At 69.3% G+C, this 83,720-nt stretch carries 70 protein-coding genes and 1 pseudogene (1 of these 71 cut by a window edge); 39 read left to right on the top strand and 32 right to left on the bottom strand.

What is annotated here, in order from left to right; translation table 11 throughout:
* The 4 genes from ACLJRL_RS21080 to ACLJRL_RS21065 form a co-directional block, all read right to left on the bottom strand.
* On the bottom strand, window positions 1–223 hold a 223-nt coding region (locus tag ACLJRL_RS21080; protein WP_410657948.1), incomplete at its 3' end, for a transposase.
* Between the two features lie 44 nt (window positions 224–267).
* Window positions 268–630 (bottom strand): hypothetical protein, encoded by a 363-nt coding sequence (locus ACLJRL_RS21075; protein ID WP_410657931.1) that lies wholly within the window; start codon window positions 628–630, stop codon window positions 268–270.
* Complete coding sequence (locus tag ACLJRL_RS21070) at window positions 630–1,922, bottom strand: glycosyl hydrolase family 28-related protein (protein WP_410657930.1); 1,293 nt, start codon at window positions 1,920–1,922, stop codon at window positions 630–632. Before ACLJRL_RS21070 ends, ACLJRL_RS21075 begins: the two co-directional genes overlap by 1 nt.
* A gap of 125 nt (window positions 1,923–2,047) precedes the next feature.
* Window positions 2,048–4,264, bottom strand: coding sequence for a glycosyl hydrolase family 18 protein (locus ACLJRL_RS21065; RefSeq protein WP_410657929.1), 2,217 nt, complete (start codon window positions 4,262–4,264; stop codon window positions 2,048–2,050).
* Window positions 4,265–4,483: 219 nt separating this feature from the next.
* On the opposite strand from ACLJRL_RS21065, the gene ACLJRL_RS21060 reads away from it, so the two are divergent.
* A complete protein-coding gene (locus ACLJRL_RS21060; protein WP_410657928.1) occupies window positions 4,484–5,086 on the top strand; it encodes an RNA polymerase sigma factor in 603 nt (200 codons plus the stop codon).
* A complete protein-coding gene (locus tag ACLJRL_RS21055) occupies window positions 5,079–5,987 on the top strand; it encodes a CU044_5270 family protein (RefSeq protein WP_410657927.1) in 909 nt (302 codons plus the stop codon). The genes ACLJRL_RS21060 and ACLJRL_RS21055 overlap by 8 nt, the downstream gene beginning before the upstream one ends.
* Window positions 5,988–5,991: 4 nt before the next feature.
* Here the strand turns inward: ACLJRL_RS21055 and ACLJRL_RS21050 are convergent, their stop codons facing one another.
* Window positions 5,992–6,771 (bottom strand): enoyl-CoA hydratase/isomerase family protein, encoded by a 780-nt coding sequence (locus ACLJRL_RS21050; protein WP_410657926.1) that lies wholly within the window; start codon window positions 6,769–6,771, stop codon window positions 5,992–5,994.
* Window positions 6,772–6,807: 36 nt separating this feature from the next.
* The gene (locus tag ACLJRL_RS21045) at window positions 6,808–7,698 is read right to left on the bottom strand and encodes a PaaX family transcriptional regulator C-terminal domain-containing protein (RefSeq protein ID WP_410657925.1); all 891 of its coding nucleotides are present in this window, start codon (window positions 7,696–7,698) and stop codon (window positions 6,808–6,810) included.
* A gap of 148 nt (window positions 7,699–7,846) precedes the next feature.
* Between ACLJRL_RS21045 and ACLJRL_RS21040 the strand changes: the two genes are divergently transcribed.
* On the top strand, window positions 7,847–9,484 hold the full coding sequence (locus tag ACLJRL_RS21040; RefSeq protein ID WP_410657924.1) for an ABC-F family ATP-binding cassette domain-containing protein: 1,638 nt from the start codon (window positions 7,847–7,849) through the stop codon (window positions 9,482–9,484).
* A gap of 28 nt (window positions 9,485–9,512) precedes the next feature.
* Here the strand turns inward: ACLJRL_RS21040 and ACLJRL_RS21035 are convergent, their stop codons facing one another.
* From ACLJRL_RS21035 to ACLJRL_RS21015, 5 genes are all read right to left on the bottom strand, one after another.
* Window positions 9,513–10,352: a carbohydrate ABC transporter permease gene (locus ACLJRL_RS21035; RefSeq protein ID WP_410657923.1), complete on the bottom strand. Its 840-nt coding sequence runs from the start codon at window positions 10,350–10,352 to the stop codon at window positions 9,513–9,515.
* Window positions 10,349–11,272: a carbohydrate ABC transporter permease gene (locus tag ACLJRL_RS21030; RefSeq protein WP_410657922.1), complete on the bottom strand. Its 924-nt coding sequence runs from the start codon at window positions 11,270–11,272 to the stop codon at window positions 10,349–10,351. The genes ACLJRL_RS21035 and ACLJRL_RS21030 overlap by 4 nt, the downstream gene beginning before the upstream one ends.
* Entirely contained in the window at window positions 11,254–12,531 is a 1,278-nt protein-coding gene (locus tag ACLJRL_RS21025; RefSeq protein WP_410657921.1) for an ABC transporter substrate-binding protein, read from the bottom strand. Before ACLJRL_RS21025 ends, ACLJRL_RS21030 begins: the two co-directional genes overlap by 19 nt.
* Window positions 12,532–12,694: 163 nt before the next feature.
* Window positions 12,695–14,803 carry an alpha-galactosidase gene (locus tag ACLJRL_RS21020; RefSeq protein ID WP_410657920.1) on the bottom strand — a complete coding sequence of 703 codons (2,109 nt, stop codon included), beginning with the start codon at window positions 14,801–14,803 and terminating at the stop codon, window positions 12,695–12,697.
* Window positions 14,804–15,339: 536 nt separating this feature from the next.
* Window positions 15,340–16,287 carry a methionyl-tRNA formyltransferase gene (locus tag ACLJRL_RS21015; protein WP_410657919.1) on the bottom strand — a complete coding sequence of 316 codons (948 nt, stop codon included), beginning with the start codon at window positions 16,285–16,287 and terminating at the stop codon, window positions 15,340–15,342.
* Window positions 16,288–16,425: 138 nt separating this feature from the next.
* Between ACLJRL_RS21015 and ACLJRL_RS21010 the strand changes: the two genes are divergently transcribed.
* The 3 genes from ACLJRL_RS21010 to ACLJRL_RS21000 are packed head-to-tail and all read left to right on the top strand — an operon-like array spanning window position 16,426 to window position 37,472.
* Entirely contained in the window at window positions 16,426–17,769 is a 1,344-nt protein-coding gene (locus ACLJRL_RS21010) for a lysine N(6)-hydroxylase/L-ornithine N(5)-oxygenase family protein (RefSeq protein WP_410657918.1), read from the top strand.
* Between the two features lie 54 nt (window positions 17,770–17,823).
* Entirely contained in the window at window positions 17,824–37,266 is a 19,443-nt protein-coding gene (locus ACLJRL_RS21005) for a non-ribosomal peptide synthase/polyketide synthase (RefSeq protein ID WP_410657917.1), read from the top strand.
* Window positions 37,263–37,472, top strand: coding sequence for an MbtH family protein (locus ACLJRL_RS21000; protein ID WP_410657916.1), 210 nt, complete (start codon window positions 37,263–37,265; stop codon window positions 37,470–37,472). Before ACLJRL_RS21005 ends, ACLJRL_RS21000 begins: the two co-directional genes overlap by 4 nt.
* Before the next feature lie 186 nt (window positions 37,473–37,658).
* Here ACLJRL_RS21000 and ACLJRL_RS20995 read toward each other — a convergent pair whose 3' ends face one another.
* From ACLJRL_RS20995 to ACLJRL_RS20985, 3 genes are all read right to left on the bottom strand, one after another.
* Complete coding sequence (locus tag ACLJRL_RS20995; RefSeq protein WP_410657915.1) at window positions 37,659–38,744, bottom strand: iron-siderophore ABC transporter substrate-binding protein; 1,086 nt, start codon at window positions 38,742–38,744, stop codon at window positions 37,659–37,661.
* Between the two features lie 122 nt (window positions 38,745–38,866).
* A complete protein-coding gene (locus ACLJRL_RS20990) occupies window positions 38,867–40,615 on the bottom strand; it encodes an ABC transporter ATP-binding protein (protein ID WP_410657914.1) in 1,749 nt (582 codons plus the stop codon).
* Window positions 40,612–42,297 (bottom strand): ABC transporter ATP-binding protein, encoded by a 1,686-nt coding sequence (locus tag ACLJRL_RS20985; protein WP_410657913.1) that lies wholly within the window; start codon window positions 42,295–42,297, stop codon window positions 40,612–40,614. The genes ACLJRL_RS20990 and ACLJRL_RS20985 overlap by 4 nt, the downstream gene beginning before the upstream one ends.
* A gap of 142 nt (window positions 42,298–42,439) precedes the next feature.
* Here ACLJRL_RS20985 and ACLJRL_RS20980 point away from each other — a divergent pair, with 142 nt between their 5' ends.
* Both ACLJRL_RS20980 and ACLJRL_RS20975 read left to right on the top strand, forming a co-directional pair.
* Window positions 42,440–43,483 carry a FecCD family ABC transporter permease gene (locus ACLJRL_RS20980; protein WP_410657912.1) on the top strand — a complete coding sequence of 348 codons (1,044 nt, stop codon included), beginning with the start codon at window positions 42,440–42,442 and terminating at the stop codon, window positions 43,481–43,483.
* A 23-nt stretch (window positions 43,484–43,506) separates the two neighbouring features.
* Window positions 43,507–44,544 (top strand): FecCD family ABC transporter permease, encoded by a 1,038-nt coding sequence (locus ACLJRL_RS20975; protein ID WP_410657911.1) that lies wholly within the window; start codon window positions 43,507–43,509, stop codon window positions 44,542–44,544.
* Here the strand turns inward: ACLJRL_RS20975 and ACLJRL_RS20970 are convergent.
* Window positions 44,525–45,376, bottom strand: coding sequence for a DMT family transporter (locus ACLJRL_RS20970; RefSeq protein WP_410657910.1), 852 nt, complete (start codon window positions 45,374–45,376; stop codon window positions 44,525–44,527). The genes ACLJRL_RS20975 and ACLJRL_RS20970 overlap by 20 nt on opposite strands.
* Before the next feature lie 42 nt (window positions 45,377–45,418).
* Here ACLJRL_RS20970 and ACLJRL_RS20965 point away from each other — a divergent pair, with 42 nt between their 5' ends.
* The 3 genes and pseudogenes from ACLJRL_RS20965 (at window position 45,419) to ACLJRL_RS20955 (ending at window position 47,940) form a co-directional block, all read left to right on the top strand.
* Complete coding sequence (locus ACLJRL_RS20965; RefSeq protein ID WP_410657909.1) at window positions 45,419–45,943, top strand: DinB family protein; 525 nt, start codon at window positions 45,419–45,421, stop codon at window positions 45,941–45,943.
* Window positions 45,944–45,973: 30 nt separating this feature from the next.
* Window positions 45,974–46,684: an MBL fold metallo-hydrolase gene (locus tag ACLJRL_RS20960; RefSeq protein ID WP_410657908.1), complete on the top strand. Its 711-nt coding sequence runs from the start codon at window positions 45,974–45,976 to the stop codon at window positions 46,682–46,684.
* A 152-nt stretch (window positions 46,685–46,836) separates the two neighbouring features.
* A pseudogene (locus ACLJRL_RS20955) lies at window positions 46,837–47,940 on the top strand (LLM class flavin-dependent oxidoreductase).
* Window positions 47,941–48,067: 127 nt separating this feature from the next.
* Here the strand turns inward: ACLJRL_RS20955 and ACLJRL_RS20950 are convergent.
* The 4 genes from ACLJRL_RS20950 to ACLJRL_RS20935 form a co-directional block, all read right to left on the bottom strand.
* Window positions 48,068–48,676: a class F sortase gene (locus ACLJRL_RS20950; protein WP_410657907.1), complete on the bottom strand. Its 609-nt coding sequence runs from the start codon at window positions 48,674–48,676 to the stop codon at window positions 48,068–48,070.
* The gene (locus tag ACLJRL_RS20945; RefSeq protein ID WP_410657906.1) at window positions 48,666–49,508 is read right to left on the bottom strand and encodes a DUF4397 domain-containing protein; all 843 of its coding nucleotides are present in this window, start codon (window positions 49,506–49,508) and stop codon (window positions 48,666–48,668) included. The genes ACLJRL_RS20950 and ACLJRL_RS20945 overlap by 11 nt, the downstream gene beginning before the upstream one ends.
* A gap of 24 nt (window positions 49,509–49,532) precedes the next feature.
* Entirely contained in the window at window positions 49,533–51,368 is a 1,836-nt protein-coding gene (locus tag ACLJRL_RS20940) for a glycosyl transferase (protein WP_410657905.1), read from the bottom strand.
* Between the two features lie 100 nt (window positions 51,369–51,468).
* Window positions 51,469–52,236 (bottom strand): IclR family transcriptional regulator, encoded by a 768-nt coding sequence (locus tag ACLJRL_RS20935; protein WP_410657904.1) that lies wholly within the window; start codon window positions 52,234–52,236, stop codon window positions 51,469–51,471.
* Between the two features lie 41 nt (window positions 52,237–52,277).
* Between ACLJRL_RS20935 and ACLJRL_RS20930 the strand changes: the two genes are divergently transcribed.
* Window positions 52,278–53,180, top strand: a complete 903-nt coding sequence (locus tag ACLJRL_RS20930; protein ID WP_410657903.1) for an acetaldehyde dehydrogenase (acetylating) — start codon at window positions 52,278–52,280, stop codon at window positions 53,178–53,180.
* Window positions 53,177–54,211, top strand: coding sequence for a 4-hydroxy-2-oxovalerate aldolase (gene dmpG, locus ACLJRL_RS20925; RefSeq protein ID WP_410657902.1), 1,035 nt, complete (start codon window positions 53,177–53,179; stop codon window positions 54,209–54,211). The genes ACLJRL_RS20930 and dmpG overlap by 4 nt, the downstream gene beginning before the upstream one ends.
* Here dmpG and ACLJRL_RS20920 read toward each other — a convergent pair.
* Window positions 54,202–54,795, bottom strand: a complete 594-nt coding sequence (locus ACLJRL_RS20920; protein WP_410657901.1) for a TetR/AcrR family transcriptional regulator — start codon at window positions 54,793–54,795, stop codon at window positions 54,202–54,204. The two genes, dmpG and ACLJRL_RS20920, sit on opposite strands and share 10 nt — an antisense overlap.
* A 90-nt stretch (window positions 54,796–54,885) precedes the next feature.
* Between ACLJRL_RS20920 and ACLJRL_RS20915 the strand changes: the two genes are divergently transcribed.
* The 13 genes from ACLJRL_RS20915 to ACLJRL_RS20855 all read left to right on the top strand — a co-directional run bounded on the left by ACLJRL_RS20915 (window position 54,886) and on the right by ACLJRL_RS20855 (window position 66,673).
* On the top strand, window positions 54,886–55,806 hold the full coding sequence (locus ACLJRL_RS20915) for an oxygenase MpaB family protein (protein ID WP_410657900.1): 921 nt from the start codon (window positions 54,886–54,888) through the stop codon (window positions 55,804–55,806).
* Window positions 55,807–55,818: 12 nt separating this feature from the next.
* The gene (locus ACLJRL_RS20910) at window positions 55,819–56,844 is read left to right on the top strand and encodes an LLM class F420-dependent oxidoreductase (protein ID WP_410657899.1); all 1,026 of its coding nucleotides are present in this window, start codon (window positions 55,819–55,821) and stop codon (window positions 56,842–56,844) included.
* Between the two features lie 188 nt (window positions 56,845–57,032).
* Complete coding sequence (locus ACLJRL_RS20905; RefSeq protein WP_410657898.1) at window positions 57,033–59,057, top strand: neutral/alkaline ceramidase; 2,025 nt, start codon at window positions 57,033–57,035, stop codon at window positions 59,055–59,057.
* 16 nt (window positions 59,058–59,073) lie between these two features.
* A complete protein-coding gene (locus ACLJRL_RS20900; RefSeq protein ID WP_410657897.1) occupies window positions 59,074–60,036 on the top strand; it encodes a sphingomyelin phosphodiesterase in 963 nt (320 codons plus the stop codon).
* Window positions 60,037–60,070: 34 nt separating this feature from the next.
* The gene (locus ACLJRL_RS20895; RefSeq protein ID WP_410657896.1) at window positions 60,071–61,375 is read left to right on the top strand and encodes an MFS transporter; all 1,305 of its coding nucleotides are present in this window, start codon (window positions 60,071–60,073) and stop codon (window positions 61,373–61,375) included.
* Window positions 61,372–62,778, top strand: coding sequence for a pyridoxal phosphate-dependent decarboxylase family protein (locus ACLJRL_RS20890; RefSeq protein ID WP_410657895.1), 1,407 nt, complete (start codon window positions 61,372–61,374; stop codon window positions 62,776–62,778). The genes ACLJRL_RS20895 and ACLJRL_RS20890 overlap by 4 nt, the downstream gene beginning before the upstream one ends.
* A gap of 75 nt (window positions 62,779–62,853) precedes the next feature.
* Window positions 62,854–63,285: an SRPBCC domain-containing protein gene (locus tag ACLJRL_RS20885; RefSeq protein WP_410657894.1), complete on the top strand. Its 432-nt coding sequence runs from the start codon at window positions 62,854–62,856 to the stop codon at window positions 63,283–63,285.
* Complete coding sequence (locus tag ACLJRL_RS20880; protein ID WP_410657893.1) at window positions 63,275–63,610, top strand: ArsR/SmtB family transcription factor; 336 nt, start codon at window positions 63,275–63,277, stop codon at window positions 63,608–63,610. Before ACLJRL_RS20885 ends, ACLJRL_RS20880 begins: the two co-directional genes overlap by 11 nt.
* Window positions 63,607–64,083 (top strand): SRPBCC family protein, encoded by a 477-nt coding sequence (locus tag ACLJRL_RS20875; RefSeq protein ID WP_410657892.1) that lies wholly within the window; start codon window positions 63,607–63,609, stop codon window positions 64,081–64,083. Before ACLJRL_RS20880 ends, ACLJRL_RS20875 begins: the two co-directional genes overlap by 4 nt.
* On the top strand, window positions 64,080–64,751 hold the full coding sequence (locus ACLJRL_RS20870; RefSeq protein WP_410657891.1) for a DUF899 domain-containing protein: 672 nt from the start codon (window positions 64,080–64,082) through the stop codon (window positions 64,749–64,751). Before ACLJRL_RS20875 ends, ACLJRL_RS20870 begins: the two co-directional genes overlap by 4 nt.
* A gap of 256 nt (window positions 64,752–65,007) precedes the next feature.
* Entirely contained in the window at window positions 65,008–65,418 is a 411-nt protein-coding gene (locus ACLJRL_RS20865; RefSeq protein ID WP_410657890.1) for a nuclear transport factor 2 family protein, read from the top strand.
* Window positions 65,419–65,471: 53 nt separating this feature from the next.
* Complete coding sequence (locus tag ACLJRL_RS20860) at window positions 65,472–66,320, top strand: LLM class flavin-dependent oxidoreductase (RefSeq protein ID WP_410657889.1); 849 nt, start codon at window positions 65,472–65,474, stop codon at window positions 66,318–66,320.
* Window positions 66,321–66,376: 56 nt separating this feature from the next.
* The gene (locus ACLJRL_RS20855) at window positions 66,377–66,673 is read left to right on the top strand and encodes a hypothetical protein (protein WP_410657888.1); all 297 of its coding nucleotides are present in this window, start codon (window positions 66,377–66,379) and stop codon (window positions 66,671–66,673) included.
* A gap of 64 nt (window positions 66,674–66,737) precedes the next feature.
* On the opposite strand, the gene ACLJRL_RS20850 is transcribed toward ACLJRL_RS20855, so the two are convergent.
* The 4 genes from ACLJRL_RS20850 to mrf are packed head-to-tail and all read right to left on the bottom strand — an operon-like array spanning window position 66,738 to window position 69,503.
* Window positions 66,738–67,841 carry a GTP-binding protein gene (locus tag ACLJRL_RS20850; RefSeq protein ID WP_410657887.1) on the bottom strand — a complete coding sequence of 368 codons (1,104 nt, stop codon included), beginning with the start codon at window positions 67,839–67,841 and terminating at the stop codon, window positions 66,738–66,740.
* Window positions 67,838–67,996, bottom strand: a complete 159-nt coding sequence (gene rpmF, locus ACLJRL_RS20845; protein ID WP_005149940.1) for a 50S ribosomal protein L32 — start codon at window positions 67,994–67,996, stop codon at window positions 67,838–67,840. The genes ACLJRL_RS20850 and rpmF overlap by 4 nt, the downstream gene beginning before the upstream one ends.
* On the bottom strand, window positions 67,996–68,253 hold the full coding sequence (locus tag ACLJRL_RS20840; RefSeq protein WP_410657886.1) for a type B 50S ribosomal protein L31: 258 nt from the start codon (window positions 68,251–68,253) through the stop codon (window positions 67,996–67,998). Before ACLJRL_RS20840 ends, rpmF begins: the two co-directional genes overlap by 1 nt.
* Window positions 68,250–69,503 carry a ribosome hibernation factor-recruiting GTPase MRF gene (gene mrf / locus ACLJRL_RS20835; protein WP_410657885.1) on the bottom strand — a complete coding sequence of 418 codons (1,254 nt, stop codon included), beginning with the start codon at window positions 69,501–69,503 and terminating at the stop codon, window positions 68,250–68,252. The genes ACLJRL_RS20840 and mrf overlap by 4 nt, the downstream gene beginning before the upstream one ends.
* Window positions 69,504–69,587: 84 nt before the next feature.
* Here mrf and rpmB point away from each other — a divergent pair, with 84 nt between their 5' ends.
* The 6 genes from rpmB (at window position 69,588) to cobA (ending at window position 72,284) form a co-directional block, all read left to right on the top strand.
* Window positions 69,588–69,824: a 50S ribosomal protein L28 gene (gene rpmB, locus ACLJRL_RS20830; RefSeq protein ID WP_410657884.1), complete on the top strand. Its 237-nt coding sequence runs from the start codon at window positions 69,588–69,590 to the stop codon at window positions 69,822–69,824.
* The gene (gene rpmG, locus ACLJRL_RS20825) at window positions 69,824–69,991 is read left to right on the top strand and encodes a 50S ribosomal protein L33 (RefSeq protein ID WP_005149953.1); all 168 of its coding nucleotides are present in this window, start codon (window positions 69,824–69,826) and stop codon (window positions 69,989–69,991) included. Before rpmB ends, rpmG begins: the two co-directional genes overlap by 1 nt.
* Window positions 69,991–70,296 carry a 30S ribosomal protein S14 gene (gene rpsN, locus ACLJRL_RS20820; RefSeq protein WP_410657883.1) on the top strand — a complete coding sequence of 102 codons (306 nt, stop codon included), beginning with the start codon at window positions 69,991–69,993 and terminating at the stop codon, window positions 70,294–70,296. Before rpmG ends, rpsN begins: the two co-directional genes overlap by 1 nt.
* Window positions 70,297–70,301: 5 nt before the next feature.
* On the top strand, window positions 70,302–70,541 hold the full coding sequence (gene rpsR, locus ACLJRL_RS20815) for a 30S ribosomal protein S18 (protein ID WP_410657947.1): 240 nt from the start codon (window positions 70,302–70,304) through the stop codon (window positions 70,539–70,541).
* A 64-nt stretch (window positions 70,542–70,605) separates the two neighbouring features.
* A complete protein-coding gene (locus ACLJRL_RS20810) occupies window positions 70,606–71,013 on the top strand; it encodes an ankyrin repeat domain-containing protein (RefSeq protein ID WP_410657882.1) in 408 nt (135 codons plus the stop codon).
* Window positions 71,014–71,066: 53 nt separating this feature from the next.
* Entirely contained in the window at window positions 71,067–72,284 is a 1,218-nt protein-coding gene (gene cobA / locus ACLJRL_RS20805; RefSeq protein ID WP_410657881.1) for a uroporphyrinogen-III C-methyltransferase, read from the top strand.
* A 74-nt stretch (window positions 72,285–72,358) separates the two neighbouring features.
* On the opposite strand, the gene ACLJRL_RS20800 is transcribed toward cobA, so the two are convergent.
* Both ACLJRL_RS20800 and ACLJRL_RS20795 read right to left on the bottom strand, forming a co-directional pair.
* Window positions 72,359–72,904 carry a GNAT family N-acetyltransferase gene (locus ACLJRL_RS20800; protein WP_410657880.1) on the bottom strand — a complete coding sequence of 182 codons (546 nt, stop codon included), beginning with the start codon at window positions 72,902–72,904 and terminating at the stop codon, window positions 72,359–72,361.
* Window positions 72,894–73,775, bottom strand: a complete 882-nt coding sequence (locus tag ACLJRL_RS20795) for an alpha/beta fold hydrolase (RefSeq protein WP_410657879.1) — start codon at window positions 73,773–73,775, stop codon at window positions 72,894–72,896. Before ACLJRL_RS20795 ends, ACLJRL_RS20800 begins: the two co-directional genes overlap by 11 nt.
* A 140-nt stretch (window positions 73,776–73,915) precedes the next feature.
* On the opposite strand from ACLJRL_RS20795, the gene ACLJRL_RS20790 reads away from it, so the two are divergent.
* The 3 genes from ACLJRL_RS20790 (at window position 73,916) to ACLJRL_RS20780 (ending at window position 77,392) form a co-directional block, all read left to right on the top strand.
* The gene (locus tag ACLJRL_RS20790; RefSeq protein WP_410657878.1) at window positions 73,916–74,758 is read left to right on the top strand and encodes a crotonase/enoyl-CoA hydratase family protein; all 843 of its coding nucleotides are present in this window, start codon (window positions 73,916–73,918) and stop codon (window positions 74,756–74,758) included.
* 39 nt (window positions 74,759–74,797) lie between these two features.
* On the top strand, window positions 74,798–76,501 hold the full coding sequence (locus tag ACLJRL_RS20785) for an AMP-binding protein (RefSeq protein WP_410657877.1): 1,704 nt from the start codon (window positions 74,798–74,800) through the stop codon (window positions 76,499–76,501).
* 132 nt (window positions 76,502–76,633) lie between these two features.
* The gene (locus ACLJRL_RS20780) at window positions 76,634–77,392 is read left to right on the top strand and encodes a D-Ala-D-Ala carboxypeptidase family metallohydrolase (protein ID WP_410657876.1); all 759 of its coding nucleotides are present in this window, start codon (window positions 76,634–76,636) and stop codon (window positions 77,390–77,392) included.
* A gap of 21 nt (window positions 77,393–77,413) precedes the next feature.
* Here ACLJRL_RS20780 and ACLJRL_RS20775 read toward each other — a convergent pair whose 3' ends face one another.
* The 6 genes from ACLJRL_RS20775 to ACLJRL_RS20750 form a co-directional block, all read right to left on the bottom strand.
* Entirely contained in the window at window positions 77,414–78,046 is a 633-nt protein-coding gene (locus ACLJRL_RS20775; protein ID WP_410657875.1) for an NUDIX hydrolase, read from the bottom strand.
* Window positions 78,043–79,251, bottom strand: a complete 1,209-nt coding sequence (locus ACLJRL_RS20770; protein ID WP_410657874.1) for an adenylosuccinate synthetase — start codon at window positions 79,249–79,251, stop codon at window positions 78,043–78,045. Before ACLJRL_RS20770 ends, ACLJRL_RS20775 begins: the two co-directional genes overlap by 4 nt.
* Entirely contained in the window at window positions 79,248–80,222 is a 975-nt protein-coding gene (locus tag ACLJRL_RS20765; protein ID WP_410657873.1) for a hypothetical protein, read from the bottom strand. Before ACLJRL_RS20765 ends, ACLJRL_RS20770 begins: the two co-directional genes overlap by 4 nt.
* A 2-nt stretch (window positions 80,223–80,224) precedes the next feature.
* Window positions 80,225–81,211, bottom strand: coding sequence for an adenylate cyclase (locus tag ACLJRL_RS20760; RefSeq protein WP_410657872.1), 987 nt, complete (start codon window positions 81,209–81,211; stop codon window positions 80,225–80,227).
* Between the two features lie 165 nt (window positions 81,212–81,376).
* Window positions 81,377–81,733, bottom strand: coding sequence for a hypothetical protein (locus ACLJRL_RS20755; protein ID WP_410657871.1), 357 nt, complete (start codon window positions 81,731–81,733; stop codon window positions 81,377–81,379).
* Between the two features lie 46 nt (window positions 81,734–81,779).
* Entirely contained in the window at window positions 81,780–82,100 is a 321-nt protein-coding gene (locus ACLJRL_RS20750) for a hypothetical protein (protein WP_410657870.1), read from the bottom strand.
* Here ACLJRL_RS20750 and ACLJRL_RS20745 point away from each other — a divergent pair.
* The 4 genes from ACLJRL_RS20745 to gcvH form a co-directional block, all read left to right on the top strand.
* Entirely contained in the window at window positions 82,093–82,353 is a 261-nt protein-coding gene (locus ACLJRL_RS20745) for a hypothetical protein (RefSeq protein WP_410657869.1), read from the top strand. The two genes, ACLJRL_RS20750 and ACLJRL_RS20745, sit on opposite strands and share 8 nt — an antisense overlap.
* A gap of 244 nt (window positions 82,354–82,597) precedes the next feature.
* Window positions 82,598–82,831 carry a hypothetical protein gene (locus ACLJRL_RS20740; RefSeq protein ID WP_410657868.1) on the top strand — a complete coding sequence of 78 codons (234 nt, stop codon included), beginning with the start codon at window positions 82,598–82,600 and terminating at the stop codon, window positions 82,829–82,831.
* A gap of 37 nt (window positions 82,832–82,868) precedes the next feature.
* Window positions 82,869–83,480 (top strand): CDP-alcohol phosphatidyltransferase family protein, encoded by a 612-nt coding sequence (locus ACLJRL_RS20735; protein ID WP_410657867.1) that lies wholly within the window; start codon window positions 82,869–82,871, stop codon window positions 83,478–83,480.
* Between the two features lie 104 nt (window positions 83,481–83,584).
* Window positions 83,585–83,720, top strand: the 5' portion of a protein-coding gene (gene gcvH / locus ACLJRL_RS20730) for a glycine cleavage system protein GcvH (RefSeq protein ID WP_410657866.1). Its footprint extends 248 nt past the window's final position; only the first 136 of its 384 coding nucleotides appear in the window; its start codon is at window positions 83,585–83,587; the stop codon falls past the right edge of the window.

Raw genomic sequence — 83,720 nt, 5'->3', positions numbered from 1 at the left:
CGTCCGCGGTCCACTTCCGCAACCGCTCATGCGCGGTCTTCCACGGCCCATACCGTTCAGGCAGATCACGCCACGGCGCACCTGTGCGCTCATGCCACAGAATCGCGTTGATCACCTGCCGGTGACTGCGCCACCGCCCACCCCGCTGCCCCGTCTCCGCAGGCAACAACGGCGCGATCACCGCCCACGCCTTATCCGTCAGCTCACCACGACCAACCACGATCCATCATCTGCACACGATCATGAGAAAGATCCGCAGGACACGCCCTAGGCGAGTCGCTTCCGCCGCAGCTTGCGCTGGGCCAGATACAGGTTCGGCGGGTTCACCGCCGGGGTCCCGTAGCTCTCGAGCCGAGAGTTCAGCGCACCGCCGAAATCCGGTTTGTCGATCTGCCCGAACTTCCGGACCTCGGAGATGCCCACGGTCGCGCTGGACGGCGCGATGTGGTCGATCTTCACGCATCCCGCCCGCTGGTTCGTCACCGTCACGTTCCAGTGCGCGAACCACGCGCCGTACAGCGGGCCCGCGTCGGCGCTGCCGCCGTGCGCGCCGTCGTTGAGGATCGTCACCTCGGTGCGCACGTTCGCGAACGGGAGACCGCGGTGGGAATCGAACGTCCCGGCTTCCATCACCCCGCGCGACCAGACGTTGCCGCACGAGAGCCCTCGACGTTGATGCCGTGGTGCCCCGAGCCCGGCGTGGGCGGTTCGGTGAACTTGCCGACGGCGAAACCGGAGAACAGGTTGTCGTGGGACTGTTCCCGGGTCGCGTACGAATGGTGCTGCCCGCGGCCGTCGACCCGGGTTCGAGTGAGCGTGACACCCTTGGCGGACACCAACAGGAAGCCGTTATCACTGTCCACAACGGACACATCGTCGGCCCAGCAGTCCCAGGCGCACTGGAACACGAGACCGTTGTAGCCCTTGTCCTTAAGATGCTGCGGGCGCGGCGTTTTGACCATCCGGATGGTCAGGCCTTCGACGCCGGAGCCTGTCACCGGCGTGGCGAACGTCGTCAGCCGCGGTTTCCACTCCGCCCGCGCGTCCAACGGCAGTGGCTGGTCGAACCGGACCTGGCCCCCGCGTACCTCCGCGATCCGCACCGGCCACTGGAACGGCCGGTACGACAGCAGTTTCGTCTTGTCCGACCACTTGTAGGACGTCGTGCCCGGGCCGTCGCCGGACATATGCCGCAGCAGACCGTAGGAGGCGTCGTCGTCGAGCCGCAGCAGCACGCGACGTCCGGCGGTGAGGCCGCGTGCGTTGTCGACGGTGACGGTGAAGTCGCCGCGGCGCGCGGGACGGCTGAGGGCCGCCAGCCGCGTCCCGATCTCGCCGTCGTTGCCGGTCCAGCCTTCTCTCGGCCAGTTCTGGGCCTTGATCGCGTCCACCAGCGGCCGGTACCGGTCACGGTGACAGACCCAGACCAGCCCGCCGGACCAGCTCCACGCGGAGTTGTCGCCCCCGCCGTAACGGCTGCGGTTGATGCCGATGATCTCTTCGAGCGAGCGGGTCGCGTACAACGTCGTCCGCCCGGACCCCTCGCCGCGCAGCACCACGTTGTCGTAGCCGATCTGCACGATGTCGTCGATGCGGTAGGTCCCCGCGGGGACCAGGACCGTGCCGCCGCCCCGGCGGCCGACGTCGGAGATGGCGCGGTTGAGCGCGGGCGCGGCGTCGGCCGAACCGTCCGGTTTCGCGCCGTAGGCCAGGACATCGGCCCGCACCGGGAGCTTGGGCGGGGTCTCGCCGGTGCGGTAGCCGGCGTAGGCGACGTTGGGGAGTTGCGGATGCCGGGACGGGTTCTGGACGAATTCGCGCCACAGCGGCGACTCCGCCGCGGCCGAAGCCGTGCCGCCGGCCAGTGCGTACGCTGCCACGGCACCGGCGCCGGTCAGGAAGTGTCTCCGCTGGATGGTCACGCGGCGACGGTAGGTCGATGACCTGTCCGAGGCCTAGGCGCCGAATGGGGCAACGAGTCCGATAGTCGGCACTGTACAAGGAGAAACCCGGGGTGCCGGTGACAGGCTCCGGCACCCCGGGTTCACTACCGCAGCGAGTTGTCCACTGTGGTCATGAGGGATCCGGTGTCACCCGACATCTCCCAGGCCATGACTCCCAGCAGTCCTCTGGTCTTGAGCCAGGCGATCTTCTGCTGGATGGACCAGGCGTCGTCGAAGGTCCACCATTGCCCGCCGTTGCCCGTGTAACACGCCGTGGCCACGGCCGCGGTGTCGTGCTGGACGGTGCAGTTCGGGACACTGGCCAGGAGATTCGCGTAGCCACGGGTACCTGCTTCCTCGGGGAACTGGCCCGGCGCGGCCCCGGTCGCGCTCTGCCATTCACCGTTCTTCGTGCCGGCCGCGACCCCCTGCCACCCTCGCCCGTAGAAGGCGAGGCCGAGGGTCAGTTTCCGTGGATTGGCCCCGGCATTCGTATAGGCGTTGATCGCCGCCTCCACGCTGAACTTGAAGTTGTACGGGTCGTCCGCGTCGGCGTACAGGTTGCCCTGGTGCCCGGTGCGGTTCGGCTCCCACGAGTTGTCGCTGCCGGAGCCGTGGAAGTCGTAGCCCTGCACGTTGGCGACGTCGAGGTAGTCGAAGATCTTCGGGATTTCCCAGCCGCCGCTCACCTTCGCCGGGTCGGCGGGAGTGAACGCCTGTAGTTCGTACCGCTTGCCGGTGGTGGCGCCATAGGCGTCCATCTGCGTGCGGAACTCGGCGAGCAGCGCGGTCAGGTTCGTCTTGTCGTTGGCGCTCCAGTGGTTTCCGGGATGCCCGTCCGGGCTGCCCGGCCATTCCCAGTCGATGTCGATGCCGTCGAAGATGCCCGCGGCCGTTCCTGGCCCGCCGGCGCCGCCGTACGCCTTGACGTTGCCCTTCAAATACGTGTCGATGCACGAGGCGACGAACTTCTGCCGCGACGCGGGAGTCGCCGCGACGTCGGAGAAGTACTTCGAGTAGGTCCAGCCGCCCAAGGAGATGAGGACCTTCAGGTTGGGGTTCTTGACCTTGAGCTTCTTCAGCTGGTTGTAGTTGCCGCGCAACGACTCCCAGCCGGTGTCGCCGACGCCGTCGACGGACTGGGCCGCCGACATCGGCCTTGAGTAGTCGGCTTCCGCGTCGCCCGCGCCGTCACCCTGGTTCGGGTCCTGGGGATTGGACGTCGTTCCCTTGGTGACACCCGAAAGGCAGGTGTGGTTGACCGGGTCGATGTTGCCGAAGGCGTAGAGCAGATGGGTCAGCTTGCTCGCCGATCCGTTGGTGACCAGGTTCTTGACGAAGAACTGGCGGCCGTAGATACCCCACTGGACGAAGTAGCCGACCCGGGCGTACCCGTTCACGATGTCGCCGGTGCGAGCGCTGACGGCGGCGCTCGCCGCGGAGACGTTGTCGTACCCGTCACGGGCTTTGACCGTGAAAGAGTACGAAGTGGACGGTGAAAGCCCGCTCACCGTCGCGGTCGTCCCGGCCACCGTGGTGACGAGGACCGCGCCGCGGTAGACGTCGTAGGAGACGACGCCGGTGTTGTCGGTGGACGCGTTCCACGCGAGGGAGACCGAGCCCGCCGTGACGGCGGTCGAGCGGAGGTTCGACGGCGCTGTCGGCGCCTGGGTGTCGTCGCCCGGGTTGTTGGTGGTCACCGCGAGCGCCGGGGTGGGCGGGGACTTGGCGTCCTTCCGGTCCTTGGCGACGACGGTGAAGCTGTAGGCCGTGTTCGGCGTCAGCCCGGTGATCCGTGCTTCGGTGCCGGTGACCGACGCCGCCAGCGTGGTGCCCTGGTAGACGTCGTAGCCGGTGACGGGCAGCGAACCCGGTGCGGCCGCGTTCCAGGCCAGCGCGGCGGTCGTGGTCGTCTTGGCCACGAGGCGCAGGTTGGCCGGGGTCGACGGCGGGGCGTCGCCCGACCCGTCACAGTTGGCGTCGTCGATCCGGCACGTGGTCGGGTTGACCGCTGTGCTGAGCCGGAAGGACGGGCTGTACGGGTAGGTCGAACGGCCCGGCGCGAGGGATTTGATGTAGTACGCCGGGACGAGGGTGACCTGGTTGCCCGATTGGGAGACCGTGGCGTTGGAACCGCTTGTGGCGGTCACGCCGGCGGGGACGGTGAAGGTGATGGACCAGTCGGCGACGGTTTCGCTGCTGGGGTTCGTGACGGTGTACTCACCGGTGGTCCCGGTCAGGGTGAAGGCGGCGCGGAGGCGGCCCGCCGCCATCGCCGGAGTACCCGCGGCCACGAGTAGCCCGGCTGCGAGGAGTGTCACGGCGAGTGCGCTGAGTAGTCGTTTTCTGGTGCGTCTCATGGCGGTTCTCTCCAAAAGAGGCGGCGAGACTGACCTGTGCTGAACTGGCGCGTGTGGTCTAGACCACACTTGAATGTAGCGCGGCTCGCATAAAAGGTCTAGACCGATTCGTCGGTCGTGAACCTGTTCGGCCCCGGATGCGGACAACAAGTGACACTGACGGACGGCGAAGGGCGGTTCATGAGCTCATCTTGGGCGGATCCGGGGGATCTGGACGACGCGGAGCTGATCGCGAGGTCGGTGACAGCGCCCGAGTGGTTCTCCGCGATCTTCGACCGGCATGCCGCGCACATCCACCGCTACCTGGTCAGACGCGTCGGCCCGGCCGCCGCGGAGGACGCGCTGGGGGAGACGTTCCTGGTGGCGTTCCGCAAACGCGAGGGGTACGACACCGAGCGCCGCGAGGCCCGGCCTTGGCTCTACGGGATCGCGACCAACCTCGTGGCGCAGCGGCGCCGTGACGAGGTCAGGGAGCTGAAGCTCCGGGAAGCTCTCGGCCCGTCACTCGACGAGGAAGGGCACGCCGAGCGTGTCGCCGATCAGGTGACGGCCGAGGCGATGGGGAAACTGCTGGACTCCGCGCTGGCGGAGCTCGCGGACGGCGACCGGGACACGCTCACGCTGTTCGCGGGGGAAGGCCTGAGCTACGAGGAAGTGGCCGCGGCGTTGGACATCCCGCTCGGCACCGTCCGCTCGCGGCTCAACCGCGCCCGCCGGAAGGTCCGGGAAGCGCTGGGGCGCCCGGGCATCACGACTTCGAAGGAGATCGCCAACCATGGATGAGCTGAAGCTGATCGCCGAGCGGACGGACTCGGTGCCACTCGCGGAATCCGCCGCGCTCGCCGCGGCCCGCGCGCGATTGATGGCCGAGGTCGCCGCCGCCAAGACGGAAAACGTGGTGCCGCTGGAAAAACGGCGGCGCTGGGTCTGGACCGGGGTAGGGGCGACAGGTCTGGCCGCGGCCATCACCGCCGTCGTAGCGCTCACCCCGGTCGGCCTGGAACCGCCCGCGGCCACGGCGGATCCCGGGGCCGTGCTGCGCAGTGCCGCCGCGGCCGCGCTGAAGGCACCGGACACACCGCCGAAACCAGACCAATTCATCTACACGAAGACCAAGCAGCCCGACGGCGAGCGGGAATCGTGGATTTCGGCGGACGGTACCCACGACGGGATGATCAAGATGGCGGACGGAAGTTCCTTCCCGCTTCCGGGCTGCCGGAACGGGCAGGCGCAGGCGTACAAGGGCGAGGAGCCGCTCAAGGGTGTCACGGAGCCGTGCACGCCACGGCCCGGCTACCGGGTGGATCTCCCCACCGACGCCGACGCGATGTTCGCCCACCTCAACGCCGACAATGCCGACCACAGCGGTGAAAAGGGCGACTACAACGCGATGGGCAAGGATGTCGTCGCGCTGGCGAACGAGACCTACCTTCCGCCCGCCGTCCGGGCGGCCCTGTTCCGCGCGGCGGCCAAGGTGCCCGGCCTGCGCGCCGTCGACCACGCCAAGGACGGGGCGGGCAGGCCCGGTGTGGGCATCACCTGGCCGCTCAGGCCGGAGGACGACCCCAAGGTGGCGAAACCGGAAATGATCGTCTTCACCGCGGACACGTTCCTGTACCTGGGCGGGAATGGGACGGCGGTGACCGCGTCCGGCGTGGTGGACGCGGTCGGTCAGCGGCCGTAGCGGATCAGCGGCCGGTGAAGGTCGCCTTGCCGGGGCCGTCGGCGAGGAACGACTTCACCGCGCCGCGCAGGTCCTCGGTCTCGAAGAGTCCGGCGGCGATCGTCGTGATGTGCTCGTTCGCCTCGGCGACGCCGCCGTGCTCGTAGTGCTCGATGACCTTCTTGGTGGCCGCGTGCGCCCGGGTCGGCCCCTGCGCGAGGTCGGTCGTGAAGGCGCGCGCGGCCTCGTCGAATCCGTCCACCGGAAGTACGCGGTTCACCACGTTCCAGCGTTCGAGTGTCGCGGCGTCGTAGGTCGCGCCGGTCATCACGAACTCCTTGGCGCGGCCGACGCCGGCGCGGGCCGCGAGGCGCTGGGTGCCGCCCATCGTCGGGGTCAGGCCGACGACCCGTTCGACGAGCCCGAACTTCGCCTTCTCACTCGCCAGGATGATGTCGCAGGCGACCGCGACCTCGAAGGCCCAGGTCAGGCACAGGCTGTGCGCGGCGAAGACGGTGGGGAACGGAAGCGCGGCGATCCGGTCGGGGATCGCCAGCATCTTGTCGAAGAGCACCTTCGCCTCGGCGGGGGAGGTTTGCGCGTCGAACAGCGAGACGTCGACCCCGCCGCTGACGATCTTTCCCTCGGCGCGAATCAGGAGCGCCCGCGGTGGCGTGGCCTCCAGTTCGCCGATCGCCTCGCCCAGCTCGTCCTGGAGTTCCGCGGTGTAGAGGTTCAGCGGCGGGGAGTCGATGGTCAGGACGGCGAGGCCGTCCGCGTGGTCCAGGCGGATCGAGGTGGCCAAGGCGGGTTCCCTCCGGAGAGATCGTTTTCCGCGACCCTAGCCGGAGGTGGCCGCGAGTTCGTCCCATTGGGCCTGTGCTTCTGGTCGCCATTCGACGTGCTGGCGGTGGAAGAGGTCCGCCGCGCGCACGCCGCTCCAACCGTCCGGGAGAAGTTTCAGCGGAAGCCGTGGATCCAGGAACGGGAAGCTGCGCCATTCGTGGACCAATTCGGTCTGCGAACGCAGGACACCGTGTTCACCCGAAGGGCGTGAACCGGTGAAACGGTCGATGAAATCCTCGTAGCGGTCCTTGAGTTCGCTGAGATCCCACGAGCGCGCGACCATCGTCTCCTGGTCGCCGATGTCGCCATACGCGGCCGCGAAGGACATTGCCTGTGCGTCCAGGCCGAGTTCCTGCACGATCTGCTGGGCTTCCCGCTGCCGGCTGAGATCCGGGCTGACCCAGACACCCGCCACCGGGGAACCGAAACCGGCCCAGGTCAGCCGCGTGCGCAGCCGGTGCCGCAGATCCCGTTTCGCTTCGGGGACCGAGACGATCAGCATCAGCCAATGGCCGTCCCAGGCTCTTTCGTCGTTGCCGAAGGCGTAGATCCGTTCCGCGCCTTCGGTCAGGAGACGCCGGCCCGGCGGGGTCAGCGACCAGCGCACCCGGCGGCCGACGCGTTCGGAAATGACCCAGCCCTCGGCCGACGAGCGGGCCAGTGCCTGCCGGGCGGACTTCTCCTCGATGTCCAGCACTCGCAGTGCCTCGACCAGCGTCGACGTCCAGACCGCTTGGTCGCGGGGGAGGACGTATTCGCCGAGGACGGTCATCAGGAGCGAGCGCGCGCTCGCGTGACTGACTTCGCGCCGCCTACTCATCGTCGGCCTGCGGGTACCGCCTTTCTGCTGGTGGACGACGGGGACCGGGGTGGCGGAGTCCGCCATTTGCTGTCACCGACCTCAATGCTCGGGGGGATTCGTTCGGGTCGAGAAGAACAACGACTTTACCCACGTTCCGTGATCGGTTGGATACTTGACACTCTTCCGAGGGACCACGGGTGTTCAACCGGGCGCCCGTAGACTCGCTCATCTCATGAGCGCCACACTCGTTGCCAAGGAACTCGCCGCCGGTCACGGCGATCGTGTCCTCTTCTCCGGTCTGGATCTGGTCGTCGCACCCGGCGAGGTCATCGGCCTCGTCGGGGTCAACGGCGCGGGCAAGTCGACGCTGCTGCGGACCTTGGGCGGACTGGTTCCGCCCGAGGAGGGCAGTGTCCGGCTGAACCCGCCGACGGCCACCGTCGGTCATCTCCCGCAGGAGCCGGAACGGCGGCCCGGCGAATCCGTCCGCGCGTTCCTGGCGCGCCGCACCGGTGTCACCGCCGCGCAGGCCGAACTCGACGCCGCCACGGAAGCGCTCACCGCGGGCGAACCGGGAGCCGACGACGCCTACGCGACCGCGCTCGACCGCTGGCTCGCACTCGGTGGGGCCGACCTGGACGACCGCGCGGGCGAGGTCGTCGCGGAACTGGGCCTCACGGTCAGCCTCGACCAGCCGATGCTGTCGCTGTCCGGCGGCCAGGCGGCGCGGGCGGGGATGGCGTCGCTGCTGCTGAGCCGCTACGACATCTTCCTGCTCGACGAGCCGACCAACGACCTCGATCTCGACGGCCTGGAACGGCTGGAGCGGTTCGTGACCGGGCTGCGCGCCGGCACGGTGCTCGTCAGCCACGACCGGGAGTTCCTCGCCCGCACGGTGGACCGCGTCGTCGAACTCGACTTCGCGCAGCAACAGGTACGGACCTACGGCGGCGGCTACGAGTCCTATTTGGAGGAACGCGCCGTCGCGCGGCGGCACGCCCGCGAGGAGTACGACGAGTACGCGAACACGAAGGCGTCGCTCGAGTCCCGTGGCGCGATGCAGCGTTCGTGGATGGAGAAGGGCGTGAAGAACGCCCGGCGCAAGGCCCCCGACAACGACAAGGTGGGCCGCAAGTTCCGCAGCGAGGCGACGGAGAAGCAGGCGTCCAAGGCCCGGCAGACCGACCGCATGATCGAGCGGCTCGACGTCGTCGAGGAACCGCGCAAGGAATGGGAACTGCGGATGGAGATCACGGCGGCGCCCAGGGCGGGCGCGGTCGTGGCGACCCTGCGCGGGGCGGTGGTGCGGCGGGAAGAGTTCACCCTCGGCCCGGTGGACCTGCAGATCGACTGGGCGGACAAGGTCGCGATCACCGGGGCCAACGGCGCCGGGAAGTCGACGCTGCTCGCGGCCCTGCTCGGCCGGCTCCCGCTCGACGAGGGCGGCGGATCGCTCGGTTCCGGCGTCGTGGTCGGCGAGGTCGATCAGGCGCGGAAGCTGTTCCTCGGCGATCTTCCCTTGGCTGACGCCTTCGCTCGCGAGGTTCCGGAACTGCCCGACGCCGAGGTGCGGACGTTGCTGGCGAAGTTCGGCTTGAAGGCTGCGCACGTCCTGCGGTCGGCGGCCACGCTGTCGCCGGGGGAGCGGACCCGGGCGGCGCTCGCGCTGCTGCAGGCGCGCGGCGTGAACCTGCTGGTGCTCGACGAGCCGACCAACCACCTGGACCTGCCGGCGATCGAGCAGCTGGAGGCGGCGCTCGCGGAGTATCCGGGAACGCTGCTGCTGGTGACGCACGATCGGCGGATGCTCGACGCGGTGGCGACGACGCGTCGGCTCGAGGTCGCCGACGGAAAGGTCACCGAGTCCTGAGCGATTAGAGGACTAACTGCGGAGTGGGTCAGCCCTTGGTCGCGCCGCCGGTGAGCCCCTTCACGAACTGCTTCTGCAACGCCAGGTAGAAGATCAGCACCGGCAGCGTCGCCAGGAACATCAGCGCGAACACGCTCCCGAGGTCCGCCTGATACTGGCCGATGGAGCGGTAGATACCCGTGGTGATCGTCGTGCCCTGACTGGGGCCGAGGATGATCAGCGGGTCGATGAAGTCGTTCCAGATCCACACCCCGAGGAAGATCAGCACACTGGCCGTGGCGGGCCGCAGCAGCGGGAACACGATCCGCCAGAACACCTGCATCCGGTTGGCCCCGTCGAGCAACGCCGCTTCCTCGAGTTCCACCGGCACCCCGCGGATGAAGCCGGTGAACACGAAGACCCCGAACGGCACGTAGTACCCGACGTTGAACAGGACCAGACCCTGCAGCGTCGCCATCATCCCGGTCAGCCGCAGCACTTCGGTGACCGGGATCAGGATCACCTGCGGCGGGATCATCAAGCCCGCCAACAGGATCAGCGCGAGCACCTGGGTCCACCGCTTTCGCGAACGGGCCAGATAGTGCCCGAGCATGGCGGAAAGCACGGTCAGCACGAGGATCGACAGCAGCGTGACGAGCATGCTGTTCGCCAGGCTCACCCAGAACAGCCCGTCCGGCCGGGTCAGCACGGCGTGGATGTTGGCCGCCGTCGGTGGCAGCGGGACCGACGACGGCTCCCTGGCGATCAGGTCGCCGGGTTTGAACACGTTGACGAGCACGTAGTACAGCGGCACGAAGAAGAGCGCGCTCACCAGGATCGCGACGGCGGGCCGCAGCCACGAACGCCGCGAACCGTCCTTTGTGGTCACAGGTCGACCTCCCGCCCGCGCAGGAATCGCAGGACGATCGTGGTCAGGGTCGCGACGATCACCAGCATCACCACGGCCATCGCGGACGCGTACCCGACATGGTTGGCATCGAGGCCCGTCGCGAGGACGTTGAACGCGAGGGTGGCGGTGGTCCCCGAACCCGGGCCGCCGTTGGTGACGACCTTGACGTAGTCGTAGGTCTTGAACGCCGAGATCAGCAGGACGACCGTGTTGATGGTCAGCGACGGCGCCAGCAGCGGCCAGGTCACCGCGCGGAACCGCCGGACCGGTCCGGCGCCGTCGATCTCCGCCGCTTCGAGCAGCTCGGCCGGGATGCCTTGCAGCCCGGCGAGGTAGACGACCACGCAGAAGCCCAGCATCTGCCAGCACACGATCGACGCGACCGAGTAGAGCGCGATGTCCGGATCGGACAGCCAGCCCGGCGGATGTTCGACGCCGAGCGCGCGCAGGACGTCGTTGAGCGGCCCCTGGTCGTCGAGCAGCTTGGTCCAGATGATGCTGACCACGACCGAGCTGAGGATCACCGGCGTGAAGAACACGCTCCGCAGAACGTTGTACAGCCAGCCTTTCCGGTCCAACAGCAGTGCGACACCGAGGCCGAGCACGTTCGGCACGACGACCACGATCACGGTGAGGATCGTGGTGACCCACAGCGCGTTCAGGAACTGTTCGTCCTGGAACAGGAGTACATAGTTGTCGAAGCCGATGTACTCCGACGGAGGGTTGAACGGATTGTGGTTCGTGAGGCTGTAGCCGACGCTGATGAGGATCGGCGCCATCACGAAGCAGAGGTAGATGAGCACGCCGGGAGCGCCGAACGAGGCGAAATGCCACACCCGCGGCAGGATCGGTTTTCTTCTGCGGACGTCGGTCGCCAAGGTCAGCGTGCCTTCGTCCACTCGGCGTCCAAGAACGCGCAGGCGTCGGCCACCGGCTTGCGGCCGGTGATCACGTCCTGGGCGGCCTGGTAGACCTTGTCCTTCATACCCGGCAGGAGCCCGTCGTCCGCGGTCTCCCAGCTGAACGCGTTGACGACAGCGTTCTTCTCGACGGCCTCCTTGTAGAGGTCGTAGCCGGCCTTGAACACCGGGCCGACGTCGGACGGAGGCGTGTAGCCCTTGATCGCAGGGAAGAGCCCGTCGGCCTTGACCGAGGCGTCGATCTGCTCCTTGTCGAGCTGGAACGCCAAGGCGAACTTCCTTGCCGCGTCGAGGTTCGGCGACTTGGCGTTCACGACGATGCCGCCGCCGGTGTAGGCCGGTACGACGAGTTTCCCGTCGTCGGAAGGGAAGTTGAAGACGCCGATGTCGAACGCGGGCTTCTTGGCGTCGGCGCTGGCGGCGAACCAGTTGCCCATCGGGTACATCGCGCCTTCGCCGTTCAGGAACGCCGCCTCGGTCGCGGAATAGTCTCGTGAGACCTGGGTCTTGTCGAGGTAACCCTTGGCGACAAGGTCGGCGAACTTGCCGAAAGCCTGCTGGAAGGCGGGATCGGCGAACTTGACCTGGTCGGCCCGGCGCCGGGACAGCCAGTCCGGGGTCTTGCCGTAGACGTCGACGCTGATCACGCCGTCCAGCAGCATCGCGGACGGGAAGCCCTCCTTGCCGCCGCCGATGGTGAACGGCGTGATGCTCTTCGCCTTCAGTTTCTCCGCCGCGGCACGGAGATCCGCCCACGTGGCCGGGGGCGCGGTGATCCCGGCGTCGGCGAAGAGCTTCTTGTTGTAGTAGATCGGCGGGATGGTCTGGGTATTGGCGGGCAGCTGGTGGTGCCCGCCCTTGATCGGGTTGGCGCCGGGGAACTGGAATTCCTTGAGTTCTTCGGGTGTCCAGGCGTAGAGGTTGCCCGATTCGGCGAATCCCGCCGAGTCGACGGCGATCGCGACGTCGGGGAACTGACCGGACTGCAGCAGTTGCTTGGCGTACCCGGTGCGGTCGGTCGACGGGGCGACGAGCTTCTTGACGGAGATGCCCGGGTTCTTGTCGGTCACCCGCTTGATGGCCGAATCCCAGTACGACGGCGGAAGGTTCGGCGTTTCGAAGGTCAGGAAGGAGATTTCCGTGCCGCCGCCCGAATTACCGGAGCTGCCGCCGACGGTGCAGGCGGTGAGGCTCGCGGCGGCGAGCAGCACCGCTCCCCACGCGAAAGACCTTCTCATGCCCCAGCCACCCTTCTCGCGGTCGCCGGACCGGCGATGCACGACGTCTCATATACGACGGCATTCGATCGGATGTCTAGGGTGATGTCAAGCGGTCGATCCGGCTCCGACTGGGACGAATCGCGCGAGACATCCGATCTCTAAGGGCGTCCAGAGGGTGCGCTCAGAGCTTGGTCAACCGGATGAGGGCGCTGGCGAAATCGCCGTCCGGCAGGCCCGGGAGCAGGCCATGCGCCAGCAGTGCGGCCCCGTGCCACACCTTCCCGGTGTCCGCGTCGCGGTACCTGGCGGCGACGTCCAGGCCGCCGAGCCGGATCGGTCGTTCGGGAGCGTGGAAATGTGCCGCTTGCCGGAACACGAACACGACCGTGCTTCCGTCGTCGGCCGCCACGTACTGCAGCGCGGTGACCCCGTCGGTCTCCGGCGGAACGAGCCGGTGCAGCCGCCCGTGCTGGACGACCGGCCGGATCTCCTTGTACAGCGCGATCTGCTCGCGGGCGTACTCGAGGTCCTCCTCGGGCCAGCCGACGATGTCGCCACCGATCCCGAGCACACCCGCCATCGCGACGTGGAACCGGAACCGCAGCGGAGTGGTGCGGTGCGTGACGAAGTTGGGATCGTCGGTGACCCACGCCGACATCGCGCGCGCCGGGTACACCTGTCCGTAGCCGTGCTGGATGACGAGCCTGTCGAGCGCGTCGGTGTTGTCGGAAGTCCAGACCTGATCCGTTCTGGCCATGATGCCGAAGTCGATCCGCCCGCCGCCGCCGCTGCACGCCTCGATCCGCAACCCGGGATGGCCGGCGCGCAGGCGGTCCAAGATCGCGTAGACCGCGTGGGTGTGCTCCACCCAGAGCCGGTCCGGGTCGCCGTCGGTGGGCCAGCCGGCTTCGCTGAAGGGGCGGTTCATGTCCCACTTCAGGAAGTCGATCCCGTGCTCGCCGACCAGTGAATCGAGCCAGCCGTGCGCCCATCCGGCGACATCGGGGCGCGCGAAGTTGAGCACCAGCTGCTGCCGGAGTTCGGACCGTGTCCGATGTGGATGGTGCAGGACCCAGTCCGGATGTGCGCGGTAGAGATCGCTGTCGGGGTTGACCATCTCGGGTTCGACCCAGAGCCCGAACTTCATCCCGAGTCGGTGCACCTGATCGACCAGCGGTTTCAGGCCGTCGGGGAAGCGATCGCGGTTGACCTGCCAGTCACCGAGCCCGGCGTGGTCGCCGGTCCGGGCGCCGAACCAGCCGTCGTCCATGACGAACAGTTCGACGCCGAGCGTCGACGCCTTCTCCGCCAGAGAGCGCTGCCCGGCTTCGGTGACGTCGAAACCCGTTGCCTCCCAGGAGTTGTAGAGCACCGGCCGGAGTTCGCCGGGATGCGGAAGGACATGGTCGAGCGTGTACGAATGCCAGGCCCGGCTCGCGGCGCCGAACCCGCCTTCGGTGTACAGCCCGGCGAACACGGGTGTGGTGACGGTGTCGCCCGGGGCGAGCCGGGGGACCACGCCGTCCTGGCCGGACCCGCCGGTGACGGTGAGGCGGCCGGTGGAGGACCTGGTGGTGGTGATCCGCCACGACCCACTCCAGGCGAGCGCGGCACTGAAGACCTCGCCGTGACGTTCGGTCGTCTCGCCGTCGTCGAGCATCACCCACGGGTTGGCGTGATGGCTGGTGATGCCGCGTCGGCTGCCGAACGTGACTTCGCCGTGGGGGACCGGTTCGCGCAGGAGCTGGCTCTCCGCGGCCCAGCGGCCGGTGACGTGACTGATCCGGTAGCCGGGCCGGACCGGCAGGACCCAGGTCGCCGAGTCGGACCGGATGACCTCGATGGCGTCTTCGGTGCCGTCGTTGGTGAGTTCGATCCAGCGTTCGATGACGTCGGTGCCAGGCGGGACGCGGTAGTTCAGCGTGATCGACAGCGGGTAGTGGCGGTCGCGGAAGCGCAGCCGCAGCCGCTCCTCCCCGTCGATCTCGTGGGAGAGATACCGCCACTCCAGCGCCCGGGTGCCGTCGGCGAACCGGACCTGCAGGGCGGGAGTCCAGTAACGGGTGCCGCCGTCGACGGCGAGTTCGTCGAGACCCTCGTTGGGATCGTTGAAAGCGTCCCAGCGCTGCCCGGTCTCGGGGATGAGGTCGCTGACCTGGTCGCGGGTGAGCGCCGGGCCCCAGTAGACGTGACTCGGCGTGTCGTCCTCGGTCAGCCGTAGCGCGTAACTCGTGGCCGCCGTGCGGATCAGCCACGAGCGCGTGTCCTCGTCGAAAACGATCTCAGCCACGGCGCCCCCGCTTCGGTCCGGTGATGACGTGGATCATCCTGGCGCGAACCGGGGGCTGGGGCCAGAGGGCGGGGTGCCGCCAGTTAGCTGCTCCGCTGAGGCAGGCCATGCCGCGAAAGCCACTTTCGGGGCATGGCCTGCCCTGAAAGTGGCTTTCGCGGCATCCGCGACCTCGGTCGGTCCAGCGGGTCATGAGTGGCGATTCGGGTTCTCGTGAGGGGTAAGGCCAAGGTGGCGTATTCGGGCAAGTTGGTGGCCCGGGTGGCGCGGCACCGCACTCACGTGATCAGAGACGGATCTCGCGTGATCAGACGCCGTACACACGAGTGCGGCATCCAGACACGTGAGTTCCGTGCCCGATCACGCGAGTCACGCCTTTTCGTGTGTGTCGGTCATGGCGCCTCCCGCGGCGAGTGTTCCCAGTCACACCGGGGCCCGCAAGCACCTCCAGCGTGTGTTGCTACTCGATGTAACGGCGCCCTTCGCGAGAACTAATCGGTCTCGCGATGACTTTTCTCCCGGCCCGAAGCGCCAGGTCAGGGGCGGCTGGTGAGGTACCCGCCCATGGTGCGGAAGTACTCGGTCGCGGCGAGTTCGGTGCCGTCTTCGGTCCGGACGCGCTCGATGACGAGGCCGTGCGAGCGGCCGCGGCGTGACTCGGGACCGGCGACGATCACCACGCCGTCACCCTCACGGATGAAGATCCGGCCCGGCGTGCCGCCGTAGTGACCCACGGACACCGAGGAACGGACGATCCGGACTCGCTTCCCGCGGTGGTGGGTGAACGCGTTCGGGTACGGGTCGGACTGCGCCCTGACCAGCCGCTCGATCTCGTCGGCCGGCCAGGTCCAGTCGATGAGGCTGTCCTCGTCGGCCCGCTTGTGGAAGAAGCTGGCCTTCGCCCTGTCCTGTTTGACCGGTGTGTAGTCCCCGCTCTGGATCAGCTCGATGGCGTCCGTCGTGATCGGCGCGATCAGGTCGACGGTCCGGTGGAAGAGGTCGGTCGTCGTGTCCTTCGGTCCCACTGGGACGGACCGCTGCAGCACGATGTCCCCGGCGTCCAGATCGGCGTCCATCAGGTGGGCGGTGACACCCACTTCCGGCTCACCGTTGATGAGTGCCCAGATGAGCGGCGAAAAACCGGCGTAGGCCGGGAGTAGCGAGTCGTGCACGTTCAGCGTTCCGTGGCGCGGCATCTCGAAGATTTCGGGCGGCAGCCAGGTACGCCAGTTGTTGGCGACGATCAGATCGAGATCGGCTTCTTTCAGCTCCGCGAGCAATTCCGCGTCGTCGGGCCGCTGGCGCAGCAGCGCGCGGATGCCGTTGGCCTCGGCGAGGTCCGCGACCGAGTCCGACCAGATCTTTTCGTAAGCGTGGTCACTCTTCGGGTGGGTGACCACGAGGGCGACGTCGTGGCCTGCGTCGATCAAAGCCCGCAGGGTGCGGTGTCCCCAGGTCTGGTATCCGAACATGGCGACCCGCATGGGACCGGCCTCCTCCTGGTCAAGGGATGAACATCACCACTGAAAGTACTAGTTGAGCCTCACCTAACTTAGGTTAGGGTTCCCTTGATTCTTATAACGAAGTACCGAGATGCGGCTGAGCCGCGCTAGGGGTTCAAGATGGCACGAGCAGTGGTCGGTGAACGGGTTCCGGTCTACGACGTGGTCGGGATCGGGTTCGGACCGTCGAACCTGGCGCTCGCGATCGCCCTCACCGAGCACAATGCCGCGCCGGACGCCGAGACCGTGACCGCTCACTTCCTCGAGCGGCAGGTCCGTTTCGGCTGGCATCGCGGGATGTTGCTCGACAACGCCACCATGCAGGTCTCGTTCCTCAAGGACCTGGCCACGATGCGGAACCCGACGAGCTCGTTCAGCTTCCTGTCCTACCTGCACAGCAAGGACAGGCTGGTCGACTTCATCAACCACAAGAACCTCTTCCCGCTGCGGATCGAGTTCCACGACTACTTCGAGTGGGCCGCGGCGAAGGTCGACGACCTGGTCTCCTATGGCACGGAAGTGCTTTCGGTCACGCCCGTCTTCGACGGCGAGGAGATCGTGTACTTCGACGTCCACGCCCGGACCGACGGCGAACTGGTGGACCTGCGTGCCCGCAACCTGGTGATGGCCACCGGACTGCGGCCGAATCTGCCCGACGGTGTGACGCCGGGCACCCGGGTCTGGCACAACAGCGAACTGCTGCACCGCGTCGAGAAGATGGACCCCGAGACCGCGCGCCGCTTCGTCGTCGTCGGTGCCGGCCAGAGCGCTGCGGAGGTCAGCGCGCTGCTGCACGACCGTTTCCCGCGGGCCGAGGTGTGCGCGGTGTTCGCGCGCTACGGCTACAGCCCGGCCGACGACAGCGCGTTCGCCAACCGCATCTTCGACCCCGAGGCCGTCGGGCGTTTCTACGAGGCGCCGGAAGCGGTCAAGGAGCGCCTGATGCGTTACCACGGCGCGACGAACTACTCGGCCGTGGACATCGAGCTCATCGACGAGCTGTACCGCCGCGTCTACCGCGAGAAGGTGCAGGGGGTCGAGCGGCTGAAGCTGCTCAACGTCTCCCGGCCGACCGAGGTCACCGACACAGGCTCCGAGGTACGGGTCACCATCGAGGCGCTGGAGACCGGCGAGCTGACCCGGCTCGACGCCGATTTCGTCGTCTACGCCACCGGATACAGCCCGGCCGACCCGACGCCGTTGCTCGGCGAGCTGGCCGCGGCCTGCCTGCGGGACGAAGAGGGCAGGCTGCGTGTCGAACGCGACTACCGGATCGTCACCGAGCCGCCGCTGGACGGCGGGATCTACCTCCAGGGCGGGACCGAGCACTCCCACGGCATCACGTCGTCGTTGCTGTCCAACACGGCCGTCCGTGTCGGCGAGATCCTGCAGTCCATTGTGGACCGTCGCGCCGCGGACGCGTCCCGGCCCGAGTACGCGGTGAGCGGCACCGGGCCCGCCTGACCGGTGATCCCCGCACGACGTTCCACACCCATTACTCCCGGTGGAGGCACCCCGATGACCCGCGGCCACCAGCGCGGCGTTCCCCTGACCTCGGCACAGACCGGGATCTGGCTCGCGCAGCAACTCGACCCGGCCGATCCCGTCTACTCGATCGGCTGGTTCGCCGACATCCGTGGTGACGTGGATCTCGCCCGGTTGGGGGACGCCGTTCGTCGGGCCGTCGCGGAGGCGGAGTGTCTCCACGTGACGGTCGAGGTCCTGGACGGCGTCCCGGTCCAGGTACCGGCCGCGCCGGGTGAGGTCGCGGTCCTCGACTTCACCGGCGAGCCGGATCCGGAGCGGGCATCGGACGAGTGGATGCGGGCCGAGCTGGCCGTGGTGGCGGATCTCGAACGGGGTCCGCTCACCGCGCATGTCCTGCTGGTCCTGGCCGAGGACCGGGTCCGCTGGTTCCAGCGGTATCACCACCTGGTGATGGACGCGCACGGGCAGGCCGTGCTGACCCGCCGCGCTTCCGCGCTGTACTCGGGCACCGCCGAGGACGTCGCCTGGCCGCTCTCGGGGCTGGTCGAGGCCGACGTCGCCGATGACGGCTCGGCCGATCGTGCCTACTGGCTGGCCGAACTCGAGGGCCGGCCGAACCCGGTGCGGCTGCTCGAACGCGCGTCGTCCGGGCCGGTCCGGTTGCGGCGGCACTCGTGGGAGCTGACCGCCGCACAGGCGGGCAGCCTGCGGAAGTTCGCCCTGGACACGGGAACCAGGCTGTCCCGGGTCGCGATCGCCGCCGTGGCGGCCTATGCCCACCGCGTGACCGGCGCCGAGGATCTTGTCCTGGGCCTGCCGGTCACGGCGCGGACCACCCGCGAACTGCGTGAGCAGCCGGGAATGGTGTCCAACGTCCTGCCGCTGCGGCTGACCGTGCGGCCGGAGGTGACGCCGGCGCAACTGGTGGCCCAGGTCGCCGACAAGGTGGCCACGCTGCTGGAGCACAGCCGGTACCGGGGCGAGGAGCTCGCGCGTGAGCTGGGCGCGAGCGGCGGGGTGCACGAACTCGTCGGGCTCAGCGTGAACTTCATGGCCGTGGACGCCGCGCTCGCGTTCGGCGACGCGAGCGCCACCGTGCACAACCTCGAACTCGGGCCGATCAGCGACGTCGCCATCGCCGTGTACGACGCCGGTGAGGGCTTGGGGCTCCGCTTCGACTTCGACGCGGACGCGGCCGTCTCCTCGGACGGGGAACTGGCCGAGCACCACCGCCGGTTCGCCGCGGTGCTCGATGCCTTGGTGCGGCGACCCGATCTGCCGCTGGCCACCGTCGACCTGCTCTCGGCCGAGGAGCGGGTCCGCGTGCTGGAGGAGTTCGGGACCGCCGTCGCCCAGGACGCGCCGGAGGTGTCCTGGCCCGAGGCGTTCGCCCGGGTCGTGGCGCGGGAACCGGATGCCGAAGCCGTCGTCTGCGAGGACGTCCGGTTGACCTACGCCGAGGTCGACGCCGCCGCCAACCGGCTCGCCCGGCTGCTGCGGCGGCGAGGTGTCGGGGACGAGGACGTCGTCGCCGTCGCGATGCCGCGTTCGGCCGACCTCGTCGTCGCGCTGCTCGCCGTGATGAAGGCCGGGGCCGCGTACCTCCCGCTCGACCTCGACCATCCCGAAGACCGCATCGCCTACATGCTTTCGCACGCGGGTTCGGGGATCGTGGTGTCCACCCGGGACGAGGTCACCCAGCTTCCGTCCACGGTGGACGTCGAACGGGTGCTTCTCGACGATCCCGCGATCGCCGCGGAACTCGCGACGCTCGACCAGTCCACTGTGGACGTGAGCGGGATCGCGCTGAGCCGGGCCGCGTATGTCATCTACACCTCGGGCTCCACCGGGAAGCCGAAGGGCGTGATCCTGTCCCACGACGGGATCGGGAGCCTGATCAGCACGGCGACCGAGCGGATCGGCATCGGCCCGGCCAGCCGGGTCGTGCAGTTCGCCTCGACCGGATTCGACGTCACGGTCTGGGATCTGGTGATGTCGTTGTGCGTGGGCGGCACGATCATCGTGGTGCCGTCGCACCGGCGGGTCGCGGGCGTCGAGCTGACCGGCTACATCGCCGACCACGCGGCGACCCACATGATCCTGCCGCCGTCCTTGGTCGCCGCTCTGCCACCGGACTGCGAACTGCCGAAGGGCGCGGTGCTGATCGTCGGCACCGAAACCGTCCCGCCGGAACTGATCGCCCGCTGGGCCGAGGACCTCAAGGTCGTGGCCGCGTACGGGCTGACCGAAGCGACGGTGAACTCGACGCTGTGGCCGGCCGAACCCGGCTGGACCGGGCCGATCCCGATCGGCAGGCCCGATCCCAACACCCGCTGCTACGTCCTGGACACCGCCCTGCGGCCGGTCCCGGTCGGTGTGGAAGGGGAGTTGTACGTCGGCGGCCGCGGGCTCGCACGGGGCTACGCCGGACGTCCGGGCCTGTCTTCGGAACGGTTCGTCGCCGACCCGTTCGCGGGCGTCGGAACCCGGATGTACCGCACCGGCGACCGGGTCCGCTGGCGCGCCGACGGCAACCTCGACTTCCTCGGCCGGACTGACCACCAGGTCAAGATCCGGGGCTTCCGGATCGAACCGGGGGAGATCGAATCCGCGCTCGCCGCCCACGCCGGGGTCGAGCGGATCGCCGTCGTGCCGCGCGAGGTCAAGCCGGGGGACCGGCGGCTCGTGGCGTACGTCGTTCCCGAGACGGGCGGATCACCGTCGCTGCTGAAGGATCTGCGCACCCACGCGGAATCGGTGCTGCCTCACTACATGGTGCCGTCCGCGTTCGTCGAGCTCGACCGGCTGCCGATCATGACGAACGGCAAACTGGACCGCACTTCACTGCCGCTGCCGGACTTCGGCGCCGCCGCGACCGGGCGCGCGCCGCGCACCGAGCGGGAGCGGATCCTGTGCGACGTCGTCGCGCGGGTCCTCGGCGTGCCGTCGGCCGGAGCCGACGACGACTTCTTCTCCCTCGGCGGGGACAGCATCCTGTCGATCCGGCTGGTGCTCGGCGCCGCGGAACACGGCCTCGCCATCACCCCGCGTCAGGTCTTCCAGCACCGCACCCCCGAGGCACTCGCCGCCTGTGCCGGCGTCGTGCCCGAGCCGTCCACTGTGGACGAGACACCGTTGCTTGAGCTGGACGCCGCTGAGCGCGCGTCGCTCGCCGAGTACGCCGACGTCCTGCCCGTGACGCCGCTGCAGGAAGGATTCTTCTTCCACGCGGAGTTCGAGGGAAGCGCGGCCGCCGACATCTACACCGTCCAGGAGGTGCTCGACCTCGAAGGACCGGTCGACGCCGCCGCGTTGCGACGGTCGGTGCAGGCCCTGCTGGACCGCTACTCGTCCCTGCGGTCCGGTTTCCGCCAGCTCGACGGTGGCCGGGTCGTGCAACTGGTCACGCGGCACGCCGAACTGCCTTGGCACGAGGTCTCCGCCGACGAGGCCACGGAAGCGTTCGAGGCCGACCGCGCACGGCGGTTCGACTTCGCGCGGCCGCCGCTGCTGCGCGCGACCTTCGTCCGCCTGGGGAACGACCGTGCCAAGCTGGCGCTGACGTTCCACCACATCATCGCCGACGGCTGGTCGGTCGTGGTGCTGCTTCGCGAACTGCTGGCGAACTACTCCACCGCATCTGATTCCTTTGTGGACACTTCGGGTCCGGAGCCGGACACTCGCACGGAGCACCTGCGGCGGCTCGCTTCGCGCGATCATGAGGTTTCGCGCGAAGCCTGGCGGACCGCGCTGTCCGGAGTGGACGAACCCACCAGGCTGATCGACGCCCCGGCCGCCGCAGAGCGACGGCCGTCCCGGGTGCACCTGAGCCTCGGCGAGCAGGCGACGGCTGAGCTGACCGCCATGGCGCGCCGGCACGGGCTCACCCTCGGCACCGTCCTGCACGGTGCCTGGGGACTCCTGCTCGGCGGGCTCACCGGCCGCGACGACATCCTGTTCGGCAGCACGGTCTCCGGCCGGGACACCGGTGCGGCCGGCCTCGAATCGGCGGTCGGCCTGTACATCAACACGGTGCCGGTGCGGCTGCGCTGGTCCGGTTCCGACACCGTCGCCGCGGTGCTGAGGCGGCTGCAGGACGAGCAATCGGCTTTGCTGGACCACCAGCACCTCGGTCTCGGCGAGCTGCAGCGGATCGCGGGCCTCGGCCAGGAGGAACTGTTCGACACGCTCGTCGTGGTCGAGAACTACCCGCGCGACGAGGACCGCGCCGATCCGTCCGGCACCGTCCGCCTCACCGGGGTCGAGGTCACCGACGCGGTGCATTTCCCGGTCGCGGTGATCGTGACCCCGGGCCGGGACCTGGAGTTCAGTCTCAAATTCGACGCGGCCCGGATCGACGCGGGCACGGCCGAGCACCTCGCCGAACGGTTCGTCCGGTTGCTGGAAACGCTGATCGCGAACCCGGCCGTGCAGGTCACGACCGTGGACCTGCTGTCACCCGCCGAACGCGGCCGCCAGGCCGAACTCAACGCCACCGCCCACCCGGTGCCCGAGCGAACCCTGGTCGAGGCGTTCGCCGCGCAGGTCGCCAAGACGCCGTCCGCGACGGCGGTGGTGTTCGAAGACGCCGAACTGTCCTATTCGGACCTGGACGCGCGCGCGGAAACGGTGGCCCGCCGGCTCCGGTCCCTGGGCGCGGGTCCCGACGAGGTCGTGGCCGTCGCCGTGCCGAGGTCGGCCGAGCTGATGATCGCACTCCTCGGCGTCCTCAAGGCCGGAGCCGCCTACCTGCCGATCGACCTCGACTACCCGGCCGAGCGGCTCGAGTACATGCTGGCCGACTCCGGCGCGAGTCTTGTCGTCTGCGAACCCGGGGTCCCGGTCCTCGCCGGGCTGACCCAGGTTTCCGTGACCGACGAGTCCGCTGTGGACGATGTCCCGGGCACGGCCGCCGGGCTGGACAACGCCGCCTACCTGATCTACACCTCCGGATCGACCGGGCGGCCGAAGGGCGTGGCGGTCACCCACCGTGCCATCGTCAACCGCCTGGCGTGGATGCAGCACGAGTACCGGCTCACCGGGTCGGACCGCGTCCTGCAGAAGACACCGTCGAGTTTCGATGTGTCCGTCTGGGAGTTCTTCTGGGCGCTCTGCGAAGGCGCGGCCGTGGTACTGGCCCAACCGGACGGTCACCGCGATCCGGCGTATCTCGCGCGCGTGATGCGGGAACGCGAGGTCACCACTCTGCACTTCGTCCCGTCGATGCTCGCCGCGTTCCTCGGCAGCGAGGACGTCACCGAAGACCTCGGCTGGAGCCGAAGCCTGCGGCGGGTGTTCTCCAGCGGTGAGGCGCTGACCGGTGAGGTCGCCGCCCGCTGGTGGTCGCTCACCGGCGTCCCGCTGCACAACCTCTACGGCCCGACCGAGGCCGCTGTCGACGTGAGTTTCTTCGCCAGCACGGGACGCGAGGGTGCGACCGTCCCCATCGGACGTCCGGTGTGGAACACCCGGCTGCACGTGCTCGACGGCTGCCTCCGCCCGGTGCCCGACGGCGTGGCGGGCGAGCTGTACCTCGCCGGTGTCCAGCTGGCCCGTGGCTATCACGGACGTCCCGGCCTGACCGCCGAACGCTTCGTCGCCGACCCGTTCGGCGAGCCGGGGCAGCGGCTGTACCGCACCGGCGACCTGGTGCGGCGCCGGGCCGACGGAGAGATCGAGTACCTCGGCCGCACCGACCGGCAGGTGAAGATCCGCGGCAACCGCATCGAACTCGGCGAGATCGAGGCCGTGCTCACCGCGCAGCCGGGCGTCACGGCCGCCGCGGTCGTCGCGAAGGACGGCACGCTCGTGGGTTACGTGGCGGGAACCGCGGAAACCGTGCGGCTGCGTACCGCGCTGAGTGAGGCACTCCCGGCGCCGATGGTCCCGCAGGCGCTCGTCGTCCTCGACGAGTTCCCCTTGACCCCCAGCGGAAAGCTCGACGTGCGCGCCTTGCCCGCGCCGGAGATCGAGCAGCCCGCGGCGTCAGCGTCCGGTGATGAGCGTGAAAGCGTCCTCGCCGTGATCTTCGCCGATGTCCTGGGCCTGGACGGTGTCAGTGCGGATGGCGACTTCTTTCTTCTCGGTGGCGACAGCATCTCGTCGATCACCGTGTCGAGCCGCGCTCGGCGCGCCGGTTTCGAACTGAGCCCCAAGGACGTCTTCGAGCACCGGAGCCCGGCCGCGCTGGCCGCGTTCTGCGCTCGTTCCGAGTCGGGCCCGGTCGGTCAGGCGGGACCGGTGGCCGATCCGGACGGTGTCGGCGACATCCCGCTCCTGCCCGAAGTGCACCGCCTCCGGGAGCTGGGCACGGCGGCGCAGCCGGAGTCCGTGCTGCTGACCGTGCCGTCCGGGGCCGACGTCGAGACGCTCGCCGCGGCACTGCACCTGGTGCTCGACCACCACGACGGCCTGCGGCTGAAGCTCTCCCGGATCGCGTCGGTCCTGTGGTCGCTGGAGACCCGTCCACAAGGGACTGTCTCAGCTGCAGGACTTCTCCGTCGTGCCAACGGCTCCCTCGGTACGGAGTTCGAGGCAGCCGCCGGACGGCTCGATCCCGACGCCGACAGCCTGCTGCAGGCGGTGTGGTTCGACGCCGGTGACGAACCGGGGCAGCTGCTGCTGGTCGCGCATCCGGTGCAGCTCGACGCGCGGAGCTGGACGGTACTCGCGGCCGACCTCGCCCTCGCCTGGCAGGCCGTCACCGCTGGACGCGCACCCGCGTTCGCTCCCGTCGAGAAGTCGTTGCGGACGATCGCACGCCGGATCACCGAAGGCGCGCAGAACCCCGAACTGCTCGGGGAACTCGAACACTGGGCAGCGACCCTTGCGCCGGGCGCCTTCGCGGTTCCTGCCACCGGTGAGATGGCCGAGCGCACGATCACGCTGTCCACGGAGGATACCCAGACCCTGGTCGGCTCGCTGCCGTCCGCCGTACACGGCGACGTGACCGACGTCCTCCTGGCGGCACTCAAGATCGCGGTCGACGGGGACCTCCTCGTCGACGTTCACGCGCGGGAAAAAGACGTCCCGGCCACGGTCGGCGCGCTGAGCGCGGTCCGCCCGGTGCGGGTCACCGCGACCGGCGAACCCTTCGCGTTGCTCAAGGCCGTCAAGGAGACCGTCCGCGAGGTGCCCGGCGGCTACGGGCTCCTGCGCTACCTCAACGCCCAGACCGCGCCGCTGTTCACGCAACTCGCGCGGCCGCAGATCGCCCTGCGATACGTGGGCCGGGTCCCGGCCGGCGCGGGGGAGTGGCAGGTGGCCGGACGCGCGGCGGTGCCTCCGGCAGGCGGCCACCTCCTGCGGATCGGCGTCGCCTGCGAGGACACCGGCGCCGGGCCCCGCCTGACGGCGACGTTCGCGGGTCCGGCCTCGGCGATCGAGCTGGCTGACCGTTGGACCGCCGCTCTGTCGGAACTGGCGGCGGCGTACACCGAAGCACCCGCGCCCGCGGGGCTCACGCCGTCCGATCTGGAACTGGTTTCGCTGACCCAGGACGAGATCGACCGCGTCGAGCGGTTCAGCCCGGTGCCGGTGGCCGACCTCTGGCCGCTGTCGCCGCTGCAGGAAGGCCTGTTCTTCCACTCCAGCTACAACTCCGACCGCGTCGACATCTACACCATCCAGGAGGCGATCGACTTCGATCACCGCCTGGACGTCGAGCGGCTGCGCACCGCGGTCTCCGCGCTGCTGCGCCGGGTGCCGAGCCTCGGCGCCGGCTACACGAGCGAGGGGCTGCGCGGTCCGGTGCAGTTCGTCGCGGCGGCCGTCGAGCCTCCTTTGTCCGAAGTGGACCTTTCGGAACTGCCCGAGGACGAGCAGCGCGCGAAGCTCGACGAACTGATGGCCGAGGACCGCGCGACGCGGTTCGACCTCGGCGCTCCGCCGCTGTTCCGGCTGAAGCTGGTGCGGCTCGGAGGCGGGCGCGATCGCGTGGTGCTGAACCGGCACCTGCTGCTGTGGGACGGCTGGTCGGCGTGGCTGTTCATCGAGCAGCTCTTCGCCCTGTACGAACTCGGCGGGGACGATCGCACCCTGCCCACGCCCGGATCCTATGTGGACTTCCTGCGCTGGCTTGACCGGCAGGACATCGAGGTAGCCACGAGTGCCTGGCGCGAGGCGCTGTCCGGGCTCGCGGACCCGACCATCGTCGGGCCGGACAGCCGGGAACTCGTCCCGGCGACCCCGGTCAACCTGGACACGGTGCTGTCCGGCGATCTCAGCGTCAGGCTCCGCGAGCAGGCTCGCAGACATGGCCTCACCGTCAACTCGGTGCTGAACGCCGCCTGGGGCCTGGTGTTGTCGACCATGACCGGACGCCACGACGTCGTGTTCGGCGCCGCGGTGGCCGGAAGGCCCGCCGCCGTGCCCGAGATCGAGAACACCATCGGCCTGTTCCTCAACACCGTGCCCACCCGGGTGCGGCTCGACCCGGCCGAGTCCGTGCTGGACCTGGTGCGGCGCCTGCAGTCCGAGCGGATGGACCTGACTCCGTACGAGTTCATGAGCCTCGGTGTCCTGCAGCGTGAGGCCGGGCATCGGGTCCTGTTCGACACGCTTTTCGTCCTGCGTAACGCGGACGGCGAGGAGCGGCGTGAGGGGCTGCGTCATCGGCACGGCATCACCGATCTGCTCAACATCGACGCCACGCACTACCCGTTGACACTGGTGGTGACACCGGGTGAGGAAATGCGGGTCACCCTGTCCTACCGGGACGACGTCATCGACCCGGCCGAGGCGGCCTCGCTCCTGGGCCGGTTCACGTCGCTGGTCGAACAGCTCATCGGCGACCCGGCGAAACCGGTCGGCGCCCTCGCGACGGTGTCCACTGAGGACCGTGCCGCGCTCGAAGCTGGCTGGGCCGAGGCCGAGCATCCCGTCATCGAGGACACCATCGCGGATCTGCTCGCCGTCCAGGCAGAGCGAACTCCGGCCGCACTGGCACTGGTGTTCGGCGAGGAACAGCTGACCTACGCCGAACTCGACACGCGGATCAACCGGATGGCCAGGCTCCTGCTGGCGAAGGGTGCCGCGCCGGAGCAGGTGATCGCGCTCGGCTTGCCGCGTTCGATCGACATGGTCGTCGCTCTGTTCGCCGTGCTGCGCACCGGCGCGGCGTACCTGCCGCTCGAACTCGACTACCCGGCTGACCGGCTCGCGATGATGCTGGAGGACGCCGGCCCGCTCTGTCTGGTGTCCACAAAGGACGTCGCGGCGACCTTGCCCGAGTCCACGCCTCGCGTGCTGGTCGACGACCACGAAGACAGGGCGTTCGGCGGCGGCCCGATCTCCGACGCCGAACGCCCGCTGTTCGCACGCGGTCGCGCGGACCGCATGGAACACCCCGCGTACGTCATCTACACCTCGGGTTCGACGGGTAAACCCAAGGGCGTCGTCACGCCTTACCGCGGCCTGACCAACATGCAGCTCAACCACCAGGGCGCGATCTTCGCCCCGGCCATCGCGGCGGCGGGCGGACGGCGGCTGCGGATCGCGCACACCGTCTCGTTCGCCTTCGACATGTCCTGGGAAGAGCTGTTGTGGCTCGTCGAGGGACATGAGGTCCACGTCTGCGACGAGGAACTGCGGCGGGACGCCCGGGCGCTCGTGGCCTACTGCGACGAGCATCAGGTCGACGTCGTCAACGTGACGCCGACCTACGCCCACCTGCTGATCGAGGAAGGGCTGCTGGACGACGGGGACGGACGGCACCGGCCCGCGCTTGTGCTGCTCGGCGGCGAGGCGGTCTCGGAGTCGGTGTGGAACCGGCTGCGCGACACCGACGAAACCTACGGCTACAACCTGTACGGCCCCACCGAATACACGATCAACACCCTCGGCGGCGGCACCACCGACAGCGACACCCCGACCGTCGGCAAGCCGATCTGGAACACCCGTGCCTACATCTTGGACGCCTGGCTCCGGCCGGTCCCCGACGGTGTCGCGGGTGAGCTCTACATCGCGGGCGAGGGCCTGGCCCGCGGCTACCTCGGACGTCCGGCGCTGACCGCCGAGCGCTTCGTCGCGGACCCGTTCTCCTCCGCCGGTGGCAGGATGTACCGCACCGGTGACCTGGTCCGCCGCCGCGTCGACGGAAATCTCGACTTCCTCGGCCGGACCGACGACCAGGTCAAGATCCGCGGCTACCGGGTCGAACTCGGCGAGATCGAGACGGCGCTGAGCCGGTACCCGGAGGTCGCGCAGGCGGCCGTCCTCGCGCGGCCGGACCCGTCGGCGCCCGGCCTGCAACGGCTGATCGGCTACGTGGTCCCGGCCGAGCTGAGCGGAGACGCCCGGGCCGAAGCCGAAGCCGACCAGGTCGGCGAATGGCAGCAGATCTACTCCGACGAGTACACCGAGATCCCGACGGCGTTGTTCATCGAGGACTTCGCCGGCTGGGACTCCAGCTACGACGGCGATCCGATCCCGCTCGAGCATATGCGCGAATGGCGGCAGGCGACCGTTTCCCGGATCGCCGAACTGCGGCCGAAGCGGGTGCTGGAGATCGGTGTCGGCACCGGTCTGCTGATGGGGCAGGTCGCGCCGCTCGCCGAGGAGTACTGGGGCACGGACCTCGCCGCCCCGGTGATCGCGAAGCTGAACCGGGACCTGGCGCGGGATCCGGCGTTGGCGGCCAAGGTGAACCTGCGCGCTCAGCCCGCGCACGTGTTCGACGGCCTGCCCGCCGGACGGTTCGACACGATCGTGATCAACTCGGTCATCCAGTACTTTCCGAGCGTGGACTACCTGACCGACGTCATCACGAAGGCGATCGGCCTGCTCGCCCCCGGCGGCGCGCTGTTCGTCGGCGACGTGCGGAACCTGCGCCTCGCGCGGTCCTTCCACACCGCGATCCAGCTCACCCGCGCCGACGCGACGTCGGACGTCGCCCAGCTGCGGCGGGCGATCGAACGCGGCGCCACGCTGGAGAAGGAACTGCTGATCGATCCGGACTATTTCACCGCGCTCGCGCGGGAACTCCCGGACGTCGCAGCCCAGGTCCGGATCAAACGCGCCCGGCTGCACAACGAGCTGAGCCGCTATCGCTACGACGCCGTGCTGGTGAAGGGACCGGCTGAAACCCTTTCGGTCGCCCAAGCTCCGCGTCTGTCCTGGGACACGGTCGGCTCACTCGCCGAGCTGGAAGAGCACCTCGCGGGAACGGGAACACTGCGGGTGAGCCGGATCCCGGACGCCCGGCAGTCGGCGGAGTTCGAGGCGATGCGGGCGTTGGACGCCGGCGCGCCGCTCATCGACGTCCTGGACCGCTTCCGCGCCAAGGGGGGCGGGGTGGAGCCGGAGGACGTGCACGAACTGGGCGAACGGCTCGGGTTTCGCGTCCACTGCACCTGGTCGGCCGAGGGTGCCTTCGAGGCGGTGTTCGTCCACAACGGACTGCCGGACGCGCTGATCACCGCCGTGCACCAGCCTGTCTCGGCCGGCACGAACCTGGCCAAGTACGCCACGAGCCCGACCGTGGCCCGCGGCGGCGGCGATCTGGTGCAGCGGCTGCGGGAGCGGCTCAAGACCGAACTGCCGGATTACATGGTCCCGGCCGCGTTCGTCACCTTGGGCGGCCTTCCGCTGACCGACAACGGAAAACTCAACGTGCGGGCGCTGCCGGACGCCGATCCGGCGGTGCGCCTCACCGAGAGCCGCCCTGCCGAGACCGTCGAAGAGGAGACGCTGTGTGCGCTCTTCGCCGAGGTCCTCGGGCTGGACGGCGTCGGGGTCGAGGACAACTTCTTCGATCTCGGCGGTCATTCGCTGCTCGCCACTCGCCTGATCAGCCGCGCTCGGACCGAACTCGGTGCCGAACTGGCGATCCGCGACCTGTTCGAGGCGCCGACACCCGCTGAACTTGCCTCCCGTGCGGGTAACGGCGAACCGGCCCGGCCGGCCGTCGTCCGCGTCGAGCGGCCCGAGCGTGTCCCGCTTTCGTCGGCTCAGCGCGGTCTTTGGCTGGTCGACCGGATGGAGACGAACGCGGTCGCCTACAACTTCCCGCTGACCTTCCGGCTGCGGGGCGGCCTTGACCTCGACTCACTCCGGTCGGCGCTGGGTGATGTGCTCGGCAGGCACGAGGTCCTGCGGACCGTGTTCGCCGAACAGGACGGTGAGCCCTACCAGCGTGTTCTGGACGCGCCGGAGATCCCGTTCGCCGTCGAGGAGTGCACCGAGGAAGGTCTGGACGCCCGGATCGCCGAGCTGTCGCGGACGCCGTTCGACCTGGCGCGCGAGATCCCGGTCCGGCTGCGGGTGCTGCGTCTCGGCGCGGAAGACCAGGTCCTTTCCCTGGTCCTGCACCACAGTGCGACCGACGAATGGTCGGACCGCCCGTTCCTGGGCGATCTCACCACGGCCTATCGGGCACGACTCGCCGGCGAGGGTCCCGTGTGGACGGACCTCCCGGTCCAATACGCCGACTTCGCTCTGTGGCAGCAAGACTTCCTCGACCAGAGCGGTGCCGCTCAGCTGGAGTTCTGGACGGGCGCGCTGCGTGGCGCACCGGACGAGCTGACGTTGCCGCTGGACCGGCCGCGTCCACTCCGGTCCACCGGTCGCGGCGGGAAGGCGAAGGCAGACCTGCCCCGGCCACTGGCGGCCTCTCTGCGTGACTTGGCGGCGAAATCCGGCGCGAGCCTGTTCATGGTGCTGCAGGCTGCGGTGGCCGCGCTGCTGCACCGGACCGGTGCCGGGGACGACATTCCGCTGGGAGCCCCGGTCGCCGGTCGCACGGACGCGGCACTCGACGACCTGGTCGGGTTCTTCGTGAACACCCTGGTGTTGCGCACCGATCTCTCCGGCGAACCGACGTTCGCCGAACTGCTCGACCGGGTGCGGGAAGCCGACCTCGCCGCGTTCTCGCACGGCGATCTGCCGTTCGAGCGCGTCGTCGAAGAGCTGAACCCGCCCCGGGTGCCCGGCCGCAACCCGTTGTTCCAGGTGATGGTCGGCTACCACCGGCGCGGTGGCGACCACGACGTGCTCGGCCTGCCCGCCGAATGGTTCGAGATGGACACCGGCATGGCGAAGTTCGACCTGCACTTCACGATGGTCGACGATGCGGACACCGCCACGCTGATGCTGGAGTACGCCGAAGACCTCGCTGACGCCGTCACGGCGGAGCGTCTGCTGGCGAGGCTCTCGTCGGTGCTGGACCAGGTCACGGCCGCACCGGATCGTCCGGTCGCCGCGCTCGACGTCCTCGTCGATGGCGAACTCGCGCGGGTGACGGAGTGGAATCGCACCGCTCGCGAGGTTCCGGCCGCGACGTTGCCGGAGTTGTTCGAGGCTCAGGTGGCGCGGACACCGGATGCTCCGGCGTTGGTGTTCGAGGGCACGGAGTTGTCCTATGAGGAGCTGAACACTCGGGCGAACCGTCTGGCGCGGTGGCTGGTGGAGCAGGGCGTGGATGCCGAGTCGGTCGTGGCGGTGTCGGTGCCGCGGTCGATCGGGCTGGTCGTGGCGCTGTACGCGGTGCACAAGGCGGGCGGCGCCTACCTGCCCGTCGATCGCGACTACCCGGCCGACCGGATCGCCTTCATGCTCGAAGACGCCGCGCCCGCGGTCGTCCTCGATGCACTGCCCGCGAATCTCGACGGGTACTCGGGTGAGAACCTGGGCCGGATCGTGGATACCGCGTCACCGGCGTACGTGATCTACACGTCGGGCTCCACCGGGCGTCCGAAGGGGGTGGTGGTTCCGCATTCGGGCATCGTGAACCGTCTCTTGTGGATGCAGGACGAGTACGGGCTCACCGCCGAGGACAAGGTTCTCCAGAAGACGCCGTCGAGTTTCGACGTGTCGGTGTGGGAGTTCTTCTGGCCGCTCATCACCGGCGCGACCCTGGTGGTCGCCAAGCCGGAAGGCCACCAGGATCCGGTCTATCTGGCGGAGCTGATCCGCACGGCAGGGATCACCACCGTCCACTTCGTCCCGTCGATGCTGGCGTTGTTCCTGGAGACCCCCGCCGCGACCGGATGCGCCGGGCTCCGCCGGGTCATCTGCAGTGGTGAGGCGCTGCCGTCGGATCTCGCCCGCAAATTCGGCGAGATCTTCGAATGCGGGCTGCACAACCTCTATGGCCCGACCGAAGCCTCGGTCGACGTGACCGCTTGGCGTGCCGGGGACGAGACGACACCGTCCGTCCCGATCGGGCGTCCGGTGTGGAACACCCGGACCTACGTGCTGGACGCGCGGCTGAACCCGGTCCCGCCGGGGGTGCCCGGTGAGCTCTACCTCGCCGGTGTCCAGCTCGCCCGTGGGTATCTGGCCCGGCCGGGCCTGACCGCCGACCGGTTCGTCGCCGATCCGTTCGGAGGCGCGGGGGAGAGGATGTACCGCACGGGCGACCTCGCCCGCTGGTCCGGCGAAGGTGTGCTGGAGTTCTTGGGCCGGGTCGACGACCAGGTCAAGATCCGCGGCTTCCGGGTCGAACTCGGCGAGGTCGAGGCAGCCCTGACCGCGGCCGGGTCTCTCACGCGTGCCGTGGTCGTGGCCCGGGAAGATCGTTTGGTGGCTTACGTTGTCGGCTCCGGCACCGACGGCCTGCGGGCCGCTGTCGCCGCGCAGCTGCCCGACCACATGGTGCCGTCGGCGATCGTCGTCCTCGACGAGATCCCGCTGACCCCGAACGGCAAGCTCGACCGCAAGTCCCTTCCTGCTCCCGAGTTCGCGAGCGTCGAAGGCCGTGAGCCGAGGAACACGCGGGAAGAAGCACTGTGCGCGTTGTTCGCCGACGTGCTCGGCGTCGACCGGGTCGGGATCGACGACGACTTCTTCGCGCTCGGCGGGCATTCCCTGCTGGTGATGCGGCTGGTCAGCCGCATCACGGCCGCGCTGGACGCGACCGTGTCGGTCCGCGACGTCTTCGACGCCCCGACGGTCGCCCGGCTGGCCGAACGGCTCGCCGAGGGCGGGCGGCAGGCGCTGGTCCGGGTGGACCGGCCGGAGATCTTGCCGCTTTCTTCCTCACAGCAAGGACTCTGGTTCCTCTATGGGCTCGAAGGTCCCACGGAGACCTACAACGTCCCGTTGTCGTGGCGGCTCACCGGAAGGCTTGATCCGGATGCCTTGCGCGCGGCGGTCCGGGATGTCGTGGAACGCCACGAGTCGCTGCGGACGATCGTCGCCGAGCACGAGGGGGTGGGCGTCCAGAAGATCGTCGACGCGTCCGAGGTCGAAGTGGTGTTCGGTGAGGCCGAGCCCGGGTACCGCTTCGCACTGGATCGCGAGCCGCCGTTCCGGGTGACGGTTTCCCGGTTGAGGCCCGAACAGCACGACGTCCTTTTCCTCTTCCATCACATCGCCACGGACGAGTGGTCCGCACGGCCGTTCCTGGCCGACTTCGCCGGCGCTTACCGGGCCCGTATCGCGGGTTCGGGACCGGACTGGTCGCCGTTACCCGTGCAATACGCGGATTACGTGCTGTGGCAACGCTCCCGGCTCGAAGAGGCCGGACCCGCGCTGACGGCCTACTGGGCGGAGACTCTCACCGGGCTTCCCGAGGAGCTAGCTCTCCCGTACGACCGGCCACGACCGGTGGAAGCGAGTTATCGTGGCGGCGCGGTCGCCTTCAGCGTACCCGCGGAGCTGACGGCCCGGCTGCGCGAACTCGCCCGTGCCCGGAACGCCAGCATGTTCATGGTCGCCCAGGCCGCCGTGGCGATCCTGCTCAACCGGCTCGGCGCGGGGGACGACATCCCGCTGGGCACGCCGATCTCGATGCGCGGCGACGAGGCACTGGAGAACCTGGTCGGCTACCTGCTCAACACGCTGGTGCTCCGCACGGATGTTTCCGGGAACCCCGGTTTCGCCGAGCTGCTGGCGCGGGTGCGGGAAACTGATCTGGCGGCTTTCGATCACCAGGAACTCCCGTTCGACCGGCTTGTCGAGACGCTCAACCCGCCGCGGTCGCTGTCCAGGCATCCGCTGTTCCAGGTGATGGTGGTGTACATCGCCGCCGGCGGCGAAGGGTTCGAGTTGCCGGGGCTGACGGCCGAATCCCTGGGCGTCCCTTCGGAAACGGCGAAGTTCGACCTGTCGTTCGACCTCACGGAGCAGCGCGACGGCGGCGTCTCCGGGGTGATCGAATACAGCGCGGATCTGTTCGACCGGTCCACTGTGGAGCGTTTCGCGGATCGGCTGCTGCGGCTGCTGGAGCAGGTGGCCGCGGAGCCGTCCCGGCCGGTCGGGGAGCTGGAGATCCTGCTGCCCGGCGAGGTCACCGGGTGGAACGATACGGCGGCCGAAGTGGCGCGCGTGACGTTGCCGGAGCTGTTCGAGGCCCAGGTGCGGCGCTCTCCGGATAGGCCGGCCGTGGTCTGCGGAGAGGTCGCGTGGACCTATACGGAGCTCAACGAGCAGGCGAACCGCCTCGCCCGGGTACTCGCCGGGCGAGGCGCCGGGCCGGAGGAGCTCGTCGCGCTGGCGCTGCCGCGGTCGGCGGACATGATGATGGCGATCCTCGCGGTGCACAAGGCAGGCGCGGCGTACCTCGCGCTCGATACCGACTATCCGGCGGAGCGGTTGGCCGCGATGCTGGCCGACGCGCGCCCCCGGCTGGTGCTGACAGCCGCGTCGCTGCTGGAATCCTTGCCACGGACCGAGATCGAGACCCTGGTGCTCGCCGCGCTGCCCACGGACGACCAGCTCGCAACCGATCTGACCGACGCGGACCGGAGCAGGCCGCTCGACCCCGAGCATCCGGCGTATGTCATTTACACGTCAGGTTCGACGGGAACCCCCAAGGGTGTGGTGGTTCCGCATCGAGGCGTCGTGAACCTGTTCCACAGCCACCGTGCGACGTTGTACCGGCCGGCGATCCAGGCGACGGGTCGGCGGCATCTCCGGGTCGGCCATGCCTGGTCGTTCTCGTTCGACGCCTCATGGCAGCCCCAGCTCTGGCTGTTCGACGGGCACGCCGTGCACATCGCGGACGACGAAGCCCGCCGAGACCCGGAACTGCTGGCCTCGATGATCGAACGGGACGGGCTCGATTTCGTCGAGGTGACGCCGTCGTTCTTCGCACAGATGGCCGAAGCCGGGCTGCTCGACGGCGATCGCTGCCCGCTCGCGGTGATCGGCGTCGGCGGAGAGGCGGTCCCGGAGAGCCTGTGGCGGAGGCTGGCCGGGTTGAACGGTACCGAGGCCTTCAATCTCTACGGCCCCACGGAGTCCACAGTGGACGCGCTGGTCGCGCGGATCGGGGACAGCGAGCGGCCGCTGGTCGGCCGTCCCGTGGCGAACACGCGGGCATATGTGCTCGACGGCGCGCTCCGCCCGGTGCCGCCGGGGGTGACCGGAGAGCTCTATCTCGCCGGTTCCGGTCTGGCGCGGGGCTATCTCGGCCTCCCGGCGCTGACCTCCGAACGGTTCGTGGCCGATCCTTTCGGCGACGGGGGCGGCAGGATGTACCGCACCGGCGACCTCGCGAAGTGGACGATCGACGGAAGGCTGGACTTCGGCGGCCGAGCGGATGAACAGGTGAAGATCCGCGGATTCCGGATCGAACCGGCGGAGGTCGAAGCCGCTCTGGAACGTCATGACGGCGTCGCGCAGGCGGTCGTGATGGTCCGGGAGGACCGTCCGGGGATCAAGCAACTCGTCGCGTACGGTGTTCCGGGTCAAGGGTCCACTGTGGACTCTGCCGGGTTGCGGCGGTTCCTGACCGGTGTCCTGCCGGACTATCTGGTCCCGTCGGCGTTCGTCCTGCTCGACGAGCTTCCCGTGCTGCCGAACGGGAAGCTCGACCGCAACGCGTTGCCCGCGCCGGACTACTCGGAACTGGCAGGCGGTCGTGCCCCGGAGACCGTGGTGGAGAAGATCCTGTGCGCCGCGTTCGCGGACGTCCTCGGGATTCCGGAACTCGGCATCGACGACGACTTCTTCGCGCTCGGCGGGGACAGCATCGTCGCGATGCAGCTGATGAGCCGGGCCCGCGCGGCCGGGCTGCGGATCACGCCGAGGCAGGTCTTCACCTGCCGGACGGTCGCCGGGCTGGCCGAGGTCGCGTCCGAGATCGTCGTCACGGCCGGTCCGGCCGACGACGGCACCGGAACGGTCGGGCTGACGCCGATCATGCACGCGATGCGGGAGCTGGGCGGGCCGATCGAGGGATACCACCAGGCCGCGCTGCTGCGGACGCCCTCCGGGATGACCGGCGAGCAGCTGGTCGCCGTCCTCGGCGCGGTCGTCGGAAGGCACGACATGCTGCGGGCGCGGCTCGACCGGTCGGTCGAAGGCTGGGCGCTCGAAGTACCCGGTCCGGTGGACGTGTCGGGCTGGATCGAGCGGGTCGACGTGGCCGGGTCGGCGAGGGAGGAGCTGTTCGCGACCATCACCGAGCACGCCAAGGCGACCCGGGCACGGCTCGATCCGGATTCCGGTGCGATGCTGCGCGCGACCTGGTTCGACGCCGGTCCCACGGAACCGGGACGGCTGCTGGTGATGATCCATCACCTGGTGATCGACGGTGTGTCGTGGCGGATTCTGTTGCCGGACCTCACTTCTGCTTGGGCCGCGGTCGTCGAAGGACGCGAGCCCACGCTGTCCTCTGTGGACACTTCGTTCCGGAGGTGGTCGCGGTCGCTGGCCGAGCGTGCACTCGAACCGGCCAGTGAAGCGGCACTGGACCGCTGGCTGTCGGTTCTCGGCGGTGGCGACCCGATCCCGTTGGCGCGGCCGCTCGATCACCGGCGTGACGTGGCCGCCACGGTCCGGGAAGTCGCGCGGACGCTGCCGCCGCGGCGAACCGCTCCACTGCTTTCACGGGTCCCCGCGACCTTCCGGGCGACGGTGAACGACGTCCTGCTCACCGGGCTCGCGCTGGCGGTCGCCCGGTGGCGGCGCGGGCAGGAGACCGGAGAGGGCAGCGCGGTACTGCTGGACCTCGAAGGTCACGGCCGCGAAGAGGAACTGGCCGAGGGCGCGGATCTGTCGCAGACGGTCGGCTGGTTCACCAGCGTGGTCCCGGTCTGCCTCGATCTCGGGGACCTCGACCTGGACGACGCGTTCGACGGCGGCACCGCGGCGGAAGCCGCGCTCGAGCGGGTGCGGGCGCATCTCGACGAACTTCCGATGGCGGGGATCGGGCATGGCCTGCTCAGGTACCTCAACCCCCGCACCGGTCCGGAGCTGGCGAAGTTCGCGAGGCCGGACATCGAGTTCAACTACATGGGACGTGTCGGCGTCCCGGAAGCGACGGACTGGTCGTACGTGGTGGACGGCCCGGAGGAGACCGGCCCCGACGCGGGGATGCCGTCGTCGCACGCCCTGACGATCAACGCGCTGACCGAGGACCGTCCCGACGGCCCCGAACTGCACGTGTCGTGGTCCTGGCCGGAGGCCGTGCTGACAGAGGAGTCGGTGGAGGCACTGGCGGAGACCTGGTTCACCGCCCTGGACGCGCTCGCCCGCCGGGCTGCTTTGCTTGAGGAAGACGGAACACAGAAGGAGAACAAGGCATGACGAACCCGTTCGAGAACCCCGACGGCACCTACCTGGTGCTGGTCAACGACGAGGGCCAGCACAGCCTGTGGCCCGAGTTCGTCGAGGTCCCGGCGGGCTGGACCACGAAGTTCGGCCCGGCAGCGCGCCCGGAGTGCCTCGAGTACGTCGAGACCAACTGGACCGACCTGCGGCCGACGTCCCTCGTGAAGGCCATGGAGTCCTGACCGCGTAACTCGCGTGATCAGACACGTGACTCGCGTGATCAGACGGACGAGATCGAGTCGTTCGTCCAATCACGCGTGTTGCCCGTCTGATCACGCGAGTTACGTCTCTGATCACGGGTGTTCGGGGGTTGCGTAACAGAACCGGGCCGCGAGCAACGCTCGCGGCCCGGTTCTTCGCAGCGCCGGTCAGGACGCGGGCTTGACCTCGGTGGCCGGGTCGCCGTCGACCGCGGCGGTGAGCTGCGGGACGAGCCGGTCGATCACGTAGGGCAGGCTCAGCACGGTCACGAAGGAGATCGCGCTGCCGTAGGTTCCCTCGTTCTCCACGAGGATCTCGCGCTTCTCCTTCGCCACCTTCAGACCCGTGTACAGGGCGTCCTTGCCGAGGATCTCCTGCGCCTTGGCCGGGGTGTCGATGAGCCAGACGAGCGCGTCGCGGTCGAGCAGGTCGGTCCGCTCGGCGCTGATGCTCTTGCCGAACTTGTCGCCGATCGCGGTATCGAGGTCCGCCGGCATCTTGAAGCCGACCGATTCGAGGATGCGGGACCGCGGGTCCTGGCTGCCGTAGACGAAGTAGCCCTCGTACGTCGAGGCCATCAGGGCGGACTTGCCCTGGAACTCCGGGTGATCCTTGCGGACCTGGGCGAACTTGTCCTCGACGCCCTTGATCAGTTCGTTCGCCTTGGTCGTGCGCCCGACGGCCTGGCCGACCTTCTTGGTCGCCTCCTGCCACGGGATGCCGTAGTCGTTGTACTCCTTCGGCTGCGCGACGACCGGGACGCCGATCTGGCCGAGCTTGTCGTACTGCTCCTTGGTGAGCCCGGAGTACAGCGCGATGATCAGATCCGGCTTCAGCGCGGCGATCTTCTCGTACTGCGGTCCGTCGACGTCCTTGAGGACCTCGGGAAGCTGGGCTCCGGCGAGCTTGTCGGTGGCCCACGGCCCGATGGTGCCGGGGAACTTGCCGAGCCATTCGGTGACACCGACCGGGACGACGCCGAGGGCGAGGAGCGCGTCCTGCTCGGTCAGGCCGACCGTGACGACGCGCTTGGGCTCCTGGGTGACGGTGGTGCTGCCGTACTTGTGCTCGATCGTCGTCGGGAAGGCGTTCGCGTCGACCGCGGAACCGGCGGAGTTCTGCCCGGCCGGGGCCGCCGGCTCGCCGCCACCACCGCACGCGGTGAGCGAAGCGGCCAGCACCAGTGCCGATGCCAGCACACCGGCGGTCTTGAGGCGCCCACGCGCGGCGGAGAGGGTGGGGATTCGGGCCATCGTCCGTCCTTAGTTTCGGCAGCCCGGCGAAAACGCCGGATTACTCCAGAATCAGGTTTGCCTAACCTAAGACTCTGGTCGGGCGATTGCAACCGGCGACGCTGCGTCGCCGATCACGTCCGTCAACGGTTGTCCGACCAGGCCGCCCAAAGCGTTGCGTACCGACCACCGGCGGCCACGAGTTCGTCGTGTGTACCGCTTTCGACGACCTCGCCCGCGTCGAGAACGACGACGCGATCCGACGCCGCGGCCTGGGTGAGCCGGTGGGCGACGACGAGTCCGGTCCGGCCCTCGAGCGCGGCCGCCGCGGCGGCTTCGAGGGTCTTCGCGCCCGCGCTGCCCGCTTCGGCCGTCGCCTCGTCGAGGATCGCGATCGGCGGGTCCGCGAGCACCAGTCTCGCCAGCGCCAGTTGCTGCGACTGGGTGACGGTCAGCTGGTGCCCGCTCTCGCCGACCACGGTGGCGAGCCCGTCGCTGAGCGCCTCGGCCCAGCCGAGCGCGCCGACCTTCTCCAGTGCCGCACGCAGATCCGCGTCCGACGCGCCGGGGCGGGCGAGGCGCAGGTCGTCCGCCAGTGATCCGGAGAAGACGTGCACCTCCTGGCTGATCAGCGCGACGGCCTGCCGGGTCGCGGACGGTCCGAGTTCGCCGAGCGCGACACCGCCGACGGAGACCGTGCCCGAGCCGGGAGTGTGGATCCCGGCGATGAGCTTGGCCAGCGTCGTCTTCCCGGCGCCGCTCGCGCCGACCAGTGCGACCCGCTCGCCGGGGGCGAGGTGCAGATCGACCTCGCGCAGCACGGGGTGTCCGTCCACATAGGAGTGATTGATCCCGGCCGCCTTCACCGACGCGTCAACGGGTTTGGCCGGCCGCTGCGGTTCACGCGGGGCCGGCAGGTCGGCGACGCCGATCAGCCGGGCGAGGCTCGCGGTGGCCGCCTGCGCGTCGTCCACCAGCGCCAGCGCGGTGTTGATCGGGCCGAACAGGCTGTGGAAGTACAACGCCGCCGCCGTCGCCGCGCCGATGGTCACCGCGCCGTTGCCCACCAGCAGGAAACCGGCCGCGAGCACGGCGGAGAGGCCGATGAACTCGGCCAGGTTGAGCCGGGCGAAGAACCGGGTCATCAGCCGGACGCCGCGCAGCATCAGTTCCATCGCGCCTTCCGACCGCTGCCGCACCCGCTCCACATGCGCGTCGGCCAGCCGGAAGGCGCGGACGGTCTTCGCGCCGCCGATGGTGTCGAGGAGTTGCTGCTGCTGGTCGCCAGTCGCGATCCGCTGCTTCGCGTACAGCGGGACGGCGTTGCGGACGTACCAGCGCACGGTGTGGATCTGGATCGGCGTCGCGAGCAACGCGGCGAGGAGGAAACGCCAGTCGAGGACGCCGAGCGCGGCGAACGTGAGCACGATCGTCAGCGCCGAGCGGCCCAGTTCGGGCAAAGCCTCGCGGACCGCCCGCGCGACGACGGTGACGTCGTTGGTGACCCGGGCGGTGAGGTCGCCCGAGCCGGCGCGTTCGACCTGGTCCAGCGGCAGGTTCAGGGCGCGGTCGATGAACCGCTCCCGCAGTTCGGCGAGCAGTGTCTCACCGAGCCGCGCGGTCAGCGAAACGCCGAACGCGGTCGCGATCGCCTGCGCGATGGCCACCAGGACCAGCGCGACCACCGGGGTGGTCAGTTCGGTGGCCGGCTTCTCGCCGGTGACGAGGTCGACGATGTGCCCGAGCAGGGGAGCGGTGAGCAGCCCGATCGCGGTCGCCCCGACGAGGATGGCGAACGCGCCGAGCGCGCGGGCCTTCGACGTGCGGAGCAGTTCGCCGAGGACGGCGCGGATCCGCTTTCCGTCGGCGGTGGGCAGGAGTTCGCGGCTCAAGACAGCACCGCCGAACGGTAGTCGGCACGCTCGTGGGCGAGTTCGGCATGCGCGCCTTCACCGGTCACCCGGCCGCCGTCGAGGACGACGACGCGATCGGTGACGGCCAGCAGGGCGGGACTCGTGGTCACCAGGATCGTCGTCCGTCCTTGTCGTAGCCGGGCCAGCCCGGCGGCGATCTTCGCTTCGGTCACCGTGTCCACCGCCGTCGTCGGGTCGTGCACGACCAGAACGGGGGCTTCGGCCGCGAGCGCGCGGGCCAGGGCGACACGCTGACGCTGTCCGCCGGAGAGGGAGCGTCCTCGTTCGGTGACGGCGGTTTCGACGCCGTCGGGCAGGGCGGCCGCGACCTCGTCGGCCGCCGAAGCCACCAGGGCCTCGTCGTGCGAAGCGCCGCCGGTGAGCACGTTCTCCGCGAGCGTTCCTTCGAACAGGTCCGCGTCGTGCGCGGCGACCAGGACGACTCCGCGGACGAGGTGCGGGTCCACTGTGGACAGATCGACGCCGTCCACCAGGACCGTGCCCTCGGTGGGATCGCCCGCGCGTCCGAGGCAATCGAGCAGATCGGTCGCGGTGGCCGGATCGGTGGCGACCACGCCGACGAGTTCCCCGGCGGGGACGTCGAGGTCGAGGCCGCGCAGGCTGCCGTAGGAGACCGCGGTGAGCCGGACGTTTCCCTGGGCGGGCAGAAGAAGTTCGCCGCCTCCGGCGCGGACGGCCTCCGGAGTCGACAGGACTTCGGCGACCCGGCCCGCCGACGCGCGGCCCTGGGCTAGTTCGGCGTTGACCCACGAGAAGATCAGAAAGGGCGTTTGCAGGAACTGCGCGAGGCCGACGGCGGCGACGAGATCACCGACACTGATCGCGCCCGACGAGGCGAGATGGCCGCCGACGAGGGCGACGATCGCGATGAAGATCCCGGTCAGCGCCAGCAAAGAGCCGTCGTGCCAGGCCTTCGCCTTGGCGGCGCGCAGGGTCGCCTTCAGGGAGTTCTGGCTGGTTTCGCGGTAGCGCGCGATGGCCGTCGACTCGGCGCCGATGCCCTTGAGCACGCGCAGTCCCGCGACCAGGTCCACGGCGATCCCCGAGGCGTGCGCGGACCGTTCCTGTTCGGCCTCGCTGCGCCGTTCGAGCGGTTTGCCGATGAGGTGCGCCAGGTACAGCAGCGGCGGTGTGCCGAGAAGGACGAGGAGTCCCAAGGGGAGGGACATGCGCAGTAGGGCGACGGCGCTGACCAGCACCCCGGCCAGTGCGGCGATCCCGAACGGCAGCGCGGCGTTGATCACCCCGACCCGCTGCGCGTCGCTCGTGCCGACGTTCACCAGTTCCCCGGCCAGCTTCCCGGTTTCGGCGCCACCGCCGGGATGCAGGACGCGCCTGCTGATCGCGAGACGGATGTCGTGCGCGGCCCGCAGGGATGCTCCTTCGGCGGCGCGCGCGGCGAATCGGTAGCTGTAGGACAGTCCGGCGAAGACGACGCCGAGCACGGCGAGCCAGATCACGAGGGAGCCCACGGAGCCTCCGGTGACGGCCTGATCGATGACCAGGCCGATGATCACCGGGACGAGCGCCTCGCCGCCCTGATGGCCCGCGGCGAGCACGGATGCGAGCACGACATGGCGTCGCTGGCCGGAAATCGCCTGGCGCAGCACGCTCCGGCTGGTGGTGGCCGTTGCGGTCACCGGCGCCTCCGTTCCTCGGGGTAGGTAAGGCTAGTCTAAGTAGGCTGGTCGTCGAGGTGAACTCCGGCGTTCGGTTAGCCTCGCCTCACTTCGAGGTATGTTTTCCCGCCGAGAAGTCATGTGCGCTGCTGAAGGAGGAATCGTGGTCGTCACCGAACGCCCGCCCGAGGCGGCGGCCCCGCCGAGCGCGGCGGCACGGACCTTCCGTGTCGGTGGCCTGCTGTTCGGGCTGTGCCTGCTGGCGCTCGTTTTCCTGCTCAGTATCTGGGTCGGGTCGAAGAGCATCCCGTTCACCTCCACCTGGTCGGTGCTCTGGCACAACGACGGGTCGACCGACGCCGTGATCATCCACGACCTCCGCATCCCCCGGACCCTGCTGGCCGTGGTCGTCGGCACGGCGCTCGGCCTGGCGGGCGCGGTGATGCAGGCGCTCACCCGGAACCCGCTCGCCGACCCGGGCCTGCTCGGCGTCAACACCGGCGCCGCGGCGGCGGTCGTTTCCGGTATCGCCTTCGTCGGCGTCTCCGGCGTGCTCGGCTACATCTGGTTCGCCTTCGCCGGCGCGGCGATCGCCTCGGTCGTGGTGTACGTCCTCGGCGCCGCGGGCCGCAGCGCCACGCCGGACCGCCTCGTGCTCGCCGGGTCCGCCGTCATGGCGGTGCTCCAGGCCTACATCGTCGGCGTGCTCCTGCTGATGCCGGAGACCTTCAACCAGTTCCGGTACTGGAACGTCGGTTCGCTCAGCGGCCGCAAATGGGACGTACTGCTGCAGATTTCGCCGTTCGTGGTGGTCGGCGTGATCATCGCGCTGCTGCTCGCCCGGCCGCTCAACATACTCGCGCTCGGCGACCAGACCGGTAAGGCGCTGGGCGCCCACGTGGGCCGCACCCGGGTCTGGGGCGCCGTCGTGGTGACCCTGCTGTGCGGCGCGGGCACCGCGGCCATCGGGCCGGTCCTGTTCCTCGGGCTCGCCGTGCCGCACGCCGCGCGCCTGCTGGTCGGCCCCGACCAGCGGTGGGTCCTGCCGTATTCGATGCTGATCGCGCCGATCGTGCTGATCGGCGCCGACGTCGTCGGCCGCGTGCTGAACCCGCCGGAGGAACTGCAGGCGGGCATCGTCGTCGCGTTCCTCGGCGCACCGGTGTTCCTCGCGCTGTGCCGTCGCAGGAAGCTGGCCCGGCTGTGACCGCGATCAAGGAGCGCCCACCGATGAGCACCCGCGTCCTGCGCACCCCGGGCGGCGGACTGTCCCTGCGTGTCACCCCGAGGGCGACGGTCGTCGTGGTGCTGCTGGCCGTCGCGGTGTTCTTCGTCGGCGCGGTGAGCTTGACCACCGGCGACTACCCGCTGAGCGTCGGCGAAGTCATCAAGACGCTGTTCGGCTTCGGTGACCGGAGCACCGAGTTCATCGTGACCACCCTGCGGCTCCCGCGGCTGCTGACCGCGCTGCTGGTCGGCGGCGCGCTCGCGGTGAGCGGCGCGATCCTGCAGAGCCTGTCCGGGAATCCCTTGGGCAGCCCCGACTTCATCGGCTTCACCGAAGGCGCCGCCGCCGGCGCCCTGTTGACGATCATCGTGGTGCACGGCGGGATGCTCCAGGTGTCGCTCGGCGCGCTCGTCGGCGGCGTCGTGACCGCGGTTCTGATCGCCCTGCTCGCGTTCAAGGGCGGGGTGCACGCGTTCCGGCTGATCCTCGTCGGGATCGGGGTGAACGCGATGCTCATCGCGTTCAACTCCTACCTGATCACCCGGGCCGCCTGGCAGGACGGGCTGGCGGCGCAGGCCTGGCTGGTCGGCGGCCTCAACGGGCGCGGCTGGGAGCACGTCGTCCCGGTCGCGATCGCGGTCGCCGTGCTGCTTCCGCCCGCCTTCGTCTACGGCAGAAGGCTTTCCCTGCTGGAAATGGGGGACGATTCGGCCAAGGGGCTGGGTGTGCCGGTCGAGCGGAGCCGGATCGTGCTGCTCGGCGTCAGCGTCGGGCTCTGCTCGATCGCGACGGCGGCCGCCGGCCCGATCGCGTTCCTGGCGCTCGCCGCGCCGCAGTTGGCGAAGCGGCTCACCCGTTCTTCGGGAGCCGGGCTCGCGGCGGCCGCGTTGATGGGCATGCTCCTGCTGGTGACGAGCGACCTGATCACCCAGCAGCTGCTCCCCGGCCTGCCCGTAGGGCTCGTGACCGGCGCCATCGGCGGGGCGTACCTGGCCTGGCTGCTGGTGTCGCGCGGCGGTTTCAGGCGATCGGCGAGCTGACCGGCTCGATCGGCGCCGGTTCGCCGAAGCGGGCCAGCGCGAGCGCCGCCGAGATCGCGAGCACGAACCCGACCACGGCCACCGCCGCGAAACCGGGCCTGGTGGTGTCGCCGAGTACCAGAACCCCCACCAGCGAGGGGAGCACGGTCTCGCCGATCACCATCATCGCGGTCGAGGTGGTGACGCTGCCGCGTTGCAGAGCGGTGGCGTAGAACAGCATCGCCATCGCGCCGGACACGGCGAGGGTGTACGTGGCCGGATCGGTGAGCAGGTCGAGCGGGGCGAGGCTGGTGAGCACCCGGCCGGACAGCGCGACCACGCCGAAGCACAGCCCGGCGATCAGGCCGAGCGCCGGCGTCCGGATCCGCCGCGGCGCCCTTCCCGCGAGCATCCCGGCCGTGCCGAGCACGACCACCACACCCACGAGGACGAGCCGGAAGCCCAGCCCGGTCTCCGACGAGCCCTCGCTCTCCGCCGACATCCCGAGCAGCCCGAGCCCGGCGCAGACGACCGCGACCGCCGTCCACTCGCGACGTCCCAAACGGACACCGAGCGTCCGCGCCGCGACCGCCGTCACCGCGAGACTCCCGGCGAGCGCGGCCTGCACGACGAACAGCGGCAGCACCTGCAGCGCGGCGAGCTGGGCGACGAAGCCGACGACGTCCAGCGCCAGCCCGGCGACGAACTTCCACTGCCGCAGTACCCGCACCAACAGCTTGGGATCGACGCGGTCTTCGGCGCCGGAGGTCGCCTTCGCGGCGATCGCCTGCATCACCGAAGCGACGCCGTACGCACAGGCCGCGAAGAACGCGCAGAGCAAACCCCACCACATGGAGCGCCAGCCTAGCCCTGTCCCGTGTGTAAGGTGATCACCATGTCGAACACGAGTTCGAGAGTGTCGGAGCCGGTCGACCGGTCTTGGCCGGCGGGGATCGCCGAGGACGAAGCCGGGATCCAGTGGGACTTCCTGCGCTTCCTCCGGGCCACCGCGGTGAACAAGGTCGCCGGACTGACCCGTGAGCAGGCGGCCGCCACGCCACTGCCGGCGTCGCCGCGAATGAGCGCGCTGGGCGTGCTCAAACACCTGACCGCGGTGGAACGCTGGTGGCTCTCGATCGAGGCGGGCGGCGCGGACCTGCCGTCGTTGTGGGAAGGCTCGCCGGACCCGAGCTGGAACCTGACCGAAGACGACGATCCGCGTTCGATCGTCGAGGCGTACCGCGGTGAGTGGGCCCATTCGGAGAAGTCACTGGCCGGGATCTCGCCGGGCGAGCGGGCGCGGCGGTCAGGGGAGTTCACCGTGCGCTGGGTGTTCGCGCACGTCCTGCAGGAGACCGCGCGGCACGTCGGGCATCTGGACATCTTGCGAGAGCTGGCCGACGGCACCGTCGGGGAATAGCACTGTGGATAGCGCCGTAAGGTGTGCGCCATGGTTGACAGGCTGTACTTCCGGCAGTTGCTCGCGGGCCGCGACTTCGCGGTGGGGGACCCCGTCGCGACACAGATGGTCAACTTCGCCTACCTGATCGGCGATCGGGAGTCGAACGAAGCGGTCATCGTCGACCCGGCCTACGCCGTGGGCGATCTGCTCGACGTCCTGGAAGCCGATGGCATGCGGCTGACCGGGGTGCTCGCGACGCATCACCACCCGGACCACGTCGGCGGCGAGATGATGGGTTTCTCGCTGCCGGGGATCGCGCAGCTGCTGGAGCGTGTCCAGGTCCCGATCCACGTCAACGCCGAGGAGGCCGAGTGGGTCCGCCGCACCACCGGCGTCTCCGAGACGGATCTCCGCTCGCACGAACACGACGAGGTCCTCGAGGTCGGCGCGGTGCCGATCCGGCTGCTGCACACGCCCGGGCACACACCGGGCAGCCAGTGCTTCCTGGTCGACGGCAAACTCGTCTCGGGTGACACGCTGTTTCTCGAAGGCTGTGGCCGCACCGATTTCCCCGGCGGCGACGCGGACGCGATCTACCGGAGCCTGCAGTGGCTCGCGGGGCTCGACGGCGATCCGGTCGTGTACCCGGGACACCAGTACTCGGCCGAGCCGTTCTCGAATCTCTCGCAGGTGAAGGACACGAACTTCGTGTTCCAGCCGCGGTCGCCGGAGGAGTGGCGGCTGATGTTCGGCAGCTGAGTCCCGGAAACCCCGCGTTTAGTCCTCTGGTCGCGGTACTTGCGTGTGCAACGACCGCAACTAGAGGACTAAACGCGGGGCGGGTGTCCAGATCGCGGGACCGAGTGCCCGCCGGTTGACCGGAGCCGCCCACCACGCAGAAGCTCGGACGGGTGACCGTCAAGCTGCATTGGTTCCTGCCCACCACCGGCGACGGCCGGACGATCGTGGAGCACTTCCACGCCAGTCGTGCCGCCGGGGCGACCGCCGCGCGCGAGCCGAGCCTCGACTACCTGGCGCAGGTGGCGCGAGCCGCCGAGGCCAACGGGTTCGAGGGGGTACTGACCCCGACCGGCACCTGGTGCGAGGACGCCTGGCTGACGACGGCGGCGCTGATCCGTGAGACGAGAACCCTCAAGTTCCTGGTGGCGTTCCGGCCGGGTACCGTCTCGCCGACGCTGGCCGCGCAGATGGCCGGGACCTTCCAGCGGATCTCGCAGGGGCGCGTGCTGCTCAACGTCGTCACCGGCGGGGACGCGGTCGAGCAGCGCCGGTTCGGTGACTGGCACGACCACGACCAGCGCTACGCCCGCACCGGCGAGTTCCTCAAGATCGTGCGCGGGGTGTGGAGCGGCAAGCCCTTCGACTTCGAAGGCGAGCATCTCAAGGTCGAAGGCGCTACCACGATCGCGGCCCCGGATCCGGTGCCGCCGATCTACTTCGGCGGCTCGTCGTCGGCGGCGCTGCCGATCGCGGCGCGGCACGCCGACGTCTACCTGACCTGGGGTGAGCCGCCCGCGCAGGTCGCCGAGAAGATCGCCAAGGTCCGGGAGCTCGCGGAAGAACAGGGCCGGAAACTCCGGTTCGGCATCCGGCTCCACACGCTCTCGCGCGACACTTCGGCGGAGGCGTGGGCCGAGGCGGGCAAGCTGCTGGACGCGATCGATCCCCAGCGGATCGCGCATACTTAGCGGCAATTGTCCGCCAGCGAATCCGTTGGCCAGCAACGGATGGCGGCGTTGCACGGCGGGAAGACCGACGGCGGAGTCCGGGGTCTGGAGATCCATCCGAACCTGTGGGCCGGGATCGGCCTGGTGCGCGGGGGAGCGGGCACCGCGCTCGTCGGCAGCCACAGCGAGGTCGCCGATCTGATCGAGGAGTACCACTCGCACGGCATCGAGGAGTTCGTCCTGTCCGGGTACCCACACCTGGAGGAGGCGTACTGGTTCGGCGAAGGCGTGCGGCCAGAGCTGATCCGGCGCGGGCTCAGCGCCTAGCGCCGGGCGGCGGATTCTCAAGCGCGTGAGGGCCACCCTCAGGGACTCAGAGTCCCTGAGGGTGGCCCTCACGCGCATCGCGCCGCTGGTGACTCACACGACCCCGCCTCACCGGGCTCCCCAGCGCCTAGCCCCAGCGCGGGGAGGCGTAGACGACGACGTTGTCCCGATAGGACCGTTTCGCGGCGTCGAAAGCCCCGCCGCAGGTGATCAACCGGAGCGCGCTTCCCGGCGTGGGCCCGTAGACGGCCTGGGTCGGGAAGTCGTTCTTCGGGTAGTGCTGGACGGAATCGACCCAGAACACGACTTCGGGGCCGTCGGATCGCGTGACGCGTATTTCGTCGCCGGAGCGCAGTTCGCGCAGCCGGAAGAAGGGTGCCGGGCCCGCTCGCGAGTCGACGTGCGCGGCGATGACGGCGGGCCCGGGATCGCCCGGCACGGGGCCGTCTTCGTACCAGCCGACATCGGAGAACCGTTCCGGCGCCTGGAGTTCGCCCGCTTGACCGAGGGCGAGCGGGATGAGGCCGGTCTGGTCGAAGCCGATCGCCGGGATGGCCAGCCGGACCGGGGAGACGTCGGCTTCGGCGGGCAGCGGCAGCGGGCCGGGCGCGTTCGAGGTGGCGGGCGCCACCCCGGCGAGGACCGGCCGGTCCATCGCCGGAGCGGGCGCGCACGCGGCGACCGCGGCCAGCCCCAGCAAGGCCAACACGCTTCGCCGGGAGAACTCAGCGGTCATGCGCCGGGCGTCGCCGCATCAGCAGCAACGCCAGTCCGGCCAGCATCGGCAGGGCCGCGAACGGCCACCACGGAAGCGTCTCGGAAGCCGTCCCGCCACCACCGGTCTCGACGCCGAGCTTCGGCGGGTCCGGGAGGGTGGCGCCGTCGGCGATGGCCTCGGTCTTGAGCCCGGTCCCGTTCTCGGTCACCAGCAGGCTGGTCGTCGAACCTGCCTTGACGTCCACAATGGACTCGGCCGAAGTGGTGCCGGAAGTCAGTTTCAGCGGCCAGCGTCCTTCCGGCAGGTCGGCGTACGGTGTCGTGACGCCGTACGCCGCGTCGTTCGCCACCGACTTCCCGTCGGGGCCGCTGACGGTCACCGGCGCCAGCGCGGCCGAGCCCTGGACGATGCGCACCCGCCCGTTGCCCGCCGCGGGCGCGGTCAGATCGTCCTGGACCAGATCGCCCTGCAACCCGCCGCCGGGCGCGTTCGCGAACACCAGCAGGGAGTGGGCGCTCGACTCCTTGATCTCGATCGTCGCGCTCAACGCGGGTGGCGACGAGGCGGCGGCGTCGGCCGGGCGCATGGAAACCGTATACGCGCCGGGAGTCACCGACGAGTACGGCGTCACCGCGCCGTAGCCCGCCTTGCGGACGACGACCTTCTCGGCCTTGCCGAACGCGGCGAAATAGACGTCCACCGGGGGGACCTTGGGAGAGAGGTGCCCGACGCGGATCCAGCCGACGCCCGGGCCGGGGGCGGCCTGCGCCGTGATCGGCAGGGCGCCGAACAACATCACGACGGCGGCGAACACGCCGGCGGGTCTCAGCAGAACGGTGAGGAGGCGCATGGCGGGGACCTTTCTTGCCGGGGGTCAGGGTGCGGAGAACGGCGTGAGCAGCCCGGGCGGCGGGAACAACGGGTACGTCACGAGCACCCCGCCCGGTACGCGGGTGACGGACGCGGGTTCGAAGATGGCGCGCTGTCCGGCGTAGAACTCCGAGATGGACGCTTCGTCCTGGCCCGAGAGGACGAGGCGGCGCAACGGCTGGCCGGCGGCGGCTTCGCCGGGCGCGGAAGGGAATCCGACCAGCCGGACGGGCTGGAGCGTGGCGAGTGCGGCGACCGTGGCGATGAGCCGGGGGTCGACGTCGCCCGCGGCCAAGACGTCGCGGGTCTGCCCCTCGCAGTGCACCTGACCGGAGGACGCCAGCGCCGCGCCCGCCCGGGCGCGCGCTCCGGCTTCGCCGCTCTCGCCGGGCAGATCCGTGGGTTCGCCGAACCGGGAGACGGTGACCGTCTCCGGCCCCGAACCGAATACGGCGACCCGGCTGGTACCGGAGAGAAAGGCCGACGCGGCGGGGAAACGCTGCCGGTCACGCTGTCCGGAAGCGGTCAGGACAGCCCATTCCGGCGAGGTGCACGTGGCCGCGCAGGTGCCGATCGGGACCAGCGAACCGAGGGGCCAGCCGTCCACGGCGAGTGCGGTCCAGCTCGCGTCGTCGACCAGGACCGCGGCACCGGAGGCGTTGTCCCGCAACCATTCCCGCGCCTGGGTGAGCGCGATCCCGGCGGACGGCTCCGCTCTCAGCCTGCCGAACCCGTGCACCCAGCCCGCCACGGACATGAGGACGAGGGTCGTGGCGAGCACGAGGGCGGAGACGGGATGCCGCATCGGGACCAGCCGGTGCCCCGCCTGTGGCGTGCCCTCCGCGACCGTGGTCGCGACTTCGGCGATGAGCAGCGGGGTCAGCGGGAGCAGGAGGGCGAGGGGGAGTTCGACGGGGGCCGCGGGCCAGGCGAGGACCGCGGCGATCAGCAGCGCGGAGACGGCGAGCGGCCGGGTGCGGGGCAGGACCATCCCGGCGACGATCGCGACCATCGACAGCACGACGAGCACCGGATCCAGCGCGACCCAGGTACCGAGACCCGGTGGCCCGGGGCGGGGGAGGTCCGGGCGCAGCACCGAAGCCGCCGGACCGAAGGCGATCCCGAGGCCGAGGGTGAACACCACGGCGGTGAACGCGACACGCGACGCCTCGCGTCTTCGGGCAAGAATCCAGCCGGCCGCGGGGAGCGTCAGCAGAGCCAGCGGCGAGGTGAGCACGGCCGCGAGGAGACACAGCGCGGCCAGGGCGTCATGCCACGCACGCGCGTGTTCGCGAGGTGTCGCAACGAGGACGAGCGCGGCCAAGACCCACGTGACGGCGAGATGTTCGACGATCACCACGCGCTGCAGCCCGATCGCGAGCGGGGAGACCGCCATCAGGACGACGGCCGTGGTCGCCGCCCAGAACGGCAGGCCCAGCCGCCGCGCCAGGATCCACAGCAGGACGGCGCAGAGCACGGCCGCGAGCACCATCGTCTCGCGGACCGCCGGCACGGGGGAGGGTTCGCGTTCGAACGCGCGCGAGACGAGGGAGTACCCGGCGAGTTGCCACCAGCCGAACGGCGTCGTCCCGGTGGCGCCCGTGTCGGTGAAGGACGCGAGGTGGCTCAAGGCGAAGACGTGCGCGATGGTCGCCGGTTCGGTGGCGGGGGAAGGCGTCGGTGACGCCAGATGGAGCACCCGCAGGCCGCCGGTGACCACGAGAAGGGCGAGCACGACATCGACGGACAGCAACCGGCGGGCGGCCGCCTCCACCCGGCGACGGCTCACGATGATCGCGGGGACTTGACCCGGTGGCGCGTCCCCCCGGTGCTGGGCCATTCGCGGATCGTAGCCCCCTGGATCAAGGGTGACCATGGTCAAAGGGAGAAAGACTTTTTGATCTTTATTAAAGCGAACCCCGAGAATGGCCGCTATTTACTTACAAAGTGCGGGAAAGCGCCAAAGCCGCCGTTCGTACCGCGGGCGCGACGCGATTCGTGTGCATGCGATTCGCCCAGCCGGAGATCGACAACGCCGCCACCGCAACACCTTTCGCGTCGAGCAGCGGGCTGGCGGCGCAGGCGACACCGACGCCGGATTCCTCCCTTTCGAACGCGATCCCGTCGCTGTGGATCTTCGCGAGCTGGCGGCGGAGTAATCCGGTGGCGGTGATCGTCCGGACGCTCACCCTGGGCAATCCGGCGTCGATCACCTGGGCCACCACGGATTCGGGAGAATACGCGAGGATCGCTTTTCCGACTCCGGTGGCGTGAGCGGGAAATCGCCCACCGATCCGGGAAGGCAAGGACGGTGCGTCGGGCCCGCGCAAGATGTCGAGATAGACGACCTCGGTGCCTTCCAGCACCGCGAGATGCACGGTGTTCCGCGTCGCCTCACGGAGATCGGCGAGGTACGGGCGGGCCGCTTCGACCAGTCCACGGCGCCGTACCGCCAGTTGGCCTATCTCGAACAGCTTCAGCCCGAGCCGCAGTGCCGAGTCTTCGCGTTCGAGCAGTCCGGTGGCGACCAGGTGACCGGTGAGACGGTGCACAGTGGACTTCGCCAGCCCGGTCCGCCGCGCGAGTTCGGAGACACCGAGGGCTTCGTCGCCCGGACGGAAGGCCGAAAGCAGCGCGGTGATCCGGGCGGCCACGAGGCCGTCCGCTCCGCTCCGTCCGGAGTCGTCGTTCCGCCCAGCGGCACGCATGGGTTGAGTGTGCCCTATCTCCTCGGGGAGCGTCACCGGGCATGGCGCAACGGAAAGCGGTGGCCGCGATCGTCGGTCCCGGCAACATCGGCACCGATCTGCTCGCGAAGCTGAGGCGCAGCGAGCACGTCGAGGTGCGGTACATGGTCGGCGTGGACCCGGATTCGGACGGGCTGGCGAAGGCCGCCGAACTGGGGCTGGAGACCTCGGCCGAGGGCGTGGACTGGCTGCTCTCCCGCGAAGAACTGCCTGATCTGGTCTTCGAGGCCACCTCGGCGAAGGCGCACCTGGCGAACGCGCCGCGGTACGCGAGCGCCGGGATCCGTGCGATCGACCTGACCCCGGCCGCGGTCGGGCCGTTCACCTGCCCCGCCGTCGGCCTGCCCGACCGGCTGGACGTGCCGAACGTCAACCTCATCACCTGCGGTGGCCAGGCCACGATCCCGATCGTGCACGCCGTCTCCCGGGTGACACCGGTGCCCTACGCCGAGATCGTCGCGTCCGTGTCGTCGCGCTCGGCCGGGCCCGGTACGCGGGCGAACATCGACGAGTTCACCGCGACCACCGCCCGCGGTATCGAACTGGTCGGGGGAGCGAGCCGCGGCAAGGCGATCATCATCATCAACCCCGTCGAACCACCGATGATCATGCGGGACACGGTGTTCTGCGCGATCGACCCGGACGCGGACTTCGACGCGGTGACCGAGTCCGTCCACCGGATGATCCAGGACGTCCAGGCATATGTGCCGGGCTACACGCTCAAGGCGGATCCGCAGTTCGACCCGCCCCGGCCGGGCTGGAACGGGCAGGCCCGGGTCGCGGTGTTCCTCGAAGTCGCCGGGAACGGGGACTTCCTGCCGAAGTACGCGGGGAACCTCGACATCATGACGGCCGCGGCCGCCCGCGTCGGCGACCTGCTGGCCACTCAGGAGGTGGCGGCGTGAAGTGGGATGACATCGATCGCGAGGTCCGGCTGGTCGACACGAGCCTGCGCGACGGCAGTCACGCGATGGCGCACCAGTTCACCGAGAAGAACGTGCGCGACACCGTCCGGGCACTGGACACCGCCGGGATCTCGCTGATCGAGGTCAGCCACGGCGACGGGCTCGGCGGCTCGACGTTCAACTACGGCTTTTCCCTGGTGGACGAACGGAAACTGATCGCGGCGGCGGTCGACGAGGCACGCCAGGCGAAGATCGCGGTGCTGCTCCTCCCGGGGCTCGGCACGATGGGCGATCTCCGGGTGGCGGCCGACCTCGGCGCGGGCGCGGTGCGGATCGCGACCCACTGCACCGAGGCCGACGTGTCGGTCCAGCACTTCGGCGCGGCGCGGGACCTCGGCCTGGAGACGGTCGGTTTCCTGATGCTGTCGCATATGTCCACGCCCGAGGCGCTCGCGAAGCAGGGCCGGATCATGGTCGACGCCGGCTGCCAATGCGTCTACGTCGTCGACTCGGCCGGGGCGCTGATCCTGGAAGAGGCGGGCGACCGGATCGCCGCGCTGGTCGCGGAATGCGGCGACCAGGCGCAGGTCGGCTATCACGGGCACCAGAACCTGAGCTTCGGCGTCGCGAACTCCGTGCTCGCCTACCGCGCGGGCGCCCGGCAGATCGACGGTTCGCTCGTCGCGCTCGGCGCGGGTGCGGGCAACTCCCCGACGGAGGTTCTCGCGGCGACGTTCGAACGGCTCGGTATCGGCACCGGCGTCGACAAGGACGTGCTGATGGACGCGGCGGAGAACGTCGTGAAGCCCTACATCACGCGCTTGCCGGTGATGGACCGCTCGTCGATCGTGCAGGGGTTCGCGGGCGTGTACTCGAGTTTCCTGCTGCACGCCGAACGTGCGGGCGAACGGTACGGCGTCCCCGCGCACGAGATCCTCTACCGGGTCGGCGCCGCGAAGTACGTGGGCGGTCAGGAGGACATGATCATCGACATCGCGCTTCAGCTGGTGGCCGAACGCGGTCAAGGTTGACGGTCGGCGCCGAGCACGAGGCGGACGCAATGGTCGATCAGGCGCTCACGGCTCACCTTGAGCGAGCCGTCGAGGTAGGCGATGAACACGTTGCTCAGCGCCCCGACCAGGCCGATCGAGATCATCTGCCGTTCGACCGCGTCGCCGTGCGACAGCTGTCCGCTGACCAGTTCGGCGAACGAGGGCAGGAGCGCGATCCCGCGCGTGGTCAGCGCGGGATCGGTGATCGGCGCGAGCAGGAGCACCCGGCCCTTGCGCGGGTCGTCGACCATCAGCTCGACGAAGACCCGGACGGCGGCCTTGGCCCGGTCGGCGGGGTCGGGGGTGTCGCTGACCGCGTCGACCAGGACTTGGCGCGCCTGCTCGCCGATGTGCTCGTAGACCGCGACGACCAGTTCCTCGCGGTCGGTGAAGCTCTCGTAGAAGTACCGCTCGGTGAGCTTGGCGTGGCGGCAGACCGCGCGGACGCTGACCCCGGCGCTGCCCTGGGTACCGAGCAGGTCGAGGCCCGCCTCGACGAGTTGTTCCCGGCGGGCGGCCTTGCGGTCGTCCAGGGTGGTGCCTGCCCAGCTTCGGCCGGCCATGATCGGCTCCTCTTGTTGACTACGGCCGTTGTCAACTTTAACCTGACAACAGTTGTGGTCAATTTAACCAGCTCATTGAGGAGACCGGGGATGACACAGCCGCAGCCGCTGGGACCGGATTCGCTGACGTGGAAGTACTTCGGTGATTGGCGTGGGCTGCTCATCGCGCTGTGGGCCGGTTCGATGCAGAACATGCACCCCGAGCTGGGCGCGGGCGTCGAGGAGCATTCCCGCTTCTTCGAAGAGCGCTGGCAGCGCCTGTTCCGCTCGCTGTACCCGATCGGGGGAGTGATCTACGACGGCCCGCGGGCGCGGCAGACCGCCCTCGAAGTCCGCGGTTACCACGATCGGATCAAGGGCATCGACAAACACGGGCGGCGCTACCACGCGCTCAACCCGGACACCTTCTACTGGGCGCACTCGACGTTCTTCATGAGCGCGATCCTCATCGCCGACAATTTCTGCGGCGGCATCGGCGAGGCGGAGAAGCGGAAGCTGTTCGACGAACACGTCCAGTGGTACGAGATGTACGGCATGAGCATGCGCCCGGTGCCGGAGTCGTGGGAGGACTTCCAGCTGTACTGGAAGCGCATGTGCGAGGACGTGCTGGAGGACAACAAGGCGACCCGCGATGTCCTCGACATCAAAGACCTCCCGAAGCCGCATTTCCTGCCGTGGTTACCGGACTTCGCCTGGAACCTCGTGCGCGGCCAAGTGGCGCGGAACTTCGTCTGGATGACCGTCGGGCTGTACGACCCGCCGATCCGCGAACTCCTCGGCTACACCTGGACCGAACGCGACGAGCGGCGGCATCGGCGGACCGGCAAGCTGATCAACACGGCGTTCAAACTGGTCCCGCGCGATCGTCGCTACCACCCCCGCGCCCGGGCGGGCTGGCGGCGGGAGCGAGGCGAACTGGCTCCGGGCGCCCCGTTGGTCGAGACTCCCGCGCGGAACCTTCCGCCGCTTTCGGAGCGGGGCAAACCCGAGCACTACTCGCCGAACGTCTGACTAGGAGCCTCGATGAAGCTTGGTTACCACCTCGGTTACTGGTCCTCCGGTCCGCCCGAGGGTGCGTTGGACGCGGTCCTGCGCGCCGAAGAACTCGGCTTCGACTCCGTGTGGACGGCCGAAGGTTACGGCTCGGACGCGTTCACCCCGCTCGCCTGGTGGGGCGCCTCGACCAGCCGGATCAAGCTCGGCACCAACATCGTGCAGATGTCGGCGCGCACCCCGACGGCGACCGCGATGCACGCGCTGACGCTGGATCACCTCTCCGGCGGCCGGTTCGTGCTCGGGCTCGGCGCGTCCGGTCCGCAGGTGGTCGAAGGCTGGTACGGACAGCCATATCCGAAGCCGCTGGCCAGGACCCGGGAGTACGTCGACATCGTCCAGAAGGTCGTCGCCCGCGAGGCGCCGGTGGTCCACGACGGACAGCACTTCCAGTTGCCGCTGCAGAGCGGGACGGGACTCGGGAAGGCGCTGAAGTCCACGGTGCACCCGTTCCGCAAGGAGATCCCGATCTACCTCGCCGCGGAGGGGCCGAAGAACGTGGCGCTGTCGGCGGAGATCTGCGACGGCTGGCTCCCGCTGTTCTTCTCGCCCAAGAGCGACGGCTTCTATCGCACCGCGCTCCAGGAAGGCTTCTCGCGTCCCGGTGCCCGGCACGGTTTCGACGACTTCGAGGTCGCCGCTTCCGTTCCGGTACTCGTGCACGACGACGTCGAGGCGGCCGCGAGCTGGATCAAGCCGTCGCTGGCGCTCTACATCGGCGGGATGGGCGCGAAAACGGTCAACTTCCACCACGACGTCTTCGCCCGGATGGGGTACGAGGACGTCGCCGACAAGGTCCAGGAGCTGTACCTCGCCGGGCGGAAGGACGAGGCGATCGCGGCCATCCCGACGTCTCTGGTGGAGGACACTTCCTTGATCGGACCTGCCGAAAAGATCCGCGACGAGCTCGCCGCCTGGGAAGAGACAGTGGTGACGACGTTGCTCCTGCGGGGTGACGCCGCCACGCTCACGAAGGTCGCGGCGACCCTTTCGTAGGTCTGCGCAAGGTCATGGGATGTCATGAAAGGGTCTTTCAGGACGAAATTTGTCCTGAAAGACCCTTTCATGACAGTTCCGCGAGAACCCCCAGGTGCCTTTCGTAGGTTGCGACCGTGAGGCCCATCACGTAGCGTCCCGGCCACGAACATGAAGTCGGTTCATGTTCGTGGCCGGAGGTGTAGCTCATGGCGGTCAGCCGGAGGCGGGTTCTTGCAGGTGCGGCGGCTTTGCCGGTCGCGGCGGGCGTGCTCGGCGCGCAGGCGGGACAGGCGGCGCAAGCGAGTCCGCAGCAGGGGTTCCGTGTCGGGGTCGGCATCTCCGACGTCACCGGCCCGGCCGCCGAGAACGGCATGATGGGCTACTCGATGCCGCAGCAGCAGACCGCCGGCATCCACCTGCGGACCCGGGCGCGGGCCTTCGTGGTCGACGACGGCGCCAAGCGGATCGCGTTCGTCACCGCGGACCTCGGCGCCCTCTTCCAGTCGGTCCACCAAGGCGTGATGCGTAAGCTCGCCGCCGCGTACGGCACCCTCTACACCGAGCAGAACGTGCTCCTGAACGCCACGCACACACACTCCGCTTGCGGCGGGGATTCCCATTACGCCGCTTACGATCTGGCGATCCTCGGCTTCCAGCAGGAGGTGTACGACGCCGTCGTCGACGGGATCTTCGAGGCGATCAGCCGGGCGCACGCGAACCTCGCTCCCGGGTCGATCCGCCTCGGCCGCGCCGAGCTGACCAAGGCGAGCGTCAACCGTTCGCGGAAGGCGTTCGACCTGAACCCGAAGGCGGACAAGGACCACTTCCCGCAGGCGATCGACCCGGCCGTCACGGTGCTGCGGTTCAGCCAGGGCGGAACCGACGTCGGCGCGATCAGCTGGTTCGCCACGCACGGCACGTCGATGAGCAACGGCAACCACCTGATCAGCGGCGACAACAAGGGTTACGCCGCCTACGAGTGGGAGCACGACCACGCCGGCGTGCGCTACCTCGACGGGCCATCGCGGTTCGTCGCGGCGTTCCCGCAGACCAACACCGGCGACATGAGCCCGAACCTGAACCTGTCCCCGGGGACACCGGAGACGGAGTTCGAGAACACCCGCACGATCGGCGACCTCCAGTTCCGCGCGGCGAAGAGCGCGTTCGACGCGGCGGCCGAAGCCGTGACAGGCGGTGTCGACCACCGGATGTGTTACGTGGACATGTCCGACGTCGCCGTCGACGCGAAGTACACGCCGAACGGGCGCCCGCAGCACACCTGCACCGCCGCGATCGGGGTGTCGATGCTCGCCGGCAGCCGCGAGGACGGCCCCGGGCTGCCGCTGCCGGAAGGCGTGAAGAACCCGTTCATCGACTGGCTCGGCGGCATCGACGCGCCGATCCCGCAGGCGCTCGCCGACGCGCAGGCGCCGAAGGTCGTCGCCGTCCCGTTCGGTGCGATGAAGCCGTACCCGTGGACACCGGAGGTCCTGCCGCTGCAGATCGTCCGGATCGGACAGCTGCATCTGGTGGCCGTGCCCGCCGAACTGACCATCGTCTCCGGGCTGCGGCTGCGCCGGACCGTCGCCGCGGAACTGGGCGTACCGCTGGAGAACGTGCTCGTCCAGGGCTACTCCAACGCCTACAGCCAGTACGTCACCACGCCCGAGGAGTATGACTCGCAGCAGTACGAAGGCGCGTCGACCCTGTACGGCCGGTACACACTTCCGGCGTACCAGCAGGAATTCGGCAAGCTCGCGGCCGCGATGAAGGCCGGGAAGACGGTGCCGCACGGGCCGACGCCGAGGGATCTGCGAGGCAAGCTGATCAACTTCCAGCCCGGCGTCGTCTTCGACAGCCCGCCCGCGTTCAAGTCCTTCGGTGACGTCCTGACCGATGCCAACAGCACCTACCGGCGTGGTGAGAAGGTCGCGGTCGAGTTCGTGACCGGGCATCCGAAGAACGACCTCCGCCGCGGCGGCACGTTCCTGGAGATCCAGCGACTGGTCGACGGCAAGTGGGTCCGCCACGCCGACGACGGCGACTGGGACACGAAGTTCCACTGGACGCGCACGTTCGTCGCCGAATCGAAAGCCGGCGTCCACTGGGTGATCCCCGCGAACGCCCCGATCGGCAAATACCGCGTGGTCCACTTCGGCAACTGGAAGAACGGCTGGAACGGGGCGATCTCCGCGTTCAGCGGAACCTCGCGGACGTTCGTCGTCTCTTGATCGGAAAGGGTCTTCTGTGCGGAAGCTCGCCGTACTCGTCGTCGCCACCGTCGCGCTGCTTTCGGGCATGACCGTGCCCGCGCAAGCCGTCACATCGGTGAAGGTGCTGTCGTTCAACATCTGGCAGCTGCCGTGGATCGCCAGCCCGAATGTCTCCGACAAGAAGGCGAGGGCGAGCGCGGCGGAAGCCGTCATCCGCGCGAACGACGCCGACGTCGTCGTCCTCGACGAGGCATTCAGCGCTCAGGCGGAAGATCTGCGAAACCGCCTGAAGGACCTCTGGCCGCACCAGACGCCGCTCGTCGGCCAGTCCTGCAAGGCGTCAGCGGGCTGGACCACGGTGAACGGGAACTGCTCGAATTCGCCGATCGTGGTCAACGGCGGGGTCACGGTGCTGAGCAAGGCCCCGGTGACCGAGCAGCACCAACTGGTGTTCGGCAACTCCTACTCCGGCACGAGCGACTACCTGTCCAACAAGGGCGCCGCACTCGCCCGCCTGGTCGTGAACGGGAAGCCGCTCTGGATCGCGGGCACCCATATGCAGGCCGACGAAGGACCCGAGACGCTGCCGAAGGCGCACGACATCCGGATGGCCCAGCTCGGCGAGATCCGTGACCTGGTCACGAAATACGCGCCCGCCACGGAGCCGGTCGTCATCGCCGGGGACCTGAACATCGAGTACTGGGCCGGCCAGGAGCGCAAGGACGGCCTCGGCCGGACCCAGGTCCAGCAAGGAGAAGCCGTGCTCGACGGCGTTCTCCGCACGGCGGGCGAAGGTGAGTACACCTTTGACGCGGCGACGAACCCGCACGCCGCGAAGTCCGTTCCGGCGACTTACCGGGACTCGCTCGACTACATCGGCGCCGTGCGCGGAGGCGGCCGCCCACTCGCCGCTGTCGGCCCGGTACAGGTCGTGCATTACGACGGTGGCACGATTCCTTCCGACCACTACCCGGTGGTGGCCAAGATCCAATACTGAGGCCTTCATCGGGAGAATCGCCTCGAGGAGGATCATGGCATCGCTGCCAGCACGAACGAGGTATCGCTACTCGCTCGGCTCGTTCGTCACCGGCGCCTTCGGCACGGTTCCCGGCCTGCTCCTCCTGAAGTACCTCACCGACACGATGGGCGTCGCGGCCGGCGTGGCCGGCTTGATCGTCTTCGTTCCCAAAGCGTGGGACGTCCTCTTCAACCCGATCGCGGGCAGGCTGTCGGACGCGGACATGGTCCGCACCGGCAGCCGCCGCCGGTTCCTGCTTTACGGCGGCATCGGCGTCTCGATCCTCTTCGCGGCCCTGTTCGCGCACCCGGGCTTCGGTGCCCCGGTGCCCGACGCGATCTACGTGGTCGTCGTGTTCCTGTTGTGCGCCACCGCCTACGCCTTCTTCCAGGTGCCGTTCAACGCGCTGCCCGCCGAGCTGACCAATTCGGCCGAGGAACGCACGAAGCTGACCAGTGTCCGGATCGGCTTCCTCGCGGTCGCCATCCTGATCTCCGGTGGCGGCGCGCCCGCGATCACCGACCTCATCGGCGGCGTCGCCGGATACCGCGTCATGGGCGTGTTCATCGCCGTGATCATCCTGCTCGCGACGCTCGGCGTGTACTTCGGCCTGAAGGACGCTCCCGTCGGCGCGCTGCGGCCGAACACGGTGAGCCCGCGCGAACTGTTCCGGACGCTCGCGCAGTGGCGGCCGTTCCGCTGGCTGCTCGGGGTCTACTTCATCCAGGCGCTCGGCATCGGCACGGTGCTGGCGGCGATCCCGTTCTTCGCCGAACGGATCCTCGGCAGCTCGGCGTACTCGACGGTCCTGTTCGTCGGTTTCGTCGGCCCGGCGCTGCTGACCATGCCGCTGTGGCCGAGACTCGGGGCGAGCCTGGGCAAGCTGGCCGGTTTCCGCATCGCCACCGCCGCGTTCGGCGTCGGCCTGCTGGGACTTCTCGGCGCACAGGTGTTCCCGTTCGCGGTCACGATGGTGTTCGTCGCCTTCTGTGGTGTCGGGTACGCGGGTATCTCGGTGTTCCCGCTGGCGATCCTGCCGGACCTGATCAGCGATGAGGAGGAGCGGACCGGCGAGACCAGGGCCGGGGTGACCGCGGGTGTCTGGACGGCGTCGGAGACGCTGGGGCTCGCGCTCGGACCGGGGTTGTGGGGACTCGTGCTGCAGCTCGGCGGCTACCAGTCCAGCGTCGACGCCAGTGCCGCGCAGCCGGACAGCGCGCTCACGGCGATCCTGCTCGGCGCGTCGATCCTCCCGGCCGTGCTGATCGTGCTGGGCATCCCGCTGCTGCGCAAGTCGGTGCTGGAGCGCCGGTCGTGACCGCCGAGGACGTCCTGGAGGAGTTGCGGGAGCTGCGCGCGGGTGACCTCCCGACGCACGGCGGCCGGACGCTGGCCTACGTCTACGACAGCGGACTGTCCGAAGTGGACGAACTGGGTGCCGCGGCCCACGCGCTGGCGTCGTCGGCCAACGGTCTCGACCCGACAGCGTTCCCCAGCCTGTTGCGGATGGAGAACGACCTCGTCGGTTCCGCCGCCCGGCTGCTGGGCGGCACAGGGGAGACGGTCGGCTCGGTGACCTCCGGCGGCACCGAGTCGTGCATGCTCGCGGTGCTGGCCGCCCGCGACGCGCATCCGGAGGTGACGTCGCCGAGCATCGTGCTGCCCACGACCGCGCACGCGGCGTTCCACAAGGCCGCGCATTTCTTCGGTGTCCGCGCGCTTTCGGTCCCGGTCGACCCGGTGACCTTCCGCGCCGTCCCGGACGCGATGGCCGCCGCCGTGGACGACACGACGGTCCTCGTCGTCGCGAGTGCCCCGTCGTACGCGCACGGCGTGCTCGACCCGATCCCGGAGATCGCGGCGCTGCTGAACGGCGTCCGCTTCCACGTGGACGCCTGCATCGGCGGCTGGGTGCTGCCGTACCTGGACGCGGATCTCGGGCCGTTCGGCTTCGACGTCCCCGGTGTCACCAGCGTCTCGGTGGACCTGCACAAGTACGCGTACTGCCCGAAGGGCGTGTCGGTTCTCTTGCACGCCAACGCGGAACTGCGCCGGTCTCAGTACTTCGCCAGTGCCGCCTGGCCCGGCTACACGATGCTGAACACCACCCTGCAGAGCACGCGGTCCGGTGGCCCGCTCGCCGCCGCGTGGGCGGTCGTGCGGCACGTCGGCGACGACGGCTACGCGCGGCTGGCTTCCGCGGCGCGCGAGGCGGCCGTGGAGATCCGCGCCGGAGTCGAGGCGCTGGACGGGGTACGCGTGCTCGGCGATCCGGTGTCGACCCTGCTCGCGTTCACCACGGACCCCGATGCGGGATTCGACCTGTTCACCGTGGCGGACGAGATGCGCGAGCGAGGCTGGTACGTCCAGCCGCAGTTCGCGCACGAGGCGTCGCCGGCGAACCTGCACCTGACCGTGACGGCCGCGAATCGAGGTAGTGAAAAGGAGTTCCTCGCCGATCTCACCGCTTCGGTGAAGGCCGCCCGGGAGAGCGGCCCTGTCGTCATCGACCCGCACGTGGCCGAGTTCGTCGCCGCGCTGGATCCCGCCACGCTGACGTCCGAGCAGTTCGCCGGCCTGCTGGCGGCCGCGGGGCTCGGCGACGGCGCCGGGCTGCCCGCGAGGATGGCGGAGATCAACGCTCTGCTGGCCGCGGCGCCGGGACCACTTCGGGAGCGGCTGCTCCTGGAATTCCTCGGCGCTCTGTACACGCCCTCCTGAATCGCGCCTTGACGCAATCGCCCGGTTGCTATACAAAGTTATAGCAACCGAATGTTTGCTACTTGAGGAGGCATCATGGGATTCCCGGATCGCATCGAACGCACCGTCGAGATCGCCCACCCGCCCGCGAAGGTCTGGACCGCGCTGACGACGGCCGAAGGACTGGGCACCTGGTTCGGGAACCAGGCGAGTATCGACCTGCGTCCCGGTGGCGACGCCGAGATGAAATGGGACGACGGGCACCAGGCCAAGATGCGCGTCGAACGGATCGAAGAGCCCAAGATCTTCGGCTACACCTGGCCGATCTACGGCCTTTCGGACGATGACCCGCGCCGCACCTACGTCGAGTTCACCCTCGAACCGGTCGGCGCCGGCACCCGGCTCACCGTCGTCGAGACGGGCTTCGCGCAGCTCCCCGAGGACAAGCACCGCACGGCGTTCGAGGGAAACACGGGCGGCTGGGCGAGCGAGCTGGGCGAGCTGATCGAATACCTCGATGCCGCCTGACATCGAAGCCATCGCCGAACAGGTCTTCGTCGCACTGGCCGACCCGAGCAGGCGGAGCATCCTCGCCACGCTGGCCTCGAACGGTCCCACCACGGCGACCGACCTGGCCGATCGCCTGCCGATCACCCGGCAGGCGATCGCGAAACACCTCGCCCTGCTCACCGACGCGGGCCTGGTGACGCCGGAACAAGGAGAGCGGCGCCGCGTCCGGTACCGGTTACGCTCGGCCCCGATGCGGGTCGCCCAGCAGTTTCTCGCCGCGCTCGCCCGTGATTGGGACGGACCGCTCGCGGCTTTGAAAGACCATCTGGAGGGATCATCATGAGCTTCACGACAACGTTCACCGTCGACCAATCGCCGCAACAGGCTTTCGACGCCTTCAACGACGTCCGCGGCTGGTGGTCGGAGGAGATCGACGGCGGCACCGTGAACGCCTGCGACGTGTTCGGCTACCACTACGAGGACGTCCACCGCTGCACCCTGCGGATCACGGAATCGGTGCCCGGCCGGAAGGTTTCGTGGCTGGTCCTGGAGAACCACTTCGACTTCATCCAGGACGACACCGAATGGGTCGGCACCACGATCACCTTCGAGATCACCGAGAAGGACGGCAAGACCGAAGTCTGCTTCACCCACCACGGTCTGGTGCCGGAGTACGAATGCTTCGACGTCTGCCACAAGGCGTGGACGTTCTATGTCGGGACCAGCCTGCGGGCCCGGATCACCACCGGCGAGGGGCAGCCGAACCGGAAGAGCGCCTTGCCCTTCGCGGCCGACAACGTGGCGGTGTCGCGATGAAGCCGACGGTGGTCGCGCCGGACGCCTGGGAAGAAGCGCGTCTTCGCCTGCTGGTGAAGGAAAAGGAACTGACCCGCGCCCGGGACGCCCTCGCCGCCGAACGGCGACGGATGCCGTGGGTCGCGGTCGAGAAGCCGTACGAATTCGAGGGCCCTTCCGGCAAGGCGAACCTGCTGGATCTCTTCGACGGACGGCGTCAGCTGATCGTCTACCGTGCCTTCTTCGACCCCGGCGTCGACGGCTTTCCCGAGCACGCCTGCCGGGGCTGTTCGCTGATGGCCGACCAGGTCGCGCACGTCTCCCACCTGAACGCCCGCGACACCACGCTGGTCTTCGCCTCGCGCGGGTCGCAGTCCGACCTCACCCGGATGAAGACGCGGATGGGCTGGACGATGCCGTGGTACACGATCACCGGCGACTTCGACGTCGATTTCGGTGTCGACGAATGGCACGGCACCAACGCGTTCATCCGTGAAGGTGACCAGGTGTTCCGGACCTACTTCGTCAACAATCGCGGGGACGAGGCGCTGGGCAGCACGTGGAGCTACCTCGACCTGACCGCGCTCGGCCGTCAGGAGGCGTGGGAAGACTCGCCGGAGGACTACCCGCAGACGCCGCCCTACGCATGGTGGCGCTGGAACGACGAGTACGAGAACCCCCGCAAGTAGAGGACTAATGGCGAGAGTCGGGGCCGGCGTGACGTCGCGAACTCGTGAACTTGCGTGATCAGGCACGGAACTCACGTGTCTGGATGCCGCACTCGCATGTACGGCTCTGATTACGCGAGATACGTCTCTGATCACGTGAGTGCGGTGCCTGATCACGCGAGTCACCTTGGCCTTCCCCGCAAGTAGAGGACTAATCGCGAGGCGTGACGTCGCGAACTCGCGAGCCTTCGAAGCGTCGTCCGGTTAGTTTCCTGGGATGACCTTGAGCAGCCTGCAGGCCGTCCAGAACGCATGGAAGGCTTTCGGTACCTACGAAGCTGAGAAGATCGCCGCGGTGTTCACCGAGGACGCCGAGTGGCTGGCGCCCCAGGGCAACGCCACCGCCGTCGCCCTGGGTGCGTCGAGCCATCTGGTCGGCAGGGAAGTGATCGTCCAGTTTCTGTCCGAGGACTTCCGGAAGGTGTTCGTCTCCGACGTCGCCATCGAGTTCCGGGGCTTCCACCCGGCAGGCGACACGGTCGTGGTCGAAGAGACCATGACCGCGAAGCTGGCGAACGGCGGGACCTACCGCAACGACTATTGCTTCATTTTCGAACTGCGCCAAGGCCGGATCCATCGCGTGCGCGAGTACATGGACACGGCGAGCGGGCATCGGCAGCTGGGCTGAATTTCAGAGCGGACGCTTGACCTCCAGCGAAGTCGAGGTTCCACGATGGGATCATGAAACTGGGTGTGATCCTCCCGTCCGGCGATCTCCGCACGTCCGCGCGGCAAGCCGAAGACGCGGGCCTCGACAGCGTGTTCCTCGGCGACCACCTGATGACCGGACGTCCGTCGCTCGACAGCACGGTCGGGCTCGCGGTCGCCGCCGCGGTCACGACCCGGATCCGGATCGGGCTGAGCGTGTTCGTCCCGGCGATGCGTCCGCTGGTGTGGGCGGCCAAGCAGATCGCGTCGCTGCAACAGGTGTCCGGCGAACGGCTGATCCTCGGCATCGGTTCGGGCGGGGGAGAAGCCCAGTTCGCCGCGGCCGGGGTGCCGTTCGCCGAACGCGGTCCGCGTACCGACCGGGCGCTGCGGCTGCTCCCGGATCTGTTGGCGGGCAAGACGGTCGACGTCGACGGCGCCATCGTCGAACTGGCCCCGGCGGTGGGGGTCCCGCCGATCTGGGTCGGGAACCGGGGCAGGCTCGTGTTCCAGCGGGTCGCCGAGCACGGCACCGGATGGTTCCCCTCGCTCCTGCCGCCGGAGGACGTCGCCGCCGGGCGGCGACGGCTGGTGGATCTCGGGGTCACGAGCCCGGTGATCGCGGTCGGCGCCACCGGCGCGCTCGGTGGGGGCGAGGACCTGCCGTCGGCGGAGGACATGGGGAAGGGGATAGGCGACGTCTACGGGATGTCGCTCGAACAGGCGATCTCCTTGCCACTGCACGGTTCCGCCGAAGCCGTCGCCGAACGACTGGAGACCTACCGGGCGGCAGGGGCGGCGCATGTCGTCGTCGGGTTGAGCGGGCCGCGCTGGGCCGACCAGGTGCGCCTACTCGGTCGGGTGAGAGCGCTGCTGGGTTGAGAATCCGGTGCTACGGTCCGCCTGATCAGGCAAGATCGATCAGGAAGGATCCGGTGATGACCGCCGCGCACACCGAACACGCCGGCCACACGCACGCCCACGGCGAGGGGTGCGGCCACGTCGCGGTACCCCACGGTGACCACGTCGACTACGCGCACGACGGGCACCTGCACCGTGCGCACGACGGGCATTTCGACGAATGCGAGGCCGGCGTCCACATCCCGCACCAGGGTCACGACCACAGCCACGGCGAGGGGTGCGGCCACGTCGCGGTGCCGCACGGCGACCACGTCGACTACCTGCACGACGGCCACCGGCACGCCGTGCACGGGGATCACTACGACGACCACTGAACCGGCGTGTCATGAAAGGGTCTCATAGGACGAAAAGTGTCCTATGAGACCCTTTCATGACACTTCAGTGCACGTGCACGGCCTCCCACTCGGGGAACGGGTCGTCCACGCTCTCGCCGTCCACAGTGGACAAGCATTCGCCGAGCGAGTCCAGCAAGGCGTCCTTTTCCAGCCCGACGCCGATGAACACGAGTTCCTGCCGAGGCGTTTCCTCGACACCCTGCGGCTCGAACCGCGCGACCGACCCGGCCTGCGACCACAACCCGGTCACGCCGGGACGTGACGCGAGCGAGAAGAACCCCTTCGACCGCAGGACGGTCCCGAACTCGCCGGTGTCGAGCCGCCCGACGAAGTCCCACAGCCGTTCCGGGTCGAACGCCCGCTCGGCGCGGAAGACCACGCTGGAGATCCCGTACTCCTCGGTCTCCGGGACGTGATCGCCGTTGAGTTCGGCCACCCAACCGGGTGCTTCCTGCGCCCGTTCGACGTCGTAGCGCCCGGTGCCGAGCAGCTTGCCGAGCGGCACCCGGCCGTGTGTCGCGACGAGCACCTCCGCCGCCGGATTGAGCCGCCGCAGCACGGCCGTCAGCCGGTCGAGCGAACCGGCCGGAACGAGGTCCGCCTTGTTGAGCAGGAGCACGTCCGCGAACTCGATCTGGTCCATCAGCAGATCGCTGACCGTCCGCTCGTCCTCGGCGTACTGGTCCAGCCCGCGTTCGACGAGCGCGTCCCCGGAGGCCAGTTCCCGTTCGAAGTTCACCGCGTCGACGACGGTGACCATGGTGTCGAGCCGCGCGGAGTCCAGCAGGGTGGCACCGTCCTCACGAGCGAACGAGAACGTCGCCGCCACGGGCATCGGCTCGGAGATCCCGCTCGATTCGATGAGCAGGTAGTCGAACCGCCCGTCCGCGCACAGCCGCGAGACCTCGTCCAGCAGGTCGTCGCGCAGGGTGCAGCAGATACAGCCGTTGGTCATCTCGACGAGACGCTCCTCGGTGCGGGACAGGCTGTTCCCGCCCCGCACCAGCGCGGCGTCGATGTTGACCTCGCTCATGTCGTTGACGATCACCGCCACCCGCAGCCCTTCACGGTTGGCGAGGACGTGGTTGAGCACGGTCGTCTTGCCCGCACCGAGGAATCCGGACAGCACCGTGACCGGCGTCGTCACTCTCCACCCTGATGAAAGTGCTTCATCAGCTTGCGCGGCACCAGTTTCGTCTCGCCGTTCACCTTGATCGGCACCAGATCCGGTACGGCCGCCTTCCACTGCGAGCGCCGGGACCGGGTGTTGCTGCGCGACATCTTCCGCTTCGGGACGGCCATTACTTCGCACCTCCGCGACGCCCGTAGCGGCGGTGGAACTTCTCGACCTGTCCCGCGCTGTCCATGATCCGCTGGGTGCCGGTCCAGAACGGATGCGACCACGAGCTGATCTCGACGTTCACCACCGGATAAGTGTTGCCGTCGCTCCACTCGATGGTCTGCTCGGACGTGGCGGTGGACCGCGTCAGGAAGGCGTCCCCGGTGGAGAGGTCCTTGAACACCACGGGGTGGTAGTCGGGGTGGATGCCGGGTTTCACTGCGTTTCGTCCTTTCGGTTCGACACGTTCGCGTCGTGTTTCTCGGGGTCGATTTCCGTGTCCTCGCACGGTTCTTCGTGCCACTCGCCGAACGGATCCGGGTAGCGGAGCCACTGCTCCTCGCCGGCGGCGAGTTCCTCGTCGGACAGCAGCGCCCCGTTGAGGGCGGCTTCGACCTCGTCCGGCGTGGCCTGATCGGTCACCACGACCAGTTCCTGCGCGCGGTCACCGAACTCCGGGTGCCAGCGCAGCGAGGCGAGCGTGCGGCGGTCGGGGGAGACGTCGGCCCAGTCCGGTCCGCCGGGGGCGGCCAGCCACGGTCCCGCGTGCCCGATGCCGAGACCGCCGCCCGCCGATTCGATCCAGAGCGCCATATCCGGCTGGCTCGCCACCCAAAGCCGCCCTCGGCTGCGGACGACGCCGTCGAGCAGGACATCGATCGCGTCGTGGAGGCGTTCCGGGTGAAACGGACGCTGCGAGGTGAAGGTGAGGAGTCCGATCCCGCAGTCGGTGTGCAGCGGCGGCTCGCCGCGCAGCAGCGGACCGTGCATGTCGGTGACCTCGCCGCGCCGGGCCGTGGCGGGGACGGCGTCCAGCACGGTCTTCCCGTCCACAGCGGACAGTTCGATCCGGGGGATCGACGGCGCGACGCGGTCGAGGACGGCCGAGGCCTTGGCCGCCGACCACGCGTCGGTGGCGGCGCCGGCGAGTACGACCAGGTCGGCGAACTCCACCTGCGAAAGCGCGACCTGGGCGACGGTCCGCTCGTCCTCGGGGCTGGCCTGCAGATTCCGTTCGACGAGCGTCTCGTCGCCGGTCGAGTCGGCCAGCCAGGCGTCGCAGTCGACGACGGCCAGCACCGCCTTGAGATCGACGTCTTCGATCACCGGGCGCTCGCCGACCAGGACGTTGTGCAGTGCCCAGCTCACCGGCTCCGGCTCCATGGCCTCGTCGAGCCGGACCACGATGCGCCGCACCTGCGGCATCCGGGAGAGCTTGCGGAGCAGCGGCAAGAGGTCTTCGCGGAGCGTGCACGAGACGCAGCCGTGCGCCAGTTCGAGGATCGTCAGCTGGTCTCGGTCACCGAGCAGGATGCGCCGCTTGACCACACCGGAATGGATCTGCCGCAGGTCGTGGTGCACGACGGCGGTGCCGGGTTCGGCCAGGCGAAGCCGGTCGGCGAGGTCGGCGTTCGGTCCCGGTGCGAGGCCACTGATCAGGACGAGGGGCACGCGCGGGTTTTCGGTCACTGAAGCTCCGGGGCGTCGATGTCGGTCTGGTTCGCCTGTGTACAGTAAATGAAAACGACTATCGATATCAACTTGGGAGGGCGTATGTCAGCCGTGTGCCAGGTCACCGGCCGCAAACCGGGCTACGGGAAGCAGGTGTCGCATTCGCACCGGCGCACGTCCCGGCGCTGGGAGCCGAACCTGCAGGCGAAGCGGTACTTCGTGCCGAGCGAGGGGCGGTGGGTCCGGCTGCGGGTCTCGGTCAAGGGCATGAAGACGATCGACAAGCGGGGCATCGACGCCGTGGTGGCCGAACTCCGCGCGAAGGGAGTGAAGCTCTGATGGCCAAGAGCACCGACATCCGGCCGATCATCAAGCTCCGCTCGACCGCGGGCACCGGCTACACCTACGTCACGAAGAAGAACCGCCGCAACGACCCGGACCGGATGGTGCTGCGCAAGTACGACCCGGTCGCGCGCAAGCACGTCGAGTTCAAGGAGGAGCGCTGATGGCCAAGAAGTCCAAGATCGCCAAGAACGAGCAGCGCAAGGTCGTCGCCGCCCGCTACGTCGAACGCCGCCGCGCGCTGAAGGCCACGATCGCCTCGCCGTCGGCCTCGCCGGAGGAGAAGGCGCTCGCCGTGTCGGCGCTGCAGGCGATGCCGCGCGACGCCAGCGCCACCCGTATCCGCAACCGGGACACCGCCGACGGCCGCCCGCGCGGCTACCTGCGCAAATTCGGCCTCTCCCGGGTCCGGATGCGGCAGATGGCGCACAACGGCGAACTGCCCGGCGTCACGAAGTCGAGCTGGTGAGCAAGATGGCCCGGCAGGCCCGGGACCGCCCCGTCAAGCGTAAGACGAACCTGTTGCGCGCCAACAAGATCACCGAGGTCGACTGGAAGGACGTCGACCTGCTGCGGAAGTTCGTCTCCGACCGGGGCAAGATCCGCGCCCGCCGGGTCACCGGGCTGACTCCTCAGCAGCAGAAGCAGGTCGCCACCGCGATCAAGAACGCTCGCGAGATGGCGTTGCTGCCCTACCCCAACGCGGGTCGCTGACGCCCTCGGTCCGGGCGGCACGACGCGCCGCCCGGACCGAGGTTCCTGTGGAAGAATCGGCCGTATGACGGAGAACCCCGGACAGGCCGAGGAATTCGATCCCGAACTGCTGGAACTGTGGGCGAAGGTCTTCGGCTTCGCCCGGGCCGGCGCGACAGCGGAACTCGCCGCCTACGTCGACGCGGGCGTTTCGGCGAACCTGACCAACGACCGGGGTGACACCCTGGTCATGCTCGCCGCCTACCACGGGCACGCGGACACCGTCGCCGCGCTGCTCGAACGGGGCGCCGACGCGAACCGCGAGAACGACAAGGGACAGAGCCCGCTCGCCGGCGCGGTGTTCAAGAACGTGCCGGAGGTGGTGAAGGTGCTCATCAAAGGCGGTGCGGACCCGGCGGCGGGGGAGCCGTCGGCGATCGACGCCGCCAGGATGTTCGGCAACACCGAACTCCTGGCGCTGCTGGAGAGCTGAGGCGGTTCTCACTCGGATCGCGGTCGGGGCGGGTGTCTCTTTACACTGCCCCGATGGATGACCCGCATTACCTCTCCGGCCTCGACCTGGCCGGCCGTCGTGTCGTGATGATCGGTGGCGGAACGGTGGCCCAGCGCCGGCTGCCCCGGTTGATCGGCGCCGGCGCGCGGGTCGAACTGGTCTCGCCGCACACCACGCCGTCGGTCAGCGCCATGGCGGACGCGGGGGAGATCGTCTGGCACGAGCGCGGCTACACCGAGGGCGACCTCGCCGACGCCTGGTACGCGCTCGCGTGCACGAACGACCCCGAGGTCAACGCCGCCGTCTGCGCCGAGGCCGAACGCGCGCGGGTGTTCTGCGTCCGCGCCGACGACGGCGACCGCGGCAGCGCGGTCACCCCGGCTTCGGGACGGCACGGCGGACTGCTGGTCGGCGTCCTCTCCGGCGGGGAGCCGCTGCGGTCGGCGACCGTGCGGGACAGCATCCTCGACGGCCTCCGCGCGGGCACCGTCGCCGACGGGCGGGTACCGGTCGCCCACGACGAGCTTCCCGGGGTCGCGCTGGTGGGCGGCGGACCCGGCGACCCGGAACTGATCACCGTCCGCGGCCGCAGGCTGCTCGCCCGGGCCGACGTAGTCGTCGCCGACAGGCTCGCTCCGCGCGAACTGCTCGACGAACTCTCACCGGACGTCGAGATCGTCGACGCCGCGAAGATCCCCTACGGCCGCGCGGCCAGCCAGGAAGTGATCAACGCCACCCTGATCGACCGGGCGAAGGCGGGCAAGTTCGTCGTCCGGCTCAAGGGCGGCGACCCGTACCTGTTCGGTCGCGGGTTCGAAGAGGTCCTCGCCTGCGCCGAAGCGGGAATCCCGGTGACGATGGTCCCGGGCATCACGAGCGCGTTCTCCGTGCCCGCCGTCGCCGACATCCCGGTGACGCACCGCGGCGTCGCGCACGAGGTCGTGGTGGTGTCCGGCCACGTCGCGCCGGGCGACGAGAAGTCGCTGGTGGACTGGGATCTGCTGGCGAAGATGCGCGGCACGATCGTGCTGATGATGGGTGTCGAACGGCTTCCGCTGTTCACGAAGGCGCTCTTGGAGGGCCGCCCCGGGGACACGCCGGTCGCGATCGTCGAAGACGGCACGATGCGCACACAGCGGGTACTGCGGTCTACTTTGGACAGTGTGGTCGAGGATGCCGCCGCGGCCGGGGTACGCCCGCCCGCGGTGATCGTGTTCGGCCCGGTGGCAGGCCTGGCTCAGCCCTCCTGAGTCCGTGTTCTCAAGTCCGTGAAGGCCTCCTTGAGGGACTCTGAGTCCCTCAAGGAGGCCTTCACGGACCAAAATCACGCCGAGACGTAGAACCAGTCGGCACCGTCGTCGCCGGGGGTGTCGAATTCCTCGGCCCGGACCAGGCCGGCCCGGAGGGCCACCCGCTGCGACGCGATGTTCTCCGGCCGGACACGAGCGATCACGACGTCGTCCGGCCGGTGGGTGTGCGCCCAGTCCACCGCCGCCGTGGCGGCCTCGCCGGCATACCCGTGCCCCCAGGAAGCGGGGAAGAACCGGTAGAAGAGGTTCAGGACCGCGTGCCGCCGGTAGCCGACGATCTTCACCCCGCAGATCCCCAGCGGCTCCGGCGAGTCGTGGCGGCGGACCATCCAGTACCCGAACCCGTACCGGTTCCACTGGTGTGTCCAGCGCAGGAGCAGCAGGTCCGCGTCCCGTCGCGTCTCCATCAGGTCGGACGGGTTGTGCGCGCAGGCCTCCGGATCGGTGTGGAGGGCGAAGATGGCGTCGAGGTCGTCGGGCCCGGGCCGGGTGAGGAGCAGACGGCCGGTCCGCATTTCCTCCGCGCCCGAGTCCCGGGTCGGGGGCGGTTCAACGCTCATGGCAGCGCGCGGAGAAGTCGGCGATCGCGGTGGTCAGGCGGCTGGGGTCGAAGCGCAGTTCCACCGGGCTGCGCGCCTGGACGAACTCGGCCGCCGCCATGTCTGCGGCGAGGGTGTCGGCGTCGCCGAACGGATGGATCGGGTCACGCTCGTGCCCGATGATCAAGGCCGGGGTGTCGATCTTCCGCCGGATCGACTTGGGTGGCGCGATCCGGCCGAACAGGACGCCGTGCAGGAGTGCGGCCATCGGCGCCGGCTGTTGCGACAGCGTGTCGGTGACGACGTCGACCCACTGGTTGCCGTGCGGGACGAGTTTCGCCACCATCGCCACCCCCTGCACGGTCACCGGCAGGAACCGGGCGGCCATGAGCAGCGGCGCGAACGTGATCAGCCCGGCGACGATGGCGTTGTCCAGCACCGGCATCTCGACGATCAGCCCGAGCGCGCGCTCGGGCGCGGCGACACCCACTTCGAGCGCGACGTTGGCGCCCAGCGACGTCCCGCCGATGACGGCTGCGTCGATGTCCAGATGGTCGAGCAGCGCGATGGTCTGCTCCGCGAAGGCGGGCATCGAGTACAGCCAGGAGTCGGTGGGCCGGTCGGAGTCGCCGTGGCCGAGCAGATCGAGGGTGATCGTGCGGAAGCCGGCGCGCGCCAGTTTGCGGGCGAGCGGGGCGTGCATCCGTCTGGTCAGCATGATGCCGTGGCTCAGCACCACCACCCGATCGCCCGAACCGAACTCGGTGTAGGCGAGCCGGTGGCCGTCGTGGGTGAAGGACCCGGACAGCTCGATCGGCCGGGAAGAGCGCCCCTCTTCGGGGACGGGTGCGGGCAGGTCGGCGACCGCGGCGGCGCTACTGGCCGGGCTCATATCCCACCGTCCTTCGTCGATCGTCTGTACTCGTCGGTAATACTCGGTAGTACCAGGAAAGCATCTCAAGGCCGCCGCGGCACAGTGGCATGCACCGTCGCCGTTGGCAGTCTTTCGATCACATGAGTCAGGATGGCCCCATGACCGCTACAGCCGACAGTCTTCCCGATCTCGTTTCGCTCAAGGTGGAGATCGACGGGCACGTCGCCGAAGTGACCTTGCTCGGCCCGTCCAAGGGCAATGCGATGGGCCCCGATTTCTGGCGTGAGCTGCCGATCGTCTTCCGCGCGCTCGACGCGGACACCCAGGTGCGGGCGATCGTGCTGACCGGCAGCGGCGCGCACTTCTCCTACGGTCTCGACCTGCCCGCGATGATGCCCGGCTGGGGCGAGATGCTCGGTGGCGACGCGCTCGCCGGACCGCGGTCTAAGTTCCTCGACGAGGTCAAGTCCCTTCAGGCTAGCGTGTCCTCGGTCGCCGAATGCCGTAAACCGGTCATCGCGGCCATTTCCGGCTGGTGCATCGGCGGCGGCGTCGACGTGATCGCGGCGGCCGACGTCCGTCTGGCGAGCGCCGACGCGAAGTTCAGCGTGCGCGAGGTCAAGGTCGCGATCGTCGCCGACCTCGGGAGCCTGCAGCGGCTCGCGCCGATCATCGGCGAGGGGCACCTGCGCGAACTGGCCTATACCGGCAAGGACATCGACGCCGCCCGTGCGGAGAAGATCGGCCTGGTCAACGACGTCCACCCGGACCAGGAGACGCTGCTGGCCGAGGCGCGCAAGATGGCGCAGGAGATCGCGACCAACCCGCCGCTGGTCGTCCAGGGCACCAAGAACGTGCTGTCGGCGGGCACCGAACGCCAGATCGCCGAGGGTCTGCGGTACGTGGCGGCCTGGAACGCGGCGTTCCTGCCCAGCAAGGACCTCGGCGAGGCGGTGCAGGCCTTCCTCGAGCGGCGCGCGCCGCAGTTCAAGGGAGAGTAGAAAGAACCGGCGGCCACCCAGCGGACCAGGAGGACGATCGTGAGCGTTTCGGAGGCACATCGGGCGTTCCGTGAGGCGCGGGACTATCTGCTCGCCCATCGCGAGGACTACGAAACCGCGTATCGGGACTTCACCTGGCCCCGGCCGGCCGAGTTCAACTGGGCGCTGGACTGGTTCGACGTCGTCGCCGCCGATCCGGCCAATCAGGACCGGTACGCGCTGTGGATCGTCGAAGAGGACGGCGCCGAGAACCGCTGGACCTATCCGGAGATGGCGCGGCGCTCGAACCAGGTCGCGAACTGGCTGCGTTCGCTCGGTGTGGCTAGGGGTGACCGGCTGATCCTGATGCTGGGCAACCAGGGCGAGCTGTGGCAGACCATCCTCGCCGCGATCAAACTGGGCGCGGTCATCATCCCGGCTTCCACCCTGCTCGGCCCGGCGGATCTGACCGACCGGGTCGAGCGGGGCGCGGCCAAGCACGTGGTGATCCGCTCGGCGGACGCGCACAAGTTCGAGAACGTGTCCGGCGACTACACCAAGATCGCGGTGGGTCAGGCCGTCGAGGGCTGGAAGTCCTTCGTGGACGCCTACGAGGAACCTGACGCGTTCACTTCCGACGGGCCGACGGCGGCCGACGATCCGCTCCTGCTGTACTTCACGTCGGGCACGACGGCGAAGCCGAAACTGGTGCAGCACACGCAGGTCTCGTATCCGGTCGGACATCTGTCCACTATGTACTGGATCGGTCTGGAACCGGGTGATGTCCACCTGAACATCTCCTCGCCGGGCTGGGCGAAACACGCGTGGAGCAACGTCTTCGCACCATGGAACGCCGAGGCGACAGTGTTCCTGTACAACTACGCGCGGTTCGACGCGGTGTCGTTGATGGCGCAGATGGAAAGGTGCGGCATCACGAGCTTCTGCGCGCCGCCGACGGTGTGGCGGATGCTCATCCAAGCCGACCTGACCGTGCTGAAGACCCCGCCGGTCAAGGTCGTCGGCGCGGGCGAACCGCTCAACCCCGAGGTGATCGACCGGATCGAAAAGGCTTGGGGCGTCACGATCCGCGACGGTTTCGGCCAGACGGAGAGCAGCGTCCAGATCGCGAATACCCCCGGCCAGGACGTCGTCCCGGGTTCGATGGGGCGCCCGCTGCCCGGCTTCACGGTGGCGCTGGTCGACCCCGTCACCGGCGAACGGGCGCAGGAGGGCGAGATCTGCCTCGACCTGGACAAGCGGCCGGTCGGGCTGATGACCGGCTACGCGGACGACGACGAGCGCTCCGCCGCCGCCTTCGCGAACGGCTACTACCACACCGGCGACGTCGGCTCGGTCGACGAACGCGGCTACATCACCTACGTGGGCCGGACCGACGACGTCTTCAAGGCATCGGACTACCGGATCTCGCCGTTCGAACTGGAAAGTGTCCTGCTGGAACACGAGGCCGTCGCCGAGGCGGCCGTCGTCCCGGCGCCGGACCCGATCCGGCTCGCCGTGCCGAAGGCGTACGTCGTGCTGACGAACGGGCATGAGCCGACCGCCGACACCGCGGCGTCGATCCTGGCCTTCTGCCGCGAGCATTTGGCGCCGTACAAGCGGATCCGGCGGCTGGAGTTCGCGGAGCTGCCGAAGACGATCTCCGGCAAGATCCGGCGGGTCGAGCTGCGAGGGCGCGAGAACGAGGCCGGCGAGCGGCCGGCGGGGGAGCACCGCGAAGAGGACTTTCCCCACCTGAAGGGCTGACGGCGGCGGGTTGTGGGTCGAACGACCCACAGTACGGCGGGCGAAAACGCGTTAGCGTGCTCGGCAGTGAATCGTTGACAACCCGTGGGGGTCACGGGTCTCACCTTCCCTGCCTTGAAGGGTGCTCCTGTCATGCGAATTCGTTTTGTGCTGCCCATATTCGCCCTCATAGCCGGTGTCGCCACCGCGGTCGCCGCACCGGCGGCCGCCGATCCCGGACCGGTGACGGCGGGAGACATGGCCGCCTCCGACGCCTGCTACACCTGGGGACGCTCGCTGTCCCAGGGGGCGTCCGGTGACGACGTCCGGCAACTGCAGATCCGGGTCGCCGGCTATCCCGGGTATGGCGGTGTCCTGGCCATCGACGGCCAGTTCGGCGCGGGTACCCATGCCGCGGTCACGCGGTTCCAGCAGGCCTACGGGCTCGGCGCGGACGGCGTCGCCGGACCGGCCACGTTCACGAAGATCTACCAGCTGCAGGACAACGACTGTTCGCCGGTCAACTTCGAGTACGGCGAACTGAACCGGTGCAACTCGGACTGGTCGGGCGGCAACGTCGCCGCGGGGACGGCGAAGGCCAACGCGCTGGTGTCGATGTGGAAGCTGCAGGCGATGCGGCACGCCATGGGGGACCGGCCGATCGTGGTCAACGGCGGTTTCCGCAGTGTCGCCTGCAACAACGCGGTCGGCGGGGCGCCCGCCAGCCGCCACCTCTACGGCGACGCCGTCGACCTCGGGGCGGGCGCGCAGGGCTTCTGCGGTCTCGCGCGGCAGGCCCGTAACCACGGTTTCAGTGAGATCCTCGGGCCGGGCTATCCCGGCCACGACGACCACACGCACGTGGCGCACCGGTCCGGCCGGTTCTGGTCGGCATCCTCCTGTGGGATCTGACAGCCGGGGATCTGAGGACCGTCACTCCCATCGCCACAGCGAAGGTGGCCGTCCTCCCTTGGGCAGCGCGGCAGCGTGTTCGGTGGTGCGCCGCAGCCCCGGGACCCGTTCCATGGTCCGCCCCAGGTTGGCCGGATAAGGACGTTCCCCGGTCAACGCCTCGGTCGCGTCCAAGGCTTGCGCCGTCGTGAAGGTCCGGCCCAGCAGACCGGCGGTGAACGCGACGTCCCGCCACAGCCGGTCGGCCAGTAGTGGCCGGCAGTCCGCCACGATCCGGTCGTGGTCGAAAGCCAGCGGGGGCACCACGTCCAGCGGGGTCCAGACCACGATCCCCGGCTCGTCGAGCACGGGGCTCGTGGTCGCCCACAAGGCGATGGACAGCGTCGGGCCGCGGGGGTCGCGATTCGGCTCGTCGAAGGTGGTGAGCTGCCCCGTCGCCGAGAGCGCGCCGGGCGGTAGCCCGAGTTTGGTGACCACAGCCCGGCCGCCCGCGTCCCGGAGCCGTTCCCCGAGCCCGAGCAGCACCCCGGGCAGCGCGAGTTCCCCGTCGAACGGCTCGGCGGCCCGCGGTGCGATTCCCAGGAGCACGGTCCGGGCCTCGGGGTCGAACCTCAGGACCAGCACATCAACGGACACCGGCGTCGACTCGATCACGCGCTGATTGTCGACCCTGCCCCGACGGCCGCGGCGACCGGCTCCCGGTAGTCGGCACGGTCAGGTCCGTACCCGGTGACGGCCACCGGCAACCGGGTGCCGAACCACGCCAGCGGGTCGGGCAGGTCGACGGCGGGGGAGCCCGGGCCGGAGGAGACCCGAAGGCCGGTCGCGTCGAGATGGGTCACCGCGAGGGCGTCCACGCCTTCGCAGGCCGCGATCGCGTAGTCCAGCAGCGCCGCGTCGAGATGCCCCGCCCGCCACGCGCCCTGGTACTCCCCGGTGCCGTTGTGGGCCTCGGGAAAGCGGGCGAGCACGGCGGCGGATTCGGTGGGAAGCGGCCCCGCCCCGTGCCGGGTGAGGTAGGTCCGGGTCACCCCCAGCACGGTGTGCGGACGTCCGCCCAGCAGGGCGCGGGCGTTGTGCGGGGTGGTAGTGGACCAGGTCGTGTGCGGGTGGAACCCGTGATGCTGATCGAGGAGAACCCCCTGCGCTCCCTCGAAGACCACCCGCCCGCTATCGGCCAGCCGCCCCGTTTCGTCCCCGCCGGTGATCCGCACCGCGCCGGCGAAATCGCGGTACAGCGCCACCAGTTCGTCCACGCTGTGCGGCGGAGTGGCGAGCGGCGCGTAGAACCGTGCCAGGGCGTCGAGTTTGCGCCGCAGCACGGCCGGCCGAGCACAGTCGGCGACCGTGGGCGCTTCCCCCGGCGTCCCGATCACCTCCTGGCTCTCCACCACATCGCCCGGCGCGGCCCCTGGCAACAGCGAGTACCAGACTGTCTCGCCGATGCCCTTCCCGCACGAACCGTGCCGTCCGTCGCCGCGGGCGTTCTCCCTCGCCCGGTTGGCGTGGATATGGAACGGGGTCGTGAGCAAGGCCCGCCCGTCCACGCTCAGCGACGACAGCGGATTCCGGACGCCGGCGTCTTCCAGCTGTCGTGCCTCTTCGGCCAGTGCGAACGGCTCGACCAGGACGAACCGGGAAAGGTGGGTGGGCACACCGGCGAACGTGCCCGACCCGAACTGGCTGAACGTGTGGTGCTGCCCGTCCGCGACGACGTTGTGCGCGGCCTGCGCGCCGCCGTTGAAGCGGATGACGGCGGTGGTGGCCCGGCCGGCGCAGAGCGCGTCGACCACGGCCCCCTTGCCCTCGTCGCCGAAGCCGAGCCCGACCACCACCACATGCCCGTCCAGGAGATTCACAGCAGCACCACGTCGTCCGGGCCACCCGGCGCGGGCACCGCCGAGGTGACGGCCGTCCTGCTGCCCAGCTTCGCCAGCGCCTTGCCGACGGCCGCGCTCTCGGCGGCCGAGCCGAGATCGGCGAGGTCGGCGAGTGCGGTGTCGACGTCGACGACCTGTTCCTCCAGCCCGATGGTGGCCGCGATCAGTTCGCAAACCGCGCCGGGGTCGTCGAGCTTGAGGAAGTTCTGGCCGAGCAGGCCGCTCCAGTGCTCGCCGATCTCCGGGTCGTTGTAGTACGACGACTGATCGGGCAGCACGAAGTAGACGTGCCACTTGCGGGCCAGCTCCCGGTACACCGAGGCGGGATCGATGTCCTGCCCGACGTCGTCGCCGATGATGCGGCGGAGGTGCCGGGCCTCGAGCGCGGGCTTGTTCAGCTCGTCGCCGATGAGGAACAGGTAGCCCTTGCGGCCGCGTTTCTGCCAGGCGTCGGTGACCACGTGCCGGGCCATGAAATAGGCGGCCAGCTCGTAGGACTCGCTCTTCTGCCCGCCGCCACCGCCTTCGAGGAAGAGCGTGCGCAGCTGGTCGTCCATCCGGTTGTCCGATTCGAACTGCCCGACCTGCAGCGGAACCCGGTCGCTGTCGGCGTCGCCGATCGCGCCGAACATGACCTGCGGGTCGGCCAGGTAGCCCCGGCGCTTCAGCAGGCCGTGCAGTTTGCCGAGCTTGCCCTGCATGACCCGCGGCACGCGGCGCATCGAGCCGGTGACGTCGAACAGCACCGCGATCGGCGTCGAGTCGGCGTGTTCGGCCGAATCCCGGCATTCGCGGGTGGCGTTCGCCGGATCGAGGGCGGGCGCGACCTTCCACTTGTTCCTGGGTTTGGCGCGCAGGTCGGCGCTGTAGCCGAAATCGTCCTCGCCTTTGGCCGCGCGGAAGGTCTTTCCCGCCGCGTAGACGTTGTCGTTCCAGTTTCCGTGTCCCATGGTCAGGCTCCTGTCTCAGGGATGATGAACGGGCGGAAGGTGCGGGGGCCGTACAGCTCGCCGAGCAGGTCGTCGTACTCGTCGAGCAGATCGACGGCCTCGGGCCGCTGCGCCGGAGCGTCCTGGGTGCACCACCTGGCGAACTCGCGTTGACGTTTTTCGCCTGGTGCCACCAGATCCAGCATCAGCGTGTGCAGCATGTGGACATCGGTGGCCGCGGTGACGGGAAGTCCTTTGTGGACTTCGGGCGGGTAGTCGGCGGACCGGTCCGCCGCTATCGGGAGTGAACCGTCCTCCCCGGCGAAGGACCAGCCGATCAGGACGATGCCGTGCTGTTCCGGCTGGACCAGCACATTGTCCGCGGTGAGGTGACCGTGGACGACGCCCGCGCGATGCGCGCCCGCCACGGCACGCAGGAGGCGCCGGTGCATCCAGGCGTAGTCGCGGCCGTCGAGACCGTCCGGGAAGGCCTTCTTGATGTCGGCCAAGGTGGTGAACCCGTCGATGAGCGGCTCGAGAACGCTGAACGCCCGGTCGCCCCGCGCCACCGGGCCGGAAGTGTCGAGCAGGCGCGGGTAGTACGGGCGCAGCCAGCGGTGCCGTTCGGTGAAGCCGTCGAGCGCGCGCAACGCCGCCCACTCGGCGTGGATCAGCGGGTTGAGCGCCGGGCTGCGGACGAGCTTGACCAGATGAGGGCCGGTCGTGCGGTACGTCGTCGCGATGCTGCCCGCCGCGTGCGGGGTGGTGAGGGTGTAGGCCGACGTCGCCGTGGTGACCGTCTGACGCCGGGCGCGTTTCCAGTCGTCGTAGAGGCGGTTGAGGGTGGCGGCCGCCCGGTGGGCCCGCGGGTCGCCGGGGTTCCGGTCCGGGTGAAGGGCGGCCGCCAGCGCGCGATAGCGGCGGTGGGCGAGCTCGGGGGCGGAGTCGAACAAGGTCGTCGAGGTGGCCGCTCCCTCGATCGTCGTCACGGCCTCGTCCCTGGTGAACATAGTTTGAGTCTATGAGACTCTTACCTGTCTGGCAAGGGGGTCACAGGTGTCGTCCGCTCAGCCGCGTCCGGGGGCTGCGGTATCGCATGGCTCGGGTTGTCGTGAGTGATCCGGGTCGTTAGAACGACCCGAATCACTCACGACAACCAAGCGCCTGCCGGAGTTTCAGGGGCGGGTGGCTTCGATCTGCCGGTCGTCCTCGGTCGAGCAGGTCGTCACCGGGTCGTTCGGTCCGCTGCCGCACGTCCATGCCCCGATCACGACCGGGCCGGGACCCTGCGGCGACGCGGCTTCCGCGGGCGTGAGCTTCTGGAAGTACTCGGTCAGCACCTGCGTCGCTTCGGCGCAGTCGGCCTTCCCGTGCACGACGAGCTTGTTCTTCGCGCCCTGAAGTCCGGTGATGTCTCCGCACGGCGTCCCCGCGGGCGCCTGTTCGGTGGTGGTGGCGGGGGAGGACGGCCCGGGTGCGGCCGACGGGGCGGGATCCGCGCCGCAGCCGCCGAGCAGGACGGCGGCGAACACGGCGGTGCGGAGAGGCTCTTCATGGACCGTTCTTCTCGGGGCTGGTTCATTCGACGGGGACGACCGCGGCGAACACGTTCTGTTCGCCCTTGCCGCAACTGGTGCCGCCTTGGGCGGCGGGCGCTCCGGAGACGCACAGCCAGCCGTCGACGGTCTCGCTGACCGGTTCGTCCGAGCCCGCCGACTGGCGGCCGGCGATCCTCTTGTGGAACGAGTCGACGATCCCGGTCGCGTCCGCGCACGAGACCCCGGGCCCGTTGAGCACCTGGAGGGTCAGCCCGCTCGCCGCGGTGACCGTGCCGCACGAACCCTGTACCGGTTCAGCGGGTTTCGGCTTGGGGGCGGGATTCGGGGCAGCCGTGGGCAATGGCGCGGTCTGCGAGGGGATCGGTGGTACCGAAACGCTCGCAGTACTCGAAGGAACGGAAGGCGGCGGAGGTGGCGCGGGGGTGACGGGCGGTGGCGGATCTTCGCCCGAACAGGCGGCGAGCAGGCCGACGGCGAAACTGACCGTGAGCAGGCGCCGCCACGATCCCGTGGTCGTCGAGACGGGCAAGGCGATCCTTTCGTCGACCGGTCGTGGCCGGCCCATTCTGACCTGGCCGGACGCGATGCCGTGACATTGAGCCACGTTCGATGCGCGGGAGGTTATCGCGTCGCCCGCCTGGCCGTACGCCAGGATCGCTCAATGTCTGTCCATTGTGGACAATTAACATGCCGTTCACGGCAAGACAACACCTTGCTGCCGTTGCGAACCGATCGGACGAATCCGGGGCCAGGCCGTTAACGCCGGGCCCTGTTCTGCCGAAAACAAAAGTAGCGCCTCGGCGTGTCCCAGTCCCTGACACCGAAACCGTGAGAGCGATGAAGACCGACGAACAGAACGAGCCCGCGTCATTCCAGGCCACCGCACCGACGAGCGCGGAGCTGCCACCCACGGCCCCGTGCACCGTCGTCTGGTGCGGCGGCCGCCCGTACGTCCTGGAAAGTTCCGCCGGGCACACCCGCTGGATGGGTACCGACCACCGAGGCAGGCCCGTGGCGCTGACCAGCGCGGACCTGCAGCGCCGCGGCTGGACGCACACCCGGGCCAGCTGACGCCGGAGGATCTGCCGCCGCTGGATAGGCTGAGCGGGTGAGTACGCCCCCCGAACCGAGCGTGACCAGCGAAGAGCCGTCTTTGCTGCGGCAGGCCCTGAACGTTCCCAACATGCTTTCGATCCTCCGGCTCGCCGGGGTGCCGGTCTTCCTGTGGCTGTTGCTCGGCCCGGAGGAGGACGGCTGGGCGTTCGCGCTGCTCGTGTTCAGCGCGCTCACCGACTGGCTCGACGGCAAGCTCGCCCGCTGGCTCAACCAGATGTCCCGGCTCGGCCAGCTGCTCGACCCCGCGGCCGACAGGCTCTACATCCTCGCGACGCTGATCGCCTTCCTGATCCGCGACATCATCCCGTGGTGGGTGGTGGCCCCGCTGATCCTGCGGGAGGCCGTGCTGGGGGTCTGTGTCCTGCTGCTCCGCCGCGCCGGGTTCGCCCCGCCCGAGGTCACCTACATCGGCAAGGGCGCGACGTTCGTGCTGATGTACGCCTTCCCGTTCCTGCTGCTCACCCAGGGTGACTCCGGTCTCGCCGCGTTCGCCCGCCCGGTCGGCTACGCCTTCATCACCTGGGGCGGGGTCCTGTACGTCTACTCGGGGGTGCTGTACGTCGTCCAGACGGTGAGGGCCCTGCGAGCGGCGGATCCGGAATAGCGTCCCCCCCCCCACAAGCGGGAGGTGCCGGGCGCGCGGTCCGGCGGGATGCGAAACTCCTCCCCATCGGTTTTGAGCGAGGGCACCAGGAAAGGGGAGCGGCGTTGTCCACTCCAGAAGAACTGCGCTATACCGAGGAGCACGAGTGGGTCTCCGTGCGCGACGCAGGGCTCGTGCGCGTGGGCATCACGGAGTACGCCCAGGACCAGCTCGGTGACGTGGTGTTCGTCGACCTGCCCG

Source organism: Amycolatopsis sp. lyj-112, assembly GCF_046549055.1.
Lineage (GTDB): Bacteria > Actinomycetota > Actinomycetes > Mycobacteriales > Pseudonocardiaceae > Amycolatopsis.
Note: the sequence above shows the minus strand (reverse complement) of the source record. Positions and strands in the feature narration are given on the sequence as shown.

Coding starts and splice junctions, on each gene's coding strand:
- ACLJRL_RS20910 (WP_410657899.1), top strand. CDS start 55,819: ATGAAGCTTGGTTACCACCTCGGTTACTGGTCCTCCGGTCCGCCCGAG.
- ACLJRL_RS21000 (WP_410657916.1), top strand. CDS start 37,263: ATGACGAACCCGTTCGAGAACCCCGACGGCACCTACCTGGTGCTGGTC.
- ACLJRL_RS20880 (WP_410657893.1), top strand. CDS start 63,275: ATGCCGCCTGACATCGAAGCCATCGCCGAACAGGTCTTCGTCGCACTG.
- ACLJRL_RS21055 (WP_410657927.1), top strand. CDS start 5,079: ATGGATGAGCTGAAGCTGATCGCCGAGCGGACGGACTCGGTGCCACTC.
- ACLJRL_RS20950 (WP_410657907.1), bottom strand. CDS start 48,676: ATGACCGCTGAGTTCTCCCGGCGAAGCGTGTTGGCCTTGCTGGGGCTG.
- ACLJRL_RS20780 (WP_410657876.1), top strand. CDS start 76,634: ATGCGAATTCGTTTTGTGCTGCCCATATTCGCCCTCATAGCCGGTGTC.
- ACLJRL_RS20945 (WP_410657906.1), bottom strand. CDS start 49,508: ATGCGCCTCCTCACCGTTCTGCTGAGACCCGCCGGCGTGTTCGCCGCC.
- ACLJRL_RS20800 (WP_410657880.1), bottom strand. CDS start 72,904: ATGAGCGTTGAACCGCCCCCGACCCGGGACTCGGGCGCGGAGGAAATG.
- ACLJRL_RS20765 (WP_410657873.1), bottom strand. CDS start 80,222: ATGGGACACGGAAACTGGAACGACAACGTCTACGCGGCGGGAAAGACC.
- rpmF (WP_005149940.1), bottom strand. CDS start 67,996: ATGGCCGTCCCGAAGCGGAAGATGTCGCGCAGCAACACCCGGTCCCGG.
- ACLJRL_RS21025 (WP_410657921.1), bottom strand. CDS start 12,531: ATGAGAAGGTCTTTCGCGTGGGGAGCGGTGCTGCTCGCCGCCGCGAGC.
- ACLJRL_RS20860 (WP_410657889.1), top strand. CDS start 65,472: ATGAAACTGGGTGTGATCCTCCCGTCCGGCGATCTCCGCACGTCCGCG.
- ACLJRL_RS20960 (WP_410657908.1), top strand. CDS start 45,974: ATGGTTGACAGGCTGTACTTCCGGCAGTTGCTCGCGGGCCGCGACTTC.
- ACLJRL_RS21015 (WP_410657919.1), bottom strand. CDS start 16,287: ATGCGGGTCGCCATGTTCGGATACCAGACCTGGGGACACCGCACCCTG.
- ACLJRL_RS20905 (WP_410657898.1), top strand. CDS start 57,033: ATGGCGGTCAGCCGGAGGCGGGTTCTTGCAGGTGCGGCGGCTTTGCCG.
- ACLJRL_RS20875 (WP_410657892.1), top strand. CDS start 63,607: ATGAGCTTCACGACAACGTTCACCGTCGACCAATCGCCGCAACAGGCT.
- ACLJRL_RS21010 (WP_410657918.1), top strand. CDS start 16,426: ATGGCACGAGCAGTGGTCGGTGAACGGGTTCCGGTCTACGACGTGGTC.
- rpmB (WP_410657884.1), top strand. CDS start 69,588: ATGTCAGCCGTGTGCCAGGTCACCGGCCGCAAACCGGGCTACGGGAAG.
- ACLJRL_RS20760 (WP_410657872.1), bottom strand. CDS start 81,211: ATGTTCACCAGGGACGAGGCCGTGACGACGATCGAGGGAGCGGCCACC.
- ACLJRL_RS20795 (WP_410657879.1), bottom strand. CDS start 73,775: ATGAGCCCGGCCAGTAGCGCCGCCGCGGTCGCCGACCTGCCCGCACCC.
- ACLJRL_RS20790 (WP_410657878.1), top strand. CDS start 73,916: ATGACCGCTACAGCCGACAGTCTTCCCGATCTCGTTTCGCTCAAGGTG.
- ACLJRL_RS20740 (WP_410657868.1), top strand. CDS start 82,598: ATGAAGACCGACGAACAGAACGAGCCCGCGTCATTCCAGGCCACCGCA.
- rpsR (WP_410657947.1), top strand. CDS start 70,302: ATGGCCCGGCAGGCCCGGGACCGCCCCGTCAAGCGTAAGACGAACCTG.
- ACLJRL_RS20920 (WP_410657901.1), bottom strand. CDS start 54,795: ATGGCCGGCCGAAGCTGGGCAGGCACCACCCTGGACGACCGCAAGGCC.
- ACLJRL_RS20995 (WP_410657915.1), bottom strand. CDS start 38,744: ATGGCCCGAATCCCCACCCTCTCCGCCGCGCGTGGGCGCCTCAAGACC.
- rpsN (WP_410657883.1), top strand. CDS start 69,991: ATGGCCAAGAAGTCCAAGATCGCCAAGAACGAGCAGCGCAAGGTCGTC.
- ACLJRL_RS20865 (WP_410657890.1), top strand. CDS start 65,008: ATGACCTTGAGCAGCCTGCAGGCCGTCCAGAACGCATGGAAGGCTTTC.
- rpmG (WP_005149953.1), top strand. CDS start 69,824: ATGGCCAAGAGCACCGACATCCGGCCGATCATCAAGCTCCGCTCGACC.
- ACLJRL_RS20810 (WP_410657882.1), top strand. CDS start 70,606: ATGACGGAGAACCCCGGACAGGCCGAGGAATTCGATCCCGAACTGCTG.
- ACLJRL_RS20930 (WP_410657903.1), top strand. CDS start 52,278: ATGGCGCAACGGAAAGCGGTGGCCGCGATCGTCGGTCCCGGCAACATC.
- ACLJRL_RS20970 (WP_410657910.1), bottom strand. CDS start 45,376: ATGTGGTGGGGTTTGCTCTGCGCGTTCTTCGCGGCCTGTGCGTACGGC.
- ACLJRL_RS20940 (WP_410657905.1), bottom strand. CDS start 51,368: ATGGCCCAGCACCGGGGGGACGCGCCACCGGGTCAAGTCCCCGCGATC.
- cobA (WP_410657881.1), top strand. CDS start 71,067: ATGGATGACCCGCATTACCTCTCCGGCCTCGACCTGGCCGGCCGTCGT.
- ACLJRL_RS20870 (WP_410657891.1), top strand. CDS start 64,080: ATGAAGCCGACGGTGGTCGCGCCGGACGCCTGGGAAGAAGCGCGTCTT.
- ACLJRL_RS21005 (WP_410657917.1), top strand. CDS start 17,824: ATGACCCGCGGCCACCAGCGCGGCGTTCCCCTGACCTCGGCACAGACC.
- ACLJRL_RS21060 (WP_410657928.1), top strand. CDS start 4,484: ATGAGCTCATCTTGGGCGGATCCGGGGGATCTGGACGACGCGGAGCTG.
- ACLJRL_RS20975 (WP_410657911.1), top strand. CDS start 43,507: ATGAGCACCCGCGTCCTGCGCACCCCGGGCGGCGGACTGTCCCTGCGT.
- ACLJRL_RS20855 (WP_410657888.1), top strand. CDS start 66,377: ATGACCGCCGCGCACACCGAACACGCCGGCCACACGCACGCCCACGGC.
- ACLJRL_RS21040 (WP_410657924.1), top strand. CDS start 7,847: ATGAGCGCCACACTCGTTGCCAAGGAACTCGCCGCCGGTCACGGCGAT.
- ACLJRL_RS20895 (WP_410657896.1), top strand. CDS start 60,071: ATGGCATCGCTGCCAGCACGAACGAGGTATCGCTACTCGCTCGGCTCG.
- ACLJRL_RS21045 (WP_410657925.1), bottom strand. CDS start 7,698: ATGGCGGACTCCGCCACCCCGGTCCCCGTCGTCCACCAGCAGAAAGGC.
- ACLJRL_RS20935 (WP_410657904.1), bottom strand. CDS start 52,236: ATGCGTGCCGCTGGGCGGAACGACGACTCCGGACGGAGCGGAGCGGAC.
- ACLJRL_RS20915 (WP_410657900.1), top strand. CDS start 54,886: ATGACACAGCCGCAGCCGCTGGGACCGGATTCGCTGACGTGGAAGTAC.
- ACLJRL_RS20885 (WP_410657894.1), top strand. CDS start 62,854: ATGGGATTCCCGGATCGCATCGAACGCACCGTCGAGATCGCCCACCCG.
- ACLJRL_RS20965 (WP_410657909.1), top strand. CDS start 45,419: ATGTCGAACACGAGTTCGAGAGTGTCGGAGCCGGTCGACCGGTCTTGG.
- ACLJRL_RS21075 (WP_410657931.1), bottom strand. CDS start 630: ATGGAAGCCGGGACGTTCGATTCCCACCGCGGTCTCCCGTTCGCGAAC.